The following is a 115,343-nucleotide window of genomic DNA, read 5'->3' as shown; positions in this document are numbered from 1 at the left end:
TGAATTTCCCAGTTACTGCTTAAAAAACCAGAGTCTTTGTTGCTATCAGAATACCCCAGCATTACTTCTTGCAAGTTCACGGGAAGGGGTGACGGGGAACAAGAGGCAGGGGAGGATGAATTTTCATCCACAAGACTCTTTGTTTTTGTATGTTCGTAGCCGCCGGCTAACAAAGCCCGATATAACGGGAGTTCAAACAGTTTCCGCATGACGCTTCTGGAGCGTTGTAAGTCTTCTACTGTCTCAAATAGGGGGACAACTTGAATAGTTCCCACGGCTATGGCGGGGTCAAAAAGTCCGGCTTCTTTAGCCAAAAGCAATACTTCCAGCACATCGCTCACGTCGCGACACATGCTGATAATGTAAGTTTGGCAGATATTTAGACCAAATTCTTGTTGCAGCGATCGCACGACGCGAAAGGTTTCAATTACATCGTTGGTTTTTTCGGAAAATGGCAATTCTGCCGGAATTAACGGCCTCCGGGTTTGCAGTTCTCCTGTAAGCCAAGTGACTCTTTGCTCCTCAGATAGTTCGTTGTAAGGTTGAGGTAATATTTGCAGGTATTGTAATATCTCATTCAGCGCATCAGCATGGCGGGATGATTCTTGGCGGATATCTAGCTGTGTCAAGTTAAAACCAAAAATTTCTACCTGACAGATCAGATTTTCTAATTCTCGACAGCTTAAACCTGTTTCTGTCAAGTTGCGCTGAATCATCCGCAGTTCTGCTAAAAAATCGGCTCCCGAACGATATAGGGGGCTATCTTGATTTTTTGGCGTTTCCCGATTGTACAAAGCTAGATTGCGATCGCGAGTATTTTCTAGGCGTTTGAGCACATAAGCCAGTTTGAGCCGATATGGTTCTTGTCGATAACGCAGCGCCAATGCATCGTATACCTCACTCAACTGGGACTGATCCAACTCTAGAGATTCCAGTAAGTCTGGTAAGACATCACTCCAGTGCATCGACACACTCAATAATTCAATCAGATTTTTCACTGACTGAATATATCTCCCCAGCACCATTTTGCGCTGATAGCAAGCTGTTTGCCAGGTGATTTCGGGCGTGACTGATGGGTTGCCATCCCTGTCTGAGCCTACCCAAGAACCGAAAGAGCAAAAGTTTTTACTCGGTGGTTCTAGCCAAGGAAAGGTATTGGATAGGGTGTGTTTAAAACGTTTATAAAGTTGAGGAATACCATCAAATAAAACTTCTTGGAAGTAGTGCAGCGCATAATCTACTTCATCTAGCACCGTGGGTTTGAACTGGTGAAGTTCATCTGTGCGCCACCACAGCCGAATTTCTTCGAGCAATTGTTCGCGGACATCTGCTGCTTCCCAAGCATATCCCCCGGACGTAGTACCAAAATGGTTTTCTAAGGTATCCAGTTTTTGCAAGAGTTGTACCACCTGGCGCTGCTTATCCCGGATGGTGTGACGAACAATTTCCGTCGGGTGCGCTGTGAAAACTAAACGCACATCCAGATGTGCAATTAAACGTTGAATTTGCTGGGGTGGTACATTCAGTTTTAATAAATAGGGAAACAAGGCAGCGAAAGTACCTTTTGGTTTGACTTGCGCTTTTTCTAGATAACTCTTTCTCAGCAAGTCTGCTGCTATTCCCCTGCTAACAGGCGCGTCATCTTCTCTTTGATTGGACGAATAATTGACATTAGATGCTGTTTCTGCGTCTGTAGGCTCTGTTTCTGCCTCATAACGACTCAATTGCTGCCGCTGTTCGTATTCCTGCTCTATGATGTTAATCAGCTGAAAATACAGAGCGAAAGCACGAGCCGCACGAATTGCTTCGTTTATATTTAGTTGTTCAATTAATTTGACGGCTGAGGATGCTTGGTCATTTGTTGCTTGTCCTTCTGGCGAACACAAATCACGCAACTGCCGCAACAAATCTACCATGTTTTGACCGCATTCTTGCCGGAGAACAGACTCCCACAATTCTTCCACTACCTGGAGACGATGACGCAAAAATAATTCCGACACCGGGTATATATCCGCAGTTTGAGACGAAGAGTATAAAAGGGAACCCATATTCTCTATGTTGTAAAGCTAATTATTGTTTACGCTTCTAGGTTTTGCACTTAGTGCTTACCAGGTTGTTCCTGAGCAAATAATTATTTGGTGTATATTTTCTAAGTTTGATTAGTTTCGTGATCCTCTGGGAAGTCGAGAATCGGTAGGCGATCGCCTCGAAACAATTCTTCACTGGCTTCCCCTAAGCCTTCTAGCGCTCTTACTGTGGTTTTTCCGGTAATGAGCAGCAGTAATATAGACGCTGTACCTATTTGTAAAAGGAAAGATTGGGGAATGCTAAACAAATCCAGATTGGATGTGGGGTTAGTTGAAGGTTGTTGGTTGGCAGGAGGCATTGCTAATTCTTGGTTATGGGAATATGAGTCAAAAAAAGTCGGGAGTTGAAAGTTACGAGTTAGGAGTTAAGATGGCTCCAACGATTAAGGGATGAAGTATTAAATGAGATAAGCTTATTGGTTGTTTCAACGATCAAGGGCGTTAGCGCAGTGGGAAGCAAATCCAGCTTTAAAGGACAAGCCATCAGCCAGTCATATAGAATTATTCTGACTCCTGGCTCTTAACTTCTACCTTCTAACTCCTAACTCTTAACTTCCGATTTATGACTCCCTATTAGTAAAATAAACGCAAAACTCAACATTAGTCAGACTTGCAACCTGTACAAGACTATCTTGGCCGATTTTGTAAGCTACGAAGGTAACAAAATTGTTAAAAAAAACCGTTAGAGTGTGATAGACCTATGGTTCTAGTTTACAAGTGCAGGCACTATCCCCCAACAATCGCTTCCTGTAAAGTTAACTTCCCATGAAAACAGTATTACCAGATCGCCAGCAATCCTTAGTGCAATGGGTAAGCCAAGCAACAGGGATCAACACTTTCGGAGTGAAAGTTCGGTTACGGGGAAATGACCTCCATATTCTTTGTGAAGGTACAGAATGTCCGCAGCGTTGGCGCACTTTGTCTGACCTGCTGCAAGCACTACAGCAAACAAACTTAGATATTCTCACAAGTAACGAACAACCCTCAATATATCAAGTATTTGTCTATGGCCGAAGAAAAGGGGAACAACGTCCCAAATGGTGCCACCGGGTTTACTTGAATCAAATAGATAAGCATCTGGAGCAGGTGGAGCAAGCCTTGCTAGCAGACTCGGAAAAATCAAAACAAGTGGGTGGGGCGCTGATTGTCTCTAACGAAAGTTTGGCACGCCAAGGCAACCCAGAGGCTATTGCTCGGTATATCAGCGAAACTCTAAGTATATTAGGTGTATCAGTACAAGTAAAGATTAAGCCATATAAGCCAAAGAACTCTCAGTCAGAAGAAGATCGCTTGTGGATATTTTGCCATTCGAGCTATAGCCCTGATGCATCGTTGCTTGCTGAACCAATAGCCCAGAAGTTGCGTTATCTTAAGCTTTCCGGCTACCAAGATGCCATAATTGTTTCCCAGGTAAGCGGCGAAACTGCCCCTGATTGGCTGCTGCGGGTGGATTTGACACCACCAGAGGTAATGCTGAAGGAGTGGGCGCGTTGGGGGGATGTACAAGCGATCGCTCGATTATTAACTGAGGTATTGTCAGGGTTAAAAGTTGGTGTACAAGTTTCTCTGAAAGAATCAACACTACATATTTTTTGTATCCCAGCTTTTGATCCTCTAGGAACCGCTCCAATCCCCGACAAGGTAGTGTGCTTAGATGCAATTTTACCCCAGTTAGAAGCGATCGCCCCTCAAGGCATTCTCGCCGCCACTGTATACGGACAAAAAGCAGGCGACCAGGAACCCACTTGGGTTGATTGGCTGGCTTTACCTACTGCAAAATATCCCGCCTTTGCCGCATCACCACTAGATTTGGCCAATACTGGTGATGAACCAGCCATCATATTTTTACTGGAGCGTTTACTCAATCCTGACCTGGATTGGCGTCTATTGACAGGTGGAGTTCGCGTCCTCCTGCTGAACAAAAATGATTTATTACACATCATGTGTGATGCACCTGTTTGCCCAGGACGGCAACAAGTAGCAAACAAAGTTACGCAGTTTATCCGCCAGTTAAAGATTCCCGGTATTATGGGGATACGTGTCTACGGTCGCCGGGCTGGGAATAAAGAACCTTTTTGGCACTATGGTGTTGATCTTGAGCATCGCCAACGTTTAGTACCAGAAGCAACCCCAGAATTTGCTGCTACTTCTAAATACGTTAACGATCTGGTAAACTCTGAGACTAATGAGCCAATTTTGCGCCCCGACTTAACGACAGAAGATGTTCAAAGTTTTGTGACAGAAGTAGCGCGAGATTGGATGGTAACGGCGAGTGCAACAGCGAAAAAATTCCTGTTGAAAAGCCAGCTATTTACCGAAAGCCACGAGTCGGAAGAACAAACCCCTGATGTTCAAGGACTTAAGATTGCTTTAGTTTGGGGGACACTGGGATTATTACTTACCCTCCAAACCGATTGGGTGTTGGGTCAAATTATTGCACGGGGTACGACTACGCCAAAAGTGGCCAATGTCTTGCCTTCATCTTCTTCTAAGCAAAAGGCATCTTTGACATCTGAGAAAACTCAAGGTGAAAAAACGGCATTTTTTACCAGCACTTCTAAAACAAAATCTCCTCCAAACCAGAGTTCTGTATTTAATGCTTCTGAGTTTACTCAAAGTGATGAAACTCCAACAAATAATTTAGCAGCCGCACCACTGAAGGAAAAAGCAACCGCTACCGCTATTCTTTTAGCAGCGCGATCGCAGATGCCAAGTTTCAATGTTAGGCAGTTAGACGAGCAACTAGCACTGTATAAACAGCGTTTGGCTATAAATGGTACTCCGCCAGATGTGTTGATTATTGGCTCCTCCCGCGCTCTTAGGGGAATAGATCCAGCAGCACTTTCTAAAGCTTTAGTGACTCAGGGCTATCCAAATATTGACGTGTTTAACTTTGGGATCAACGGTGCTACCGCACAAGTTGTAGACTTTGTGATTCGCCATGTACTAGAACCATCAGAACTGCCTAAAATAATTCTCTGGGCAGATGGGGCCCGTGCTTTCAACGGTGGACGCGAGGATATTACTTTTAAATCCATCGCTACATCAGCTGGTTATAAACAAGCATTCCAAAAAACCCCAACAACAGCCAATAGCAGTTATTTGCCCGAAAATACGGTAAGTTCAGGAGAAGAAAAGGTAAAAGAAGAAAAACCGGAAATTAGCACCTATGAAGCTGTCAATCAGTCGTTAAATCAGGCTTTAGCATCTCTTTCTGCTAGCTACCCAAACCGCGACCAAATTAAAAATTTACTGCAAAAACAACTGCTTATATTTGGTCCCAATCAGACAGTTGCATCACAAAGACAGCCAACAGACGGTACTTCAGATGAGATTACTTCTCGACAATCAGTTGATTTTGATGGTTTTCTACCTTTGTCTATTCGCTTCAATCCTGCTAGATACTATCAAAAACATTCTAGAGTTACCGGAAATTACGACAACGACTATAAATCTTTCCAAATAGAAGGACAGCAAGATGCTGCCTTTCAAGAAGTACTTCAGTTTGCCCAGTCTCAGAAAATTTCCTTAGTTTTTGTCAATATGCCTCTCACGGCAGATTATTTAGATCCAGTGCGTAAACAATATGAGCAAGAATTTCAGGAATATATGCTGCGTCTAGCTACTAGTCCCAACTTTATTTATCGAGATTTGAGCCGACAGTGGCCAAAAGCAAATGACTACTTTTCTGACCCCAGCCACCTCAACCGCTTTGGAGCATACGAAGTCTCTAAAAAGTTGGCTAATGACCCGATGATTCCTTGGCCAGTGAAGTAAGAGGCAGGGGGGCAGGGGCAGGGGAGGCAAGGGGGACAGAGAGAATAACTATGCCCAATGCCCCATGCCCAATAACTAATGACTAATGACTAAAAAATGAACTTTATATCAATTTTCTATGGGCTGTTCTTATTGAGTGTGTTAGGAATTTATTGGTCTTTAGCACAACATAAATTGCGATTATGGACGCTGCTAATCGCTAGTTTGGTTTTCTACGCATCTTTGCACATCCAGTACATACCATTACTATTAGCATTAACATTTATTAATTTCCGTGTGGGGCTAGAGATTGGTAAAAATACATCACCAGGTAAACATTCTCTTGATTGGCAAATTTCTAATGAAGAGTGGCAATTTGCCCAAGGTGACTGGAATCGCCGTCGTCTAAAACTTTTGTGGCTAGGAATAAGTTTAAATGTTTTATTATTATTGGGCTTTAAGTATTTTACTCCTTTATTAAAGTTTGTTTTTAATATACAAATAAACTCACTAGATAGCTCTTTTAAATTGATTGCACCTTTGGGAATTTCATTTTTTACCTTTGAATGCATTGCCTATTTAATAGATGTTTATCGCGGTGCCCCTGCTACTGATCAGTTTCTCAAATTTGCCACTTACAAATTATTCTTCGTCAAACTGATTTCAGGCCCGATTACGCGCTACCACAACTTAGCAAATCAATTCAATACACTAAAGTTCCCCAGTAGCGATAGAGTAGCTGAGGCGCTGTGGTTGATTGCTAGGGGCGCAGTCAAAAAAGGTATTTTTGCAGATCACTTGGGGATTTTCGTCGATTTATGTTTTGGGAACTTACAACGGGCGGGTAGTACCGATCTGTGGTTAGCTACATTTGCCTACGGTTTGCAGTTATATCTAGATTTCAACGGTTATGTAGACATTGCCCGTGGTAGTGCTATGCTTTTTGGCTTGGTTCTACCTGAGAATTTCGACTTTCCTTATTTCAGCACCAATATTTCAGAATTTTGGCGGCGCTGGCACATGACTCTAGGAGATTGGCTACGTAACTATGTCTACTTTCCTTTGGGTGGTTCTCGTCAGGGTTTAGTCCGTACCTGCTGGAATTTATTTATTGTGATGCTAATCGCTGGTATCTGGCACGGTGCTGCCTTGGGTTATGTAGTTTGGGGCATATTCCACGGGTTAGCCTTGGTGGCTCATCGACTTACAGATACTATGAGCGATCGCTTTGAAAAGCTAGAACAATTCTGGCAAAATCCTCTGGGTATCTTTGTAGCTTGGTTATTGACCCAATTAATGGTTTTTACCTCTTGGATTTGGTTCCGCTTACCTAATCTTCAAGACTCTTCTTTGGTAATTCGGCATCTTTGGAATTACCCTGCTGACGACCAGTTTGCTCAAAAGGTATATGTGGATGCCTTAAATATAAGCCAATATCAACTCACTTGGTTACTTCTAGCTTTAGCTGCCTTTATGGCTGTAGTCTATGCCTTTAACCGAATGCTGAAGTTAGAGTTTAACTGGCCGCTTAAGCTTGTTTTTGTCCCCATCTGTTTCTACGCTGTTTGGTTATTTGCTCCTGAAGGTAGTTTGCCCTACATCTACTTTGATTTTTAAGTTTCTACAAATAATCAACATAAAACATAAGACAATGTACAACTTATTATTTCGTTACAAATTGATAGAGTTAAAAATTTCTCTAACAGCTTCTTTGTAAAGGAATGTAAAGACAATAAACGAAGCGATCGCGTCATTGAAAGCTATAGCCAGTTTAGTCTTGAAATGGCTTACAAAGCCTAAATTCATTACTTTTATCACTAATGTATATAGTAGAAAAACTTTATATTTCGATTATCTTGTTAAAGAATTCTATTACAGAATATTAAGTCAAAGATCGCGTCAAAGTAAATTAATGTAGACTGTATTTCAACAGGCAAAATAAAAATCTGCTTGTTCCATATTTAACAAAAAACAGCACTTATAAAACAATGACCACAACCTTACAACGGCGCTCTGACGCTAACGTATGGGATCGCTTTTGCGAGTGGATTACCAGCACTGACAACCGTATATATATCGGTTGGTTTGGTGTGCTGATGATCCCAACCTTGCTAGCTGCTACTGCTTGCTTCGTAATCGCTTTCATCGCAGCACCTCCAGTAGACATCGACGGTATCCGTGAACCTGTTGCAGGTTCATTGATATACGGAAATAACATCATCTCTGGTGCAGTTGTTCCTTCCTCCAACGCTATTGGCTTGCACTTCTACCCCATTTGGGAAGCAGCTTCCTTAGATGAGTGGTTGTACAACGGTGGCCCTTACCAATTGGTAGTTTTCCACTTCTTGATCGGTTGCGCTTGCTACCTGGGCCGTCAGTGGGAACTTTCTTACCGCTTAGGTATGCGTCCTTGGATCTGCGTAGCTTACAGCGCACCTTTGGCTTCCGCTACCGCAGTATTCTTGATCTACCCCATCGGTCAAGGTTCTTTCTCTGATGGTATGCCTTTGGGTATCTCTGGAACCTTCAACTTCATGATCGTGTTCCAAGCAGAACACAACATCTTGATGCACCCCTTCCACATGTTAGGTGTGGCAGGTGTATTTGGCGGTTCATTGTTCTCTGCAATGCACGGTTCCTTGGTTACCTCTTCTTTGGTGCGTGAAACCACCGAAACCGAATCACAAAACTACGGTTACAAATTCGGTCAAGAAGAAGAAACCTACAACATCGTTGCAGCCCACGGCTACTTCGGTCGTCTAATCTTCCAATACGCTTCTTTCAACAACAGCCGTTCACTGCACTTCTTCCTCGCAGCTTGGCCCGTCGTCGGTATCTGGTTCACCGCTTTGGGTATCAGCACGATGGCATTCAACCTGAACGGTTTCAACTTCAACCAATCAGTAATTGACTCTCAAGGCCGCGTCATCAGCACCTGGGCAGACGTAATCAACCGCGCTAACTTGGGTATGGAAGTAATGCACGAGCGTAACGCTCACAACTTCCCCCTAGACTTAGCTGCTGGTGAAATCACTCCTGTAGCTCTTACTGCTCCTGCTATCAACGGTTAATTCTGAAGATTAGCTAAATAAAAAGCGCCCTCCAGAAATGGGGGGCGCTTTTTTGTTGTAATTACGTTAAAACTAACCGTTTAATAAATTCTGTAGTAGTAACGGAAAAACGAGATTAGATAATGCTGAGATAATTGTGAGGCGATGTCTACGATGGGCTACGCCTACGCGCTAGATACTGTAATCTACACTCGCAAGGTACTTCCGACGTATTGAAATATACTCTTTTTGGAAGATGAATCGCTCTTTAAGGGTGAGTATAAGGTTAATTAGAAATTCTAAAAGAGGTCAAGCAATGGCTACAAATACAGGTAACGGACAATCTCAAGAACCCATTAGCAACTTGGAATACGATTTTGTCACCGTTTTGCACAACAAAGCTGAAGCCGTTAAAGCTTACGATACCTACATCAAAGATGCAGAGCAAGTAGGCTCTCAGCCTTGTGTAGAATTGTTCCAAAAATTGCGGCAATCTGATATTGAACACGTGCAAGAGATTCGCCAACATCTACAACAAGTGCTGCAACACGGTAAGATGTAACCCAGGTTTTTAACTGCGATCGCTTCTGGTTTAGTAAAACTAAACATAAAAGAGGCGATCGCGCTTCTAATATTTAAATAAAATTAGTTTTATAAAATTAATGTTTCGAGCTTTGCCTGTACTTCTTCTATTAAAACTTGTGAAACACTTTCAACAAATTTTACCTTTCTAGCTTTCCAATCGAGTGTTTTAATTTGGTCGGCTAACACAACTCCTTTTGTTTGCATTCCCTCAACAAGTGGAACTTCAAAATTAAGTCCTTTTGCCTTGCTGGTTATAGGACACACTAAAACTAAAGAAGCTATTCGATTGTATTGAATTGGAGATATCACAAGAACAGGGCGGTAGCTCATTTGCTCCCGCCCTTGCTGTTGTAGTTCATTGTTCATTGTTCTAGCAATGTCATCAAATGACATTCCTGATGTGTAGAGGGCAAATGCACGCTGGATCGAATCAACCGTAAACTGCTGTGTAGCTCCAAATTCTAATTTGATAATATCCCCTCTTTTGGGAAAGTATGTATTAACTACCAACCTTCATTCCCCACAGCGTTTCCAGTTTCAAATTCAGGATGGAACTTATCAGGAGTCATACCTTCAAGCAACTCATCAAGGGTATACTTTTTTCTTTTTTGTGGTGTAATGATAATATTGTTACCTTCCACACTTAGGTCTATACCTGTCCCTTCGGTTATATTTGCTTGTTCAGCTACCGCTTTTGGAATCCGAATAGCTAAACTATTTCCCCATTTAGCAACAACTGCGGTCATAGCTATCTCCAAAAGTTTTGTTAGTGATCTACACGCTCAAACTTTAGATTTTCAGAGTGAAACACTTTTAAAAATTCATCTGACGTATATACTTTGAATATACATATTTTATTAATGGGTGTCAATGCCCCTTGAAAACCAATAGTTAATACCATTTCACTTTAATAATGACAGGACTTACGCAAACAACAGCCGAAACCCTTATTCTCTGGTAGGGGCAATTCATGTAGCCGAAGGCTTCCCGCAGGGTATTGCCCCTACAGCGTATAGTTTTGCGTAAGTCCTAAATGATACAAATACGCTGGTAAGGGCATGGCAATGCCATGCCCCTACGAGAAATCTATATTTATCAGGATTTTTTTTGAATTGGTATAAGCTGATGTGCGCCTAAATTGTATAAACACTCTTTACGGTCGTTAACTGTTAACTGTTGATGGTTAAGGTTATCAGTCATCGGTCATCAGCCTTCATGTAAATGTTCAAGTTAAATGTGTAACAGCTTAATGGCTGATTGCAGCATTAAAAAAGCAGATGTTTGTTCCCATCTGCTGTAAGAAAAGATTAGTTATCTCATTTACTTGGATACCAACTGATTAACTGGAGCAACCCCAGCTAAATCTAAAATTGGCGCGATCGCATCTTCTCGCTTCACTGCCATCATATGGACACCTTGACATAATTGCCGTGCTATTTGCACTTGTTCGGCTGCAATTTTCATCCCTTCCTCAAAAGGATCTTTGGCTTTTGCCAATCTATCAATAATATGTTGGGGAATATTTACACCCGGAACACATCTATTAATAAACTGGGCATTTTTTGCCGATTTCAACAGAAAAATTCCTGCCAAAATCGGTTTTTTATAGCCAGAAGCAATGGTATCCATAAACTTTTCTAGCCGCTCAAAATCGGTAATCAACTGACTTTGAAAAAACTGCGCTCCTGCTTCAATTTTGCGTTCAAATCGACTTTGCAAACCCGACCAACTCTTACATTGCGGATCTACTGCTGCACCAACAAATAAATCTAACGCTCCATCAGTCAAAGGTTTATCGTTGCAATCAACGCCTTGATTCATTTTCCGGATCAGTTGCAGCAGTCGCACAGCTTCCAAGTCAAACACTGCTTTGGCATCTGGATGATCGCCTGCTTTTACAGGATCGCCAGTCAAAGCTAAAATATTATTTATGCCCAAGGCATGAGCGCCCATTAAATCAGCTTGTAAACCAATGCGGTTGCGATCGCGGCAAGCAATTTGACAAATCGGCTCTATACCGTTTTGTGATAAAATAACCGAGGCCATTAACGAAGACATCCGTAATACTGCGCGGCTACCATCAGTAACATTGACAGCATGAACCCTTCCCTTAAGAGTCGCCGCCATTTGAATCATGTGCGTTGGATCTCCCCCTTTTGGGGGTGCTACCTCGGCAGTTACTAGAAATTCACCTGCTTGTACAGCTCTCTGAAAGGCTGTGGGGCTATGGGTGTGATGCATAAAATTAAGAATTTGCATTTATTAAATGGTATAGCAAATCACACCGAAAAGGGAAAACTTATAGAGGAAGCGAGTAACCTAAAGCAGTTTTTACTTGTGATAAAGTTTGATTTGCGATCGCCCTGGCTTTTTCTCCTCCATCCCGCAACACAGACTCCAAATAGCCTTTGTCCTCGGTTATCGCCTGATATTTTTCTTGAATTGGTTTCAGGGATTCAATTATCGTGTCCGTCAACAATGGCTTGAATTGCCCCCAACCCATATCCTGACATTCAACGGCTACATCTTCCTTTTTCTTTCCAGACAGCAATGTATACAGCGTTAACAAGTTATTACACTCTGGACGCGCTGGATCGTCGAAAGTCAGCCCACGAATGGGATCAGTTTTGCAACGTTTAATCTTGTATTGAATCTGATCTGGTGAATCTAGCAAACTGATTCGGCTTAACTCCGAAGGATCGGACTTCGACATTTTGCGTGTACCGTCCGCTAAACTCATCACCCTTGCCCCTTCTTTACGAATCAAAGGGTCTGGTAACTTCAGAACTGGCTGATCTGGTTTACTAAATTGGTGGTTTAACCGAGATGCAATATCCCGTGTCAATTCCAAGTGTTGCTTTTGGTCTTCACCCACTGGCACTTTATCCGCTTGGTAAAGCAAAATATCAGCTGCCATCAGCACAGGGTAATCTAATAAGCCTGCACTCACATTTTCTCCCTGTTTAACAGCCTTTTCCTTGAACTGGATCATGTCTTGCAGCCAGTTTAGAGGTGTAATGCAGTTGAGCAACCAGGTGAGTTCACTGTGGGCCGAAACGTGGGATTGTACAAAGATGGTGGAATGATTTAAATCAAGACCACAAGCTAAATAGAGAGCAGCAAGGGTGTAGGTATCATCTGCCAACTGTTTTGGGTCATGTGGCACTGTTATCGCGTGCAAATCAGCCACAAAAAGGTAATTTTCGTATTCGCTCTGACCTTCTACCCAGTTGCGAATGGCTCCCAAATAGTTACCTAGATGGTAATTGCCGGTTGGTTGAACTCCAGAAAGAACACGTTGCTTGCCCATAAATTTCAAGTTATTTATCTCAAATCCGCGCTAGTAAAGTGGCGATGTCTGGCGACAAATTGCTTTCCGCCTACGCAAAACTCATTTAATTTTGACATTTTCCAGGTCAAATCGCCGTTGTGGAATGAGAGATTTTAACTCAACTCCGATTCTTCAGAAAGGAAAACGACAAGTTTGTGTGGTAAGACAGCTTTTACCCGAATTTATCACGCACAGGGTGGGAAGTGTGAGAAGCTACGAAAGCATAATTCTGTTTCCTCCCACACCCCACACTCCTTGGATTTATTACTTGTGAGAAATCCAGGTTTTAGGGTGGATATTGTAAGAGGTTGTTTGAAAAGTGGTTGACTGTGATTTTAGGCACTAACTGATCCGCCCGATCAAGCCTTAAAAAGGGGGGAAGCGGAATCAAAGTCCCCCAATTTATCGGGGGATTTAGGGGAATCTAGAATGTTTTGTTACCGAGAAGAAAACTTTTCAAACATCCTCTAAAGCTTGACTGTAGTATGTTGTAAAATAAAAAGTCGGTGCAATGGCATTGTTAGTTGATGCAATAGCATTGTTAGTCGATGCAATGGCATTGTGAAAGGTTGCGTTTACATAACACAATAATAGAAAGACTAAACTGCAAAACGCTATAACTAAAGCTTTTTCTCTTGATCAAAGCAGTTTATGTACTTTTGATTACAAAAATAGACAAAATTTAAATTTTTTTCAGAGGAAGTAGCAGTAACCTCGAAATTATGAGTTAATTCTTTGGCTCATACTAGTGGGCTATTAGCATCATCTCTGCAATAAGCATCCAAAACACGGATTTATCAAAAGTAAAAAATCTTCCAACCAAAATTTAATTAGAGGACTACAGCAATGAAAGTACTCTTACTTTACCCCCGCTTTCCCAAAACCTTTTGGTCTTACGACGAATTCATGAAGATAGCGGGACTTAAGGCATCTATTCCACCGTTAGGGATTCTGACTGTTGCCGCTATGCTACCAACAGACTGGGAAGTTCGGTTTTATGACCGCAATGTTAATCAAGAAACCGATGCAGATTGGCAATGGTGCGACCTTGTGATTCTTTCTGCGATGCTTGCACAGAAAGAAGACTTTCTCGCCCAAATTCACAAAGCAGCGCAGCTGGGGAAAAAAGTTGCTGTAGGTGGCCCTTATCCAACCTCAGTACCAGAACCTGCACAAAAAGCAGGAGCTAACTATTTGATTTTAGATGAAGGGGAGATTACAGTTCCGCAATTTTTAGAAGCGATCGCTAAAGGTGAAGAACAAGGAATTTTCCGCGCTCTTGAAAAACCAGATGTAACCCAAAGCCCCATACCTCGCTTTGATTTACTCAAGCGAGATGATTACTTAATGATGGCAATCCAGTTTTCTCGCGGTTGTCCTTTTGAATGCGAATTTTGTGACATCATCAATCTTTACGGTCGCAAACCACGTACTAAAGAACCCAGTCAAACCTTAGCAGAACTGCAAACCCTTTATGATTTAGGCTGGCGCGGATCTCTGTTCGTAGTGGATGATAACTTCATTGGCAATAAACGCAATGTGAAACGCCTTTTACAAGAATTAATTCCCTGGATGCAGGAACGCAATTATCCCTTCACCTTTTTAACCGAAGCTTCCGTTAATTTAGCAGAAGATACTCAGCTATTAGAATTAATGGTTAAAGCTGGCTTCTATGCAGTCTTTTTGGGTATTGAAACACCAGATCAAGACAGCCTCCAAGTCACTCGCAAGTTTCAAAATACTCGCAATCCCCTTTTAGAAGCCTGTCGTACCATCAATCAAGCTGGATTGTTAATCTATGCAGGATTTATCATTGGTTTTGATGGAGAAAAAAGTGGCGCAGGTGAGCGAATTCAAGCTTTTGTCGAAGAAACGGGCATTCCTCAACCGATGCTCGGTATACTGCAAGCCCTTCCCAATACTGCCCTTTGGCAAAGACTAAAACAAGAGGAGCGATTATTAGAAGGATTTAGAGGTTTGGAGGTAGGGGATCAGAATTCCTTAATGAATTTTGTTCCTACCCGGCCGATGGCTGAAGTTGCTAAAGAATATTTAGAGGCAATTTGGAGAATGTACGAACCCAAAAACTATCTCCGACGTTGTTTTGAACAGTGCCTCAAGATTACACCTAATCCCCAACTACAACAGACAATGTATTTTCCTCCTGGCAAAGGACTGCGGCTACTTGCACACTTGCTTTGGCGACAAGGTTGGCAACGGCAGGAAATTCGGGGTCAATTTTGGCAACAGCTTTGGGCTATTCTCCGCACCAAGCCCCAATTCGTGAATATGTATTTAGGTTTATGTGCTGCTGGCGAGCATTTTTGGGAGTACCGCCTTTTAGCCAGAGAGCGCATTACTGAGCAGTTAGGATTTGATCCGCTAACCACGCCTACCTCTGTTGAAAAACCATTAGTCACAATTTAAGAGAAGTTTAACAGCAATATAGCGGATTTAAACTTCGTGGAGTACACAACCTAAATCTTAAAACAAGTTTTAAGTTGAGCTTATGTGGGTTTCTGCAAAAACTATACAATGCTTGATACATTTCAGGCTATATATCACACAGAAGCAGACATCAATATCAAACAAAAAATGCAAGGAACCCAACTTTCTTTTTTTCCTAACGAGGAAAATCACTCTACTATAAAGCAAAAAAAACCTAAATTAGGACGTTATGAACGTATCAAACGAGAACTAGATCAAAATGACTCCGATCCATACAAAATATTCATTGATGTTGATTCTGTACCAAATGCACCATCTAATTACACCTTCATGGATCTGTTTTGTGGAGCAGGAGGCATAACACAAGGACTAGTTCAAGCTGGATTTAAACCCTTAGCTAGCGTTGAAATCAACCCAATCGCTTTTGCTACCCATAAAAAAAACTTTCCTCAATGTCATCACTTTTGTGGAGATATCGAACAGTTTGATTCTCGTAATTGGCTACAACAAATCGGCTTACCTGAAGTAAATCTTATTATAGGTGGCCCGCCATGCCAAGGTTTCTCGGTAGCAGGAAAACGTGATCATAAAGATCCCCGCAATCGTTTATTTTATGAATTTGTGCGTGTTGTATCAGAAATACGTCCTTGGTATGTTGTTATGGAAAACGTTCCAGGCATTCTGACTATACAAAATGGAGATGTAAAAAAAGCAATTATCGAAGCTTTTAAATCTATTGGTTATCCTAATATATCTATTGCAATTCTTGAATCTGCTGCCTATGGAGTGCCACAAATTCGACCAAGAGCTATTTTTATAGCTAACAGATTTGGAATGCCAAATCCCTATCCCAAGCCTCAGTTATTACCTGAAGAATACAAACCTATTGAATCAGCTATTTTTGATTTACCAGCATATACCCCAATACCAGAGATAAACCATCAGTGGACGAAGCATTCACCTGAGTATATGGAGCGAATTGCTAAAGTACCTCCAGGTGGCTCATTATATACAAAATATGTTGATGCTTTCAAACGGCAATATCCTGGTAAACCCAGTATGACTGTTAAAGAGAACCACGGTAGTACTCATATTCATCCTTATCTCAACCGTGTTATTTCCGCTCGTGAAATGGCACGATTACAGACATTTCCAGATTCATTTCTTTTTGAAGGTTCTATGAAAAAAGCTATGTGGCAAATTGGAAATGCTGTACCACCACGTCTAGCAGAGTGTATAGGCTACGCACTTATTCCTTATCTAACTGATATTGCTCTGAATCCTTACAATAAAGGAGAATTCTTAGAACTAAAGAAGCTGGTATATTAGATACAGAATTAGCTGATTTTCTAAAATGGCGATCGCAGTAATCTTTCTCAGCAAATCCTAAAATTCAATTTCCCTTTTCTGCCAAACCAACTTGTCCTCCAATTAGCCCCAAAAACCCTGTTCCAGAGTGCTGAATCTCCAAAAAACTTGCTTGTTCTGGTGAGGTTTTGTAAACTCTAAATGTCTTCATAATTCCCAAAGTGGCAGCACTTTCTAAAGGCCCAACAAAGCTAATATCCCGATCAAGGAAATAAGCTTGATTAGCCCAATGAGCCATTTGATTTGCATTTAAAAAATAGCAGCCTGCGTGAGGATTGAGGGCACGAGAAAAGGTAATTGGTGCATTCATAATTATACCCTTGAGTTCCGGTTGCTCCTGCACATTTTGAAAGGGAGCAGTTACTCGCAAAGCCAAATCCCCATCAATATAAGCTTTGTGAACCAGGCCGTGAGGGGAGACTTCATAACGATTTGGCTGGAGCAAGTTTAAGTTACCCGCTTGTTGAGTAAACCAGTTTAATTTGATAAAAAACCAAGGATCATAAATAATTAGATCATCTTCAAGAAAGCAATAATAATCATACTTACCCTGACAGCTTTGTAGAACAACTTGGCACTCAAACCCCAAAAGCAGAGGTTCTACATTAGTAGAATGATGCTTATATAAATGGGATGGCAAAAGAAGCTGATTCAGAAGATGATTATCTTTGGTTGTACAAATAACAATATCTAGTTCGTGCGACTGAGGCTGGTTAGCAGGGAAAGCTAGCCGTTGAGCAATGTTGATGATACTTTGAGATTTACCAAATAGTTGGTGTAAGGCGGTAAGGCTTTTAGTTAACGCCTGCAAGCGGGGTTGTGGGTCTTTGCGTTGAGAAGCATGACGACCCTCAGTGTTAGGTTTGAAAAAATGGGCAATAGTAAAAAGAATCCGCATTTTAAATATCGCTTTTATAGTTCTTTGTTCTTTGTCCTTTGTCTTTTGTTAGTTGTAACTAATGACCAATGACTAATGACTTTTGCCAAATCCTTTAGAAACTGAGCGCTTTTTCAAACTTTCAGAACTTTTACCAGCGAACATCCATTGCAAATGCTGTGGTAACAGTTTCGCTAAATCATAACGCTTCAAAATTGTCTCTCGCGCATTTGCACGAATTGCTTGCATCTCTTGAGGATTATTTAGCGCCTCTTCAACCCGATTAGCAACATTTTGAGGAGAAAAGAAATCTACCAACAGTCCATTTACTCCATCTTGGATGACTTCTAATACTGGTGGAGTCTTAGAGGCTATTAGTAAACATCCTGCTGCCATGACTTCTAACATTGACCAAGATAAAACAAAAGGACGAGTTAAATAAATATGGGCAGAAGAAGCTTGCAAAACTTGAAGATATTCATTGTAAGGAAGCCTATCTGTAAAGTGCAACCTCGATAAATCTAAAGATGATTTTAATTTTTCTAGCATTAATTTTTTATAAGTCTGACCATCGGGGAGATTCTTGCCATAAGCCACCCGATCTTCTCCGACAACTACCACATGGCACTTAGGTCTTCGCTGCTGAATTAGTGCTACTGCTTCCATAAACTGCGGAAAACCTCTATAAGGTTCCATCCCCCGTCCCACATAAGTTACTAACTCTTCTACATGGGAAAGATCAAGATTTATTCTTGGTAGAACTAACTTTGCACCTGGTTTGGGAACAAAATATTTGGTATCAACACCATCATGAATTACAGTGAGTTTGCTATGATATTCTTTGGGAAATTGTTGACGTTGCCAATTCGTCGGAGAAAGACCGCGATCGCAGCTATATAAATCAGTCAAAATTGGCGCATTTTTCACGCGGATGCGGCATTCATCATCAGCATTCAATGGTTCATTGGGATCAAAATCTGCATCCGAACCGTGAGCATGGTAAAACCACTCAAAGTAACATAATAATTCTGCTTTGGGAAAAATATCTTTCATAAATAAAGTCGGCCCCCAACCAGAATGGCCATAAACTATATCTGGAACGAAACCCTCAGCTTTTAATTTTTCTGCCACGCGATAGACAGCCTGCGCGGTGAGAACAGCATTTTCTAGGTTGCGAACGTAATGGTGAGTTTGGGGAGCCGCTTCACGAGAAGGAGCGTAAATAGCTTTGTAAACGCCAGGTATTTCCCCTTCAGGACGATTTGTTCCAAAGACGACTTTATGATTAGGATCTTTACCTAAAACCATTGCTAGGTTGCGAAATTGCGAGGGAAAATTGGGATGTAAAAATAAGATTTTCATTAGAATAATCTTGATTAATTTATTGCCAAGTAAAATAAATTAAGACAAGCTGTTTAAGATTATAAGATTATTTTTCACGATTTTTAGCAAGTAAATTTAGGTAAATCGTTGCCTCATAGTGCGAAAATAATCGCAAATTCGTGTTATAACCATGAAATTTATTGGCATTGATTTAGGCTGGAAATCTCAACCAAGTGGACTATGCTGTTTAGAATGGATAGATGAACAACTTCAACTACTTGATCTAGACCGTAAAGAAGCCATTGCAGACATCCTCACCTGGATTGATCAAATTGTACAACCAGACGAACCAGCCATCATCGCCGTAGATGCGCCTACCCTCATACCCAACGCCACCGGAAGCCGCCTCCCCGATAAACTCAGCCACAAGTACTTTGGCAAATATCATGCAGGATGCTATCCAGCTAATCAAAACCTACCCTTCGCCGATCGCACCATCAACTTTGGCTTAGAATTAGAATCACGCGGTTTTGCACACGCACCCACCATTGAACCGCAAAAACTTAGCCGATATCAAATAGAAGTCTTTCCCCACCCAGCAATCGTTAACCTATTCAATTTAGAACGCATCCTCAAATACAAAAAAGGACGCGTCAGTGAACGCCGTCTAGAACTAATTAAACTCCAAAATTATCTTCTCGATATCCTCCCCTCCTGCTCTCCTCCTCTGCGTCTGTGCGGTTTGTTCCTTCTTGAAATCCCCACCACAGGCGCAGCCCTCAAAGCAACTGAAGATCAACTAGATAGCTTAATTTGCGCTTACGTTGCTGCATACTGGTGGTATTGGGGAGAACAACGTAATTTAGTATTAGGCGATCGCACCACTGGCTACATTATCATCCCCCAAAGAATATAATTATTTTCGGGGCGTAACTGCATTGCACAATAAAAGGCGTTGCTAAACTTAAATCAGCAACGCCTAATCTTGAGTATTCAATAATTACTCAGCACTCTTACTCTGCCCAAGCAATCAACCTTGGTTCATAGGGATTAGCCAGGTGTGGATTTTTTGGCAATACACGCAAAGACAAACCTTGTAAACCAGAAGCAGTATAGGTGATATTACCCGTGTAAATGCTCAATTGCTGTCCATCTTCACCTTGATAATCCATCACCACTGGCACAGCGTTGACAATATCACCATTGGCATCGATCGCACCTTGATATAACTCCACCTGCACATCATCATTGGTCAAAGTTGCCAAGTCAACCTTGGCTTTGACGGCAACGGTTTGGTTAACCTCAATATCTGAAGCTGCCGATACGTCAACATCTTTGATTCTGATGTTGAACCAGTGTTCGCTTAGTTTTTCTTTCCAAGCAGCTAATTCTTTAGCTGGAGCATAGTTATCAACAGTCAGGGTATGATAGCGATCGCTGGCTGGGAAATAAGCCCTTTGTGCATATTCTCCTACCATCCGCGCTGTATTAAAGAATGGACAATTCAACCGAATTGCATCCTTCATTTTGGCAACCCACGGACGGGGTAAGCCATCACTATCCCGATGTTCATAAAATAAAGGTACAACTTCCTTCTCTAACAATTCGTAGAGAGCATTTGCTTCTACTTCATCTTGATAGTTAGGATCGTCGTAATTCTCTCCATGTCCAATCGCCCAACCTGTGCGGACGTAATCAGCTTCATCCCACCAGCCATCTAGTACACTTAAATTTGGCAATCCATTCATGGCTGCTTTCATCCCGCTGGTACCAGAGGCTTCCCGTGGGCGACGTGGTGTGTTTAACCAGATATCGCAACCCGCAACCATCAACCGAGATATGTGAATGTCGTAATTGGGAACAAATACTACCTGTTTTTCTAAATGTTGTTCGCGGATAAAATGATTGATCTCGCGGATAAGTTCTTTACCGGGGATATCCTTGGGATGTGCCTTACCAGCAATCACGAATTGCACTTTCCGGTCTTTGTTAGCCAGCAAAAGCCGCTTAATCCTTTCCACATCACGCATCCAAAGGGTGGCGCGTTTGTAGGTGGCAAACCGACGGGCAAAACCAATGGTGAAAGCGTAGGGATCTAAAACTTCTTGGGCTTGGGTAATTTCGGAGGCAGAAGCGCCGCGATCCGTCAAATGCTTGACCAAATGATCCCGCACATACAAAATCATGTCTAAGCGGCAGCGTTCGTGATTGCGCCATAACTCTTCATCGGGTATAGCATCCATTCGCTCCCACAATGGGCTATCTGGTGGTGCTGATGACCAATTTGGCCCGAGGTAGCGATCGTACAACTCTTGAGTTGATTTCGCAACACAACTCCGAGCATGCACACCGTTGGTAATTGCAGCGATTGGTACTTCCTCTACTGGCACTTTCTGCCACAAGCCCTGGAACATTTGCCGCGACACCACACCATGCAGTTGTGCTACACCGTTAGAAAAGGTTGCCATTTTCAGCGCCAGCACCGCCATACTGAAAGGCCCCGATAAATCGCCTGTATTCTCGCGCCCAAGTCCTAAAAATTGCTCTTTGGGCAACCCAAATATCTCTGCATAGTACCCTAGGTAATACAGCATTTTTTCGGGAGCGAACAAGTCAATTCCTGCCGGTACTGGTGTGTGGGTAGTAAATATATTACTGGAAGCCACTACCTGTTTAGCTTGGGGATAATTCAGTCCTTCCTCCTGAATCAGTAAACGGATGCGTTCTAGAGCAGAGAAGGCGGCGTGACCTTCATTCATGTGATAAGCTGTGACTTTCAGCCCCAAGGCTTTAAGCATTTGTACACCACCGATCCCCAGCATAATTTCCTGGTGGATACGCATATCGATGTCGCCACCGTACAGCTGATCTGTGATGTCTTGGTCGTAAGTGTTGTTGGGTTCAATATTGGTATCCATCAGATACAGGGGAACCATTCCTACCTGTACACGCCAAACTCTGGCATACACCTTGCGCCCTGGATAATCCACCGCAATCCGCAGTTCTGAACCATCGGGATTACGCTCTAGATGCAAGGGCATATTGTAGAAATCGTTGAGCAAGTAGCGTTCTTGCTGCCAGCCATCAGCATTGAGATACTGGGCAAAGTAGCCTTGCTGATACAGCAAACCTACACCCACAAGCGGTAGCCCCAAGTCACTAGCAGATTTGAGATGATCCCCCGCCAGAACACCCAAGCCCCCAGAATAGACGGGCAAACAATCTACAAGTCCAAATTCCGCCGAAAAATAGGCGTAGCATTCTTTTGGTTTCTGCTCTCGTTGTTTCTGATACCAAGTCCGCTCTTGCAAATAATCGTCTAATTGACGGTCAGATCGATCCATTTGTGCTAAGAAGCCTTCATCTTCGACAACTTCCAGAAGCCGCGATTGAGAGATTGTTCCTAACATTAACACCGGGTTATGATGGCTAGACTCCCAGAGGTCAGAGTCTAAGCGACGAAATAAATCTTTAGTTTCAACGTTCCAATCCCAGTGCAAGTTATATGCCAGCCGCCGTAGTGGTTCGAGTCGCGGCGGTAGTGAAGGGGATACGTTAAATGTGCGAATTGGCTGCATAAGTTGGCAAAACTCCAAGTTTAACTATGGTTATTGTTTACTCTCTTTACCAATGTTGCCAATTCTTTATACAGTAGTTTGTGACAAAGCGATGACTTTGTTAAGCATTGAGAATTATTTTTAACCTCGTTGCTAAAGTTTACACCAAGGTGTTTCTAATTCTATGCCTTAGCCTCAGCCATATACTTGGTATATTAAAATTTAATCATTTAGTGCCATATATCACTTAAAAAAATTATAGTTTTGAACAAATAATTTATATTTATTTTAGAATTCATTGCGGGGATCAATTATAAGGTCTTGGCTGAGGGGGAAAATTCCTCATAACTGCATCAAGGAAGAGTTAATAATTTAATTATTTTTTAATAAAAGTGTTTTAGCACAGAGGCAATATAAGAAAAAAGACTTAGCTATAATTCTTCGGTTAAGGTTAGCTTAAGGTGATGCGACGCCGATAGCGTATCCCTACGGGGAAGCAAGCTACGCACAGCGTCTCGTAGTCGTAGACATCGCGTAAATAAAACCATGTAAAAATAATACCAAGCAGTTAACTAAGAAAAGCGATGCCTGTTGCGAGCTACGCCTATGCTAACTACTTGGTATAAATCTTTTGGTGCTAATGCAGGGAAATAACTTGCGACGGTGTTATTTTATGCGCCTAGTGAAGGCTGATCTTTGGTATTTTTTGTCATTGACAAAGCTACAGCTGCTGCATAAGCAATCTCCGCTGCCATTTGATAAGCAAGTTTGATACTAGATGAAGTGTCCTTGGCTTTAGGAGAGGGGGAAGCTTTTTTTCGGCGTGATTCTTGTTTGACATCACCTGCGGCAATAGATCGCTGTAAAATGATCCAGGCATCTAGGTCTTCTGAGTCATAATTACTTTGAAGTTGCGATCGCAGTTGATCTTCGGCTACAACACTCAGATAGCCGGTAGTTAGAGCTTCTTGGACAATTTCTTTAATTAAAGCCATAATTAGAACCAAGTATGTGAGTTAAAACCGATACCTTAATGTAGGCATTTGATATTATTTTCTGGACTTCTCCTGGAAACTAAGTTACTTTTTAGTCTTCTTTCAATAAAATTTATAATGAGTAGTGCCAAGCACGCATCACCCGCTTGGCTCACCCGAATGGGTGATTTACACATTTTTAGATACAAGTAATAAATAAGAAGAAAATTTTTAGCTTTTTAACGAAGAGAGCGTCATAAGTATAGTAGATATCATTCTGACTTGAACACCTAATGATAACATTACTTCAACAAGCAACCGTAGAAACATAGACATAAATAGCAATTAACCGCTTAAAACATTTTTAAACTTACCTTTTTCAATAATTTTCTCTAAGTGTATAAAAATATTTCAGAGTAGCGCAGGCTTTGCCCGTTATAGGCACCGCTCTAGTAAAAAAGTTAACTGATTTTTGTTATTGTCATCAATAATTAACTTGAAAATCAACTTATTTAATAATAGTGTCCCACTTAAAATAAAATGTGTTATCGTTAAAAACAATTGTTATTAAAAGCAATTTATGTAATCATAAACATGAATTGGTTAGTCTGTAAATCATCCGTGTGCAACATGATTGGAGCAGCATACTCTAGAAATTCGTTGCAAGAAAGCCGTCATAGCAGTCGGGGAAGCGCTTACTTGTTTGCACCGATGGTTAACTTCAATGTGATGGCTGATGTAGGAGATAATCCACCCTAATTAGATTTTATTTGGGCAATAAAACCCATAAAAATTTAACAATAATTACATTTTTATGCTAGGCAGAAATTTTATCTGATCTTATATAGTCTAGTTAAATGTATTTTTTGTTGCAAAATAGCTTGTGGAACTGAATTGTTTCAAAAGGCTAAAACCGTTTGAGATAAATTAGCCTCAAAGTAAACAATTTTATCCCTATTTACGTAACAAGCTTTGCAAATTTGCCCAATAACCAAAACAGTAGCCTATCTAAACCAGCAAATTTTACTATCAGACAATTTAATAGTCTGGGGTTTAACCCTGCAATGCACTGAGATTGTTTTATTAATTGATCTGGTGAAAAGAAGCAAAATTGTTACGTGCTGTGACTGGTACAAAAGCTTCTAGGAACCTAACGCAATTGTGCATATCAATTGAGTAATTCTATCGCACCTAAGTTAAAGAATTGCTCACATAGTCAAAGCTAGGCTCTGGTTTTTCAACATTTGGAAAACCATCTAAAAATATGGTTAAATTTCGGTAATAGTGCCACTTCAAGTTATGTGTTAATAATTACAAAACTTGTTGGTATTTGCATAAGCTTAGGATAAAACCACAACACATCAATCCTGTCAAAAACAATTAATTGAAGAGATATGTAGCTATGCATAACAAGCAATATTTTTCAAAATTGCAGCGCGTGCAAGAACTTTTAGTAACTACTATGTTAGGTGATATTCCTACCCTTATTCTGGGGCCAAAGTTGCGTAATTTGGGATATCGTAGTATTTTTGCCCAGATAGGCAGCCCAGTCTATATTCAAAATGGTGTTGAATTTAACGGTAGTTGCTGTATTGAGATAGGTAGCGGAGTATATATTTTCAAGGGTGTGCGGATGGATGCTAGAGGACACAAAAATAATAGAATTTATCTAGGAAATAGAGTTGCTATTGAGCGTAACGTTGATATAGGGTCTTTGGACAATACGTGTATACATATTGATGAAGACACCTTTATTGCCCCGAATGTGTGTATTGAGGGGCCAGGAGACATTAAAATTGGTAAACACTGCTTAATAGCTGCCCATTCAGGGATATATGCTAATAATCATAATTTTGCCGATCCGATGAAGCCGATTAAATACCAAGGTGTTACTCGTAAGGGAATTGTGATTGAGGATGACTGTTGGCTAGGGCATGGAGTAACAGTATTAGATGGCGTTACTATCGGCAAAGGCAGTGTTATTGGTGCGGGAGCAGTTGTCAATAGAGATATTCCCCCTTTCTCCGTTGCTGTAGGCATACCTGCACGAGTAATCAAAAACCGAATTGGTAAAAACCTCGCAAAACTTCAAATTGAGAAATAGGGCATGGGGCATGGGGGATAGTAAATATCTCCCCTGTTACCTTTTTGGGAAACCTTTGCCGTCAGTTAGCGTCACAGGAGTAACCCCAGTCTCCAGAGTCCTCTCAAAAAGGGACGAGATTTGGGTAATATAAAGGAGCTATCTTTTCTGCATGGCAGATCCTGAAAGAAAAGCTTTCTTTGTCTTACCCCTTGGAGATATTTCTATGGTGACTTTAAAAATCGCTGTTTATATTGTTGTTGCCTTCTTCGTAACTATCTTTGTCTTCGGATTTTTGTCAAACGATCCAGCTCGTAACCCCGGCCGTCGGGACTTAGAGTAAAAGGGTGATAAATCATCCGCGACATTAGAAGGCGGAAGATACTAAATGCCACGGAAACTTACTAAACTCTCGCCTAGTAAGTTTCCTCTCCAAGTGGCTTGCTACCGGTAGCAGAAGGCGACAGTCGGAAGGCAAAATGTATATTCATCCTTCCGTCCGTCATTTGGCTGTTTGTTAGCCCGATTATGCTCAAATATGCTTCATCCAGTTCTGCCGCCCGATCCGCCTCCTATCCTCGAATCTTTACAACCTGTAAATCACGCCTCATCTGCTAGTTATCCAAAATTTCTTTCAGTTGTAGAGACTGGAATGCAGGAAAAGATAGACAAATCCGAGCAGCTCAAGGATTTGCCTCAATCGGCAATTGCGGATGACACCAAGAGTGATCCGCAATTGCCAAGTTTAAACAACTCAACTCAGGATGACTTGGTAGTTGCCGAAATCCCCTCCGTACCTCATCCGCCAAAAGTTTCGCCCATAATTGGCTCTGGAAATGCTGCACTTTTGGGAAAATCGCTGATTGTTGGTTATCCTACGCAGGAGGTTAAAACCTCTAATCGCCAAGATAAAGAAGAGACAAAGACAAGTGCGAGCGCCGGCGTTCAGCGCTCACAAATTCTTCTAAGAGCAGCGTTACGCAAACGGGAAACGGAACGAGAAGCTACTGCGTTGCCAAGAAAAGTTAGAGCAGAGGTTTCCTCTGTAGCCGCAAAAGGTGAACCTTCTCAAAAACTCAAAGAGCGATTACCAAATTCAAGCTCTAGTGGAGAAAAACAAACCTTATTGGATGGTAGCTTTAGCTATAGAGTTTCCCCAAGTCCCCTTGTCGCTCAATCTTTGCGTCCTCTTCAAATTGTCCCAAGTGTCGCAAATAGCAACAAGTTAGTCGAATCAAAGGCGGGAATTTCAGCTGAGAAATTAACCCAGCAAAAACAGCAAAGTGATATTACTGCACCACAGTCTTTAGGAACAGATAATATCTCTGTATCTGCTGCTGATCTTGCATCGAATTCTCAATCAGTACAAAATTTTATAAAATTCAAGTCTCGTAACCCAACAAACCAACTCTCAGCACCCATCACTGTAGAATTCCAGTCCCAAGTTCAACAACCAACTAAAGCACCAACGCCTACACCAGAGGTAGACACCACTAATCAACCGCTTGCGCCCACTAGCACGCCGCCAGTCCAGCCGAGAGTTGTAGAAGTCACTTCAGATCGGCAAGAGTATGACGAGCAACGGCGAATTATTACAGCTGTTGGCAATGTAGTTGTGCGGTTTGATGGGGCCGTGGTGGATGCCGATCGCCTGCAAGTCAATTTAGACAACTTGATTGCTGCGGGAGAAGGCAACGTAACTTTAACACGGGGCGATCAGGTACTGCGCGGACAACGCTTTACCTATAACTTTGTTCAAGATAGTGGGGAACTGCTAAATGGTAGAGGAGAAATTTATGTACCCTCAGCCCAAACAGATTTTGCTTTCTCACCCACGGGTATAACTGCTGGTGGAGTTCCAAAACGTCCGCCCAGCGATCGCATTAGAGCCAATCAGCCCGTTTCCGGTGTGAGTAGTCCTGGAGGAATTGATGTGACATTTGGTGGTCAGGCAGATGCTGCCAACATCCCGCCACCAAAAGCAGGGGGTGCAGTCAATAGGCTCAGGTTTGAAGCTGAAAACATTGACTTTTATCCGCAAGGCTGGCAAGCAAGAGATGTCCGCATCACCAATGATCCTTTTTCGCCCCCAGAATTAGAGTTACGCGCCGATAAAGTAACTCTGACGCGAGAGACACCCTTGGTAGACCGCATCAGGACACAGGGGCAGCGTTTGGTATTGGATCAAACAGTCTCCTTGCCAATTCCGATAAATGAACGGACTATTGACCGCCGGGAGCGGGATGTTACACCTGCAATAGTTTCCCCCGGCTATGATGGAGAAGATCGGGGTGGTTTGTATATTGAGCGTGGCTTTCCAGTGATCGATACAGAGCAAACACGCTGGACAATCACGCCCCAGTTGCTAATACAGAGAGCTGTGCAAGAAGGCCCGGATAACTTAGGCGCACTGTTTGCTGCGAAAACAAGGATAAATTCTGTTTTGAGTCCACGAGCAGTACTTGAGGGGACTGGAGAGTTAACTAGTTTTGACTTGAACAAGGTAGAAGAAAATTTGCGGGCGAGGTTAGGATTGCGCCAGATATTAGGGACTTCCCTTCCCCACATTTTGGATCTGGAATATAGCTACCGCACTCGCTTTTACAATGGTACTCTTGGCTTTCAAACCGTTCAGAGCAGTCTTGGCGGTATTGTTACCTCTCCCGTGATTCCTTTAGGCAAGAGTGGTATCAACCTCACCTATCAAGCAAGCGCTCGATATATCAATGCCAACACCGATCGCCAAGACTTACTAGAGCCGGTGCGGGAAAACGATCGCATTTCACTAGGTCGTTTACAAGGTAGTGCTGAACTCAGTAAAGGGATATTACTGTGGCAGGGAACACCATTACCACCCACTGCCACTGAGGGGTTAAGATACACAGCTACCCCTGTAGTTCCTTACTTGCAGGCGATCGCTAGACTTACAGGCACTAGCAGTTATTACACCAATGGTGATAACCAAAGTACCCTAACTGCTACAATTGGCTTACAAGGTCAAATTGGTCATTTTTCTCGGCCTTTTTTCGACTATACCGCCTTTAATATTAGTTACTCTCAAGGCTTAAACAACGGATTATCACCCTTTTTGTTTGATCGCTCCGTTGATAACAAAGTGTTGAGTGCTGGGATATCACAGCAAATCTACGGCCCTTTTCGCTTAGGCTTTCAAACATCTGTTAACTTGGATACTGGGAAAGAAACTAGCACGGACTACATTTTAGAATATAGCCGTCGCACCTATGGGATCACCTTGCGTTACAATCCGGTGCTGGAGTTAGGCGGTTTCAGCATCCGAATTAGTGATTTTAACTGGGGTGGTGGCACTGATCCATTTTCTGAAGTTAGACCAGTCGTAGGTGGTGTAGAACAGGATTATTAGTCAAATAGTTATTAGTTCTCGTCAGTCGATACAATTAAGTAGGTGGGTGGTAAAATTCGTATCACTATACTTTGACAGTAATCTTTTCACGGACGACATCTTTACCGGAAATTTGTTGCTCTGCGAGTTCCCGATTTGATATTAGAATCAACTCTATCGCTTCCCGTAGACTTTCTCTAGCTTGTTCCAGAGTTCTCTCTTGTACATTAGCGCCGGGTAACTCCTGAACGTAGCCGATATACCAATCATCTATTTTTTCATATACAGCAGTAAAAAAGTTTTCCATATAATTTTCTCTTGAATGTTACGAAATATCAAATATTGAAGTACACCTTGAATATCAAACCTGGTTTCATTCACTTTACGCGTTTCGTTAATATGTTTTTTAGCAACTTATTGATTTACCCAATTAGTGCAGTACAAAATTGAATTTTCAACCCAATATTCTCTACCAAGTTTAATCAATCCTCGCTCTAATTTGTTTTTTGCAAGGGGATTGTGTAGTAACACAAAATCATCTCCCAACTCCTGTGGACTATTGAGAGAATCTACACCTACACATGAATATAGCACTGCACTTATCCCATCATACTGATTATTCAGGAAAATATTTGTTGTAACTGAAAAACCAGATACTTTACTTACTTGATCTTGATACTCATAAGATCGGTCTAAAATTTCATGTTTCTCAACATCTATTATTAGAGTTTCATTGCCAAAAGGAAGGACACTACGAATAATTCTGGGAATATCAGTTTCCCGTCTAGCAGATGGTATCGCACTGCCATTGATTGCGATAATGTAGCAATCATTTGGCTTAACTATTTGATTTAATATATATTTTTGATATTTTTTGTTGTATTTTTCTTCAATAGCTGAACGATAACGTAATTTAATCTGATCATCAGGAACTCGTCTAGTAGTTCGATCTTGCAGCTCTGTAACAGCGTCATTTCCTTCACCTGCTTTTGGTGCTACTGCTTCAATCCAAATATCTACCTCTTCTTTTGAGATACGTATATCTGGCCCTTGATCATCTGAACTAATTGAAAATCCTTTTGCAATCAATGAACACGTCAAGTACATTTCCCATATACGTTGCTTAAAATTTTTTCTACTTTCCAATAAAAAATGCGTATCTGCATATTGTTTATACTCTGACCACATTTCTTCAATAAATGCTTTATCTTGTGAAAATCTTGGTTCATCTCTAATAATATTGTATTCGTTGTCTTTAGCAGCCTCATCACAAAAGAATAAAGTCATATATTTTTTAGTTCAACAATTAAGTAAAGTGCATTAACAATGCCTAACGTACACAACTCACTAAACCGTCACACCCTCCAACTCCTCATCTGTCAACTCATACAATTGCCGCAACTTATCTAACTTATCAGCATCAGCTTCCCAGAAACCGCGCCCATGCGCCTCCAACATTCTCCCTAAAATATTGCGAAAAGCTTCAGGATTTGCCTTACGTAATTTATCCGCCATCTCTGCATCTAATGCATAAGTATCAGCCGCTTGGTCATAAACCCAATCATCGGTAAAATCGGCAGTACCACCCCAACCAATCAACGCCGTCATCCGTTGGGAAATTTCAAACGCACCACCAGAACCTTGATTCGCCATCGCTTGCGCCCATTTAGGATTTACCAACTTGGTGCGATACTCCATTCGCAGCAAATCATCTAAATTGCGGGGTGTAGTATCCTTCGAGAAACTTTCCACAAAGCTGGTTGTAACTTTCTTACCGCTTTGTTTTTCTGCTGCCTTTTTCAAACCGCCAGTATTGGCGTAATATTCTTGAATATCAGTTAAACCATATTCTACCGAATCGATTTCTTGAACAATGCGATCGCTAGTTTTTAACAATGTATTCAAAATTTCCGGTCTAGCTTGACCTTTATCTTCTCTCCCGTAGCTAAACACATTGCGACTTTGCCAAGTATTACCTAACTCCTCACCAGATTCCCAGTTACCATCAACCACTCTATCATTCACCAAAGAACCAAAATCACCCGCCGGATTAGAAAACAATCTCGCTGATGCATTTTCCACACCTTGGGCTTTCAAAGCTAAAGCGTGTCTTTTAATAAAATTTTGATCATCCGGTTCATCAGCATCAGCCGCCCGTTGAAATAAATCATCCAACAATTCGATGATATTTACAAAACTATCCCGGAAAATTCCAGACAAATTACCCAACACATCAATTCGGGGATGTGCAACTTCCATCAACGGCTTTAATTCATAACGAACAATTCTGCCAGTTCCTTCCTTAACAGGTTCAGCCCCCACCAATTCCAACAGAATCCCCAAAGATTCACCCTTAGTTTTAATCGCATCCAATCCCCACAACATCACCGCCACCGTTTCTGGATATTTCCCATATTCATCCAAATGCTGGGCGATAATTTTTTGAGCAATTTCTCGTCCCCGTTCATAAGCAGCAGGTGAAGGCATCCGATAAGGATCTAAAGCATGAATATTTCTCCCAGTTGGTAACACACCAGCCCCATCCCGCAATAAATCACCACCAGGCGCAGGCGGAATATATTCCCCATTCAACCCCCTTAACAAATTCGTTAACTCATCCGTAGATTGCATCAACAAATCTTTGATTAGTTTTTCTTCTTCTCTTTCTTCTTGATTCTCACCAAAATAAGCTTCCAAATAAGAAGCCAATTCCTCTTCATTCGGTGCTTCTCCCAACGTATGCAACCCAGAAGAAAACAACCGATTTTCTAAAACTTGTAAGTATTTGTACAACTCCACCAAATAATCATCAAAAGCATGACTGCTAAACATCCGCACATTTTCGGGAGTAAACGCAATTCCCAACCGTTTAGCATCCTCAAACGGACAATCTGCATCTAAACCAGAGTCCACAATTTTTTTACAAATGCCTTCCTTCAAAACATAATTCTTTTGCGGATCTTCACGATACTCCGAAATCAAATCCCGCAATGCTACCAATTCTTTATATAAACCTGCGCGACCATAAGGCGGTACATTATGGGAAATTAATACACCATAACCGCGACGTTTTGCCAACATCGATTCAGAAGGATTATTCGCCGCATATATATATAAATTAGGCAAATTTCCTAACAGGATATCCGACCAAGAATAACCCGTATTACCCAACGGAGAACCAGGCAACCATTCCACCGTTCCATGCATCCCAAAGTGAACGATAGCATCAGCTTGAAACTCATTTTGCAGCCATTTATAATAAGCTGCATATTGGGGATGGGGCGTTAAATCTCGTTCAAACATTAAGCGCATCGGGTCGCCTTGTATACCCAAAGGTGGTTGTACACCTATCCACACATTTCCTAATTGCACACCGCCAATCTGAAATTCATCGCCATAGGTTTTAATTCCAGTTCCCGTGAGAGATTTCCATTGTTTTTCGATGCGGGAGGTTTGCAGATATCCCAACCATTTTTCTAAGGTACGGGCGCTAACTGACGCGGGGATATTTTTTGTATCATCAATTTCATCCGCTTCTTTCACCCAGCGAATCAATTCTTCCCCATCTTCTGGTAAATCTCCCACGGTATAACCTTGTTCTTTAAGTGCGTGGAGAAACTTCAGCAAACTACGCGGCACATTTAATAATGCAGCAGTACCTACAGCACCATAACCTGGGGGAAATCCATATAAAATGATGGCAATCTTTCGTTCCGATGCAGCTTTTTGCCGCAAAGCCACCCAAGTTTTTACCCTACCAATTAATCGCTGCACCCGTTCAGGAACCAGATAAATATTTTCGCCCACCAAACCACCGAGGGGAACGGTATCAATAGCCCCATCCAATTCTGGTAATGCGTACAACACCACACTTTGCAATCCGCCGACACCTTGGCGCGTCCACGAGGAAATATCTTGAATTAATAATGGTGCGGCAACAATATAAGGTATATTTTTGGCAGTGAGGATGCGTTTTGCTACTTCTATCTGACGGCCAGCTTCCATTGAACCAGCCGGGCCACCCACGAGAGGAAAGCCAATTGTAGAGACGATCGCATCTACTTTTACTGCTTCACTTGATAGTGAGGGAGTTTCTATATTACCTAGTTGTCGTTGCTGAATTTCATAGTCGGTTGTCATTAAATCTCGTACCGCTACGTGTCCTTCTACGCCATTGATGAAAATGGGCAAAGGAGTTAACCCAGCTTCTTCAAAACTGCGAATCAGTTGGGGAATGTAGGGTTGTTTGGTGATGACGTGTTTTCGGTAAAGTAAAATTCCGATAACTGGGGAGTGGGAAATTTTCTTGATTCCCTTTTTCTCATACCATTCCAGGTATGCTTTTGGCGATTCAAAAAACCCTTGATAGTCGGGATGGAGTAATCCTATATTGGGGGTTTCGATTAGCGGGGGAATGTCACCGACTTTTAAACCTAAGTATTTTTCTGCCAGTGTCCAGAATAATGAAGCGACGTTTTCTGGGCCGCCAGCATTCCAGTAACCATAGATAATTAACCAGTTGCGTAAGTCTTGGACTTTTTGCACTGGGACATATTTTAGTAGTTTGGGGCCAATTTTTAAGAAGCTAATGTAACCAGCAAGTTTATCTTCTTCTCGTCCGTTGCTAAATTTGTCGAGGATGAATTTAACTGGTTTGGGCATTCCTTTAGGTTTGTCGCCGATAGCAAAGTCACCCAGCTTGGTTAAACTCATCAATTCCAAGGCTGACTCAAAGACTAAGCGGATGGGAATTTGGGCAATGCGATCGCGCAACCACACAACCTGGTCATAATCAAATAGGAGGCTACCGAAAAACACATCAGCGCCATCAAGTGCTGCTTCTACCTCGGTGCGTTGACTGGTAAGATTGCGATCGCTAAATACCCGAATATCCAACTCAGGACAGCGAGAGTTAGCCAAAAAAGCTGCTTTTCTATACAAGTCAGCGTTAAACGATTCAAACCCAGCAACCAAGACGATGCGTTTCATGCCTGTAAGCTACGAAATATTTCTTTACTTAAATTTTAAACTCGCTTTCAGGCTGATTGTTAAATATCTACCGACAGATTCCGGTCATTCAGCCGTACTAGTACACAATGACGAGAATAAACATACTTTTAAGTGAGATACAAAATTCAGGACTCATGTATCAGATATCAAGAGTTTCTACCTCCTGACTTCTGCCTTCTGCCTCAAAACCTGTGACTTTGTATTTCATGCAAAGGAAAACTACTGTAATAAGGCTGAAAAGCCTGTGTCATCAGTTTTCTTCTTTCTACCCCTCTGCTTCTGTGCCCCTTTGCCTTCTTGCACTAGGTACATTTGTCATAGCTTTCTACTTTTGCAAAGCGTTATTATTTTAATGATATGGGTAATTGCTGCATTTCAGTTGATTGTAGCAATTACCGGATCTTCCTGATTTTGATAAACTGTAAGGGTTGTGTTTTTTCTTTCAAAAAGCTTTGCAAAAAATGGGTTTTTTCCATAAACTCTGCTTACAAAGTTCGTAAAAAACTTATTTTATTTACCAGTGTATTAATACTGAAAACAATGTGGATATTTCCAACAAGTACTTAAACAAATTTATTAACAAAACTTTGCCTCTATAAGTAGAAAAGTTTTGAATTTGTCTGAAAATAACTAACTTGAGGGTTAAATCATGAAATTTGGAATTGATAGCGGGCACAATTGCCCACCAGACACAGGAGCTAGAGGCATTAAAGTTGAGGATAATTTAACTCTAGATGTAGGTAATAGAGTTATATCCAAGTTAAGAGCTTTAGGACATGAAGTCGTAGTATGTAAACCAAGTAGTGCTCGTACAGTAACTGAATCACTTTCCAAAAGATGTGCTACAGCTAATGCGGCTAGAGTAAATGTTTTTGTCTCAATTCATTTTAATGCTTTTAACCGACAAGCTAATGGCACAGAAGTATTTGCAACTAGTGAGAATGGCAGAAAAATCGCTAAACCTGTATTAGATGAAATCGTCAAATTGGGATTTTTTAATCGCGGTGTGAAGAGTGGTTCCCACTTGTATGTCCTGAAAAATACAGATATGCCTGCGATTCTCGTAGAATGTTGCTTTATTGATTCACAAAAAGATATCAATCTTTTTAATCCAGAAACAATGGCTAATGCGATTGTTAAAGGCTTAACTGGTAAATTGCCAAGTGTTCCTGTTAATCCCGTACCAGATGAAGAAGATAATGTAGATGACACTATTCTCAGACTGCAAAAAGCCTTAAATCGACTCAAAATAACTGATAGAAATGGTAGGGCGTTAGTAGAAGATGGCTTCACCGGGGCCAATACAAAATCTGCCGTAGAAAAATTCCAGACAATTGTCGGGGTTCAACCGACTGGAATTGCTGACTCAACTACATGGAATGCCATAAATGTAATTTTGGCAAAACGAATTATTCGAGCAAACCATGCTGGTGGTGCAGTTGTCAGATACTTGCAATACCGATTAGGTGTTGAGAATGATGGTGTCTACGGGCCGCAAACAGAGGTTGCTATTAAGAACTTTCAAAAGCAAAATGGTTTAGATGCCGATGGGATTTTCGGCCCTGCTAGCTGGCAGAAATTAATTGGTTAGATTAAGGAGTAGGTATTGTTTGTAGTTGGTTGTTTAGGGCGAAAGCACCAACTACGAACTTATGACTCTTGGCTAATTTGTGAAGGTTCTCAATAGTATTAGCTATTATGCTATTACCCTTATTTGTAAGGATGTTTAGGGAGGATCGAGTTTTAACCCAAGCTTATTAACCCACAAGCGATCGCATGAAACCGTTGATCTAGAATAATTAAAATAAATAACAGGGCGTAGGAAGTCACCTATGCTGCTGACAGAAATATGTTCAACTTAACCAGGTTCACGTTTGATAACTATCAATCGCACTTGGCCACAGGTAATTTCCTATCGCTCTGGTGATTTTTTGGCGGTGAAGTTTCGCCAAACCTATAAAAGTAAAGGGCTTTTTAAGCCTATAACAATTGTTACTATTTTGTTGTATAAGTAGACACAATTCTTCTGACTTGCAAATTCATTTTCTTATCTTACTTCATTTTTGCAGATTTGTTACAAAAATTGTGTTTAGCTTTGCTTGTACAAAGCATCTGTCAGCTGATGTTTTTGATTAAATAGCGATAAAAACGCCAGTAATACAACTCCTATAGTGGCGATCGCAGTTCCCGATGCTTGTGCAAAAATAATTACAATTTGATAGCGGATAGCATCTACAGGACTAGCTCCAGCTAAAATTTGACCAGTCATCATTCCTGGTAGACTAACTAACCCCATCACCATCATTGAGTTAATTGTGGGAATCATCCCGATTCTTAATGCTTCTTTAATTGGTTGATGTGCAGCTTCCCAACGAGTTGCACCTAAAGTTAATAATGCTTCTACTTGTTCTCGACGATTAGTCAAGTCCTCCATAAAGCGTTCTAATGCTAGAGAAGTACCAGTCAGGGCATTACCTAAAATCATTCCTAACAGAGGAATGAGATACTGAGGATCATACCAAGGATGTACTTGAATAATCCCGCTAACAGTAAAGCCTGTAACTAAAAATGAACCACAAAAAAGCGAAACAAAATTATTCCAATAAATACTGGTAAACCGTCGGCGAGTTCGATTAACACTTGATATACCCGCCATAATCGTCATAGCTAAAGCTAAAGCTAAAATTAGTATTGGATTACGAAGAGTAAATACCCACTGTAATAAATATCCTACCAACAACAATTGCACTACCATGCGTAGTGAAGCAATTAAAAGGCTTTTTCCTAGTCCTAAATTTAAAGCGAATGAAAGACCTATATTAATGAGGATAAATAAAGCTGCTAATGCAAGTTGAGTGTAACTAATAGAAATATAACTGGCTGTCATTATTCGTTGGATTTTAAGTTAATTTGACGATGAGTAATACGCTGCAATTGTGCTGGATCGTGACTTGTCCAAAGATATGCTCGTTGGGGGTCTTCTTTTTGCCAAGCTGCAACCAAAGCTTCTAAACTATTGGCTGTTGCCATATCTAATGAGGCGGTAGGTTCATCAAGTAGTAATACCAAAGGCGAAAGTTGCAAAGCCCGCAGAAAAGCCAGAATTTGAGCCTCACCGCCAGAAATTGCGCTCACCGAACGTTGTAAAAAATCAGCAGGTTTATGTAAAAGCTGCAAATAATTAAGAATTAGTTGGCGATTATAAACTTGTTGACGATGGGTTGCCAAACGATAAACTTGTTTGAGGTTATCTTCTACAGTTCCTTCCCAAAGTGCAGGGCGCTGATGGAGATAGACAACTTGAGAGCGATATTGTGGTGTGTAACAAGAATCAATAGATTTTCCTTGAAAAAAGATGTAGCCTTCTTGTATTGGATCAAGATTAGCGATCGCTCTTAGTAGCTGACTTTTACCGCAACCGGAAGCGCCAACTACAGCAACGCGTTCTCCAGATAGTAGTTCAAGGTTTAAATTCCGCCACAACCATTTATTTTGGATTTTTTTACCTAAGCCTTGTACTGTTAAAATTGGAGCGTTAGTAAATGATTCTGGATTGGTGATAGAGCTTTTACTTAGTTGGTTGGACATTCAGCTTATTTATGGTGGTAACTTTATTTTCCTACCTCGACCGGGGATTTCAAAAATAAAAATTTTGTAGAGAAGTTCAACCTCTCTACAAATAGTAATATTAAAGTTATACAAGTATTATTTTTTACTAGATAACTCTTCCATCTTCTTTCGCAAACTTAGGGGCCTCATATCAGTCCATACTTCTTTAATGTATTCTAGACATTCTGATTTGATCCCAGTTTTACCTGCATCTGTCCAACCAAGGGCATTTTCTCGATCAGCAGGCCAAATAGAATACTGCTCTTCATGATTAACTACAACTTTATAAATTGTTTGGTCTTCTGTATCTACACTATTCATTGTTTTATTTTACTCCAAGTATTTCCTTATGCTCTATTAAGATTGCTTCCGCCCTGAAAAAATAGCATAGCTATTACATTGATCATTTGCTATATTCCCCTCTTCATCGTAGACATTAATATCAGTAAAACCTACATTTTTAAGAGCAGGTATAACTTCTGCTTGAGAATAAGCTCTAACTACATTATTAATATCTAAACGTTGCCAATTGCCTCCTAACGGTTGAAAAATAGTAATGGTAAATTCTCCTGTTTTTTCCTTAAGATTATGGCTATAGCGACAAGACCAAGCGAAATCATGTTTCACATCACCCTCAGCGATTTTACCATTCCAAGATTTGTAACCATCTTCTAGTTTTAATCCAAACAGAAAAATCCCGTTAACTACTAAACTATCATGCACCTGCATAAAAACTTTTTGCAGGTCTTCGATGCTTATTATGTGGTTAAGGCTAGCGCTAGGAGAAATAACTGCGTGGAAAGTAGGCGGTAAGTTAAAAAATCTAGCATCATCATGAATAAATCTAGCATTAGGTGCATTTTCACGAGCATATTGCAACATTGGTTCTGAAATATCAAGGCCCGTTACTTGATAGCCTTGCTCGATTAATTCCTGTGCTATATGTCCTGTACCACAACATAAATCAAGAATATTTGCTCCTTCAAGAATCTTATATTGTTGTAGTAATTTTTCAAAAGGAGGCAAATTATGTTGGCAGTACTTTAGACCCCAATATTCATTATAAATCTTAGCCCAAGAGTCATATTGAGGATTAGAATTCATTGTAACCATTTACCTGTACTCCGATTATTTACTTCTTTTTTAATTAAAACTACTAACGTTATAACTATGGTAATAAACCACCTTCTCGCAGATCATTGATGCTATTTTTAACTGCTTTAATTACATATTCTAGGTCTTCATCAGTATGGGCTGTAGATAATAAACCACCATTTCCTATTAAGAACACTCCTTGATAGAGAAGATGATAGGATATCAAGTTCATACTTAATGAAGTAGAATCTCCAGAATTAGAAGCATCTCCTAAAGGAATATTATTAAACATTGAACCGCAATTTGCTAACCGAATTGGTACTCCATCTGCTTGAAAGTAATTATTCAGTTTTTCTACAAACTGGGAAGTACGTTGATTTACTTGCTCTTGAAGAGCAGTCCCTTGATTTTTTAAATAGTTAAGTACTGCTTTGGCAGCAGCCATCGCCAAGGGATGTTTGCAGTAAGTTCCGCTAAAAAATGTTGTTTCTACTTGCGGGAAAGAAGTATCCTCATAGCTCCATATTCCACCATCAATTCTATCCATGTAGTCTGCTTTGCCAGCTATAACTCCAATGGGCAAACCACCACCTATAATTTTTCCATAAGTTGCTATATCTGCTTTAACACCAAACCATGCTTGCGCTCCACCTAAATGAAGGCGAAAGCCTGTAAGCATTTCATCAAAGATTAATGCTGTGCCTGATTTTTGGGTAATTTCTCTTAACTGCAACAAAAACTCTTGAGGCTGTATATCTGGTCTTTCATCTTGAATAGGTTCAACTAAAACAGCAGCTAATTCATGTTGATAAGCTTTGATTACTTCTAACGATTTAAAATCACCATAATCTAAAACCAAAACATCTTGAGCTACGTTAGGTAAAACACCAGGAAAACGTGGAACTACAACTAAATTGTCGTCTAATTTCTGTCTTTTAACTAAAGTACCATCAAAATGTCCATGATAAGAACCTGCAAACATGGCAATTTTTTGACGGCCTGTTGTAGCGCGTGCTAGACGTATTGCCGTCATTACGGCTTCTGTACCTGTATTACTAAAAGTTACCCGTTCCATACCAGTTAGTTCACAGAATAACTCTGCAACTTCGCCGGCTAAATCTGATTGTGGGCCTATATGTATACCTTGTTCTAGTCTCTCTTGTATGGCTTCTTTAATAAAAGGTGGATTATGACCAAAAAAACTTACTCCAAAGCCCATTAACAGGTCTATATATTCATTTCCATCAACATCCCAAATTTTAGAGCCAGAAGCACGTTTGCCAATAATGGGATATACCATTTCTTTGATGGTTTTGTTAAATCCGATAGAATTTCTTCTATCTGCAAGCACAGAACGATATGCTTGAGTTAGCTGTTTCGATGTTTGTGTGCGATTGGTGTAACGGGCAATAAAGTTTTCTAGATACTGCTGTTGAGGATTCACCTTGGCTGTAGTTATTGAATTTGTTAATTGCATAGTATTAATGTGTGGCGAATTTTATAAAACATTAGATGTTGGCCAATTTATGTTTGGGAGCCTCCAAAAATCCTTTTTGCATAAGATAAGACAAGTAAGTATTAAGCAAACTATCATCGATTGGCGGGCAAATAATAGAGGTATTTGCTAGCCCATCGAGTGTATTCTGACAATCAAACTTTAGTGCTGCTGAGTTATGATTCTGTTCACTAAGCAAGGGTACAAGTGGATATAGTGGATGTTCTGGATAGTGTTCAGCAATGTTAATCAAATCTGCTTGCCATTGGTCATTAGAAATTTGTTGCAGTGGATAGCCAAAGGAGCGGAGTAATTTTATCAGCTTAATTGAATGAAAAGGTTGGGAATTTACAAAGTGAAATGCCTTCCCTATAGATTTTTCTTGTCTGGATAAATGGACTACGGCTTTGCTCACATAATCTACAGGAGCCATATCTTCAATCATATTGCCATCTGGCACTTTTTCAAGTTTTATACAGCCGATGATTAATCTGTATAAAAAGTCATTTTGATTGAATACTCCGGTTTTGCTGTGTCCAGAAACACGTCCTATTCTATGTATAGTTACAGGAAGGCCGCGATCGCGTGCAATGTTAACTAGCTTTTCGGCAACCCATTTACTTTGCGTATAGCCGCCAGATGGCACTTGATAATCATTGAGGTTATCTTGTTCTTGAACTATTTTTACGCCAGAATAACCTTCGGGAGAGAATACCCCATTAGTTGATATAAAATGTACAGGTTTGATTTTAACTTGACTTGCTAGCCTCAAAACTTCTTGAGTTCCTAATACATTCGCCCCCTTGAGTGTGGAATATGGAGAAGTATGATGAACCCATGCACCATTGTGATAGATAACATCAATTAATTCAGCCAATTCTTGAAATCCCTGTCTCGAAAGTCCTAAAAGTGGTTTAGACAAATTTCCGACAACGGGAATAATTCTATAACTAAAAGTTTCATTCCAAAGCAAATATGATTCGAGGCAGCTTTGAATTCTTTTTTTGCCTTCTTCTGCATTAGCAGCACGTACTAAACAATAGATATCTGCATGAGTTTGTTGTAGTAGTTCATAAAGTAAAAATGCTCCTACAAAACCTGTAGCTCCAGTTAATAAAATATTAGTAGGCTGAGTTGGATATTTAATTGGTATTTCCAGACGGATCGTAGGATCAAGAACAGCCTCTGTTTGCCAATCGATTTGATTATTCGGAGTAATAGCAAGAGTAGAAGAAGCCATTTTTTGAGCTGTTTGAATACTCTGTGCTAAACTAGCGATTGTCGGCATTTCAAACAAACTGCTTAAAGGTAGTTCTATTTTCCAAGTTTGTCGAATCTGAAAAATAAGTTGTGTTAGTAGTAATGAATGCCCTCCCAATTCAAAAAAGTTGTCTTCAATTCCAACTTGTTTAACCTTTAGCAATTCAGCCCAAATTTTCGCTAGTTGTTCTTCGATGGCTGTACGTGGTGCTATATAAGTTGTTTCAATATTGGAATAAATCTGGCCAGGTAGAGGAAGTGCTTTGCGGTGTATTTTACCATTTGGTGTAAGTGGTAATTTTTCCAGTAATACAAAAGCAGAAGGAACCATGTACTTTGGTAAATTCTCTTTTAAGTATTTGCGTAAATGTGGTACTAGTTCAGTATTATTTACTGAATCAAAATTGCCAGTATTAGGAACAATATATGCTATTAAACGCTTATCACCAGGTTTATCTTCCCTAACTACAACCACACTATGTTGGACAACGGAATGTTGAGCTAATTTAGCTTCGATTTCTCCTAGTTCAATCCGGAAGCCACGAATTTTTACTTGATGATCAACGCGTCCAAGAAACTCTATATTACCATCAAGTAGGTAACGCGCTAAGTCGCCAGTTTTATATAGACGCGCACCGTGCTTATTACTAAAGGGGTTGCTAATGAACTTTTCTGCTGTTAGTTTTTGGCGCTTAAGATAGCCTCGTGCAAGACCAGTACTACAAATGTATACTTCACCAGGTATACCAATTGGTAACGGTTGTAAATGACTATCCAATATATAAATTTGGGTGTTAGCAATTGGGCGACCAATGGTGACTAGATCATCTTCTGGCTTAACACAAGAAAATGTAGAATAGGTTGTGTCTTCAGAAGGACCATAAAGATTAAAGACATTTTGCACAGAAGTTTCTTGATACAACTGCTGCACCAATGGTTGAGGCAAAGGTTCACCTGCTAAGTTAATGGTACGTACAGAAGCGGGTATACTATCAATTTTTAGTAATTCAGCGATCGCAGATGGAACGGTATTGATTAAAGTGACTTTTTGAGCAGCAACTGAAGTCTGTAAATGCAACAAATTTTCTGCAACAATTACCTTGCCACCCCAACTTAGAGGCACAAATATTTCAAATACTGATAAATCAAAACAGATGGAAGTTGATGCTAAAACACCAGCTATATCTTGGTCGCTAAATACTTCTTTTGCCCAATATATTAAGCCAATAGCGTTGTGATGTTCAATAATAACTGCTTTTGGTTGACCCGTTGAGCCAGATGTATAAAGAATGTAAGCGTTATTAATAGGTGAGACTTGATTATTGATATTTTCTTGGCTTTCATTATTAATAATTTTCCAGTCTCTATCAACACAAATTGCTTCAGCTTGATGAGGAGGTAATGTATCTAACAGGTGTGCTTGGGTAAGTAGTATTTTTACTTGAGCGTCTTGGAGCATGAAAGCTAAACGTTGAGGCGGGTAATTTGGATCTAGTGGCAGATATGCCCCACCTGCTTTGAGAATTCCCAAGAGTGCAACTATCATATCTAAGGAACGCTCTACACAAATCCCCACCCTAACCTCCGGTTTTACTCCCAGTTTTTGCAGATAGTGGGCGAGTTGATTTGCTCTTTGATTTAGTTCTTGATAAGTAAAATAGTAATTTTCGTATACTACCGCTACAGTATCAGGTGTTTTTTCTACCTGTGCTTCAAATAATTGATGAATGCACTGGTCTTGTGGGTAATCAATTTCAGTATTATTCCACTCAACTAATAAAGTATGCTTTTCTGCTTCTGTCAATAGAGGCAAGTCTGACAGGCGCTGCTCAGGATTTGCAACCATACCTGCTAACAAATTGCCCAAATGCCCTAACATCCGAGTTATAGCATCATCATCAAAGCGATCGCGATCATAAGCAATTTCTAATGACAACTCTTGGCTAGGTACGGCTGTAACGGTTAAAGGATAGTTTGTCCGTTCATCCGCAGCAACGTTTGAGATTTCTAAATTGTTAATTTGCCGTTTTGAAGTATCCACGGGGTAATTTTCAAATACCAAGATGCTGTCAAATAAAGACATTCCCCGTGGTACTTCACTCCACCCTTGCACCTGTACTAAGGGGCTATATTCATATTGAGAAATTTCGGACTGTTGGGTTTGAATCTGTTTGAGCAAAGCCAAAGCTGAAGTATCTGATGATATTTGTACCCTCAAAGGTAAGGTGTTAATGAATAATCCCACCATAGATTCTGCACCCGCCAGCGTTACCGGACGACCAGAGACGGTGACACCAAAAACTACGTCTGTTTCGCCACTGTAATAGCTCAAAAGCCAAGCCCACGCGCCTTGTACTAAAGTATTGAGGGTAACTTGCTGCTGACGAACAAGCGATCGCATCGCTGCGGTTTGGCTAGCTGATAATTTTATTTGTTGGGCTGCATGGTTTTTTGTTTGGCTATGACTACTACTCAGTGTTTTTTCAATACGGAGGTTAGTAAGAGCGGAAAAACCATTCAATGTCTGTCGCCAAAAAGTCTCAGCCTTTGACAAATCCTGCTTCTGTAGCCATTTTATGTAATCGCGGTAAGGACGGGGAGGCTCTAACCGTAATTCTTCATTTTGGCAGAAGGCAGTATAAAATTTAAAAACTTCTTCCAGCAACATCGATGTAGACCAACCATCGGTAATTAGATGATGGGTGTTCCAGACAAAATGGTAAGTATTTTCGCTGGTTTGAATTAACGCCAAACGCATCAACGGCGCTTGGGTGAGATCAATACCTAAAGTGCGATCGCTTGCTAAAAAAGCTTCTAACTTTTGTTGCTGCTGAGTAGATGAAAGACCCTGCCAATTGTAATGTTTTAAAGGCAGTTGCACTTGACGCAGCACCACTTGTACAGGTTCTTTTAAACCTTCCCAGCGAAAACAAGTCCGCAAAATTGAATGACGCTGAATTACCTGCTGCCAAACTCGTTCAAATACAGAAATATTCAGTTGTCCAGAAAGAGTACATACTAACTGATTAAAATACACTCCTGTATCTGGTGCAGATAGGGTATGAAAAAGTAATCCCTGCTGCATTGGTGAAAGAGGATAAAAATCCTCTACATTTTGCATACCCATTTTAAACGTCTCCAATTGCTGCAATGATGTTTTCGAGGTCAGTTTCACTCCACTGGAAGTCTGATAAATCTGCTGGGAGCGAGTTATTTTCAGAAACTTGGTGAATTAGTGATCTCAACGCCTTGATAAAATTCTCAGCTAGATTCTCAACCGTGCTTTGGTGATGAATTGCATTGCTGTAAGTCCAACTGATTTGTAATTGGTTTGCAACCACAATCGCGTTGATATCTAGTAAATGGCGACGGCTTCCCTTTAGACTGCTTGCAGAACCAATATCTGCGTCAGCTAGGCTAAAGGTTGATGATTCTGAAAGGACTTGATCGGATTGTCCCAAATAGTTGAACAGTATCTCAGCTTGAGGTAGGGTTTGCAGTTTTTCTGTTATTGATTCGTCACCGCTAAGATAACGCAGTAGACCATAGCCGATACCGCGATTGGGAATCTTGCGTAACTGCTCTTTGACAATTTTTACCGTCGTGGCTAGGTCAGAAGTTGCTGGCAAGTTTAATAATACTGGGAAAATGGTCGTAAACCAGCCGACAGTCCGTGACAAATCAACATCATCAAAGATTTCTTCCCGCCCATGTCCTTCTAAATCTAAAAGTAGTGTTGGCTCTCCCACCCACTCAGCAAAAGTTTGTACCAGTGCTGTGAGTAATACATCGTTAATTTGGGTTTGGTAAGCGGCTGGTACTTTTTGTAATAAAGCTTGGGTATCTGCCACACTCAAGGAAACAGATATAGTACGAGCCGAAGCGACTGTGTTCTCGCCTTCGGGAAAATCTACTGGGATGCGGGAAACGTGATGACGGGATTCTGCACACCAGTACTCTAGTTCCTTTTGAAGTTCATCTGACTGAGCGTAGTTTTTTAACTTTTGCGCCCACTGCTGGAAGGAAGTTGTTTTAGCTGGTAATTTAATTGCCTTACCCGCTTGTAGTTGGGTGTAAACAGTTTGGAAATCTTCTAGGAGAATGCGCCAAGAAACACCATCAACAGCTAAATGGTGAATGATTAGTAGTAAGTAGCTGGGCTGATTTGCACCACGGTCAAAAATAGCCGCTTGTACTAACGGACTCTCTGAGAGGTTGAAACTAGCTTGTAATTTTGTGGCTGTAGAGGCGATCGCTAATTCTTGCTCTTGCTGCGACAATGTAGAAAAATCGTAGTGTGTCAATGGCACAATATCTGTAGGAGTAGCGTAGACGCCAAGCGGCTTGTCGCTAGACATCGCTTGCTGCCATCCAGAGACTTCCTTGACAAAATACAAACGAAGTGAATCATGATGCAATATCAACTGCTGAATCACCTGCTGTAAAATTTCCGTGTCGAGATTTTGCCGCATCTCCAGCAGAATTGCCTGATTGTAGTGGTATGGCTCAGGTTGATTTTGCTCAAAAAACCAGTGTTGAATCGGGGTGAGCAATACTTCGCCTGTGACTAATCCTTGTTCTGCTTGGATAGTGGGAACCGTACCCGCCACTGTTGCTAATTTTGCAATTGTTTGGTTATCAAACATCTGTTTAGGCATCAATTGCAAACCAGCTTGATTAGCTTTAGCAATAATTTGGATACTCAAAATAGAATCGCCGCCCAACTCAAAAAAATTGTCGTGGATACCTACTTTTTCCACACGCAAAACTTGAGTCCAAATGTCTACTAATAATTTTTCAGTCGGTGTACTCGGAGCTACAAAAGTACCTGACTCGGCTCTAACTTGTTCTGGTGCTGGCAATGCTTTTGTATCTACCTTGCCATTAGTTGTCAAAGGCAGAGCCTTTAATGGTACAAGAACCGAAGGAACCATATAATCAGGCAGCTTTTCTTGCAAAAAGCTTTGTAGAACGTCGATAGAACTGGGCGATTCTGCATTCCAAACAATGTATGCCGCTAAACGTTTGTTACCTGGAACATCCTCCCGTGCTATGACTACAGCTTCTTTTACCCCTGAATGCTCTAAAATTACAGACTGAATTTCTGCCAACTCAATGCGGAAACCGCGAATCTTTACTTGGTTATCAATGCGTCCGAGATATTCCAGCACCCCATCTGGTCGGTAACGCGCCAAATCACCTGTCTTATACAGCCGTTCTCCTGGTGTTTGAGAAAATTGGTTGGGAATAAACTTTTGTGCTGTCAATTCTGGCTGATTGAGATAACCTCTAGCTAATCCCAAGCCACCAATGTGTAACTCACCCACGACCCCAATCGGTACAGGCTGACAGTGTTGGTCAAGAACATATAACTGGGTGTTAGCAATAGGCTCACCAATTGCGACTGAAGTTGAAAGATTTTCTCCTGCTGGTACTTTGTATATGCAACACCCGACAACTGTTTCTGTCGGCCCGTATTCATTCACCAACATTGTCTCTGGTGCAAACTCCCGCCAAAAAGCAATATCTTCAGCCAACAAATTCTCGCCACCAATAATAAAGCCTCTGGTGCGACCCGCGGCTTCTTGCAGTGATATCATTTGAGACAATAACTTTAGGTGAGCCGGTGTAATTTTCACCAAGCTTAAGTTAGAACGTGTGCGTAAAGCATTAGCCAGAGTTTCAATACCTTGGCCTTCTGAGAGAATTTCTACCCGATTCCCTACCAGTAATGGAGAGAAAAGGCTGGTAATTGTCAGGTCAAATCCTAAAGGAGAATGAACGATTGTTCCTGTACCTTGGTCAACATTATATGCTTGGGTACACCAACTGAGGTAATTAACTAATCCTTGATGGTGAATTAATGTACCTTTGGGTTTGCCAGTCGAACCAGAAGTGTAAATAATATAAGCCAGATTGAGAGTTGTAATATTACTGACTGGGTTATGTGTTGGCTGTTGGTTAATGATTTGCCAATCAGTATCTAAGCAAATTATTTGAGTTGCATCTGTTGGTAAGTTTGCTGCTAAATGTTGTTGAGTCAACAGTACAGGTGTTTGAGCATCTTTTAAAATGAATGCAAGGCGTTCTTTGGGATAGGTTGGCTCAATTGGTAGATATGCTCCACCTGCTTTGAGGATACCGAATAAGCCAATGACCATTTCTAGGGAGCGTTCAACACAAATCCCCACTGGTACTTCTGGCTTAACTCCTAATTGTTGTAGGTAATGGGCTAGTTGGTTGGCTCGTTGATTTAGTTCTCGATAGGTGAGTTGTTTATCTTCAAATACTACTGCAACTGCATCTGGTGCTTTTTCGACCTGTTCCTCAAACAAATGGTGAATGCACTTATTTATAGGATAATCAGCCTGGGTATGATTAAAATCGACCAGTAGTTGTTGTAACTCGTTTGGCGGTAATATCTCTAATTCACTAATTGCCGATAACGGATTTTTTAAGATACTGTGCAATAAAGTCTCAAATTCTTCCGTTAAACGACTTATATTTTCAGCACTAAATAAGTTAGCGTCATAGTGAAATTCTACAGTCAAATAATCCTTGTGTTCTAAACAGGAACATTTTACTTTGAACCTGTCTATACAGGCATATTTCTTGTAAATTGAAAAGTTAATGTTAGCAGCAGTATATTTATATTTTTGTGATTCAAAATCAAAACAAAATGGAAAATATGATGTAGTTATATCCTTATTAAGTTTAATATTTTCCCAATTAAAACTATCTTGCCATTCACGATTTTCTTGAAGGCTATCTTGAGTTTTCTGTAAAACTTCACTAAAAAAGCTAGTTGAGCTTAAATGACTACATAAAGGTAAATATTTAGCAAATAATCCTAGCGCTGATTCTAATTCTTCGTAATTACGACCATCGTTAGCCGTACCAATCACTATTTCCGATTGCCCAGTTAAACGCATCAGCAATGCTTGCCAACAAGCCAATAATAATACAGAAACAGAAGTATTATTTTTCTGGGCTAAAGTTTTAATTTCGTTAGTAAAGTTAGAATTTATTTGCAAGCTCACAACTTGAGGCTGAAACTCTTGATTAACTTGCAGTTGATTTTCTAAAGGCAAATGTAAATCCAAAAGGTGAGCAATATCAATATCCTGTTTACGCCAATACTCTCTACCTATTGCTGTATCTTCTGATTCCAGTAATTCATTTTGCCATTCAGCAATATCAGCATACTGGAGGATTTCATCAGATAATTCTTTATCTTCTAAACAAGCTTCGTAAGAACTGCTGATTTCATGCACTAAGTTTTTGAGAGTTGCAGAATCCGCACATAATGCAGGTAAACTCAAAATTAATATATATTTTTGCGGTGATAAACTTATTAGGGAGATACGCAAAATTTTACCTTTGTGGTAATCAAATGGCAAACTAAGCATCTCTTGAAAGATTACGTTAATCTTAGCTTCTTGTTGCTGAAGTTGCCAGCCACTTAAATCATAGTCGTCTTCCCAGCAGATGCTACTATCATTAATTACTTGAACTGGAATTTCCATCCCAGATAAGCACTGAAATTTAGTCCTAAGTATTTCATGCTTATTAACAACATTTTTTAACGCTTCTTTAAGGTTAGCTATGTCTAGCTTCCCTTGAATCAAAACTGCTACTTGGGCGCGAAACGGCGTTTGCTTGTCTGTGTGTTGTAACAACCACAGATGTTTCTGGAGTGGAGAAATTCGGACACCTTCAAGAATTTGGGTTTGCATAATATTTGAAAGCAAGGATTTTATTGAGGCAAAGGAGATAGCATTATGAATTGCTGTTAATATTTGATTTTTGTTTAATCTTCATTAACTTCTGGCGAATTGTATTTTTATACTCTTTTCCTTGAGTCAGCTGTTGTTGATAGTCAGATTCTTTAAGTTTTTCTATTAGCTGGTTGAGTTGGATATCTGGTTGTGTAACCACACACTGCAAAAGCGTTTCTAAATGTTCTGTCATACGAACTATAGTGCTGGGTTCAAATAAATCCGTTTTATATTCAAAGCAACCACTAATACCTTCTGTTTGTTCTGAAACTAGAAGTCCTAAATCAAAGGGAGACCTCTGCTTGTTAGTTTCAAATGGGCTAAGGGTGAGATCAGGTAAAGATAAAGTAAGTTTTTGAATATCTGGTGTGGCTATATTCTGCAAAGTAAACCACACTTGGAACAGTGGATTATAATTTAAGTCTCGTTCTAGCTGTAATTCTCCAACTAACTTTTCAAAGGGCAAATCTTGATGTGCATAAGCTCCTAAAGTTACTTCGCGTGTCCGTCGTAGCAATTCAGTAAAAGTAGGATTTCCGGAAAGGTCTGTCCGCAGAACTAAACTATTAACAAAAAAGCCGATTAATCCTTCAATCTCACTGCGATTGCGGTTAGCAATGGGCGAACCTACAACGATATCCTCTTGCTTGGTGTAGTAGTAGAGTAAAACGTTGAAAGTCGTTAGCAGGGTCATAGAAAGGGTAACATCTTCCCGCTTGCTAAGTAATTGCAGTGCATCGCTGAGGTCTTTGGGTAACTGGAACAATTGGGTTGTGCCAGTATAAGTTGGCTGCAAAGGTCGAGGTTTGTCAGTGGGCAACTCTAGCTTTCTTGGAGCGCCTTGGAGTCGTTGTTTCCAGTAAGCGAGTTGAGTTTCTAGCACTTTTCCTTGCATCCATTCTCTCTGCCAAACAGCAAAATCTGCATATTGAATTGGCAAGTCTGGAAGTGTCAGCGATTTACCTTGGCTAAAGGCTGCGTAAAAGTCTGCTAGTTCCCGAATGAGTATGGCCATTGACCACAGGTCGGAGATAATGTGGTGCATGGTCAGCAGTAATATATACTCTGCTTCGTCTAGCTGGAGTAACGTGGCTCGAAGTAATGGCCCTTGAGCTAGGTTGAATGGGCGTTGTGCTTCTGCGAGTGCAAGGCGTTTTGCTTCAGTTTCGCGTTGTTGGAGCGATCGCTCATTTCCTCTTAGGTCTACTATCGGTATAGTAATATCAGTAATCGGTTGAATTTTCTGAACTGGTTGCCCTTCGACTGTAGTAAAAACTGTGCGTAAGGTTTCGTGACGACTGACAACTGCATTCAGGCTTTGCTCTAAGGCTGTGATATTGAGTAAACCAGTCAAGCGCACAGATGTAGGATCATTATAAGTATGATTGCCTGGATCTAATTGATCGAGTAACCATAGTCTTTGTTGAGCAAAAGACAGAGGTAAATCTTGCTCACGCAAAACCCGATTCATGGGTGGTAGTTCTAATCCTTTGCCAGTGTTAATAGCTGTTTGAACGTCTTTAGCTAGTTCGGCGACAGTTGGAGACTCAAATAAACGGCGCAAGGGTAACTCGACTTTAAAGGCTTGACGGATCTGGGAGATGACACGCGTCGCCAATAGAGAATGTCCGCCCAACTCAAAGAAGTTGTCGTTGACACCAAGCTTTTCTAAACCAAGTACCTGTGTCCAAATTCCGGCTAGCATTTCTTGGACTGGGGTAACAGGAGCCACGAGATCAGATTCGGGCATCAACTGTGTCAAATCAGGTATAGGAAGCGCTTTGCGGTCTATTTTTCCATTTGGTGTTAGTGGTAGTTTTTCCAGTAATACAAAAGCAGCAGGAACCATGTACTCTGGTAAACTTTCTTTGAGGAATTGTCGTAACTGTGGTATTAGTTCACTATTATTTTTTAACTCAACATTATGAGTATTAGGAACTATATATGCTACTAGACGCTTGTTACCAGGGTTATCTTCCCTAACTACAACTATACTTTCCTGCACAACTGAATGCTGAACTAATTTGGCTTCAATTTCTCCTAGTTCAATGCGGAATCCACGAATTTTTACTTGATGATCAATACGCTTGATAAACTCAATATTACCATCACTTGAATAGCGAACTATGTCGCCTGTCTTGTATAGGCGTTCTCCTGCTTGATTACTAAATGGGTTGGGAATAAATTTTTCGGCAGTCAAATCAGGACGATGGCTATAACCTCTGGCTAGACTAACGCCACTAATATAGAGTTCTCCGGGAACTCCTATAGGTAAGGGTTGTAAATTTTTATCTAAAATATAAAGTTTAGTATTAGGAAATGGTTGCCCAATAGCTACTAATTTATTAAGTTCTAAATTTTTTACCGGAGTTTCAAAATAAGAACTATCAATGGTAGCTTCTGTCAGTCCATAGGAGTTAATTAAACGAGTTTGAAAGCTACAAAATCTTAAAAAATTTCGGTATTCTGCTCCACTCCAACTATCAGAGCCACAAATCAGCAACCGCATAAAATCTAAACGCTGTTGGCTACTATCAAGATAGTGAATTAAATTTCTCAACACAGCAGGTACAAACTCAGCACAATCCACCTTTTCTTGTTCCATGAGTTCATATAATTGTTCTGGCGATAGCAACAAATCCTTTGAGCATAAAACCAGCTTGCCACCAGAACATAAAGACCGAATCAAATCCCCTGAAAAAACATCAAAGGAAAAGCTGGCCATCTGTAAATGAGATGTTGCCTTTGTACTTAATTGGTAGATTTTTTCCCAGCCGAAATAAGCATTCACAAGGCTAAGATGTTGAATCATTACCCCCTTAGATTGACCTGTGGAACCAGAGGTATAGATGATGTAAGCAATGTTGTCTGGGTGTAATTGAGTTATAGCTGGATTGGATTGAGATAATAGTGTGATGCTCTCCCAATCTTTATCTATATATACAAGTTTAATTGGCAAAACTGGTAGATTTTGTAAAAGTTGCGTATGGGTGAGTAATACAGAAACTTGTGCATCTTGCACCATGAAAGTCAAACGCTCTTGGGGTAATTGTGGATCTAAAGGTACATAAGCTCCCCCAGCTTTGAGAATGCCCAAAACTCCTATTATCATCTCTAGGGAACGCTCAACACAAATTCCCACCCTAACCTCTGGCTCAACACCCAGTTTCTGTAAGTAATGAGCGAGTTGATTTGCTCTGTAATTGAGTTCTTGATAAGTTAAATATTGATTTTCATATACTGCTGCTACAGCATCCGGCGTTTTTTCTACCTGTGCTTCAAACAGTTGATGAATACATTTGTCTTGTGGATACTCAGCTTGAATGTCATTCCACTTTTCTAACAGTTGACGTTGCTCATCTTTTGTTAACAGTGGTAATTGAGAAAGCCGTTGCTCTGGATTAACAACAATCCCACAAAGCAATGTCTGCAAATGCCCTGCCATCCGGCGTATAGTATCTGCTGCAAATAAATCAGTATTATATTCCAGACTGCCAACCATCCCCGACGCTGTTTCGCTCATTTCCAGTGTCAAATCGAACTTGGCAGTACCACTTTCACTTTCTAGCGAACTTAAGCTCAAACCCGGTAACTTTATCTGTGTCCTTTGTGCATTCTGAAGCACAAACATCACCTGAAATAGCGGCGAATGACTTAAGTTTCGTTGTGGCTGCAATTGTTCTACAAGTTGCTCAAAGGGTACATCTTGATAAGCATAAGCCCCTAAAGCGACTTCACGCACTCGGCATAATAGCTCTCGAAAGCTGGGATCACCTTCAAGATTAGTTCGCAACACTAAGGTATTGACAAAAAAGCCAATTAGCTTTTCTATTTCACTGTGGTTACGATTGGCAATTGGTGAACCAATCACAATATCAGTGCTGGTTGTGTAGCGATACAATAAAGTCTTGAAAGCGGCCAGCAAAGTCATGAACAAGGTGGCTCCTTCTTGCTGACTCAATTGCTTCAAAGCAACAGATAGTTCTGCGGATAACTCGAAACGATGAGTAGCACCCTGGAAGCTTTGAATCGCTGGCCGTGGATAGTCAGTAGGTAACTCTAGGACTGTTGGCGCACCTTGCAACTGCTTTCGCCAGTAAGCAAGTTGGGATTCTAGTACTTCTCCCGCAAGCCACTGCCGTTGCCATGCTCCAAAGTCTGCATACTGTATTGGTAATTCTGGTAGCCGTTTGGCATCTTGTAGAGAAGGTTGACCTTGAGAAAAGGCTTCGTAAAGTGCTGTTAATTCTTGGATGAGGATATCCAATGACCAACCATCGGAGATGATATGGTGCATTGTTAACAAAGCTACGTATTCTTGCTCACTTAAATGTAGCAAAGTAAAACGTAGTAAAGGCCCTTGTATTAAGTCAAAGGGCAACTTTGCTTCCTGAGCAGCCAGCCGCAAAACTTCAGCTTGTTGTTGTGCTGGTGTGATTTGTTGCAAGTTAATTACAGGTAACTGCAAAGTCAAGCTAGGAGCAATAACTTGAACTGGTTGTTGCTCAATCACTGTAAAAGTAGTTCGCAAGACTTCGTGACGCTGCACGATTTCGTTAAGACTCTGTTTTAATGCTGCTATATTGAGCGTACCGACTAGACGCAGAGCAAAAGAAAGGTTGTAGGAAGGGTCATTAGGATCAAACTGGTTCAGGAACCACAGCCGTTGTTGAGCAAAAGACAGGGGTAAGTTTATATCTCTAGGAATGGGCTTTATAGTAACCGAATTTGAGGTCAGGTTAGCAGCAGATAGAAACTTGAGGATTTCTATCTTGCGTTCTCGCAACTCGGCGCTTAATTCTGGTGTTAGTGTTCCTTGAGGAGCGTTACAGTATAAACGATCGCCATCAACCCTGAGCTTGATGTCTAAACTATCAATATAAGCCAAAAATTGATCGATGGTTTTCATAAATCTTTCTCCTCGTAACCGAACACAGTTAAAGCCATGTTTGTTCAAAATCTGCCCATCACAATTAACGTATATAAACTACAATTAAGGCATTTCTTCACAACTCTATTTCCTCGCGATCGCTAAAATTAGAACTGGCAGAAACCAAGACTTTTCTAGCTGTACTACGAATATTTTCAATACATTCTGAAATGCCAGCTATAGTAGGTTCATCAAATAGGTGACGTAGAGGCAAATCTATCAAGAAGGCTTTACGTAAGTGGGAAATCACCTGAGTTCCTAACAATGAGTGCCCTCCTAACTCAAAAAAGTTGTCATGGATTCCTACCTGTTCAACACCTAGAAGTTTTTGCCAAATTTCTGCAACAGTTTGCTCAACCTCATTTCTAGGTGCAGTATATGTTGTGAGTAAATTTGGCCTTTGGTGGTTGGAAAATAAATCTTCCTGGCTCGATGATTTTGTCTTTTCTAAAGATTCAAGCTTGAGCCGTTGGTCAATCCTAGCTTGCAGTTCTCCAGTCGAGACAATAATTTGAGAAACACCAGACATGGATAACACACGTTCAAAGGCTTTTATACCTTCCTGTAATGTTATGGAAAATTGAGGTGAATTTGTTTCACTAATTGTATACAGATGTTCTTCTTTAGTTTTCCAATTATCCCAGTTTATGCTACACCACAAGCAAGAACTTGTTTGGTTGTGCTGATAAACAAAAGCATCTATAAAATTGGAAGCTGCGGAAGAAGAAATAAATCCTAAGCCTCCTAAAACCGATGATAAAGATGATATTAAAAAGCAAAAATCTAGGTTATGTTTTTGCAAAACTTTTTCTAAAACAAATAATCCATAGACTTGAGAATGAAATTGTAATTGAGTTTCAGTCGGCGAAGTTCCTTGAATAAGACAATGTGCATTTTCAGGATTTACGGCAGCGTGAATGACACCATGTATCTCACCAAAGCGTGAAGTAGCTGTAGCGATCGCATTTTGCATTTGTTCTTCGTTAGCAACATCAGCACTGATGACCAAAACCTCAGAGCCTAATGTCTCCAGTGCTTGTAAGTTTCGCAGCTTGCAGCTAACAATATCCTGTTCATCATGAGTCGCCAACCATTGAGGCCACTGCTCTTTTGCAGGCAAATCTGTTTGTCCCAACAGAACCAATTTAGCCTGTACTTTCTCAGCTAGATATTCTGCCAGCGATAAACCAACGCTACCTAATCCATCAGTAATTAGGTAAACGCCTTCTTGCCTCAAGCGAGTTTTGTCAGCAACACTCTGATCTAAGCGAACAGCCTCATAGGTTTGAATCCAGCGATGATGACCACGGTAAGCAATGACATTCTCTGTCGATTGTGCTGTAAATTCTCCTACTAGCTGATTTATAAGTTTCTCAGGTGGTTTGGTGTCAGCAGCAGGAATTACCACATTAATGTGACAACAGGTAATATGGGGATATTCCTGGGGAATTACCTTGCATGAACCAATCACTGTTGCTTTGTGTGGGCATAATTTCTCTTCGCCAGTGACATCATGTACATTACTGGTAACAACCATCAACTTTGTCGGCTCAGTTATATTCTGTTCTGCTAGTGCCTGTGTCAAGTAGAGTAGACTGTAAAAGCCTAAGTTTTGACAATGGTTAAAATATTGTGTTTGTTCACTGAGATTGTGACTGGGCAAAGTATCGTTAGGTGCGACACTCCAAAAATGAGCGATCACTTGTGGAATCAAACCCTGTTCTTGTAGTGCTTGCAGTAAAGCATGATAATCGTTGCGTTGTTCGGGATTGATTGTATAAGTACCGTCACTGAGTTGAGCAAACTGCTCACCTACCTTGATAGCGATCGCATTTTGACCATGTTGTTCTAAGCGTTTCGCTACTTCTGCTCCGACTCCATACGCATCAACAAAAACCAACCAGCATAACTTTTGCTGTGTCAGTTCACCTGTTTGCAAAACTCCCAATGGTATAGATTGTTGCCAGCGAGGGATATAAAACCAGTCAGCAATATCTGACTTTTTGTGTAATGCTTCTTGTCGAGATGTTGGTGCAGAAGCTGTTGGATTTGCCTCAATCCAGTAGCGTTGACGCTCAAAAGGATATGTTGGTAAAGGCAGGCGATCGCATTCCTGATGTGCGTAAAAACCTGACCAATCCACTTGCACCCCTGCTAACCAGAGTCTACCCAAAGTTTGTAGTACAAATGCTACATCTGATTGTTGCTCTTGGGGATGGCGGATTGAAGTTAGCACCAGTTGCTCATTTACTTGGTGTCGCTTGACCAAACTACTCAGTGTCCGCCCTGGGCCAACTTCTAGTAAAATTCGCTCTGGCTGTTTGAGTAATTCAATCACCCCTTCACTGAAACGCACTGGTTGTCTGAGATGCTTCGCCCAATAATTAGGGTCAGTTGCTTCGGCTGTGGTAATCCAAGTTCCACTGACATTAGATAAAAATGGAATTTTCGGAGAATTAAGTTTAACTGTTTGCAACAGTTGAGTAAACGGCTCAATGATTGGTGACATCATCGGAGAATGAAAGGCATGAGAAGTGTGTAAAAGTCTACACTCCACACCTTGTTTACGCAGTTGATGTTGCAACTGTTCCACAGATGATACCGAGCCAGCTACGACACATAGAGATGGTGTATTGTAAACTGCGATCGTTAATTCTTCTGTTAACAATGGTTGAAGTTCCGCCTGTGATAGCGTTACTGCTAACATCGCCCCACCAGGAACTTGCTGCATCAGTCGCCCACGCATTGCAACCACAAACAAAGCATCTTCCAGCGAGAACACTCCAGCCAAGCAAGCAGCAACATACTCCCCAATACTGTGACCTATCATCACTTGTGGATTTACCCCCCAAGCCATCCACAATTGCGCCAAGGCATATTCCACCACAAACAAGGCAGGCTGGGCAATAGCCGTTTGTTTCATCTGTTTTTCCGCGTCTTGATGTTGTGTCGCACTCGGATACAGTAGTTCTCGCAAATCTATCCCTAGATGCGGTTGAAGCAATTTGCAGCAATCATCAATCTGTTCTCGAAAAATTGACTCAGTTTCATAAAGTTCTCGACCCATGTTCACATACTGAGTCCCTTGCCCAGAAAACATAAACACCACTGAGGAATGTCTTGCTTCCTGATAGTGGGTTAATACTCCTGGTGAAACTGGAGATTTCAACGCCTTCAGTGCATCATCAAGGTTCTGGCACAGCAACATCCGGCGATGGTCAAAAGTTTTACGGCCAATGCCAAGGGTATAGGCGATATCAGCAAGATTCACATTAGGATGTTGCTCTAGATAATCAACTAAATTTGTCGTAGCAGTTTCTAGCGCCGAGTCAGTTTTAGCTGATAAACACAACAGCAAATATTCTCTTTTGACTTTTGACTTTCGACTTCTGACTTGTAATGGAGCTTCTTCAAGAATTACATGGGCATTAGTCCCACCAATGCCGAAAGAACTTACACCAGCACGGCAAGGAATACCTGTCACTTGCCAGGGAGAAAGAGCAGTATTGACGTAAAAAGGACTGTTGGTAAAGTCAATTTGGGGATTAGGTGCTTCAAAATGTAAGCTGGGTGGAATCTGCTTGTGCTTGAGAGCTAATACAGTTTTGATTAAGCCTGTCACCCCGGCAGCAGCATCCAAGTGTCCGATATTTGTTTTCACCGAGCCAATTGCACAAAAGCCTTTCTTTTGGGTACTGGCTTGAAAAACCTCTGTAAGTGCAGCGATTTCTATTGGATCTCCTAAAGATGTTCCTGTACCGTGAGCTTCAGTGTAGGTAATAGTTTCTGGTTCAACTTCGGCCACAACTTGAGCCATTCTGATTACCTTTGCTTGACCACCAATACGGGGCGCAGTGTAGCTAACTTTGTTTGACCCATCATTATTGATAGCAGAACCTTTGATAATGGCGTGGATACAATCTCTATCAGTGAGAGCATCTTCTAGTCTTTTTAAAACCACGATTCCCACACCTTCGCCACTAACAGTTCCCTGTGCTTTAGCATCAAAGGCACGGCAGTAGCCATCTGGTGACGAAATGCCGCCTTCTTGGTAAAAATAACCAGCTTTTCTTGATGACTTGATGGAAACACCGCCAGCCAAAGCCATATCACATTCACCATTCAGTAAGCTTTGACACGCTAGATGTACAGCTACTAATGAAGTTGAACAGGCGGTTTGGACTGTATAACTAGGGCCAGTTAAGTTAAGTTTATAAGAAACACGGCTAGTAAGGTAATCTTTATCACCTGCAATGTTTAGTTGATGACCATTAAAAGTAATATTTTGATTTAAATAAACATTAAGTAAGTAGCTACTGAGGCTAGAACCTCCAAAAACACCTATAGCACCTTTGTATATTTCTGAGTTATAACCCGCGTTTTCCAGCGCTTGCCAAGCACACTCTAAAAATAAGCGATGTTGCGGGTCGGTTATTTCTGCTTCTCTAGGATTGAAGCCAAAAAAGGCAGCATCAAACAATTCTACATCTTCTAATAGAGATGCTGCTTTGACATAGTTAGGATTTTTCAAAACATCTGCATCTACTCCTGATGACAACAATTCTTCATCGCTGAAAAAAGAAACTGAATTTACACCATTTTGGAGATTTTGCCAAAATTCCTCAATATCTTTAGCACCGGGGAACCTTCCTGATAATCCAATAATCGCTATTTCTGAACCGTTCATTATTTTTTAAATCCTCAATTGTTTATAATGGATTTCATTTTTTGTAGACGTTTTTTTTGTTGCGCTTTCCCATCTAGAATTTTGTCAGTTTGAATATCCGTTTCCTGTAAAGAAATTATATGTTTTTGAGATGAACTTAAATAATCTGCTAAATAACTAATAGTGGGGTATCTGAACAGATCGAGGATTGATAACTCAGTTTTAAATATTTCGCGCAATTGGCTATGAACTGTAATTAATAGTAATGAATGCCCACCAAGCTCGAAGAAATTATCGTGAATACCTATTTTCTCGATTTTCAATACTTTTTGCCAAACATCTGCAATAGTCTGTTCGACCTCTGTTTGTGGCAGCAAATAAGCCACTGCTAATTCTGGACGGAAATTTTCAACTGCGGGTAATGCTTTGTGGTCTACCTTACCGTTAGATGTCAGAGGTAGGATATCTAAAGTCACAAAAGCCGAGGGAATCATATAGTTTGGCAACTTAGGTTCCAAAAAGCGGCGCAGTTCAGGTATTGCTAGTGTCTGTTGCGGTTGTAGGGTGATATAAGCTACTAAAGTTTGATTTGCTGATTCATCTTGGCGCACGACAACCACACTCGTAGATACAGATGGGTGTTGATTGATTGTGGCTTCAATTTCTCCCAATTCGATGCGGAAACCGCGAATTTTTACTTGGTCATCAATGCGTCCCAGAAATTCCAGAACCCCATCTGGTCGGTAACGCGCTAAATCACCTGTTTTATAAAGCCGTTCTCCTGGTTTATCAGAAAATGGGTTAGGAATAAACTTTTGTGCTGTTAGTTCTGGCTGATTGAGATAACCTCTAGCTAATCCCAAACCACCAATATGCAACTCACCCGCTACACCAATAGGTACAGGTTGATAGTGTTGGTCAAGAACATATAACTGAGTATTAGCTATAGGATTACCAATTGCGACTGAACTAGAAAGATTTCCTCCTGTCGGTACTTGGTAAATGCAACAACCGACAACTGTTTCTGTCGGCCCATATTCATTAACCAACATTGTATCTGGTGCAAACTCTTGCCAGAAAGCAATATCTTCAGCCAACAAATTTTCACCACCAATGATAAAGGCTCTGGTGCGACCTGCGGCTTCTTGCGGTGATAACATCTGAGACAGTAACTTTAGGTGAGCCGGTGTAATTTTCACCAAGCTTAAGTTAGAACGTGTGCGTAAAGCATTAGCCAGAGTTTCAATACCTTGGTCTGGTGACAGAATTTCTACCCGATTTCCCACCAGTAATGGAGAGAAAAGGCTGGTAATGGTCAGGTCAAATCCTAAAGGAGAATGAACGATTGTTCCTGTAACTTGGTCAAGATTATAAGCTTGGCTACACCAACTCAGGTAGTTAACTAGTCCTTGATGGTGAATTAATGTACCTTTGGGTTTGCCAGTCGAACCAGAAGTGTAAATGATGTAAGCCAGATTTAGAGTTGTAATATCACTGACTGGGTTATCTGTTGGCTGTTGGCTAATAGTTTCCCAATCAGTATCTAAGCAAGTTACTTGAGTTCTTTCTATCGGTAACTTTGCTGCTAAATGTTGTTGAGTTAGTAGTACAGGTGTCTGAGCGTCTTTGATGATAAATGCAAGGCGTTCTTTAGGATAGGTTGGCTCAATTGGGAGATATGCTCCACCTGCTTTGAGGATACCGAATAAGCCGATGACCATTTCTAAGGAGCGTTCAACACAAATCCCCACTGGTACTTCTGGCTTAACTCCTAATTGTTGTAGGTAATGGGCTAGTTGGTTAGCTCGTTGATTTAGTTCTCGATAAGTGAGTTGTTTATCTTCAAATACTACTGCAACTGCATCTGGTGCTTTTTCGACCTGTTCCTCAAATAAATGGTGAATGCATTTATTTTTAGGATAATCAGCCTGTGTATTATTAAAATCAACTAGTAGTTGATGTTGCTCAACTTCTGTCAACATTGACAATGAAGCCAGAGGCTGATTAACATCTGCAATCATATTTTCTAGTAAAGTGGCTAGATGTCCCAGCATCCGGCTGATAGTATCTGAATGAAAGCGTTGGCTTAGCCCGCCGCAGGCATCGCAATCGTAAGATATTCTCAGTTCCAACTCAGAACTAGGGATAGCTGTTACTGTTAAAGGATAATTAGTATTGTCAACAGAACTAATAGACTGAATTTCTAAATCTTGCATCCCATTTTTTAATGCAGTGTCAATGGGATAATTTTCAAATACTAATATGCTTTCAAATAAAGGTAAACCTCGCGGTACTTCGCTCCAGCCTTGCACCTCTACCAGTGGACTATATTCATATTGCCGAATTTCTGCCAGTTGTGATTGTAATTTTCTTAACCAACATAACAAAGATTCTTCAGCATCAATTTTCACTCGTACAGGTAGGGTATTGATAAACATCCCCACTATAGACTCAGCGTTGACTAAATCTGCTGGACGACCGGAGACTGTTACACCATAAATTACATCTGTTTCTCTACTGTAGCGGCTTAAAAGTAAAGCGTAAGCTCCTTGGACAAGGGTGTTGAGTGTAAGTTGATTTTGTCTTGCTAAAGATTGTAGTGTTGCGGTGGTTGTTTGCGAAAGCTTGATTACTTGCTGATTGTATTTCTCTGGTTGCTTGAATGAGTCTTGAGTATTTAAGTTAATTAAGGGTGTGGGTGCTGTAACTCCCTGTAATGACTGTTGCCAAAATTTCTTTGCTTTATTTAAATCTTGTTGTTGCAACCAACCAATATAATCGCCAAAAGAACTTTCTAATATTAAAGGTAAATTTTTACCTTGGTAAAGTGATTGGTAAATTTCTACTACTTCTTTTAAGACTAAAGCTGTTGACCAACCATCTAAAATGAGATGATGCTTACTCCAAATAAAGTAATAGGAATCATCGTTACAGCGAATTAAATGCAGCCGAATTAAGCATGGTTGTGTAATGTCAAAATTGGCGGTGCGATCGCTCTCCAAAAATTCCTGCAATTTCTGCGGCTGCTCATTTCGGTTAATATCTCGCCAATCGCGCTGTATTAACGATATTTTGACTTCTCGATGTACAGCCTGTAAAGGTTTTTCTAAATTTTCCCAATAAAAAGCTGTGCGTAAAACAGTATGGCGGTTGACTACTTCTTGCCAAGCTTGTTCAAAAGCTACAACATTGAAATTTCCCTTCAGCGAGTAACATAACTGGACAAAATAAACACCTGATTCGGGAGCATATAAACTATGAAAGAGAATACCCTGTTGTAGCGGTGATAGTTCATAAATATCTTGGATGCTGTCAGCTTTCATGTTGTTACTTCTCACTCCCACGGTTAATTTTTGCCAGTAAAAAGTCGAGGTCTTTTTGGCTTACTTTTGCTTTAGAGAAATCAGAAGGGGTATAACCTCCTGCATCAGTCGATTGACAATGGCTAATAATTTCCCGCAGTGCTTGGACAAAATTTTGAGCAATACTTGATACTGTTTCCTCTTTGTGAATTGCTGTGCTATAAGTCCAATTTAGTTGTAGGCAGCCACCTGTCACAAGCCCATTAATATCAAATAAATGACGGCGGCTTCCTAAAAGACTACGTGTTACACCACTCGATTCTGATGCTAATTTGAATAAAGAAGATTCTTGTAAAACTTGGTCAAATTGTCCTAAATAGTTGAAACAAACTTCTGCTTGGGGCATAGCGGCTAAATCTTCAGCAGTATCGCTGCATAAATACCGCAATACACCATAATCAAAACCCCGATTTGGGATACTACGAAGCTGTTCTTTAACTGCTTTTAAAGCATCTCCAATTGCACCATTTTCTAAATTCAATAGGACTGGAAACACAGTAGTAAACCAACCGACTGTACGAGATAAATCAACGTCAGTAAAAATGTCTTCTCGTCCATGTCCTTCTAAGTTAACTAACAGTGTTGTTTCTCCTGTCCACTCTGCAAACGTTTTTGCTAGCGCTGTTAACAAAACATCGTTTATTTGTGTATGGTACTTGATTGGTACTTCTTGCAGCAGGGCTTGTGTCTCAGTTTCATCGACAAATACTGAAAGAGTTTTACTTGTAGCTACGGTATTTAATTCCCTTACATAATCTACTGGTAAAGAAGAAACTCGTTTTCTTAACTCAGAACACCACAAATCTAACTGTGAGTGTAACGTCTTTGTGTTTGCATATTCCTGCAAACGTTCACTCCATTGTTTAAAAGAAGTTGTTTTGGCTGGTAATCGAATTGCTTGATGTTGCTGAAGTTGTTCTATGGCTGTTTGTAAATCTGACAATAAAATTCGCCAGGAAACGCCATCAACAGCCAAATGATGAATGATAATTAGTAAGCGGTTATTTTGCTGAGAACCCAAATCGAATAACGCTAACCGAACCAGTAAACCATGTGATAAATCTAAACTTGCTTGCAATTCTGTCGCTTTGGTTTCAATCGCCGCTTTTTGTTGCTCTTGGGGTAGATGAGAAAAATCGAATTTGGTAAATGGAATTTCAGGTTTAACACCAGCATTAAACGATTCCCAACCATTAGCTGTGGGGCGAAAACATAAGCGAAGTGCGTCATGCTGCGCCAGTAAATGCTGTATTGCTTGCTGTAAGATATTAGGCTCGATATTTTGCTGTAATTCTAGCAATAACGATTGATTCCAATGATGTGATTCCGGTAAATTTTGAGCAAAGAAGCTGTGTTGGATTGGTGTGAGAGGTACAGTACCAATTACCAACCCTTGTTCTGATTCTGTCTTGGAAGTAGTATCTGCAACTAATGCTAGTTTGGCAATGGTTTGGTGTTCAAAAATCTGCTTGGGGGTGAGGCGTAAACCGACTTGATTTGCTTTGGCGATCGCTTGAATACTAATAATGGAATCTCCACCCATTTCAAAGAAGTTATCGTGAATACTAACTTGCTCTAAATTAAGCAGTTCTGTCCAAATTTTAGCTAATGCAATTTCTTCTGGGGTACGCGGTGCAACAAAAGCAGCTTGCAATTCTAATTTAACTGAATCTGGTGCTGGTAAAGATTTTTTGTCGATTTTTCCATTCGCTGTTAGCGGTAAAGCCTTCAAAAATACAAATTGTGAAGGCATCATATAATCAGGCAGCTTTTGCTGGAGAAAATCGCGCAATTGGGCAGATTTTAAATGTTCTTGACCAACGATATAGGCTACAAGCTGCTTTTTCCCTGGATGAGCTTCTTTTGCAACTACAACTACTTCTCGCACTTGCGAATATTGACGAAGTACGGCTTCAATTTCTCCTAATTCGATTCGATAGCCATGTAATTTTACTTGGTCATCAATTCGACCCAAAAATTTTAAGTTACCATCAGATTGATAGCGTCCTAAATCCCCAGTTTTATAGAGTCTTGCGTCAGTTTCACTACTGAATGGATTACGAATAAATCGCTCGTTAGTTAGTTCTGGTTGATTTATATAACCTCTAGCTACATTATCACCACCTATATAGATTTCTCCTGTGACACCCAAGGGTACAGGTTGGCAATAGTTATCTAGTAAATAGATTTGGGTATTGGCTAAAGGACGACCGAGAGGAACTGTAGTTGATGGCGTATCAGTAGAAATTTCTTCTACCGGATAGGTAAGTACACCAACGGTAGTTTCTGTAGGGCCGTAGTGGTTGAAAATTTTGCATTCTGATGCTAATTCACGTACCCGCTTAATTAAATCCCAGCTTGCAGCTTCACCACCAAGAATGAGGCGCTGACGTGGTAGAAGTTTTTCGGGATGAGAACCTGATAATAAAGCTGATAGGTGTAAAGGAACTATTTTAAGGCAATCTATAGAATAGCGATCGCAATATTCAGCTAATGCTACAGGATTGGTGGCACGTTCTTGCGAAATGATGTGCAGACATCCCCCTGTACACAAGGCAGAATAGATAGCTGTGTTGCCTAAGTCAGCCGCAAAGGTGGAGACAATAGCAAAGCTAGCCACCTCTGGTAAATCGAGTTTTTCTAATATACCGTTAACATAATTAACTATTTGCCGATGTTCAACTGCAACTCCTTTGGGTTTACCTGTTGAACCAGAGGTGTAGATAACATAAGCTAAATTTTCTGGGGTAACAGGCTTGAGGATGTTGCCTTGAGGCGAATCGCTTATATCTGCGTCAATCAAAACTACCTGCACCTGGAAATTCATTTTTTCTACAAGGCGCTTTTGAGTTAATAACACTGATACTTGAGCATCTTGCAATCTGAAGGCTAATGCTGCTTCGGGTAAAGAAGGTTCCAGAGGTAAGTAGGCTGCACCTGCTTTGAGAATGCCAAGGATACCAACTATCATATCCAAGGAACGTTCAACGCAAAGTGCGACAACAGTTTCTGGTTTGACTCCTAGTGATGCTAAATGATTAGCTAAGTTGTTAGCTTTAACATTTAGTTCTTCATAGGTTAAATGTTGATTGCCAAAAACAGCTGCAATATTATTTGGTGTGCTGTTAGCCTGTGCTTCAATCCAGTGATGAATGCACTGGTATGGAGAAAGAGCAGTTTTAGTATTGTTAAATTCGCCTAAGAGTTGCTGGCGTTCTTGTGGAGAGAGGATTTTTAGTTGTGCGATTGCAATTTCTGGATTGTTAATTGCACTGCTTAACAAAGTTTGAAATTGTGCCGCTAAACGTTCAATATCTTCTTGATCAAATAAGTTCGCATCATAATATAATTCTGCTATTAGTGAATCAGCTTGTTGCCAGCATAATAATTTCACCTTGAAGCGTTCAATACAGCTATAGATTTCTTGAATAGCGAAAGATACGCCAGTAGCAAAATATTTATTAGGTTGGGATACAAATTCAAAAGCGAAAGGTAAAAAAGATGATTCTTGGCTATCTTTAGTCTCAGTGAAAAAATCTTCCGCATTAAAAAGGTCTTGCCATTGAACAACTTTATTTAAGTGTTCATCTAACTGCTTTAATATATCAGAAAGTATATAACCTTCTTGTAATTGAATATGGATTGGTAAATATTTAGCTAATAAACCAACTGCTGGCTGTAATTCTTGGTAATTTCTCCCATCACAACACCAAGCTAAAACAGCTTCAGATTTGTTATTCAAACGCCATAGGAGAATTTGCCAGCAAGCCATTAAAACTGTCGAGATATCTACAGTTTGTTTTTGTGCGATCGCTGTAATATCATTTGTGATACCAGAATCAAAGTTAATCCTGATAACTTTGGGTTCAAACTTTGGTTTTTGATTAACTTCTTTTTCGTTTGGTAATTTATTTATAAGAGAATTAGATACTTCTCGATTGAGCCAATACTCTTTTGCTATTTCCGCTTCTTCTCCAATTAATAACTCATTTTGCCAAGCAGCAATATCTGCATATTGTAAAGGGATATCTTCTAGCTCATGTTCCTGCAAATAAGCATCATAAGTGACGCTAATATCATGCAAAAGATGATGCAGGGAGATTCTATCTGCACAAATGGTTGAGATTGCTACAAGTAAAAGGTATTGATTTTCAGATTTTTTAATTACATCAATCTGGCTAATAAAACCTTCTTTTAAATCAAAATATAATTGATTATAATCTTGAAATAATGCCTCAATATTTATTTGTTGTGTTTCTGTATCTAAATTCTGCCAATCATAATAGTTAAATTTTATAGACGCTTCCTGTCCAATGACTTGTAAAGGAACTGCCATTCCCGCCAATGTAGGAAAACTGGTACGTAAAATTTCATATTTAGCCCAAACATTATGTATGGCTTTTTCTAAAATTGAGTGTTCAATCTTTCCTTCTACTAAAACTGCACATTGAACCCGATATGGCTGATGGTTCGCTTCTAGCTGTAATAACCATAAGCGTTTTTGCTGAGGTGAAATTTGAAAGCCTTCTATTGATAGAGCTTGCATAATTATTCGATGTACTTAGATCTATTTCAATTATTGACCTATATAAGGTTCCGCCATACCTACCAAAACTTTTCTCGCGCCTATAAATGGCTTACGCCCATGAGCAGCTAGCATATTATCCAGCAGTAAAATATCCCCTTCTTGCCAAGAGAATGTTACTGTTTCTTGCTCATAAGTTTTTTGAATTTCTTCTAATACTGACGATTCAATTTCTGAACCATCTCCATAATAAGCATTGCGTGGTAATTCTTCAGCATTTAATATAGCAAGCAAAGATTGACAGACTTCTGCTTTTAAGCTTGAGATATGAAATAAATGCGCTTGATTAAACCAAATTGAATCACCAGTTTGAGGATGGGTAGCAACAGCTTGACAAACTTGGCTGGTTCTAAGTTTATTTCCGTCTAACCATGTAAAATCAATACCAACGGATTGACAATAAGCTTCGACTTCTGCTTTATTATTAGTTTGAAATACAGTTTCCCAAGATAAATCAATCCCTTGTCCGTAATTACGGACATACATAATCTTTTTTTGAATAAATCGCTCTTTAATTTTTGGATCTATTCGTTCAAATACTTTACGACTATCCGCAATTGGTGTTTCTCCACCTTGCTCTGCTGCCTTTACACAAAAGAAGGCAATTTTCATTGGCCAATTAAGAGAATAGGCCATTTCATTATGTAAAGGAATTGATTGATCAGGCGGATATTCTGTCGATGTATATATCTTAGCATCAACTTGGCTCCGCGGAGTTGAACGATAAGAATATTCAATTAATTCTCCTGCTATAGCCTGCATAAAATTAGCAAATTCGCTATGGGTATTAATTTGAAAATTCCGAAAAAGCAAACCTCCATATTGAATTAATTGTTTCTCTATCCAGTCACCGTTGCTGCTTGCCCAACTGACTAGGTTTAGTCCATCGACAGCAGGTTGAATGGCGAGAGGTAGCTGTTGATCAGGTTTTAAAACATTAGTTGTGACTAAGTTTTCTGAAGATACTGCAATTGATTTTCTTTTGAATGTTCTTAGATTCATTTATCTATATCTAATTATGGTTGATTTTTGCCAGTAATCGCCTTGCGTTCTACTTTGCCTAACTTCTGAATCCGGGCTTGTTGTAATTCTTGATTTTGGCGGAATTGTTGTTTTTTTTCTGTTTCATGCAATAGTTCTACTAGTTGGTCAAGTGGAATATCAGGTTGTTCCACAACGATTGTTAGTAGTGTTTCTAAAACAATTGCCATGCGAGTAATAGTATTTGCATGAAATAAATCGATTTTATACTCAAAAAATCCTTGTATTCCCTCTGATGTTTCTGTTAATTGCAGTTTTAAATCATGACGAACCATACCACTTTCACTCTCTAAAATGCTCAGGTTTAGCCCCTCCAATTTCATATCTGATTTTGGAGTGTTTTGGAGAACAAACCATACTTGAAATAGCGGTGAATGATTTAAAGTGCGTTCTAGCTGTAGTTCTGCTACTAACTTCTCAAAAGGTAAATCTTGGTGAGCATAAGCTCCCAACGCTGTTTCTCGTACCCGTTGCAATAAATCTTTAAAGCTTGGGTTATGAGAGAGATTAGTACGTAATACTAGCGTGTTAACGAAAAAGCCAATTAACCCTTCTAGTTCACTGCGGTTACGGTTAGCAATGGGGGAACCTACAAGGATATCTTCTTGCTTTGTATAGTGGTAGAGCAAGGTGTTGAAAGCTGCCAGCAGAGTCATAAATAAAGTGGCACCTTCTTGCTGGCTGAGAGATTTGAGATTATTAGATAGTGTAGGCGATAGGGTGAACGAGTATTTTTTTCCTAAAGAAGTTTGTAGTTGAGTGCGCGGTTTATCTGTGGGTAATTCTAAGATTGTCTTTGCATTTTCTAACTGTTGCTTCCAGTAGGTTAATTGAGTATCAAGCCTTTCACCTTGTAACCATTGCTGTTGCCAAACTGTATAATCAGCATATTGAATTGGTAATTCTGGTAGCTGGTAAGGTTTTCCATTTGAAAATGCTTCGTAAAGTGCTGAAATTTCGCTGATAAACACTCCTGCTGACCAAGCATCAGAGATAATATGGTGCATTGTCACTAACAAGATGTGTTCTTCTGCACTGAGGCGTAACAACAGCAACCGTAGCAACGGTGTTTGTGTCAAATCAAATGGTTGCTGGGCATTTTCTGCCTCTAACCTTTGCACTTTTTGTTCTCTTTGAATTATTTGTAAATGCTGTAAATCTACGATTGGTACAGGTATTCTCAATTCAGAAATAATCTTCTGAATTGGTCGCCCCTCAACAATTGTAAAGCACGTCCGTAAAACTTCATGTCGTCTGATAATTCCGTTAATACTTTCTTCTAATGCCGCTACATTTAGTATTCCTTGTATTCGCATCAAGTCAGAGCCATTGTAAGCTGTTGATTTTGGATCTAATTGATGGAGGAACCACAATCTTTGTTGAGAAAAAGACAGAGGTAATTCTTGATTTCGATCAACAGGTACTAGAGAAGGCACTGAGTTTAATTCAGGTTTAGCTTTCTCTATATGTTTGGCAAGTTCAGCTATTGTGGGTGATGCAAATAGGTTACGTAGGGGTATTTCTAACCCAAAAGCTTTTCGTACTTGGGAAATTACTTGAGTAGCTAATAAAGAATGTCCACCTAACTCAAAAAAGCTGTCGTGAATGCCTACTTGCTCTAATTGTAAAACTTTCGCCCAAATTTCTACTAATATTTCCTCAGTTGGATTACGAGGAGCAACAAAGGTTTGTTTTAATTGAGGACGGGTTTGTTCTGGTGCTGGTAGTGCACGATGGTCTATTTTGCCATTAGGTGTTAAGGGTAAACTATCTAGCAACATAAATGCAGAAGGAATCATGTATTCTGGCAAGTGTCGCTGTAGAAAACTTCGGAGTTCATTAATAGAATGTGTAGCATTTTTATGAAAGACTATATAAGCTACAAGAGATTGATTTTGCTGCACAAGCACAACAGCTTCTCTTACAGATGCATGTTGAGACAATACTGTTTCAATCTCTCCTAATTCAATCCGAAAACCTCGGATTTTGACTTGATGATCTATTCTTCCTAAATATTCAATGTTGCCATCTGGTAAATACCGAGCTAAATCTCCAGTTTTGTAAAGGCGACTTTCTGGTTGTTTGCTAAAAGGATTAGAAATAAATTTTTCATCCGTCAAATCTGAGCGATTTAAATATCCTCTAGCAACTCCAACCCCACCAATATGTAATTCTCCAGTAATGCCAATAGGTACTGGTTGCAACTGGGAATCTAATAAATAAATTTGGGTGTTTGCAATGGGTCGACCAATTGGAACTATAGATTTACCACTTTCTTTTTGGCATTTCCAGAATGTCACATCAATCGCTGCTTCTGTGGGGCCATAAAGATTATGTAGTTCGGCATCTAAAATATCAAAAAATCTTTTCTGTAGGGCGAAAGGTAGAGCCTCACCACTGCAAATAACCCGCTTGATAGATTTTAATTTTTCTACTCTTGGCGCTTCTAAGAATACCTGAAGCATTGAAGGTACAAAATGCAGAGTCGTAATACTTTCTTCAGCAATTACGTTGGCTAAATATACAGTATCTTTATGCCCTTCTGGTTTTGCAATTACCAGACGAGCACCTGTGATAAGAGTCCAGAAAAATTCCCAAACTGAGACATCAAAACTAAAAGGAGTTTTCTGAAGTACAGCATCACTTGCTGTTAGCTGATAGGTTTGTTGCATCCAGAGGAGTCGATTACAGATACCCAGGTGCGTGTTCATTGCTCCTTTTGGCTTTCCTGTAGAACCAGAGGTGTAAATGATATAAGCCAAATTATCAGGTGCGATTATAGTATTTGGGTTATCTTTGCTGTATTTTTCTAGGTTTTCCCAATCACTCTCTAAACAGATAACTTGGCCTTGATATGTGGGCAGTTTGGTTAATATTTTTTGCTGTGTTAATAATAGTGATGCTTGAGAATCTTTTAAAAGGAAAGCTAAACGCTCTAAAGGATAATTAGGATCTATTGGAACATAAGCACCACCAGCTTTTAATATTCCCAACAGTCCCACTACCATTTCTATAGAGCGTTCTATACAAATGCAAACACGCTCCTCTGCTTTAACTCCTAATAATTGTAAGTAATGTGCTAATTGATTTGCACTATTATTTAGTTCTCTATAAGTCAGTTTTTCACTCGCAAAAACTACCGCAATAGCATCAGGTGTCTTTTCTACCTGTTCCTCAATCAAATGATGCAAGCATTGTTCAAGCTGGCTATGAGGAATTTCTAAGGTATTTTGATTAAATTCTATTAATAACTGATTTAGCTCAGAGGGTGTTAATAATGGTAACTTAGAAATAGAGCGATCGCTATCTGCTATTATCCCCAATAATATAGTTTTAAAATGCCCCACCATCCTGTTAACAGTGTCAGCATGAAATAACTCGCTGTTGTATTCCAAAAATCCGATTAGCCCTTGCTTGGTATCTTCAACATACAAAGTCAAATCAAATTTAGCAGTCCCGTTATCTACCATCAAAGGAGCCAAGGTTAAATTCGGCAGTTGTAGGGCTAACATTGGCGCATCTTGGAAGACGAACATCACCTGAAACAGGGGAGTATGGCTTAATGTCCGCTCCGGTTGTAGTTCTTTAACTAGCTGCTCAAAGGGAAAGCCTTGATGAGTGTAAGCAGCTAAGGCTGTGTCGCGTACTCGTTTCACCAAATCTCGAAAACTCGGTTCGCCAGATACATCAGTTCGGAGAACTAAAGTATTAACAAAGCATCCAAGTAAATTTTCAATTTCGCTGTGAGTTCGGTTAGCAACGGGAGTTCCAACTAATAAATCTGTCTGTTCTGTGTAACGGTAAAGCAAGGTTTTAAACGCTGCAAGCAATACCATGAACAGGGTAACGCCTTCTTGCTGGCTGAAAGTCTTAAGTGCATCTGCGATCGCTTGCTCAATTACAATAGTTGCACGCGCACCTTGGAAACTTTGTTGTGCAGGGCGGGGATAATCTGTTGGTAGGTTGAGAATCGGCGGCGCATCTTTGAGTTGTTGTTTCCAGTATGTCAACTGATGCGATTTATCATTTAAATATTGTCTTTGCCACAGTGCAAAGTCTGCATACTGAATTTGTAAATCTGGCAAAGTTGCTGGGCTATCCTGATAGAAACCTTGATATAGTGCTGCTAACTCTCGATAAAAGATTTGCCATGACCAACCATCAGAAATAATGTGATGCTTAGTGAGTAGCAGAATATGTTCTTGTTCACCCAGACGAATTAATGTACCTCGAAATAGTGGTGCTTGGCTCAAATCAAAGGCTTGACGAGCTTTTGCTGTAACAATTTGTTTGACTTTTGCTTCCGAGTATGTATCTAATTCTATAGTTGTTAGGGTAAATGCGATCGCAGGAACAATTACTTGTAAAGTTTGCTCATCTAGAATTTGAAAACTAGTGCGGAGAATTTCATGCCTTTTAATAATTTCATTAATACTTTTTTCTAAAGCTAGAGTGTTGAGAAAACCTGTAAAACGCAATAGAGTCGATTCATTATATAAAGGTGTATTTGGTTGTAGCTGATGAAGCAGCCACAACCTCTCTTGAGTTAATGATAAATATAAAATATCTGATGCTGTTCTTTTAGAAATTGATGTTAATTTTTTAACTTGTAAGTTTTTCTGTTTAAGCCGCATTTCAAACAATGCTCTTTGTTCGGGAGATAAGGCGGCAATTCTTTCATTAATATCTTTCACAATTAATCACCCAAATAAACTTAAAGTTGAATATTTACTTATGTCTTTTTTTATTTGATAGTTTTGCTGAAAGTCTGTTAGCTTATTTAAGCTTGTCATAACTGTATCAAAATTTAGACCAAAATCAACTAGACAAGCTATTTCATCTACACCAATTTCTTTAAGCCTTGCAATTGTTTGACGACAGCTTTCTGGCGTACCGATTAAAACTCTACCTTGTTGAAAATATCGCTCAAAAGCAAACTCTAAAAGCTGTTGTCGGTCTTCTTCTGTAAAATTTTCGGGATTGAATTGAAAACTAATGCGTTTAGCTAAGTTTTCAACTAAGCCAAAATGGGTTTTGAGATAATTACAAAAAGGCTGTTTTACTTGTTGTTTAACTAATTTTTCGTTCTCTCCTATATAAGTATGCATCATCAAAGATACTTTGCAACTTTTTGGATCATGACCATGTTGAGTTAAAGTACGACGATAAAGAGATATTTGTTGAGCTAAATCATCACTAGTGGTATACAACAAAGAGGTTAAAACATTAGCGCCTATTTTACCTGCACCAATAAACGTACTGTCAGCTTGGCAAGTAATCCATATAGGTACTTGAGATTGTATAGGACGGGGAAATGTTTTTATCTGAACTTTATTGCCTGAGCCATTAATAAATTCAATTTCTTCACCGTGCCAGAGTTTTTGTAAAATTTCGATGTCACGCCACATAACTTCTTTACGTTCAGCGTAATTTTCTGGACGTAATAAAAAATCATCAGCGTGCCAACCTGGTGCAAAAGAAAGTCCAACTCTACCACCAGATAAGTTATCAACTACAGCCCATTCTTCGGCTACTCTGACAGGATGTTGTAATGGCATCACAATACTACCTGATCTGAGTTGAATTTTCTCTGTCACCATTGCTAAAGCTGCACTAATCACCGAGGGATTTGGATATAAACCCCCAAAAGGATGAAAATGGCGTTCGGGAGTCCATACTGCTGTGAAACCGTTTTTATCAGCAAGTTTAGCTGTTTCTATCAAGAGTTTATATTTCTCTGATTCGGTTGTTGAACCATCGCCGGAAAAGTAGAGGATGCTGAATTCCATATTTTTATGAAAGTTTCGCGCATAGACGCGGAGCGGCTTCCCGCAGGGTAGGAGCAGAGACGCAAAGAAGGAGATACAAAATTAAAATTGATTTAACTAACTGGCGATTCTTGGACTATTTGTCTTTGAAGTTCTTCAATGGATAGGTTTTCTACTTCTGCTAATAGTTTTGTGATTTCATCAAGCTCTTCTGATTGTGGTTGTTTTTCGAGGATGACATTAGCTAATTCCCTAACTGTTGGCGCATCAAATAGAAGAGTACGTAGTGGTAATTCAACTTGAAAAGCTTCTCGGAGACGAGAAATAGTTTGGACTGCCAGTAAAGAATGTCCACCTAATTCAAAGAAGTTATCATGAATCCCTACTTTTTCAATTCCAATGAGTTCTTGCCAGATATTGGTAATAGTTTGTTCAATTTCATTGCTAGGAGCTACATAAGTATTTTCTTGCAGAGTTCGTGAATGTCTGCTGGCAGATACTTGATAAGAATTTACTGGCTTTTGAGCTAATGATAAAGATAAAGCTAATTGATTGAGTTGCTCAATTCCTACCTGTAAATCTTGCGTAGAAACTATAACTTGAGGTAAAGATGTTGCTAAAATCCGGCTAAAACAATCTGCTCCTTCTACTGGCAGAATAGCATTTTTTAAACTTTCTTCACGCCAGCTTTTGATTTCATCGGGAACACTAGTATTAACTGCCATCCCAACTTGTTGCCAAGCGTCCCAGTTAATAGCAACTGTAAATCTGTTATTTGTTGCTGTATTCCAATGAGCAAACGAATCTAAAAAAGTATTTGCAGCACAATAATCTATCTGTCCAAATCCTCCTTGGATTGAACTTAAGGATGAACAAAGAACTAAAAAGTCTAAATTTATGTTTGTGAGAACATTATTTAGAATTACTGTTCCTTGAATTTTGGGTGCAAAAACTTTTTCGGCAATTTCTGGTATTTTAAGTTGAATCATCCCAGCACCAGCAATACCAGCACTATGGATGACACCATTAATTATACCAAAACGTTTTAAAGATTGCGCGATCGCACTCTGCATCTGTTCTTCATTCGTCACATCAGTAGACAATACCAATACTTCTGCACCTAATTCTTCTAATTGTTTGATTTTCTCGTTTTCACATGGCAGAGAACGTCCTAATAAAATCAGTTTTCCTTGTACAGTTTTGGCCAAATATTCAGCTAAAACTAAACCGATACCCCCCATTCCACCTGTAATTAGGTATACTCCTTTTTGGCGCAAACGAATCTTATCTTCGGTAGCGGCTTCTAATGCAACAGGCTCAAATGTTTGTACCCAACGGTAATTATTCCGGTAAGCAATTATTGAATCTTCTGATTCTGCTGTTAATTCTGCCAATAACTGCTCTAGAATATCTTCACTTGTTGATGTAGGCAGTAAAATATCAACCAGACGACAACTGATATTCTGATATTCTTGAGGAATTACTTTACACGCGCCTATTATGGTTGTTTTTTCAGGATATAATTCTTCATTTCCTGCTATGTCGTACAGATGATTAGCAATAACACAAAGTTGAATTGCATCACTTATCTGTTGTTGTCCAATCGCTTGTGCTAGGTAAATAATACTGTAGAAACCTAAATTTTGGGTTGTTTCCCAAGATAAAGTTTGTGATTGGGTAAAACTCCATAAGTGGGTAATTGTATTGGGAGTTTTCTCTTGTTCCCGTAACTGTTGTAGTAAGTTTTGATAATCATCCGCTTGAGCCGGATTGATAGTGTATGTATTGCTATCAAGTTGAGCAAATTTTTCTCCTACCTTGACAGTGATTACATCTTGCCCTAGTTGTTGTAACCGTTGAACAAGTTGTGAACCTACGCCATATTCATCTACAAATATTAGAGAACAACTAGCGGTAATCTCTTTTGTTTTGACGAGAGGAACTCGTTTCCAAGAAGGAATATAAAACCAGTCACTAATGTTAGGTTTTTTACCCTGCTTGCTTTCAACTTTATCAGATAGTTGAGTTTGTATTTCTGGTTCAAGCCAATAACGCTGACGTTCAAATGGATAAGTCGGTAAAGGTACGCGGTAACGCTGTTCATGGCTATAAAAACCAGACCAATTTATCTCAATTCCTGCTAGCCAGAGCCGCCCCAAAATGTTAAGTAAGAAATTAACATCTGATTTTTCATCTTGGGAATGACGTAAGGAAGGTAATACAACTTGTCCGGTGGCTTGTTGAGTGTGTTGTTTGACAAGAGTACACAAAGTTCTTCCTGGCCCTACTTCTAAGAGTATGCGATCGCTTTCTTCCAGCAAAACTGATAAACCATCTGAAAACTGTACTGTTTGACGTAAATGCTGTGCCCAATAATCTGGAGATGTTGCTTCTTGCGCTGAAATCCAAGTACCCGTCAAATTAGAAATAAAGGGAATTTGAGGAGGATTAAGTTTAACTCTTTCCAATTCCGTTATGAATGGTTTTAACATCGGTTCCATCATTTGGGAGTGAAAAGCATGAGAAGTATGCAAACTGCGACACTCTATTCCCTTACCTGTCAGCTTTTCAGCTATCTTGTCTACTGCGTCATAGTTTCCTGAAACCACACACAAGGAAGGTGCATTACTAGCGGCTAAAGCTAAATCTTGGTTGAGGAAAGTTTTAATCTCTGCTGCTGATGCGGAAACAGAAAGCATTGCACCCATAGGCATTTGCTGCATCAGTCGCCCGCGCACAGCAACTAAAGTTAACGCATCTTCCAACGACATCACATCAGCAAGACAAGCGGCTACATATTCCCCAATACTGTGGCCAATCATCGCTTGCGGTGAGATACCCCAAGACATCCACAGTTGAGCCAAAGCATACTCAATTACAAACAATGCTGGTTGTGCTAAGGATGTCTCCTTGAGTTGTTCTGTTATTTGTTTTTCAGACTCGTGTGGATAAATAACTGAACGTAAATCTAACCCTAAATGCGGTTTGAGTAGCAAACAACAATGATCTACCTGTTCCCGGAATGTAGGCTCAGTCTGGTAAAGTTCTTTACCCATTCCCACATACTGAGCGCCTTGCCCAGGAAACATGAAGGTAATAGAGCGTTGAGTTGGTTCCTGAAAGTGAGTTAATACTTGTTGAGGATCTATAGTTTCTAAGGTGTTTATTGCTTCTTGAGTACTTTGACAAACCACAACACGGCGATAATCAAATACCCCACGCCCTACTTGCAATGTGTAAGCTACATCTGCCAAATTCACATCAGAATGCTGTCTGAGGTGTTGAGTAAGATTCTTAGTAGCCGTTTCTAAAGCCGAATCAGTTCTAGCTGAAAGTACTAACAACTGATAATCTCTCTTTTGCTTCTCCACTCTCGTCACAAAAGGAGCTTCTTCTAAAATGACATGAGCATTAGTCCCACCAATACCTAGAGAACTCACTCCAGCACGGCGCGGTTTAGAAGTTGCACTCCATTCAGTCAACTTAGTGTTGACGTAGAAAGGACTATTATCAAAGTCAATTTCTGGATTGGGTTGTTCAAAATTTAAGCTGGGAGGAATCAACTTATGTTGCAAAGCCAAAGCGGTTTTAATTAAACCTGTCACACCAGCAGCAGCGTCTAAATGTCCGATATTTGTTTTAACAGAACCGATCGCACAGAAACCTTTTTTCTCAGTTTCAGCCCGAAAAACATTTGTCAACGCAGCGATTTCTATAGGATCGCCTAAAGCTGTTCCTGTACCATGAGTTTCGATATAGGTGATTGTTTCAGGTTCAATATCAGCCAGGGCTATTGCTTCTGCGATCGCTTCTGCTTGTCCGTTGACGCTGGGTGCTGTATAGCCAACTTTACCAGAACCATCGTTATTGATAGCACTACCTTTAATTACAGCATAGATATGATCACCATCTGCAATCGCATCCGATAACCGCTTTAATAACACTATTCCCACACCATTACCAATAATTGTTCCTTTTGCCTTGGCATCAAAGGCGCGACAATGACCATCAGGTGATAAAATTCCCCCTTCTTGATGTAAATACCCTGTTTTTTGGGGTACACGAATTGAAGCCCCACCAGCCAAAGCCATATCACATTGATAATTGAGTAAGCTTTGGCAAGCTAAAGCGGTAGCGACCAAGGAAGTAGAACAAGCTGTTTGTATGGTAAGACTCGGTCCAGTCAGATTTAATTTATAGGAAACGCGAGTAGACAAAAAATCTTTATCATTTCCAATTAGCTTTTGAAAACTATGCGCTGAACCAATTTGGTCAATATTTAACTTAAATGGCAAATAGTTATTTAAACTAGCACCTGCATAAACCCCAATTCTACTTTCGGATCTTTGAACATCATAACCAGCATTTTCCAACGCTTCCCAAGCACACTCTAAAAATAAACGATGTTGCGGATCAGTCATTTCTGCTTCTTTAGGATTAAAACCAAAGAAACCAGCATCGAATAAATCAATGTCTTCTAATACTGCACCGACTTTTATATAGTTAGGATTATTGAGTAATGATGGATCTACGCCAGCAACAATTAACTCTTCATCATTAAATCGAGAAATTGTTTCAACTCCATCACATAAATTATGCCAAAACTCCGCAATATTTTTAGTTCCAGGTAAACGCCCAGACATACCAATAATGGCAATATGCTCCATTAGATTTTCATCATTTTTATCCAAAATCATTAATATTCCGCCTTAATTATTTTAGTAATATTTATTACCAATTATTGAGTGAGAGGTGATAATGCAGATCATCATGATTTATCCGACATCAGCAGTATTTTCTGCTGATGCGGTAAATTTATTGATGATAGGTTATAAAAATTTTAGTTTATAACTGCCGAAAACATTTTACTTTCACTCAACTTGATGTTTTTTAGGTCAAGCCTAAATGTAAGTTTGCGTAGTGAAAATTTTCCTTTCAGTATCGGTCAATGTCAATTTTTCTGAAAACGTTTTCATTTGTTCATAAGTTACTCCAAATCCTTGAAAAAGGATAAGACCGCATGACTTGAATAACTCTAAAACTTCTGGAAATGGCAATTCCATAATATTGCTATATTCAATATTATAAATTGTTTTAGCAGTGCTATTTCCAAATGCTTCAATTTTCATTGTTTAATACCTTTTAACTGAACAACTGATAGGCACAAAGAACTACAACACGATTTGTATTTCACATAAGTAGTTTGGTAATGTTTGATAAAATCATTAATTTTTTAACTCTGCTACTCTCATACATTCAAATTCATATTGTTAGAGCTTGTAGAGTTAGTAGTAATGGTTTCTAAACCGTATCCTTCATGCTCTAACTATGGTTTTGTCAATAATTTATTTTGACGGTTACGTGAATCTCTTTGCATCTTAGCTCGGTCACGCATTGACTCAAAAGAAGAAGCAGTCTCTGCTTTTGTACCTAAATATTGAGCCAGCGACTTAATAGTTGGATTCTGAAAAATTTCTACAACTGATAAATTACGGTTCAAAGTCTCTTTGAGTTTATTGTTTACCTGTATCACTAACAAAGAGTGTCCACCAAGGTCAAAGAAATTATCATAAATACCTACTTTTTCTATCTGTAGTACCTGTTTCCAAACTTTAGCTATTGTTTTTTCAACCTCAGATTGAGGAGCTTGATAATTATTAGCTAGTTCTGGACGCAATTTTTCTGGCGCAGGTAAAGCACGACGGTCTACTTTGCCATTAGGAGTAAGAGGTAATGCTTCTAAAACTACAAAGGCAGAAGGAACCATATATTCAGGCATTTTTTCTTTGAGAAAATGCCTGAATTCACTCACAGAAAGGAAAGACTTTTGCTCAGGAACTATATAGGCCACTAAGCGGCGATCATTTGCTATGTCTTCCCTTACTAAAACCACTGTTTCTCTGACTCTTGGGTATTGGCTTAGTATTGTCTCAATCTCTCCCAACTCAATGCGGAAGCCACGAATCTTTACCTGGTTATCAATCCGGCCAAGGTATTCTAATTCACCATTAGGTAAATATCGTGCTAAATCTCCAGACCGATAAAGGCGTGTTCCGGCTACAAACGGATGAGAAATAAATCTTTGCTGTGTGAGTTCTGGACGATTTAAATAACCCCGCGCCAAACCAGCACCACCAATGTACATTTCACCCGGAACTCCTATTGGTACAAGTTGCTGATGTTTGTCTAGCAGGTAAACTTGCAAGTCAGGAATTGGGCTACCAATCACACTTCCCTGCGCCTGAGTTACATCTGCACAAGTTAATCGGCGGTAAGTAACGTGTACGGTTGTTTCGGTAATGCCGTACATATTGACTAACTGCGGTGACTTGTTTCCATATCGTTCAAACCAAGGCTGCAAACTTTGCAGTTCTAAAGCTTCCCCACCGAAAATTACATATTTTATATGTTTTAATTTTTCAGCAGCAGCTACAGATTCATCAACCTGTATCAATTGGCGGAAAGCTGAAGGAGTTTGGTTGAGAACTGTCACTTGTTGTTGAGCCAATAATTCATAGAATACTTGGGGTGAACGGCTGACTTCATAGGGAACTACAACTAAACGACCGCCATACAGCAAAGCACCCCAGATTTCCCACACTGAGAAGTCGAAAGCAATAGAGTGGAACAACGTCCACACATCCTGCTGGTTAAACTTAAACCAAACATCAGTGGCAGCAAATAAACGCACAACATTGGCGTGATTGACTAAAACACCTTTGGGCTTACCTGTAGAACCGGAGGTGTAAATAATATAAGCTAAAGATGCAGGTCTAACTTGACTATTAGGATTATCTCTGCTTTGTATAGCGATGATTTCTCCGTCTGTATCTAGGTAGATTAGTCGTGTTTTATCGTTAGATAATTTATGACTTTGTTTTTGTTGAGTGAGGATAAATTTTAACTGAGTATCTTCCAGTACGAAACTAAGACGCTCTACTGGGTAAGTAGGATCTAATGGTACATAAGCCGCACCTACTTTAAGGATAGCTAATATCGCAATCACCATCTCTAGGGAGCGTTCCATGCAGATTCCAACCAAGATTTCTGGTTGTACCCCTACATTTTGTAGATAGTGCGCTAGTTGATTGGCTCGATTGTTCAACTCACGATAGGTAAGTTCTAGATTAGCAAAAATCAGAGCGATCGCATCCGGTGTTTTTTCTACCTGTGCCTCAAATAAGTTATGGATGCAAGCTTCTTGAGCATAATCAACCTCAGTATTGTTCCAGTCGACCAGTAGTGTTTGACGTTCAACAGGTGTCAATATTGATAACTCAGAAATACCCTGATTGGGATCACTAACCACACCCTTTAGCAGGGTTTGGAAATGCCCTACCATCCTAGCTATAGTATCTGAATTAAATAAATCGGTGTTGTATTCTAGCGTCCCTGTCAATCCTTCTTCACTATCAATCATTGATAAAAGGACATCAAACTTGGCTGTTCCTGTCTCAAGTTCCTCTGTTTTCCAGATGCTGTTTGTCGCAGGGTTCTGAAGCACAAACATTACCTGGAACAATGGGTTATAGCTTAAATCCCGATTTGGCTGTAATACTTCTACTAGCTTCTCAAGGGGCAAATCTTGATGAGTATAGGCATCAATTGCCACCTTTCGCACTCGTCCCAACAATTCTGTAAATGTGGGATTTCCTTCTAAATTAGTACGCAACACTAAAGTATTGACAAAACAACCAATTAACTGCTCTAGTTCAGCACGATTACGGTTAGCTATGGGCGAACCAACAAGAATGTCTTCTTGACCTGTGTAGCGGTAAAGCAAAGTCTGAAACGCCGCTAATAAGGTCATAAATAAAGTAACACCTTCCCTTTGATTTAACTGTTTGATGGACTCAGTTAAAGCTTTGGACAATACAAACTTTTGCTGCTTTCCTCTAAAAGTCTGTATTGGCGGTCTGGGACGATCAGTAGGTAGTTGCAATACAGGCAGATTTCCGCCTAACTGCTGCTTCCAATAAGCTAAATGCTTGTCTATAACTTCACCTTGCAACCAATTTCGTTGCCAATACACAAAATCTGTGTACTGTAAAGGAAGCTGAGGTAGTTGAGAGAGTTTACCAGCAGAGAACGCTTGATAAATTGCAGATAATTCTTGAACTAGTATCTTGATTGACCAACCATCGCCAACCAAATGATGCAGTGTCAAAATTAATATTGACTGTTCTGTTTGCAAGTGCAGCAGTTTTGCCCGCAATAAAGGTGCTTGTCCTAAATCAAAAGATGACTGAGCCTCTTGCTGAGATAACTTTTGTAGTTCAGTTTGTTGTTGTTCGTCAGCTAAATGACACAAATCAACTTCTGGTAAACTGAATGCGATCGCGGAGCGTGCGTTAAGCGCGATCGCATCTGCAACTTTTTGAATCGGTTCACCATTCACCACCTCAAAGCTGGTTCGTAAGATGTCGTGTCTTTGAATAATTTCGGTGAGGCTGCGAACCAACGCAGGCACATTCAACTTTCCTGTCAGATGAATAGCTACAGGAATATTATATGTAGCTGTCCCAGGTTGCAGTTGATTGATAAACCACAACTGCTGTTGAGTAAAGGTAAGTGGATGTTGGCTAGTGGCTGTCTCTACTTTAGAGATAGGCAGATACACACTAGTCAAATTCTTATTAACTTGGTCTAGTATTTGGGTTGTTAACTCAGCAATACCAGCACCATCAAAGAAGTCAGCTACAGATATAGTTACCCCAAAATCAACCTCAATCAGGTTTTTTAACTCAAAAACTTTGAGGGAGTCTAGACCCAAACTACTCAAAGGTTGCTCTAACGCTATCTGAGAAGGTGTTACCTTTAGGACTTGTACTACTAGCTTTTGTAAATAAGAGTTTAATAACTGCTGTCGTCGTTCTGCTTCTACTGCTAGTAATTCTGTGCGTGTCAGACAATCTTCTGCTTCCGTTGTCTGGGTAATTTCCAAAATACTACTACCAACAACCTCTAATGTACCTGCCAAAAATCCGGCTTTGGTAGCCCGACGCTGGATTTTACCACTGGAAGTTTTGGGAATGGTACCGGCTCTGATTAAAACAACTGCATAAACTTGTACTTCATGTTCTTCTGTAATTGCTTGGCGAATAGCGGCCGTAGCTTCATCTATATTAGGTTTGGCACGAAACTCTAATTCTTGTACAACTACCAAACGTTCTTCTTTTTCTACCTCTACAGCAAAGGCTGCAACGCTTCCTGAACGTAATGCGTTATGGCTGCATTCTGCGGTTAGTTCAATGTCTTGTGGGTAGAGATTACGTCCCCTGATGATAATTAAATCTTTAACTCGTCCGGTAATAAAGAGTTCGCCATTGTGCAGAAAGCCTAAATCTCCAGTCCGTAAAAATGGCCCTGACGCTCCGTTAACTCCCGTGTCTTGGAGGTAAGCATGGAAAGTTTGCTCTGTTTCTTCTGGTCGGTTCCAGTAACCATGACCAATACTCGGGCCTGATACCCAGATTTCCCCAACTTCATCGGGATCGCAACGGGTTAAGGTTTCTGGATTAGCAATTACAATATGCTGTTGTGGTACAACTTGACCACAACCGACTAATACTGTTGAATCATCAGCAACGGCATCAACTATATGATTACTTTCTAAAGCAGTTTTTCGTAAGGTTTTCGTTGTTACTAAAGCATTTTTGACACTACCAGATACCATCAATGTAGCTTCTGCCATGCCATAGCATGGGTAAAAAGCTTCTGGACGAAAACCACATTCAGCGAAGGTAGCTGCAAACCTCTCTAGAGTCTCCTGACGAATTGGTTCAGCGCCATTAAAAGCAACACTCCAACTGCTTAAATCTAGGGTTGAACGTTGTTCGGGGGTAATTTTTTCAATACACAGTTCGTAAGCAAAGTTAGGAGCGCCACTAGTAGTACCTCTATAACGAGAAATTGCTTCTAACCAACGATAGGGACGCTGGAGGAAAGCTACTGGTGGCATCATAATACAAGGAAACCCACCATACAAAGGTTGTAGTACACCGCCAATCAAACCCATATCATGATAAACAGGCAACCAAGTGACAAACGTACTACTGGAAGAATGTTCCATATATTGACGAGTCACAACAGCATTGTGGAGCAGGTTGCCATGACTGAGCATTACACCTTTGGGTGTGCCGGTAGAACCAGAAGTATATTGCAAAAATGCCAGTGTGTCTGTATTGATCAGAGGCTTTTGCCAACCCTCTTCTATACCAGGAGTGAGGTTGTCAGTGGCTAGCCAATGAATATTATCTATATCAAATTTATCGGCAAACAAAGATTGCACCTGAGACAAAATGCCACTTGTCGTCAGGATTATTGCGGCTTGTGAATCTTCTAGAATCGCTAAAATTCTGGGGGTGTTGCGTTGGTTGCGTGGTGGATAAGCCGGAACTGCTACTACTCCAGCATACAGACACCCGAAAAAGGCGGCAAGATATTCTAAACCTGGTGGATAAAGTAGTAACGCACGCTCTCCACTTAAACCTAAGCTTTGCAGTTGAGATGCGATCGCTCGGCTACATCTATCTAGCTCTTGATAGGTCAGGCGATCGCTTTCTGTTTCCCCATCAGACAAGAATGTGTAACTCAGTTGTTTAGCCTGTCGGCTACTTCTATAACGTAAAAGTTCAACAAGAGTAGAAAATTCGCAAATGCTTTCAAAGGCATTACTGCTTTGAGTATTCTGATGTTCAGGCATTTAGATGCACACCTAATTCTGGAATGTAACGGTCATAAGCGATTTAGCTGAAAACTGTACTAGCGGCTTACTTCTAGGTTTCTTGAGCAAATCAGATTCGTGTACAGTCTTGGGTAATGGGCAAGTTTAGCGATCGTTAGAGTTCATGAATAAGAATCTTACGCATAGTCTTGCAATTTATTCTCAATATTATCTATATCACATTAACGCAAATGATTCTCTTTTAATTTTTATTTTTGCTGAATTCTATTAAATTTTTATGCTAGTTACTCCGGCTTTTTGATAAAATATACTTCTTTAGATAGATGTCTTGTACTCAGTATTGAGGAATAGATTCTTTTGCCAGCCATAGCACGGCACGATAAAATCCATCCAAACTTTAAATTATCCCTAAAATCATTAATACAAGTATTTTGTCCTATTATATACAAAAATTAGTATTTTAATATACCTAAAAAGTGACTGGTATACGTATCTAGTTTGTCTAGGTTTATTGACATAAGTACTCAAAAAAAATATATCTCTTTTAACTACTTTTTGATAATGTAATAGTCTAATGTTGATAAAACTAGTGCTAATAAATTTTAGTAAGCATCTAGGAAATCAATTATATCAAGGTGTTAACAGCTTATTAACCGTGTGCGAGGAGATAAATGAAACCAGTGCTGTTATTTAAAAGCTTGTTACTTACAGGCTCATTTGCTTTATTGTTAGCAACTTCCGCTTGGGGTGAAGAAGTACAACTTCCTAAAAAACAGCAAGAAACAGCTTCTACCGATCAAGAGGCTATTTCTAAAAAAACTACAACTCAACCCTATAGCCTTGCAAAAAAGACATTACAACACAGAATCAAAAGTACTCAAAAGCTAGTTCAAGCACCAGAAGTTATCCAAGTTACCGGGGTCAAAGTTAACTCAGTCGATAAACAACTGGAGATAATTTTAGAAACGGCTCAAGGAAATCAGCTGCAACCTTTGAGTAAAAGCGAGGGAAATAATTTTATTGCAGATATTCCCAATGCTCAATTGCGTCTATCTACTGGTGGTGCATTTAGTCAAGAAAAACCATTTACAGGAATTACAGCAATCACTGTGACGAACCTGGATGCGAATACGATCCGGGTGACAGTGACCGGTGAAACTGGTGCGCCAACAGTCGAGTTGTTTGATGGTGATGAGGGTTTAATTTTTGGGGTGACAACAACAGCATCCACTAGTAGCCAGGCTCCGCCAGCACAACAACCTCCTACTGAGACACCACAAACACCACAGACACCAACAACTGAAACGCCTTCAGAACAACCTACAGCCCAGACACCTGAGAATGAAGAACCAATTGAATTGGTTGTGACAGGTGAACAAGATAGATATCGGGTACCAGAAGCATCAGGGGCCACTAGAACCGATACCCCAATTCGTGATATTCCCCAATCGATTCAGGTAATTCCTAGACAAGTTTTAAAAGACCAACAAATTACTAGGCTCACAGACGCAATACGTAATGTTAGTGGTATTGTAGAAGGCGATTCTTTTGCGGGGACAGTTGATAATTTCAATATTAGAGGTTTTGATTTTAATTCAACTTTTCGAGATGGTTTTAGAGAACCTGGCGATACATTACGAGAACTTGCCAATATTGAGCAGATAGAAGTCATCAAAGGGCCAGCTTCTGTGTTATATGGCAATGCTGAACCAGGAGGAATCATTAACTTAGTCACGAAAAGACCTCTGAGTACGCCCTATTATTCGGCTGATTTCTCTGTGGGCAACTTTAGTTACTATCGTCCTAGTATTGATATTTCCGGCCCACTCAACCCAGATAAATCATTACTATATCGACTGAATGTTGCTTACGAGAATGGTGGTAGTTTCCGAGATTTTGTAGATAGTGAACGTTTCTTCTTTGGCCCTATATTTGACTTAAAGCTTGGTGATAACACTAACTTATTAGTTAATGTAGATTATCTTAAAGATGAGCGTACATTTGACCAAGGTTTAGTTGCTTTTGGTCAAGGGATTGCTGATATTCCCACTAGTAGATTTTTAGGTGAACCAGGAGATAGGCGCGAAGTAGAAGAGGTAAATGTTGGCTATCGGCTGGAGCATCGTTTCAATGAAAATTTAACACTCCGAAATGCATTTCGATACACTTCAAATGATAGCTTTGATTACCGCGCTCAACCTTTAGACCTCGATGAGGGGACTGGTGAATTATCGCGTAACTTTCGATCCAACGATGACTACACTGAAAGATACTCTTTACAAACAGATGTTGTTAGTAAATTTACGACGGGTTCAATCCAACACACACTTTTAGTTGGACTTGATCTCGCCAGAGAAAAGACTGATGGCTCACAGAGGCGGCTCCCTGAAGGATTAACTCCATCTATAGACATCTTTAACCCAATTTACAACCTTATCTCAAGGCCAGGTCTTTCAGAACTAACAAATGTAGTTAGAGATGGTGACTCCAAAACAGAGACATTGGGCATTTATTTACAAGACCAGATAGCATTTTCAGACAATTTTAAGCTGCTGATAGGTGGGCGTTTTGATACTGTGGATCAAAACCAGTTCGATAGGCTCTTAAATACCCCTAGTAGTCAGTATGATGAAGCCTTCACTCCCCGACTTGGTATTGTATATCAGCCAATTGAACCAATTTCACTCTATGCCAGTTATAGTCGCTCGTTTGCACCAAATTCTGCTCAACGTGCTGATAACACATTTTTGGAATCTGAACGCGGTACTCAATATGAAGTGGGTGTGAAAGTAGATTTAAATGACAAACTTTCAGCAACTTTAGCAGCTTACGAAATTACCAAAACTAATATTGCTGCGCCAGATCCAAATGACCCTGATAACTTTAGCGTTCCAATTGGGGAACAGAGAAGCCGAGGGATTGAACTAGATGTTACTGGTGAAATCCTACCTGGATGGAATATTATTGCTGCTTACGGTTATACCGATGCTGAAGTCACACAAAGTAGTGATTTACCTGGTGCTTTGAGAGTTGGTTCTAGAGTACCCAAGGTACCGGAACACAAAGCTAGTTTATGGACAACTTATCAATTTCTCCAAGGTAATTTGCAAGGTTTAGGTTTCGGTTTGGGGCTATATTACCTTTCAGATAGAATAGGTGGTGATATTCCTACCAATGAAGCTGACAATACTTTTACATTACCTAGCTATCTGCGAACTGATGCCGCAATTTATTACAAACGTGATAACTGGAGAGCCGCCATCAATATTGAAAACCTGTTTGGCACGAGGTATTTTGAGTCATTTAACTTTGGCAGAAATACAGTGATTCCAGGCGCACCGTTTACGGTAATAGGGACAATTTCGTTTGAACTTTAGTTAACACTATAGGAGCCACTACGTTTGTCGCCATATTTATAGACGCGTAGAGGCTTTCTATTGCTTCATTCACAGTGTGAAGATAGAAGGAGGCCAAAGTATGAAAATCAAGCGCCCTATCAAACTGTTTTTACTAGGAATTATTACTATTGCTTTCCTTTGGGTAAGCCACATCTATCTTTTTGCAAATCAGCAAGTTCAAGGTGGCAATAACTCAGCTAGTTCTCAATTACCAGTAGCTACACGCGTAGTCAAACACGCTTTGGGTGAAACAAGAATTCCTGTCAAGCCACAGCGAATTATTGTATTAAATGATGTTGGGCTTTTAGATCCTGTTCTATCTCTGGGTGTCAAACCAATTGGTACAGTAAGTTATTTTCCACAGTACGACTTTTTATTCCGTGGTGTAACCAATGAAGAAGCAGCTGGTATTGAGATAGTTGGTGATGGAAATCAGCCTAATTTGGAAAGAGTTATTTTGCTCAAACCCGATTTAATTTTGATGCGTGAATACCAGAAAAGTTTCTATAAACAATTATCAGCGATCGCACCTACAGTTGTCGTAGATTTGCCGGGTCTAAATTATTCTTTTAAAGAAAATCTCCGCTTTATCGCTCAAGTATTAGGTGAGAGTGAAAAGGCAGAACAAGTCATCGCCCGATACTATGAGCGGGTTAAGAAATTGCAAAATTTAATGGGTGAGCGTTTAAAAAAGATAGAAGTATCAGTGATTAACCTTTTTGCAGAAAGTCTCATCGCTACATATTCAGATAATGAAACTTATAATCAAGTTTTGCAAGACATTGGTATCAGGCTTATACCTACCTTGGTGAACCAAAAAGAAGATACTTTAGTATCGAGTATGGAGGTATTAAATAAGTATGATGCTGATGTTTTGTTTGTCATGAATGATACTCAACAATTGACACAAGCTTTTTTTCAAAATCCTCTTTTAACTACGCTAAAAGCAGCACAAAATAAACAAGTGTATGGAGTCCGAGTAGATAGATGGTGGACATTCGGCTTTTTGGGAGTAAATAAGTTACTTGATGACCTTTTTAAATATTTAACTTAACAGGATGTCTAAAAAGTTTTTTGTATACACCGAATGTTTAGAGATCCCCCTAAATCCTCCTTTCTAAGGGGGACTTTGAGGCTTTTATTGAGGAAGGCAGGAGGCTTTAGCGCGGAGGCAGGAGGAAAACTGCGCTCTGCCTCCTGCCGCGACCTAATGGAGCAAGGGTTTAAGACCCCCACTGAACTCTCGTTCAGTGGCTCTAAATCAGTAGGGGTCGAATCCCCTACTGATTTACTCCTTCTGCCTCCTGCCTCCTTCAATCCCCCTTTTTGAAGCTATCCATTACCCGGATATTTCTTAACATTTGCCAGAGCGATCGCTCTAGTTTTTTGTAATCCTGATTAGTTCGTTGTTAATTCTCAATAAAAACGTAGTTTTAGCGATAAAATTAAGCGTGAATTTTATTAGTAACCGTCCAGATGAAAACAAAATCCGTTTGAAAGCTTATGAAATCTGGCAACAAACTGGCTATTCAGACGGCAAGTCTATAGAACATTGGCTTCAGGCTGAAAAGGAGTTAATAGAGTCAAAAATTTAGCTCTTGACCTTTGCTAATAATTTCATCTAACTTTCCTTGTGCTGCTATTTTACCTGCCTTTAGTAGAATGATTTGGTCGGCGCGACGTAAAATAGAACGCCGATGAGAAACCACAAGACAAGTTGGCATCCAATTTTCTTCTTCAAATATCCGTGACCATAAAGCTAATTCTGTCTCTACATCCAATGCACTAGAAAGGTCATCAAAAACCATCAACTCTGGTTTACGAACAAACATTCGAGCAGCTGCTAAACGTTGCAATTGTCCACCAGATAACCTAACTCCTTTTGATCCTACTAAAGTTTCCATTTTTTCGTTCATGGCGGCTAAATCTTGTTCAAACACAGACATTTTTAACGCCTTTTCGATTTCATAATCATCTTTCTCTAAACCAAGTAAAATATTTTCTCTAAGGGTATAACTAAACAGTTGGGGAATTTGAGGAGTATAGGCACTACGAGGTGGTACAAAGAAATTAACAGGGTCTTCTACTAGGTAACCATTCCAATAAATAGCACCTGATTGCTTGGGTAATAATCCTAATAAAACTCGTAGTAGTGTAGTTTTACCAGAACCAATGCGACCAGTAATGACAGTCAAACTACCGCGCTGTAGTTGAAAGCTGATGTCTGTTATTCCTTGGTTAGTACCGGGATAGTGGTAAGTAAGGTTTGATATGGTTAATAATTGTAAGCGATCGCTCTCTTGCCTCTGTGGTTGCTCTAAGGGTGGAAGTGATTGTTTGCGATGGGCTGGGGCCCGCCGTAAGCGATCGCCCAAGTTATTCAGATAAAGTGAATTTTTGGCTACCAAAACATCTGCTGTCACACCAGAAAGCAAAGCTGTCATCCGTTCAAAGGAGACTTCAGTTTGCTTGTACAATGCCATGAATCTCCCTAAAGAGTTGAAAAAGCCGGTGACAAAGGAAAGATTATAAATAAACAGAGCAAAATCACCTATAGTCAATTTACTATTTTGAGTCTGAATTAACACAGAAGCTAGTAGCAAAATCAAACCCGTTCCTAGATTCACCATGTTTTGAAATACTGAATCTAACATGGCATTTAATAAGCTATCTCTCACCATCACTTGGCGGCGTTTTTCGTTGAGAAGGCGAAAATGATTCAGCACATCTTTTTCTGCACCAGCTACTTTAATTGCTTGCACTGAGCTAAAAATCTCGCCTAAAATTCCTGTCACCTTTTCTGTTGCTTGGCGGCTAGCTTTGCGGTATCGTTTGATGTAAGTTTCTGCTTTTTGAACAATTGCAATCATCCCAACTAAAGGCAGAAAAACAAACAGGGTCATTTGGACATTAACGCTTAATAAAATACCCAAACAAAGAACAGCAAATATTCCTTCGCCAAGTAGTTCCGATACCCATGCTACATTGTCTTCTATTTGTTGAGCATCCTCACGAAAATAACTAATAACTTCACCTTGAGATACAGTTTTTTCTGCCTCGCTGTTAACAATCATAGGTTGAGCATTAGGATTGTTTAACAAGCGTTCTAACAGATTGCGTCGCAGCAGCGAACTCATGATGAAACGATGCTGAGTCTTGGTTAAGCGACCTGCAAATATTGTCCCAATGTGTCCTAAACTTAAAGTTAACAATAATGCAATCCAAGCTAAAGGTATTAACCCAAATTGTGCTTTACCTGTCAGGCTATTAAAGAATTCTCGAATAATTAACCCAGGGATTGCAGGCAATCCCATAATTAAAATCCAGAAGCAGGTGTCAATTATGTAAAGTTTTGGTTTATAGCACATTAGGTTCCATAATAATTTCCAACCTTGTGCTTTTTTAGTTGCTGATAGCATAATAATTTGTAATTCGTAGTGACGCTCGTTCGCTCTTAGCGTCTCCCTTTGGGAGAAGACTCGCTAGCGCAATTCGCAAGTTTTAATTAAAAGAAGAGTGTTGACCAAAATTAAACTAATAAATCTGTCAAACCAGTCTTGAGTAATTGAGCAAAGCGTGAATGAGAATTTTCAAGTAATTCTTCCCGTAACCCATATTCGCTTACCCGACCTTTGTCTAAAATCAGAATTTGATTTGCTCTTTGCACGGTTGCTAATCGGTGAGCGATAATGATGCCGGTACGCCCAATCAATAGCTGGTCTATAGCTTTTTCAATGAACTTTTCTGTTGTAGGATCGAGGCGTGAGGATGCTTCATCTAAAATTACTAAACCAGGGTCTTTGAGAAAAACACGGGCAAATGCTAATAATTGCGCCTGTCCTGCTGATAAGCCACTACTGTCAGGCCCCAGTTCAGTATCTAAGTCTTTGGGTAATGAATGTAGCCATGCAGATAATCCCAGCATCTCCAAGGTTTCATAGATGCGCTCGTCGCTGATATTTTGGTTAAAAAAGGTAAGATTGTTGCGGACTGTAGTTTGGAATAACTGTACATTCTGAGTTACTAACCCGACGTGCTTGGGTAAGTCTGTTAAAGGAGTCTGGTTGATGTTCACATTCCCCAAGCGAATTGTGCCTGATTGTGAGTCATATAACCTCAATAATAAACGTACTAAAGTTGTTTTACCGCTCCCTGTACGTCCTAATAGTCCCAATACATGACTAGGCGGTAAATGGAAAGATATATCTTGTAGGATTAAGTCTGGTTTTGCATCTTGCTTGTTGATGCGATCACTTTTGATGCGATCGCTATAGCTAAATGAGACATTTTCAAATGTAACAGAAAGTGCGCCATTAGGAAGTAGCTCTTTGCCTCCTACATTAAGTTGTGATTGCACTTGAAATAAGTCTTGAATACGATAAATACTAGCTTCTGCCTGTTGAAGGTCTTCTAACTGAGTACGAATTTGCTCAATTGGTTCGCTCAAAAGCGTAGTGTAGTAAAAAAATATGTATGCAGTTCCAATAGTGATCGCTTTTTGATTCCAAAGGTAAAGAGCTACAGCTAAAGCAATAATATTACCGAGCGTGAATATAGCGTTAGTTGTACCCCAGAGGATAGTATCAGCAAAGCGTGCTTTGTGATAGGTTGGCAACCAACGTTGCAGAATTTTGTAGAAGCGATGCATAACATAATTTTTTGCACCATTTGCCCTTATGTCTTCAATGCCAGTTAGTTGTTCACCCAAAAATCCGAAAAACTCTCCATTGACTTGGCGATAGCTTCCCCAATGAGGAACGGCGATGGAACGCAGACGAATTAGTGTAAATAATGCTGTGAGGGCGAAAAATGAAATAGTTATACCAGCTCGCCAATCTTCGGCGAACATTACCACAATCACACCCAAAATCAACAGCAAACTGCCTAAAATGTAAACACTAAATTTCGAGAAAAATTTTGAAAGATTCTGAATATCACCATCCACTCGTTCTACTAATTCACCAGGTGTCGAAGCCTTATGGAAAGATAAATCGAGTTTCAGGCAATGCTCAACTAAATCGGCACGTAAGGCATTAGTAGCTGTCCAAGCAACGTTTTCACCGTAGTATGTAGCTGTAATTGACATTAATTGCGTCGCTAAAGCTACACCAATAAATAGAAATGCGGCAATGAATAAGTTTCGCACTGAACCACCTGCTACAGATGTATCAATGAAATTACGTAGAATTTGCGGGTTGAGGAGTTGCAAGCCGATACTAGTTAACAGAGCGATCGCAAACTTGGCAACGCGTCCCTTTTGAGGCTTGAGATAGTCTATTAATAAATTCCCAAACTGCTTTAGACCAATTTTCATAACGTCGCCAAATCTTAGCCAGAATTGTCCTGAAAGTTATAATTCAATGAGAAGTAATTGAGAAAATTGTGCAAAAACAGTATACTATAGAAATGACTACCAACCTAGCAATACTTCTTTTTATGGTGATTTTCGGTTGAGTGAGGTACAAGAACCCCACCTCCAACCCCATCCCCACAAGCGAATAGCTTGCTGTGATGTAACTCATTTGAGTAGGAAAAGCTATAAGTGATTTAGTGCTAATAAGTTTCAATAAAATTATGGTTTGCTGATAGCAGTACAAAGAAGTAAAGTACCAAAAATTAATTTATAAAAATCCGAGCGACTGTTGGAAAAATGAGCAATGGGCGATTCTTTTTAATGTTTTGTAGTGTATAGATCAATTGGAATATGGTAACCAATCAAACTCGTAACAAATGCCGTTTCTGTTCAGAAATTTCCCAAGCTAATGGTGAAGATCCTATTGGTTCTGCCATAGCCGTTGAACAATATTTAATTATTGAAGCTCCACAACCTTGGCCAGTTGAGATTTGGATTGAACCCGAACCAATGCCGCAAGGAGTGTTGGACGCATTGAGTTTTGTTTGGGAACATGGTAAAACAATTCGGCAACTAGCGATTGCTCCAGATCAAGATTACTCTATACCTGGTTATAAGCACATATTTCACTATCGCCGACCAGCAGGGTTATTTGCTGAGTATGAAAAACAAGAATTTATCGTACCCGATGCTGAGATTGGTGCTTTAGCACTGGCTTTAATAAAAGAACCAGGAAACCTACCAGATTTTGAACAGTATCGACAAAAAAGCAATCATATTAGAGAATTACTTGTTTGCAACCACGGTAACGTTGATGCTGCTTGTAGCAAATTTGGTTATCCTCTTTATAAAAAGTTGCGTTCTGAGTATGCTGGTATAACTAATAGCAACTTGCGCGTTTGGCGTTGTAGCCATTTTGGTGGTCATCAGTTTGCACCTACCCTAGTTGATTTACCTCAAGGACGCTACTACGGTCATTTAAAACCAGAAATTTTGGATTTATTGGTATGGAATCATGGTTCCGTCAAAGAACTTTATCCTTACTATCGGGGATGGGGTGGTTTATCCAAATTTGGACAAATTGTAGAAAGAGAAATATGGATGCAAGCGGGCTGGAATTGGTTGGAATACCAAAAATCAGGTCAAGTTATTGCTCATGATCAAATTAATCAAGAATGGGCAGATGTTCGGATTGATTTTACTACACCAGATGGAAATAAAAGCGGTGCTTATGAAGCCAAGGTAGAAGTAAGTGGTTATGTAATGACCGCTTTTTCTTCGGGAGAGAATGAACCCTTGGAAAAAATTAAGCAATATCGTGTTAGTCATTTAGTAGAAGTAGAGTAGCATTCATATCAGGAAATCCCTCTCCTAAATTGTATAAACACTGTTTACGGCTGTTGACGGTTAACGGTTATCAGTCATCAGCCTTCATGTAAATATTCAAGTTAAATGCGTAACTCAGGCATTCCCATTTATACCAATCAGAGTTGCAATTGCCTTGACTAACTCCTCTGGTTCGACGGGTTTGGACATATGCTTTTGAAACCCTGATTCGAGTGCTTGTTGCTGGTCGATCTCTCCGGCATAAGCAGTTAAAGCGATCGCCGGAATCTGTTTAGCTTGCAATGCCTGCAATGCTTTAACTTGGCGCATCAGCATATAGCCATCTGTCTCTGGCATCCCAATATCACTGAGCATCATATCTAGTTCTGATTCTGCCAATGCTTGCAGTGCTTCTTTTGCTGATGCCACAGCAGTTACCCTTGCTCCAGCCTGCTCTAGCACAAATGTATGGAACTCGCGAGTATCATCGTCATCGTCCACAACTAAGATTTGAATACCTGCAAGGATTTCAATTGTAGGGGAAGCATTTAAGGCAGTAATTATCTCTTGTTTTGAGGTTAACTCTTTTTTAATAAGCGATAGCCTAACTGTGAAAATAGCTCCTTGCCCTTCACCTAAACTTTCTGCCCAAATCGTGCCACCATGTAATTCTATGAGATGACGGACAATTGCTAATCCTAACCCCAAGCCACCAAACTTTCGGGTTGTCGTACTATCAGCCTGACGGAAATATTCAAACACATGAGGGAGAAATTCAGGACTGATCCCCTTACCTGTGTCACTTACGGTAACCTGAGCTTGAGTATCAATGCGCTCCAGTTGAATATCAATTTTTCCTCCTTCAGGAGTAAATTTAACAGCATTCGATAAAAGATTCCAGATCACTTGTTGTAAACGACCGGAATCACCCAAAACTTGCCCTAAAGAAGAATCCAGCATCGTCTGAATTTGAATATCTTTAGCTTCTGCTGCCAAACGCACTGTTTCTAATGCCGCCTCAATCACAAGCACCAGGTTGACAGGAAACATATTGAGGTTGAGCTTGCCTTGTAAGATGCGAGAGACATCGAGCAAATCTTCAATTAGTTGAGCTTGTAATTTAGCATTCCGCTCGATGGTTGCAATAGCTTTCTTCAACGCTGCTGCGTCAAACTCACGGGTTTGTAAGAGTCTCGCCCAACCAAGAATAGGATTGAGAGGCGATCGCAATTCATGGGAAAGTACCGCCAAAAATTCATCCTTAATGCGGTTGGCTGTTTCGGCTTCAGTTCTGGCAGCTTGCTCAAGTTGCAAGAGGCGATCGCGTTCGGCTTCTGTACTCTTGCGATCGCTGATGTCTGTAACAAAAATGCTTACTCCAAAAGCATTGGGGTAGACGCGATTCTCAAACCAGCGCTGCCAAGCAGGATAAAAGTATTCAAACTGAACAACGGTTTGTTGTGCCAATGCCTGCTGAACCTGATTATAAAACTCGCTTTTGAACACATCTGGAAACACTTCCCAAATGATCTTACCTAGCAACTCTTCCTTTTGGATGCCAGCAACTTCTGCTACCTGGTCATTGACAAAGGTATAACGCCACTCTCGATCCAACACAAAGAACTGGTCTTGAATGCCAGCTAAGACAGTCTCTAAGTGTGCTTTTGCGACCTCAGCTTCAATCCGTAACCCTTGCTCCCGTTGCATTGCCTCCTGGCGCAGACGAGCCATTTTTAGGGCTGCCTCTACCCGCGCCAACAATTCACGGGCAGAGAACGGTTTAATTAAGTAATCATCGGCTCCCGCTTCCAACCCTTCCACCCGTGCTTCTTCCCCTGCCCGTGCCGACAACAGGATGATTGGAACTTTTCTCGTCTGCGGATCAGCTCGTAATTCTTGCAGCAGCGCAAAGCCATCTAATCCAGGCATCATTACATCTGTCAGTACCAAATCTGGGATACGCCCACGAGCAGAATCCAAAGCAGCTAAACCGTCCGGCACTGATTCCACCTCATACTGCTGACTTAACAGCCGCTTGACGTAATCGCGCATATCTGCATTGTCGTCAGCCAGGAGAATTCGGGGGTAGGAAGAGGAAACGGGGACAAGGGGACAAGGAGAATTCTGTTGCAACACTCCCCTTGTCTCCCCCTCCTCTTCGGGTAGCCAACGCAGGGCTTCTTCTAAATAGGGTGTTGCACCTAGTGCGGTTGAAGCTAAGGTTCGAGGGGCGCTAATCCGGTCTGGAGACAAATGAGCAGATCCTGTTGGAATTGATACAGTAAAGCAACTGCCTGCTCCTAAAATACTAGTTACTTGGACTGTTCCACCATGCATTTGCACCAATTCTTGCACCAGCGACAATCCAATTCCTGACCCTTCAAAAGTTCGTCCTTGCGACCCTTTGACGCGGTGGAATCGTTCAAAAAGGTGAGGGATTTCTTCTGCTGGGATACCAATTCCTGTGTCTTTGACTGCGAATTCAATATGGTCATTTGCCCACTGCAAGCTGACTGTAATTTCTCCAGCCATCGTGAACTTGAATGCATTTGAGAGCAGGTTAAGAACAATCTTTTCCCACATCTCTCGATCTACATACACTGGTGCTGGAAGAGAAGGGCAATTAACTGATAACTGCATCCCTGCCCGTTCTATCGTTGAACGAAATACACTAGCTAGTTCTGCGGTGAAGGTGGCAAGGTTTGTGGGTTCGTATGAGGCTTGAACCCGTCCGGCTTCAATGCGCGAGAAGTCTAACAGGCTGTTGACCAGTTTCAGCAGGCGAAGTCCGTTGCGTTGCACCATTTCTAACTGCTCTCGTTCGTTGGCTGGAAGCAGGTTGGCACAATTGGCTATGGTTTCCTCTAATGGCCCCAACATCAGGGTAAGTGGGGTACGGAACTCGTGGCTGACGTTGCTGAAAAAGACGGTTTTAGCGCGATCAATTTCTGCCAAGGCTTGGGCGCGTTTGCGTTCTTCCTCGTAAGCTTGGGCGTTAGCGATGCTGGCTGCAATTTGAGCTGCAACTAAATCGATGAATCCTCGATAATTATCGTCGAATAGCCTAAAGGGATTTAAACCAGCAATTAATATACCAGCTTTTCCCGTCTGACCGGATGGTGCAATTGGCACAGCGATCGCTTGATGAGGCGATCGCTGCCAAATACCACAAGGTAAGCTATTAAAAGCTCCCAAATCGGAAATTAGTTGTGCCTGAAGTGTTCTGATCACTTCCGCAAAGGGCCAAACGCAATCAGAATCGAGAGCGACTGTTTGAGGAACTGCTACATGGTTTTGCGCGATGCGGCACGTTCCAGCCAGAAAAACTTGCTGCTGATCTGGCTCAACTAGATAAATCATGGCGAAAGGCAGGTCGTAAGGGTTGCTCTCCAGACAATTCGCACTCAGTCTACAGGCTTGATCGAATGTCCGTGCGTCTGCTGTCCTAGCCGCTAGTTCGCGCAAAAGTGCCAACTGACGCTCACCGATAATGCGCTGCGTGTCGTCTGTATTGGCGCAGATAATCCCACCTGTGTCGCCCTGATCGTTAGGAACCGGGCTATATGAAAAAGTGTAATAGGTTTCCTCTGGGTAGCCAAAGCGCTCCATAATTAGCAGCAGCGCTTCGTCGTAAGTGCCCTCGTTCTTCAGCATCGCTGATTCTGCTCGAGGCCCAACCTGATCCCATATTTCCCGCCACACGTAAGAAGCTGGCTGCCCAAGTGCTTCTGGATGTTTGCCGCCAATAATAGCCTTGTAAGCGTCATTGTAAAGGTTAATCAGTTCTTCACCCCACCAGACAAACATGGGTTGACGGCAAGTCAGCATAATCCGCACAGCAGTCTTCAAACTCTGTGGCCACTGCTGTGGTGGGCCAAGGGATGTTTTTGACCAGTCCTGTTCTCGCATTCTAGCCCCCATTTCACCCCCAGCGAGAAGGAAATTTACGCCGACGTTGCTTGCTGACGTTAACTCGTTTTTCAATGATTCCTCTCGATTGGTCATGCGTCGGTTAAAGGCTACATCTGTGGTTATCTGTTGGTCAAAATCCCTTCTAAATCTGAAACTTACGCCCTTATACAGTCATTTTAGAGGATGTTCAAGGGCATATACAGCATGAAATACTAACTTTACCGTTACTTTTCAAAGCATTAAAGATCCTATTTTAGACGCAAGTTGCTGTTTTGACGATTTTATAAGCTGATGCCCGCGTAAACTGTATAAACACTCTTTACAGTCGTTAACTGTTAACTATTGACGGTTATCAGTCATCAGCCAATTTTGCCAAAATGTACTAGTTATCAACTATTTTATTTTTTGAAAATCAAGAAAACTGAACCTATTGGCCCAAAATTTTCTACATAAGTTTTCTGGTTATAATATAATCCTGGAGACATACCTCCATCAAATAAAATTCCTTCTTGAATCTTACCTAAACAGTTATTGCTAGTAATGCCTTCTAGGACATTATCAAACATATCTGGCAGTAATTCTTGATTAATTTGCGATAATTCAATATCTGAATTAGCTTTCAAATCATTAACTAATAAAATTACATAGCCTTGATTAGTGATAGCTGCCAGAGAACGATTGGTAGCATTTCTACAAGCAAATTGTCCTAAATCTTTACAGATATCTTTAAATTTACCCTGACGATAGAATCTGCCATTACCACCCACTAAATTGTAATTAAGAATATCGCTTTTTCTTCTACCAGCCTGGATAGTAGCCTGTCGTTGCTTAGGTGTACCTCCTGATATACCAAAAGAAGAACGTTTATTTTTAAACGCTCCTGAATACTCGACACCACGAGAAACATTTAAGCCTTGTGGTTTATCATCAGTACCTATATAGTCGGCATTAATTGCGGCAATGGGTAACTGTCCGTTTAATTTGGCATTCTCATCACCAATGAGTTCACGAAACTGTTTTGGTACATATTCTTTACGCAGTTTCCCTCTAGCATCTTTAGCGTAGAGTTTATGAGATAGACCAACATTAACTTTGAAATCTAATTCTGCTGATTTGGGATTAAAAATAATCACATTGTTAATACCTTTTTGATTCTTTTTACCTTGATTATTGGTTTTAAAAAAATCAATGCTGAACTTAGGATCTTTACCAGGGCAAGTTTTAGATGCTTTTGGGGCTGAATTTGCTTCAATCTCTTGACAACCTGATAATAAGCCTGCACTAATTATCAAGATAAATAACAAAAATAATTTTTTCAGAGACATATAATGCAAAAAAACCGCTACAGAATTACTATAGCGGGGAATAATTTAAAATTTCAGTTTGGAGTTAATCTGATAACCAAAACTTAAGAGAACCATTCTAAAACAGCTTCTTCTTTGGTGTTGGTATTTCGGGATGGTGTCTCACGATTAAATTTCATCTGAATTGACCGGGTTTGCTCACCATCAGCAGCTACAGCCAAAATCGGATAGTCAATTAAACCATCTTGGAAGGACATCTGGAAGCGGAAGGTTCCATCTGGATTTAGCTGAATTGGACGACCGCCAATGGTTACGGTAGCATCGGGTTCGGTTGCACCGTAGACTATCAATTCAGCATCGGCAATTAACCAGAACTGGCGCGGACGCATTGGTACGGCGGAAGCCGAGAAGCCAACACCTGACATTCCTGCACCGGAAGCGGTTAAGCCTGACACGGTAGGAGCTGCCCACATACCAACACCAGATGGGAAAACGTAGGAGCTAATAGCTTGTTCAGGACGCGCTGAACTTGGTACTTGATGCTGGGAACCGAAGATAGAACCAGCAACCCGTAGTGATTCGGCAGATTCTGCTAAACCAAAGATTTGGTCGTAGATGGGGTTGCCGTTACCATTGACAACAGCATTACCATTGGTGGTAGCTGCAATCTTCTTGGCAGGGGGAACTAGTTCGTACTGAGTCTGACCACGCAAATCTTCTTCAAAGTTGACAGTGATGAAGACATCTTCTATCCAGTCAGAAGGATAAACGGGAGGAATGTGTACTCTCGCAGAACGAGCTAGTACCAACCAGCGGCCATCAGCAGCACGATAGCCGATATCAATCACATAATCGCGATCGCTAACTGGAACTGGTATATACCATTCTCTCGCTAGTTCATCAGCAGGATATTCTTGAATACTGTGGGGGCTTTGGAATTCGATATTTATGTCGGTGACATCATAAATCCGTAGTGCAAGTTGTTGTCCCCCTTGCCGACGCAGTTCCTCTTTGTGATCATTGGGAATATCCCAGTAAGTGTAAGCCCACTGAGGGTCGCGTGGTAAGAGAACAATCCGGCTTTCACCATAGCCAGAAGGTAAATCTGCCAGTCCTTCATCAACATCAGCTAAAGATCCACCAGTGCGATCTTCCTGACCTAATTCAAACTTTGCAGCTTCCACGGTTTCCTGTGCCTCCAATGATCGAGATGGACTGAGCGAAATTTTATTGCGCTGGACTTCTTGAATTGATGCCAGTAATTGTGATTTACGCATTCGGCTATAGCGAGAGATGCTATATTCACTAGCAACTTTGCGTAGTTGGCGTAAGGTCATCTCCTCTAAGGGCGGGCGTTCTTTTGCCATTAATTTTGGCCTCCAGTAGTTTAAGCGGTAAATGATTTCCCCTGGTTAAAGAATGCTATGTAAAATCTCATCCACTCCAGATGAATTTCTTATTCCTGACTCCTGGTTTTGCCCAGTTTTAAGTTTTTTAATCTGTTTTTAAATTGGGGTTAGTTCCAATCAATTCCTTAGTTATGCCAAAATCAGCATTTCTTTGGGATCGAGGAAGTCCTATTTGTTAAGTCAATATTAACCACTAAGCATATGTAGGGATCAAGGGGTTGCCACAGCTTTTTTGCCTGTATTACGAATTTATAAGCTTTTCTGGGATCGTAATGTCATACTTCCATGACATTATATATTGAACAATGGCAATAATGTCAAAATTTCATGACATTAAGCTGTGAGTTAGTCAAAAAGCCTAATCTACAAACAATACCTTTGCCAAAAAAAGACTATTTAGAGACGTTCCAAGAAAAATGAAGAGTGCTGAGTTTAGCAAAACTAAAAAAGGCGTAGGCGTAGCCCGTCGGAGATATTGTTCGCAATACCAACCAAGGTATAGTATAATATTTTACATATTTATTTAATCTTGCCTCTGTATTTCTGGGGCTGGGAACAATAATATTTTTGATGTTTCTCTACAAATTAATTCTCTACCTGTAAGGCCAATTCATTAGATTGTAGGATTGAAATTTTTTGGCAATCCAAAATTAAATATTTAAAATTGGCACAGTCATTGCTTAATCACAAAGAACAAGGGACAAATGACTAACCTGATTTTAGTTGTAGACGACGACGATTTAATGCGAATGCATCTGTGTGAGCAATTGACAGAAGCAGGGTATCAGGTGGTAGAAGCGAGTAACGGTTTAGAGGCGATCGCTATTTATACTCATCTCCACCCAGAGATAGTACTGTTGGATGTCATGATGCCAGTGATGGATGGGTTTAGTTGCTGCGCTCAACTGCAAACACTCCCTGATGGCAAGGACACACCAGTGTTAATGATGACGGATTTTTATGATCAGGCATCCGTAGAGAAAGCTTTTGCTGTGGGTGCAACTGATTTCATTAGCAAGCCGATTCAATGGCCAATATTACGTCAAAGATTGCGCCGTCTTCTGGAAGCTAGTCGAACTGTGCAGGAATTACGGCAGCAAACTGCACAGGCACAATTGCAAAAAGCCCAATTCAGGATCGCATTAGACGCGGGTGGCATGGTCATCTGGAACTGGGATCTGCTGACGAACAAAATTACTTGGTCAGATAATCTAGAAGCGCTTTTTGGCTTAGAGAAAGGCACTTTCAACTACACCTATGAAGCTTTCATCTACTGTATTCATCCCCACGATCGCGATTTAGTCAGGCGATCGCATCAGCAAGCTATTCAGGAAAAAGTTAAATATGACATCGAATTTCGAGTTGTTTTAGCCGATGGGAGAATTCGTGTTTTAGCAAGCAAAGGTGTTGTTTATAGGGATGCATCTGGAGTGGCTGTGCAAATGTCTGGGGTATACATGGATATCACCAAGCGCAAGCAAGCCGAGGAGGCGCTAAAAGTTCATGCTAACCAGCAAGCAATGGTGGCAGAACTAAGTCAAATGGCCTTAGCTAGTACAAACTTGACTACGCTGATGAACTCATGTGTAACAATGGTTGCCCAATGTTTAAAAGTTCAGTCTTGCAAAATTTTGGAACTACTGCCAGATGATCATAAATTGCTGCTACGCGCTGGGGTAGGTTGGCAACCTGGACTTGTCGGAAAGGCAACCGTTAGTGCGGGGATCAATTCTCAAGCTGGCTACACCCTGCTTTCTAAAGAACCAGTGATTGTTAATGATCTGAGCGCCGAAACACGATTCAATGGGCCGCCACTGCTACATGAGCATCAAGTGGTGAGCGGTATTAGCGTAGTGATTCATGGCAAAGAACGTCCTTTTGGTGTATTTGGGGCACACACAACCAAACACCACACTTTCACCAAAGATGATATTTCTTTTCTCCAAGCTGTTGCCAATCTTCTCGCTACAGCCATTGAGCGCCAACGGGTAGAAGACGCACTCAAAGAAAGCGAAGAACGCTACCAGTTAGCCGTACAGGGCAATAATGATGGCATTTGGGATTGGAACGTTAAAAATAATCAAGTATTTTTCTCAACTCGCTGGAAGGAAATGCTTGGTTATGAAGAACATGAGATTTCCAATCATTTAGACGAATGGGCAACACGAGTGCATCCAGATGATATTGGATTTGTAAGACAAGCGATCGCTGATCACTTTGCTAAAATTACCCCGTTTTGTATCAGTGAACATCGAATCCGGTGTAAAGATAACACCTATAAATGGGTTTTAGATCGCGGTCAGGCAGTATGGGATAAAAATGGTACCGTAGTACGGATGACAAGTTGTCATACAGATATTACTGAACGCAAACAGGCAGAAGAACAACTGCGTCAGAGCGAAGAACGTTTCCAAATAGTCGCCCGTGCTACCAATGATCTTTTATGGGACTGGGATTTGCTGATTAATGAGGTGTGGTGGAATCAAGCTTTACAAACTCTCTTTGGTTACTCACAAGAGCAAATAACATTCACTGCTGATTGGTGGAGTGAACATATACATCCAGATGATAGGCAGAGACTCGCCACCCAAGCGCGGACACTTATAGATAGTGGTGAAAAATTCTGGCTAAATGAATACCGCTTTCGCCGTAGCGATGGTTCTTATGCCTATGTCTTTGATCGCGGTTATGTCGTTCATGACCAGGCAGGCAAACCAGTGCGGATGATGGGTGCGATGATGGATATTACCGAACAGCGAGCCGTGCTACACGAGCGCAATCGCGCACAAGCAGAATTAGAACGCCAAAATATGCGATCGCAACTGTTCGCTAATATTACCCTGAAAATTCGTCAGTCTCTACAAATCGATAATATTCTTCAAACCAGCGTCACAGAGGTACAAAAGCTACTGCTTGCCGACCGGGTATTAATCTTGCGTCTACAGCCAACTGGCTCTTTTTTGGCCGTTCAAGAGGCAGTAGTTCCCGGCTTGCCTGTTGTTCTGGGGCAGCAAATTATCGACCCTTGCTTTCGTGACGATTACATAGAGCAGTACCGTCAAGGGCGAATTAGTTCCATTAGCGACATCAAGGAAGCTGATATCCAACCTTGTCATGTCGAATTGCTGCAACGTTTCGCCGTTAGAGCCAACCTTGTAGTCCCAATTTTCTTGAAAAATCAACTGTGGGGGCTACTAATTGCCCATCAGTGCGCCCATCCCCGCCATTGGACTAACTGGGAAGTTGAACTTTTGCAACAGCTGGCAGATCAAATAGGCATCGCCTCCGCTCAGAGCCTAATTTTAGAACAAGAAACTTGGCAACGGCAAGAACTCACCCGTTCTAACGAAGAACTGAAACAATTTGCATTTCTCGCCTCCCACGATTTACAAGAGCCACTGCGTAAGATTAAAAGCTTTGGCGATCGACTCAAAACAACCTGTGGCGATACATTAACCGAGCAAGGGCGTGATTACCTAGAACGAATGCAGAGTGCTGCATCCAGAATGCAGACATTAATTGAAGACTTGTTGACACTTTCACGAATTAGTACCAGAGCGCAACCTTTTGTATCATTAAATCTCACAAAGATTGCCCAAGAGGTATTATTTGATTTAGAAATTTATGTACAGCAAACTGGAGGAAGTGTGGAAATAGGAGAGTTACCCACCATTGAAGCTGATCCTTTACAAATGCGTCAATTGCTGCAAAACCTGATCGGTAACGCCCTCAAATTCCACCACCCACAGATACCACCTGTGATCAAAATTTATAGCGAATTTTTGAACAATCAAGCAGATAACATCTTTGCTAATTCTCAACTTTGTCAAATTACCGTAGAAGATAATGGGATTGGTTTTGAAGAAAAATATCTTAATCGCATTTTCAATGTTTTTCAACGTTTGCATAGTAGCATTGATTACGAAGGTACTGGCGTAGGTTTAGCTATCTGTCGGAAAATTATCGAGCGTCATCACGGAAAGATCACAGCCCAAAGCAAACTTGGGCAAGGAGCGAAATTTATGATCGTATTGCCAATTAATTCCCACACTTGATTTTTATTCCTAGAGAGGGATAATGCTAGACCCTAAAATTAACTGAATTGTACAACTACGTCCTGTAATTTGTCGCGCGTAGTTATGCAAATTGACCATGATGTTAATTATAAATGACATTCATTTCAGGTTATTGGCAACTAATACAATATGCATATTGTATTAGTTGCTTGCTGGTAACGAAATAATGGAGCTTTCACAGCTAAACATATAAACTGCATATTCGATTATTTCTGTCAATGTAAAAGTTGCCATCTGTACCAAGTTAATAACTTGATTCATACTAATACAAAGGAGACGATGCATAGTGAAAGGTCGAGAAACAAACGTCACAATCTTAATGGCTGATGATGATGAAGACGACGGCATCTTGGTTCGTGAGGCGTTGGCAGAAAGTCAATTGCCAATTGAACTATACATCGTAAGTAATGGTGAAGAGTTGATGGATTATCTTTACCACCGTGGTGGATATGCTAACAACAGCAGTTTACCGTATCCGGGTTTGATTTTATTAGATTTGAATATGCCTAGAATTGGCGGCCTTGAGGCGCTCAAAGAGATAAAAAATGACCCACAACTGCGGCGAATTCCAGTTGTCATCCTGTCAACATCACGAAGAGAAGAAGATATATATAATACTTACGAGTTGGGTGCGAACTCCTTCATTATTAAGCCAGTGACTTTTGCTTCATTAGTTGAGGTCATGAAGACGCTATTCAAATATTGGTTTGAAATTGTGAAACTGCCACTAGAAGCCGTGGGAGATAAACATGGACAATACCCCTATCAAAGTTCTGTTCATCGATGATGACGAAGATGACTATATTTTAACTCGTTATTGGTTGAGTGAATTTCAGGTAGCAAACTGCGAACTAGAATGGGTGAATAATTATGAAGCAGCAAAGAATGCGATCGCTCGTAACCAACATGACATTTATCTTGTAGACTACCGTTTGGGGCCAGACACGGGACTGGAACTTTTGCGCGAAGCAATTGCCAACGGCTGTTGTTCTCCGATAATTTTGCTGACTGGTCAGGGCGACTGGGAAATAGATATCGAAGCCATGAAAGCCGGAGCCGCAGATTATCTCGAAAAAAGCCAGTTGACCGCACCTTTATTAGAGCGTTCTATCCGCTATGCCATTGAGCGCAAACAAACAGAACAGAAAATCCGCGAACAAGCCGCTTTACTAGATGTTGCCACCGATGCAATTTTTGTGTGTGATTTAAACAACAAAATTTTATTTTGGAACAAAGGTGCTGAGAGTCTATACGGTTGGAAAAAAGAAGAAGCTATCAATAAGAAGACACAAGTTCTCTGGCAAGAAAAAAATTTGTCTCAAGTTGAAAAAGCACTCAGTATTATGATGAAACATGGCTCTTGGCAGGGCGAGTTACATCAAAAAACAAAATCAGGTAAAGAAATTATTGTTGAAAGTCGTTGGACACTGGTGCATGAATTCGGTAATAAAGCACAATCTATTCTCATTGTTAACACTAACATTACACAAAAAAAACAACTGGAAGCACAATTTCTCCGCGCCCAGCGATTGGAAAGTATTGGTACCTTAGCCAGTGGTATCGCCCACGACCTGAATAATATTCTTGCGCCGATTCTGATGACAGCTCAACTGTTTGAGGCACAAGTCCATGATGAGCGTTCTCGACGACTGTTGCAAATATTAATTACAAACGCTAAACGTGGGGCTAATTTAGTTAAGCAAGTATTATCCTTTACTCGCGGAATTGAGGGCGATCACACAATATTGCAATTAAAGCATTTAATAATAGAAATTAAGCAAATTATTAGAGAAACTTTTCCCAAATCCATTGAAGTTTCCACTCAAATTTCGCAAAATCTTTGGACTGTATCTGGTGATGCGACCCAATTGCACCAAGTACTGATGAATCTGTGTGTCAATGCTCGTGACGCTATGCCAAATGGTGGAACTTTAAAAATATTGGCAGAAAATCTCTTAATTGACGAAAATTACGCCAAGATGCATCTTGATGCTAAAGTTGGTCACCACATTGTTATTACTGTTACTGATGCGGGAATTGGTATTAAACCAGAAATATTAGATCGGATATTTGAGCCATTTTTTACTACTAAAGAACACGGTAAAGGTACTGGTCTTGGTCTTTCTACTGTACTTGGCATTATTAAAAGCCACAGCGGTTTTATCGATGTAGTAAGCGTTCAGGGAAAAGGCAGCCAATTTAAAGTGTATTTGCCCGCACAAGATGCCAGAGAAACTATAGAAGAACAAGAACAGCGATTACCTTCAGGGCAAGGAGAATTAATTTTAGTTGTAGATGACGAAGCTGCGATTAGAGAGGTGACAAAAACATCTTTAGAAAGCCATAACTACAAAGCAATCACAGCTAGTGATGGTATTGAAGCAATAGCCTTATATGCAGAACATCAAGATAAAATCTCTCTTGTATTAACTGATATGCTCATGCCAGCTATGGATGGGATAACTACTATCCGCACCCTGCGAAAAATTAACCCAGATGTCAAAATCATTGCTGTCAGCGGACTGACTTTGGCTGATAAAGTTAATACAGTTTATGGCATGGGTATCAAAGCCTTTTTATCCAAGCCTTATACAGCTAGCCAATTATTGCAAACTATTAGCACAGTCAAAAATAGTTAAGGATTGGGAATGGGGAATGGGAAATTGGGAATTGCTAATTTATTTGCCAAATTTGAAAGTTATAATTTAGTAACTCCTAACTTCTAACTACTAACTATTTAACTCCCCATGACTAAGGATGAAGTCTTAGCGGCTAACGCAGCTTTTTATCGAGCTTTTGAAAGAAAAGACATTGAAGCAATGAGTGCAATATGGTCACAAGGGACTGGTAGTTTTTGTATTCATCCTGGAAGTAATATACTGCGAGGTTGGAAGGAGATTCGCACCTCTTGGGAGCAGATATTTAAAAATACCGCTTATATCGAAATAAACACAGACATAATTTCTACAGAAATAAACGATAATATTGCCTATGTTATACTGAGGGAAAATGTGTTCCAAGTAGTAAATGGGAGAAGACTTGAAGCACAATCAACAGCTACAAATATATTTCAGTTTCTTGGCGGGAAGTGGTATTTACTACATCATCATGGTAGCCCAGTTTTCCGGTAACAGAATGCGAGAATGGGGAGCAGAGGGAGCAGGGGAAAAATAACTAATGCCCAATGCCCAATGCCCAATGCCCAATAACAAATGACTAATGACTAATGACTAATGACTAATCAACTCTACTGCATCTCGTCCATCGCAATTTTGTAAGTAAACTTTGACAACTTCTTCTTTAGCAGTAGGCAACTTTTTGCCAATAAAATCTGGGTGGATTGGTAATTCTCGATGACCCCTATCTACTAACACAGCTAAACGAATTACCTCTGGTCTACCGTAGTCGTTGACTGCATTCAAAGCAGCGCGAATCGTCCGTCCTTTGAAAATGACATCATCCACGAGTACAACTGTTTTCCCTGTAAGGTCAAAAGGAATTTCGCTTTTTGCTGGAGTCCGCAATCCAATTTTGTCGAGGTCATCTCGATAAAATGTAATGTCCAAAGCACCGACTGAAACGGCTACACCTTCTAAAGTCTCAATTTGACGCGCCAACAATTCGGCTAATAACGCACCTCTAGTATAAATGCCAAGAAGCACCAGCTGAGACAAGTCACGCGTCTTTTCTACAATTTGAGACGCAAGGCGAGTCAAGGTACGACGGATTTCTTCGGATGAGAGAATTTCAACTACTTTAGCAGACATAGCAAGTCATAAGTTAGGAGTGATCACTTAAGAGTTAGGAGTTTTTATTCTTAACTCCTAACTTTACATTTATCATTAGCTATTTGCGAGTATTAAGAATATTGCGATCGCTATCCCTAACCATAGCAAAAAACAATATCGAGTCAACTGTAAAGCATTCTGAATAGAAGTTGCAGTAATGGGATAAATAGCATCTCCTAGCAGTGGTTTGTACTTAGCTACCCCACAATACCAATTTGTACCCCCCATCTGCACGCCCAAAAAAGCAGCATAGGCGCACTCACTCCACCCAGAATTGGGGCTAGGATCGTTAATGGCATCCCGACAACAAATCCGCCAAACATCCATCGGTTTACCCGATAACAGCGCCAGAGTCACGACTGTTAACCGACAAGGTAGCCAAGTCAAACAATCTTCCAACCGCGCACAGAACCATCCCAAATAAGTATAGGGTGCTTCCCGGTAGCCTACCATTGAATCTAGGGTACTGCTGGCTTTGTATGCTAAAGCTAAAGGAGTTGGCCCTACAACTGGCACAAAAACACCAACAATTGCATAGAAAAGCGGAGCCATCACCCCATCGGTGGCATTTTCTGCAACCGTTTCTAAAACGGCTCGTGAAATTTCTGCTTGTGAAAGGTTTTGGGTATCTCGACCAACATAATTACTTAAAATCTTCCGAGCCTTCTCCAAATCTCCCACTGTTAAAGGTTCTAAAACAGCCACTGCTGCTGCTCGCAAACTTCTGCCAGCAAAACAACTAGCCAAAAGAATGCTATTTATTGCAATTCCCAGCAACGGATGAACCAATTTGGCACTTTGAATAATCAAAAAGCCAACAAGACCGCTACCAATTATTAGGATAATACCTAGTACAATTCCAGCTAGGCGTTGTGTAAGAGAATTTTTACACAATTGGAGGGAAAATTTAGTCAGGCGAGAAATTACCCAACCCATAACTTGCACTGGATGAGGCCAATTCCAAGGATCACCAATTAAGTAATCTAAAAGTGCAGCAATTATTAATATATAGATGCTATTGGTCATAGTTACGAATCAAGAGTCAATCAATTTTGGATTTTGGGTTTTGGATTGACCCCAACCAAGTTAGCGTAGCGTTACGAAGTCCGGGTACTTGGCTCTGATAGTGGAGTATTAGCGTACCCCTACGGGAATCTTGCTACGCACAGCGTCTCGTAGAAAGGAACGAGCGTCGGATTTTAAATTGAGGATTTTCAATTTGTTCCGCCCATGAAAGTGTTGTGGGACGAATTACCGGATGGAGTATCAACCAAAAAATCTAAAATCTAAAATTCGTAGTTAATATTTAGACTATTGACTATTGACTAAACCACAAAACTAGCTTCTTCTCCAAGGGAAGCTTGCCAGCTACGAGCATCGTAATAAAGGTCTGCCAAAGTAATACTGTACAAAGCTTCTTTAAGTTTTTGGTTGAGTCTCTGCCAGAGGCTAAATGTAACCCAATCTTCAGCTTGTGCAGGTGCTGGGGTGTGATGAGGTAAATGGCTAGTCTCGCCAACTGCTTCTAAAATTTGTCCTATAGATATTTGTGCAGGCTCTCTTGCCAATTGGTATCCGCCGATGCTACCACGAACTGATTTAACTATTGACGCACGACGCATTTCTATTAGTAGTTTTTCGAGGTAAGGAGCTGGGATATCTTGGCGTTTAGCGATCGCTCTGGCAGATACAGGGCCATATTTTGGCTGTAAACTCAAATCTAGCAACGCCTTCACACTATAGTGTCCTCTGGTAGTTAGTTTCATTTTGGCAAGCTTTGTTGTTTGTCCTTTGTCATTTGTAAATAACCAATGACCAATAACCAATTATCAATGACTAAGGATCAGTTTTACTTATCGTTCTGTAACTCAGTTATCATCCTCAGCAAGTAAAGAACTTTTCGAGCGTCAGTTTAGAAAACTTAAAACAAGTATAGTCTAGCAGTGATTCACTAACTATATATATAGTTATCAGCATTGCCAGGATTTTTTAAAATAGATTGTCTTGACAATATTGTTAATCACATAACAATTGTGGCTATGAGTGTAATATACTTGGCTAGGTTGAGATAAAAACTAAAGGATTATGTTCCTATTAGCTCAACGTCAGCTAAAATAAAATCGATTCCAACACTTCAAACATTCATTTTCGACATAAGTTGATGCCTAAACAGAAAAAAATTGAACCCCTACTCGGTGAAGAACTGCTCAAAAAAGTCAAAGAGCTAGAGAACGAGAGCAAAGAAGACAAAGCCAAAAAGTGCGGCTACTATACCGTTACCAAAAATGGTATAGAGCGCGTCAATATGATGAAGTTCTTAAATGCCCTAATTGATGCCGAAGGCATTCAGTTGGACAGTACACCCAGTGCTAATGGGCGTGGTGGACGTAGTGCTAGCTATAGAATTAGTGTGCAATCGAATGGTAACTTACTTATAGGTTCAGCTTATACAAAACAGATGAATCTGAAACCAGGAGATGAGTTTGTAATCACTTTAGGTAAAAAGCACATTCGTCTAAGACAGATAGATCCAGAAGATCGCGAAGATGATGAAACCATAGAAGCCACAGCTTAATAAATGGTCATTAGTCAATTGTCATTTGTCCTTTGTGAAAAGCAATGACCAATACTTTGGCTTCCTTTGGCTCCACTCAGTACAAGTGACCAATGACCAATGACCAATGATTAATGACTAATAACTATATCTGTGGTGGGTAAGACTGGTAAATAGTGGCGAAGTGCCTTGCGCGTAACTGCTAAATTGCACGTTAAAGCAATTTGCTCTCTTTCTAATAAACCCAAAATGTGATCGGGTTTATCTCGTGCTACCACTGGTAATTGATGCAAACCTCTAAGAGTCATCCGGTCTAAAGCTTCAGATAATAGTTCATCCTGCCACGCATAAAGAATTTCAGTAGTACAAATGTCTATGAGGGTTTGGCTGGATAAATTATCTGGAATTTCAGTTAGTGAATTTGGGTAAGTTTGCCAAAGAGCAAGGGCACGGTTAATATCTTCCAGAGAAAGTATACCAACTAATTGCTCTGCTTCATCAATTACTAAAGCAGTTCTGACGCGATCGCGGATCATTTCCACAGCTGCATCTAACACTCCAAGAGTTGCAGGTAACTTTTTTGGATAGGGATGCATGGCATCTTCTACCAAAATTTGCTGCATAATTTCCGCTTTTTCATCTTTCAATTCCGAAAGACCAATCTGTTGTAGATTAGAGTTAGAGTTGAAAGTTGGTTTAATCATTTCCACTAGCCAAACACTCAAACCCACTGCTGCCATCAACGGTAAAACAATGCGATAGTCGCGGGTTAATTCAAACAGCATTAAAATAGCCGTCAACGGCGCTCTGACACTACCAGCCAGCACTGCTGCCATTCCCACCATTGCATAAGCTGGAGGAGCCGCCATCTGATTGCAAATTGCCGGGAATACCACAGCTAAAATTTTGGCGTAAGCTGATCCAAAAGAAGCACCTAAAAACATTGCTGGTGCAAACAAACCGCCAATGAAACCACTACCTGTGCTAATTGCAGTCATCAGTAGCTTCATCACCAACAACGCCACCAACAGGTAGAGTGGAAATTCCACATCTTGAAGCATTGCTTCTACAGTTTCATAACCCACGCCCAAAATTTGCGGGAAGTGCAAAGCAACTGCGCCAATCATCACACCGCCAATAATTGGATGAATCGGTTCAGGGATTCGTCCCAAAAAGGCAAAACCTGGAACCTTCCCCGCAAAGCAGGCTTTTGCTGCCCGAATTGATTGAGTATAAGCCAGAGAAACTAGGCTGGCCCCTAAACCTAACCCAAGATAAAGGGGTAATTCCAAGGGGCTGCGGACTTGGTAAGCAGGTAAATCAAAAGCAGGTTGTGCCCCCAAACCAATTTGAGCAACTAATGCTGCTACCACCGCCGCTAGAAGCACTACACTCACAGCAGAAGTAGCGAAAGATGTAGCTCCCATCACCACCTCTAGGGCAAAAAATACTCCAGCGATGGGAGCATTAAATCCAGCCGCAAGTCCAGCCGCCGCGCCAGCACCCAAAAGCAAACGTTGTCGTTCTTGAGATACATTCAGGATTACAGAGAACAACATCCCAAAATTTGCGCCAATTTCTACACTCGGCCCCTCTGGTCCCAAAGAAGCACCACTTCCCAAAGAAACAGATGCAGCCAGCATTTTCCTAACTGGTCGTAGTGGTCGCCTAATCTCTGTTCCCTGAGAAGCAGCGATGAGAGATGAAAGTCCAGGGCCAAAGTCTTGAGTGCGCCAGCGCATCAAGCCAATGATTAATCCGCCAAGGGTGGGAACGCAGGCTAGAGTCCAAGCACCCCAAACACCGATTTGACTCATTAAATTTTCCAGCATCAACTGGTGAATCAGCTGGATTAAATAGTGAAATGTGACTACACCCATACCAGTACCACCGCCAATGAGCATGGCTAAAAACAGGACAACGGTTTCTGGGGATGGTTGAAAACGATTAATTAGGTAAGCTAAACGAACGGAAGGTGTAGGAAAGGCAGGTTGTTCCGTTACCTTCCTGTGTTGAGTGGGAGGCAGGAGAGTCATTGAGAGGCGAGGTAAATGTAAGAAAAAATTTAAATTTTTATCTGTTACTTATCATTGTGAGCCATTATTTAGCAACCAGACAAGTAGACTTTATTCGCTTGATTTACAAAGATTTAGTAAAAAATGTCATTGTGCAAATTTTTATGGGGAGAATAGTTAAATGGGAGACAATTATTATTTAAGGGTTAGCAATGCCTAGTTTCGGCTACGCCTACGCTAGTGGGGTGCGAGTGAGCGCTAACGCTCATCTTTCTAAAGACAACAAGTTTTTGTGGGCTGGGTGGACGCACCCGCAAACAAAAACTTGGAGTCATCCTTGCCTAAATCTAGCTATACTCGTGTTGCGACCATTGAGCCATCCTTGGTAGTAATACAATATATGTGTGATTTATGGCTGATGTCAGACCCTACTTGGAAGTCTGCTAAGTATTGATCGGAATTCAGTATAGCTATTGTTATAGAGCGAGTAAATGGACTAGGCGGACGAGGTAAATGAATATACACACCTTTGATAATCATTATGTTACTTGCCCAATTTGCCAAAGAAATGCTACGCCAAAGCCAATAAAAACGCGCATGGGCTTATTTTGCTGTCCCTATTGCCAAGAACGGCTAGTAGTTTGCCAAAGCGGTCATTATGTCCGTGATCCGTTTACTTGGAAACAATTGATGGTTGCTTCGTCGCTACGTCGTCAAAGCCGACCTTTAGCTAGGATTATCAGAGATTTTGTCTTGCTTAAGCGTCCTATAGTAGCCTTGGCTATAGGAAGTGCCATTTTCTTTAGTGCGATCGCTCTGACTCAGGAAAATACAAGCTACGATCACCAAGGGGTTCCCACAACAGAGAAAATTAATAAACCAGAAAACAAATCTCAGTAAATGGATTACTTTGGTATAAATCAAATCTTACTTTGATTTTTGTAATATTATAACTAAATACTTTTATGAAACCGTGTCTTATTGCCCCAAATAGAACGCGGTTTTACATCATATCCGCTTCAAGATCCACCTGATGAAACAATAAAGATCAGATTCTTTAATTTTTTGCAGGGTACAGCAGATGATCTGGGTCTAGCCAAACAATGTAGAAAATCTCGTCAATAGCTTACAAAGTTATTACAGCAAGAGCTATGAAGAATTTCCCTGCTTCTTATAGTTTAATTGTACTATTTTAAGCTTCTACTTAGTTACTTTTCGATTTACTGACATTAACCTTTTCTAGCTGCTAAATGGGCATAACCTCCCAGCCATTGAGACTTTTGAGCCTCAGATTTGAAGTTAAAAAGCCACATTTCTATCAATCCAATGATGACACTTTTGCGCCATAGTGCTTTTCTCTGATCTGTCCTAATTCTTTGCGATTTATCAAAATAAGCTTCCATAGAAATATCTGGCAATAACTGTAAATTCAAATCACGCATTATTTTCTGCCGAAATTTTAGATGCGATCGTAATAGTTCTTCAGGAGTTACTCTTTGTTGAACAACAACTATCCCCCTTGGGCGGCGTAAAAAGGCATAGACAATAGCGAGATTAGGAGAATTATCTCTAAAACTAACTGACCATTCTTGCTCTAAACCACTGCAAATAGCACAAAACACGATTGAACGCCCAGGTGTTTGTATCACTTCTGCAAAACAAAGATGTTTTGGATGGCAAAAAAGTCTAGCGACAGTAAGGGTAGATTCAGAGAGTTCTAAGTCACTAATTCTAGTAAAACCGAGGGACTCTAAAGCATTCGTGTAGTAATTGAAAGTCTTAGTATCTATTTGAGATAGAGCTTCTAACTGTGTGGGGACAAATTTTAATTGGCTAGAAATATTTGAGATAAATAGTATCTTTACAACTACCTCAAAGAATAGAATAAATGGAAGTATATAGGAATCATATTTGATTTCTGAAAAATACTACGAGATAATACGCAGGTGTGTATCTGTCTAACAGCGAACAATGATAAACCAGCATATACAATCCGCGATGCCTTCGGCGAGCTTCGCTAACGCAGAACTACAAGAATTTATAGATCATCGCCCAGATGCGCGTGAGGTGAGGAAGGCTTTGGCAGTTAAACTGGTTTATCAAGGCTACAAGTATGAAGAAA

The 115,343-nt window shown here is 40.5% G+C and carries 63 protein-coding genes (1 of these 63 running past the window's edge); 23 read left to right on the top strand and 40 right to left on the bottom strand.

Translation table 11 applies throughout. The features are described from left to right. Positions 1-2,048, bottom strand: partial view of a phosphoenolpyruvate carboxylase gene (gene ppc, locus H6G26_RS16070; protein WP_190730209.1) — the 5' portion only. 1,030 nt of this gene lie to the left of the window's left edge; only the first 2,048 of its 3,078 coding nucleotides appear in the window; its start codon is at positions 2,046-2,048; its stop codon lies beyond the left edge, outside the window. Between the two features lie 101 nt (positions 2,049-2,149). Then, positions 2,150-2,386, bottom strand: a complete 237-nt coding sequence (locus H6G26_RS16065) for a hypothetical protein (RefSeq protein ID WP_190730208.1) — start codon at positions 2,384-2,386, stop codon at positions 2,150-2,152. A gap of 466 nt (positions 2,387-2,852) precedes the next feature. Here H6G26_RS16065 and H6G26_RS16060 point away from each other — a divergent pair, with 466 nt between their 5' ends. The 4 genes from H6G26_RS16060 to H6G26_RS16045 all read left to right on the top strand — a co-directional run bounded on the left by H6G26_RS16060 (position 2,853) and on the right by H6G26_RS16045 (position 9,455). Continuing rightward, positions 2,853-5,864, top strand: a complete 3,012-nt coding sequence (locus tag H6G26_RS16060) for a DUF1574 family protein (protein ID WP_190730207.1) — start codon at positions 2,853-2,855, stop codon at positions 5,862-5,864. Positions 5,865-5,960: 96 nt separating this feature from the next. Beyond that, on the top strand, positions 5,961-7,460 hold the full coding sequence (locus tag H6G26_RS16055; RefSeq protein ID WP_190730206.1) for an MBOAT family protein: 1,500 nt from the start codon (positions 5,961-5,963) through the stop codon (positions 7,458-7,460). Between the two features lie 371 nt (positions 7,461-7,831). Then, complete coding sequence (gene psbA / locus H6G26_RS16050; protein ID WP_190730205.1) at positions 7,832-8,914, top strand: photosystem II q(b) protein; 1,083 nt, start codon at positions 7,832-7,834, stop codon at positions 8,912-8,914. A 295-nt stretch (positions 8,915-9,209) separates the two neighbouring features. Further along, complete coding sequence (locus H6G26_RS16045) at positions 9,210-9,455, top strand: hypothetical protein (RefSeq protein ID WP_190730204.1); 246 nt, start codon at positions 9,210-9,212, stop codon at positions 9,453-9,455. Positions 9,456-9,544: 89 nt separating this feature from the next. Here the strand turns inward: H6G26_RS16045 and H6G26_RS16040 are convergent, their stop codons facing one another. From H6G26_RS16040 to trpS, 4 genes are all read right to left on the bottom strand, one after another. Further along, complete coding sequence (locus tag H6G26_RS16040) at positions 9,545-9,988, bottom strand: type II toxin-antitoxin system PemK/MazF family toxin (RefSeq protein ID WP_190730203.1); 444 nt, start codon at positions 9,986-9,988, stop codon at positions 9,545-9,547. After that, positions 9,982-10,224 carry an AbrB/MazE/SpoVT family DNA-binding domain-containing protein gene (locus H6G26_RS16035; protein WP_190730202.1) on the bottom strand — a complete coding sequence of 81 codons (243 nt, stop codon included), beginning with the start codon at positions 10,222-10,224 and terminating at the stop codon, positions 9,982-9,984. The genes H6G26_RS16040 and H6G26_RS16035 overlap by 7 nt, the downstream gene beginning before the upstream one ends. Positions 10,225-10,798: 574 nt before the next feature. After that, complete coding sequence (locus H6G26_RS16030; protein ID WP_190730215.1) at positions 10,799-11,719, bottom strand: methylenetetrahydrofolate reductase; 921 nt, start codon at positions 11,717-11,719, stop codon at positions 10,799-10,801. Positions 11,720-11,777: 58 nt separating this feature from the next. Further along, on the bottom strand, positions 11,778-12,788 hold the full coding sequence (gene trpS / locus H6G26_RS16025) for a tryptophan--tRNA ligase (RefSeq protein ID WP_190730201.1): 1,011 nt from the start codon (positions 12,786-12,788) through the stop codon (positions 11,778-11,780). Positions 12,789-13,655: 867 nt separating this feature from the next. Here trpS and H6G26_RS16020 point away from each other — a divergent pair. Both H6G26_RS16020 and H6G26_RS16015 read left to right on the top strand, forming a co-directional pair. Next, positions 13,656-15,236, top strand: coding sequence for a B12-binding domain-containing radical SAM protein (locus H6G26_RS16020; RefSeq protein WP_190730200.1), 1,581 nt, complete (start codon positions 13,656-13,658; stop codon positions 15,234-15,236). A 108-nt stretch (positions 15,237-15,344) separates the two neighbouring features. Then, a complete protein-coding gene (locus H6G26_RS16015) occupies positions 15,345-16,586 on the top strand; it encodes a DNA cytosine methyltransferase (protein ID WP_242053735.1) in 1,242 nt (413 codons plus the stop codon). Between the two features lie 64 nt (positions 16,587-16,650). On the opposite strand, the gene H6G26_RS16010 is transcribed toward H6G26_RS16015, so the two are convergent. Further along, on the bottom strand, positions 16,651-17,523 hold the full coding sequence (locus H6G26_RS16010) for a calcium-binding protein (RefSeq protein WP_190730199.1): 873 nt from the start codon (positions 17,521-17,523) through the stop codon (positions 16,651-16,653). 72 nt (positions 17,524-17,595) lie between these two features. Continuing rightward, complete coding sequence (locus H6G26_RS16005; protein ID WP_190730198.1) at positions 17,596-18,864, bottom strand: glycosyltransferase family 4 protein; 1,269 nt, start codon at positions 18,862-18,864, stop codon at positions 17,596-17,598. A gap of 151 nt (positions 18,865-19,015) precedes the next feature. On the opposite strand from H6G26_RS16005, the gene H6G26_RS16000 reads away from it, so the two are divergent. Continuing rightward, positions 19,016-19,741 (top strand): DUF429 domain-containing protein, encoded by a 726-nt coding sequence (locus tag H6G26_RS16000; protein ID WP_190730197.1) that lies wholly within the window; start codon positions 19,016-19,018, stop codon positions 19,739-19,741. Positions 19,742-19,838: 97 nt separating this feature from the next. Here the strand turns inward: H6G26_RS16000 and glgP are convergent, their stop codons facing one another. Continuing rightward, on the bottom strand, positions 19,839-22,403 hold the full coding sequence (gene glgP, locus H6G26_RS15995) for an alpha-glucan family phosphorylase (protein WP_190730196.1): 2,565 nt from the start codon (positions 22,401-22,403) through the stop codon (positions 19,839-19,841). 650 nt (positions 22,404-23,053) lie between these two features. Next, positions 23,054-23,377: a hypothetical protein gene (locus H6G26_RS15990; protein ID WP_190730195.1), complete on the bottom strand. Its 324-nt coding sequence runs from the start codon at positions 23,375-23,377 to the stop codon at positions 23,054-23,056. A 573-nt stretch (positions 23,378-23,950) separates the two neighbouring features. On the opposite strand from H6G26_RS15990, the gene H6G26_RS15985 reads away from it, so the two are divergent. The 4 genes from H6G26_RS15985 to H6G26_RS15970 all read left to right on the top strand — a co-directional run bounded on the left by H6G26_RS15985 (position 23,951) and on the right by H6G26_RS15970 (position 28,821). Further along, positions 23,951-24,115 (top strand): hypothetical protein, encoded by a 165-nt coding sequence (locus H6G26_RS15985; protein ID WP_179063512.1) that lies wholly within the window; start codon positions 23,951-23,953, stop codon positions 24,113-24,115. A 643-nt stretch (positions 24,116-24,758) separates the two neighbouring features. Continuing rightward, a complete protein-coding gene (locus tag H6G26_RS15980; RefSeq protein WP_190730194.1) occupies positions 24,759-25,460 on the top strand; it encodes an acyltransferase in 702 nt (233 codons plus the stop codon). Between the two features lie 205 nt (positions 25,461-25,665). Beyond that, positions 25,666-25,782 (top strand): photosystem II reaction center protein I, encoded by a 117-nt coding sequence (locus H6G26_RS15975; RefSeq protein WP_190730213.1) that lies wholly within the window; start codon positions 25,666-25,668, stop codon positions 25,780-25,782. Positions 25,783-25,977: 195 nt separating this feature from the next. Then, positions 25,978-28,821 (top strand): DUF3769 domain-containing protein, encoded by a 2,844-nt coding sequence (locus tag H6G26_RS15970; RefSeq protein ID WP_190730193.1) that lies wholly within the window; start codon positions 25,978-25,980, stop codon positions 28,819-28,821. Positions 28,822-28,885: 64 nt separating this feature from the next. On the opposite strand, the gene H6G26_RS15965 is transcribed toward H6G26_RS15970, so the two are convergent. The 3 genes from H6G26_RS15965 to bchH all read right to left on the bottom strand — a co-directional run bounded on the left by H6G26_RS15965 (position 28,886) and on the right by bchH (position 33,789). Continuing rightward, the gene (locus H6G26_RS15965) at positions 28,886-29,107 is read right to left on the bottom strand and encodes a type II toxin-antitoxin system HicB family antitoxin (protein ID WP_190730192.1); all 222 of its coding nucleotides are present in this window, start codon (positions 29,105-29,107) and stop codon (positions 28,886-28,888) included. A 107-nt stretch (positions 29,108-29,214) separates the two neighbouring features. Then, positions 29,215-30,087 carry a hypothetical protein gene (locus tag H6G26_RS15960; RefSeq protein WP_190730191.1) on the bottom strand — a complete coding sequence of 291 codons (873 nt, stop codon included), beginning with the start codon at positions 30,085-30,087 and terminating at the stop codon, positions 29,215-29,217. 60 nt (positions 30,088-30,147) lie between these two features. After that, complete coding sequence (gene bchH / locus H6G26_RS15955; RefSeq protein WP_190730190.1) at positions 30,148-33,789, bottom strand: magnesium chelatase subunit H; 3,642 nt, start codon at positions 33,787-33,789, stop codon at positions 30,148-30,150. A gap of 670 nt (positions 33,790-34,459) precedes the next feature. Between bchH and H6G26_RS15950 the strand changes: the two genes are divergently transcribed. Further along, entirely contained in the window at positions 34,460-35,401 is a 942-nt protein-coding gene (locus tag H6G26_RS15950) for an N-acetylmuramoyl-L-alanine amidase (protein ID WP_190730189.1), read from the top strand. A gap of 498 nt (positions 35,402-35,899) precedes the next feature. Here H6G26_RS15950 and fetB read toward each other — a convergent pair whose 3' ends face one another. The 17 genes from fetB to H6G26_RS15865 form a co-directional block, all read right to left on the bottom strand. After that, positions 35,900-36,697, bottom strand: a complete 798-nt coding sequence (gene fetB, locus H6G26_RS15945; RefSeq protein ID WP_190730188.1) for an iron export ABC transporter permease subunit FetB — start codon at positions 36,695-36,697, stop codon at positions 35,900-35,902. After that, positions 36,697-37,398: an ATP-binding cassette domain-containing protein gene (locus H6G26_RS15940; RefSeq protein ID WP_190730187.1), complete on the bottom strand. Its 702-nt coding sequence runs from the start codon at positions 37,396-37,398 to the stop codon at positions 36,697-36,699. Before H6G26_RS15940 ends, fetB begins: the two co-directional genes overlap by 1 nt. A 117-nt stretch (positions 37,399-37,515) precedes the next feature. After that, positions 37,516-37,740: an MbtH family protein gene (locus H6G26_RS15935; protein WP_190730186.1), complete on the bottom strand. Its 225-nt coding sequence runs from the start codon at positions 37,738-37,740 to the stop codon at positions 37,516-37,518. A gap of 36 nt (positions 37,741-37,776) precedes the next feature. Then, the gene (locus H6G26_RS15930) at positions 37,777-38,532 is read right to left on the bottom strand and encodes a class I SAM-dependent methyltransferase (RefSeq protein ID WP_190730185.1); all 756 of its coding nucleotides are present in this window, start codon (positions 38,530-38,532) and stop codon (positions 37,777-37,779) included. Between the two features lie 55 nt (positions 38,533-38,587). Further along, on the bottom strand, positions 38,588-39,991 hold the full coding sequence (locus H6G26_RS15925) for an aspartate aminotransferase family protein (protein WP_190730184.1): 1,404 nt from the start codon (positions 39,989-39,991) through the stop codon (positions 38,588-38,590). Positions 39,992-40,022: 31 nt separating this feature from the next. Next, positions 40,023-44,396 carry a non-ribosomal peptide synthetase gene (locus tag H6G26_RS15920; RefSeq protein WP_190730183.1) on the bottom strand — a complete coding sequence of 1,458 codons (4,374 nt, stop codon included), beginning with the start codon at positions 44,394-44,396 and terminating at the stop codon, positions 40,023-40,025. Between the two features lies 1 nt (position 44,397). Beyond that, positions 44,398-49,005: a non-ribosomal peptide synthetase gene (locus H6G26_RS15915; RefSeq protein WP_199326928.1), complete on the bottom strand. Its 4,608-nt coding sequence runs from the start codon at positions 49,003-49,005 to the stop codon at positions 44,398-44,400. A 43-nt stretch (positions 49,006-49,048) separates the two neighbouring features. Further along, positions 49,049-53,956, bottom strand: coding sequence for a non-ribosomal peptide synthetase (locus tag H6G26_RS15910; protein ID WP_190730182.1), 4,908 nt, complete (start codon positions 53,954-53,956; stop codon positions 49,049-49,051). Positions 53,957-54,053: 97 nt separating this feature from the next. Beyond that, positions 54,054-58,664, bottom strand: coding sequence for a type I polyketide synthase (locus H6G26_RS15905; RefSeq protein ID WP_190730181.1), 4,611 nt, complete (start codon positions 58,662-58,664; stop codon positions 54,054-54,056). Positions 58,665-58,678: 14 nt separating this feature from the next. Further along, a complete protein-coding gene (locus tag H6G26_RS15900; protein WP_190730180.1) occupies positions 58,679-61,966 on the bottom strand; it encodes a non-ribosomal peptide synthetase in 3,288 nt (1,095 codons plus the stop codon). 4 nt (positions 61,967-61,970) lie between these two features. Then, positions 61,971-66,551, bottom strand: coding sequence for a non-ribosomal peptide synthetase (locus H6G26_RS15895; protein ID WP_190730179.1), 4,581 nt, complete (start codon positions 66,549-66,551; stop codon positions 61,971-61,973). 30 nt (positions 66,552-66,581) lie between these two features. Beyond that, positions 66,582-67,592 carry a TauD/TfdA family dioxygenase gene (locus H6G26_RS15890; RefSeq protein ID WP_190730178.1) on the bottom strand — a complete coding sequence of 337 codons (1,011 nt, stop codon included), beginning with the start codon at positions 67,590-67,592 and terminating at the stop codon, positions 66,582-66,584. Between the two features lie 14 nt (positions 67,593-67,606). After that, entirely contained in the window at positions 67,607-72,325 is a 4,719-nt protein-coding gene (locus H6G26_RS15885) for a non-ribosomal peptide synthetase (RefSeq protein WP_199326926.1), read from the bottom strand. Positions 72,326-72,331: 6 nt separating this feature from the next. After that, the gene (locus H6G26_RS15880) at positions 72,332-73,420 is read right to left on the bottom strand and encodes an LLM class flavin-dependent oxidoreductase (protein ID WP_190730177.1); all 1,089 of its coding nucleotides are present in this window, start codon (positions 73,418-73,420) and stop codon (positions 72,332-72,334) included. Positions 73,421-73,512: 92 nt separating this feature from the next. Beyond that, positions 73,513-78,096, bottom strand: a complete 4,584-nt coding sequence (locus tag H6G26_RS15875; protein WP_242053734.1) for a type I polyketide synthase — start codon at positions 78,094-78,096, stop codon at positions 73,513-73,515. 204 nt (positions 78,097-78,300) lie between these two features. Beyond that, positions 78,301-78,528: a hypothetical protein gene (locus tag H6G26_RS15870; protein WP_190730176.1), complete on the bottom strand. Its 228-nt coding sequence runs from the start codon at positions 78,526-78,528 to the stop codon at positions 78,301-78,303. A 197-nt stretch (positions 78,529-78,725) separates the two neighbouring features. After that, positions 78,726-84,104 carry a non-ribosomal peptide synthetase gene (locus H6G26_RS15865; RefSeq protein WP_190730175.1) on the bottom strand — a complete coding sequence of 1,793 codons (5,379 nt, stop codon included), beginning with the start codon at positions 84,102-84,104 and terminating at the stop codon, positions 78,726-78,728. Positions 84,105-84,757: 653 nt separating this feature from the next. Between H6G26_RS15865 and H6G26_RS15860 the strand changes: the two genes are divergently transcribed. From H6G26_RS15860 to H6G26_RS43790, 3 genes are all read left to right on the top strand, one after another. Beyond that, the gene (locus tag H6G26_RS15860; protein ID WP_190730174.1) at positions 84,758-87,463 is read left to right on the top strand and encodes a TonB-dependent receptor; all 2,706 of its coding nucleotides are present in this window, start codon (positions 84,758-84,760) and stop codon (positions 87,461-87,463) included. Between the two features lie 100 nt (positions 87,464-87,563). Further along, positions 87,564-88,538, top strand: coding sequence for an iron-siderophore ABC transporter substrate-binding protein (locus H6G26_RS15855; RefSeq protein WP_190730173.1), 975 nt, complete (start codon positions 87,564-87,566; stop codon positions 88,536-88,538). Positions 88,539-88,935: 397 nt separating this feature from the next. Next, positions 88,936-89,079 (top strand): DUF2934 domain-containing protein, encoded by a 144-nt coding sequence (locus H6G26_RS43790; protein ID WP_190730172.1) that lies wholly within the window; start codon positions 88,936-88,938, stop codon positions 89,077-89,079. Here H6G26_RS43790 and H6G26_RS15845 read toward each other — a convergent pair. After that, positions 89,068-90,903, bottom strand: a complete 1,836-nt coding sequence (locus H6G26_RS15845) for an ABC transporter ATP-binding protein (RefSeq protein ID WP_190730171.1) — start codon at positions 90,901-90,903, stop codon at positions 89,068-89,070. The genes H6G26_RS43790 and H6G26_RS15845 overlap by 12 nt on opposite strands. A gap of 110 nt (positions 90,904-91,013) precedes the next feature. Beyond that, positions 91,014-92,798, bottom strand: a complete 1,785-nt coding sequence (locus tag H6G26_RS15840; protein WP_190730170.1) for an ABC transporter ATP-binding protein — start codon at positions 92,796-92,798, stop codon at positions 91,014-91,016. 390 nt (positions 92,799-93,188) lie between these two features. On the opposite strand from H6G26_RS15840, the gene H6G26_RS15835 reads away from it, so the two are divergent. Further along, positions 93,189-94,184: a sucrase ferredoxin gene (locus H6G26_RS15835; RefSeq protein ID WP_190730169.1), complete on the top strand. Its 996-nt coding sequence runs from the start codon at positions 93,189-93,191 to the stop codon at positions 94,182-94,184. A gap of 114 nt (positions 94,185-94,298) precedes the next feature. Here the strand turns inward: H6G26_RS15835 and H6G26_RS15830 are convergent, their stop codons facing one another. From H6G26_RS15830 to H6G26_RS15820, 3 genes are all read right to left on the bottom strand, one after another. Beyond that, positions 94,299-98,084, bottom strand: coding sequence for an ATP-binding protein (locus H6G26_RS15830; protein ID WP_242053737.1), 3,786 nt, complete (start codon positions 98,082-98,084; stop codon positions 94,299-94,301). A 389-nt stretch (positions 98,085-98,473) separates the two neighbouring features. Next, positions 98,474-99,400: a phosphodiester glycosidase family protein gene (locus H6G26_RS15825; protein WP_190730167.1), complete on the bottom strand. Its 927-nt coding sequence runs from the start codon at positions 99,398-99,400 to the stop codon at positions 98,474-98,476. Between the two features lie 83 nt (positions 99,401-99,483). Continuing rightward, positions 99,484-100,746, bottom strand: a complete 1,263-nt coding sequence (locus H6G26_RS15820; protein ID WP_190730166.1) for a DUF4912 domain-containing protein — start codon at positions 100,744-100,746, stop codon at positions 99,484-99,486. Positions 100,747-101,492: 746 nt separating this feature from the next. Here H6G26_RS15820 and H6G26_RS15815 point away from each other — a divergent pair. The 4 genes from H6G26_RS15815 (at position 101,493) to H6G26_RS15800 (ending at position 107,995) form a co-directional block, all read left to right on the top strand. Then, entirely contained in the window at positions 101,493-104,843 is a 3,351-nt protein-coding gene (locus H6G26_RS15815; RefSeq protein ID WP_190730165.1) for a PAS domain-containing protein, read from the top strand. A gap of 307 nt (positions 104,844-105,150) precedes the next feature. Beyond that, complete coding sequence (locus tag H6G26_RS15810) at positions 105,151-105,651, top strand: response regulator (protein WP_190730164.1); 501 nt, start codon at positions 105,151-105,153, stop codon at positions 105,649-105,651. Next, positions 105,614-107,503, top strand: a complete 1,890-nt coding sequence (locus H6G26_RS15805) for a response regulator (RefSeq protein ID WP_190730163.1) — start codon at positions 105,614-105,616, stop codon at positions 107,501-107,503. Before H6G26_RS15810 ends, H6G26_RS15805 begins: the two co-directional genes overlap by 38 nt. A gap of 108 nt (positions 107,504-107,611) precedes the next feature. Then, complete coding sequence (locus H6G26_RS15800; protein WP_190730162.1) at positions 107,612-107,995, top strand: nuclear transport factor 2 family protein; 384 nt, start codon at positions 107,612-107,614, stop codon at positions 107,993-107,995. A 99-nt stretch (positions 107,996-108,094) separates the two neighbouring features. Here H6G26_RS15800 and pyrR read toward each other — a convergent pair whose 3' ends face one another. From pyrR to H6G26_RS15785, 3 genes are all read right to left on the bottom strand, one after another. Then, positions 108,095-108,631 carry a bifunctional pyr operon transcriptional regulator/uracil phosphoribosyltransferase PyrR gene (gene pyrR / locus H6G26_RS15795; RefSeq protein WP_190730161.1) on the bottom strand — a complete coding sequence of 179 codons (537 nt, stop codon included), beginning with the start codon at positions 108,629-108,631 and terminating at the stop codon, positions 108,095-108,097. Between the two features lie 75 nt (positions 108,632-108,706). Further along, positions 108,707-109,678 (bottom strand): adenosylcobinamide-phosphate synthase CbiB, encoded by a 972-nt coding sequence (gene cbiB / locus H6G26_RS15790; RefSeq protein ID WP_190730160.1) that lies wholly within the window; start codon positions 109,676-109,678, stop codon positions 108,707-108,709. Between the two features lie 299 nt (positions 109,679-109,977). Next, a complete protein-coding gene (locus H6G26_RS15785; RefSeq protein ID WP_190730159.1) occupies positions 109,978-110,418 on the bottom strand; it encodes an Rrf2 family transcriptional regulator in 441 nt (146 codons plus the stop codon). 395 nt (positions 110,419-110,813) lie between these two features. Here H6G26_RS15785 and H6G26_RS15780 point away from each other — a divergent pair, with 395 nt between their 5' ends. Continuing rightward, a complete protein-coding gene (locus H6G26_RS15780) occupies positions 110,814-111,227 on the top strand; it encodes an AbrB family transcriptional regulator (protein ID WP_190730158.1) in 414 nt (137 codons plus the stop codon). A 110-nt stretch (positions 111,228-111,337) separates the two neighbouring features. On the opposite strand, the gene H6G26_RS15775 is transcribed toward H6G26_RS15780, so the two are convergent. Beyond that, positions 111,338-113,242, bottom strand: coding sequence for a chloride channel protein (locus H6G26_RS15775; protein ID WP_190730157.1), 1,905 nt, complete (start codon positions 113,240-113,242; stop codon positions 111,338-111,340). A 191-nt stretch (positions 113,243-113,433) separates the two neighbouring features. Between H6G26_RS15775 and H6G26_RS15770 the strand changes: the two genes are divergently transcribed. Together H6G26_RS15770 and H6G26_RS15765 are read left to right on the top strand one after the other, a co-directional pair. Then, a complete protein-coding gene (locus H6G26_RS15770; protein WP_190730156.1) occupies positions 113,434-113,610 on the top strand; it encodes a hypothetical protein in 177 nt (58 codons plus the stop codon). 124 nt (positions 113,611-113,734) lie between these two features. Then, positions 113,735-114,121, top strand: a complete 387-nt coding sequence (locus tag H6G26_RS15765) for a hypothetical protein (RefSeq protein ID WP_190730155.1) — start codon at positions 113,735-113,737, stop codon at positions 114,119-114,121. Positions 114,122-114,450: 329 nt separating this feature from the next. Here H6G26_RS15765 and H6G26_RS15760 read toward each other — a convergent pair whose 3' ends face one another. Beyond that, positions 114,451-114,870 (bottom strand): hypothetical protein, encoded by a 420-nt coding sequence (locus H6G26_RS15760; protein WP_190730154.1) that lies wholly within the window; start codon positions 114,868-114,870, stop codon positions 114,451-114,453. Positions 114,871-115,343: the final 473 nt, after the last annotated feature.

The organism is Nostoc sp. FACHB-888 (assembly GCF_014696655.1).
In the GTDB taxonomy this organism is placed as follows: Bacteria; Cyanobacteriota; Cyanobacteriia; order Cyanobacteriales; family Nostocaceae; genus Nostoc.
Note: the sequence above shows the minus strand (reverse complement) of the source record. Positions and strands in the feature narration are given on the sequence as shown.

What these genes read in the sequence shown, in the direction of transcription:
- H6G26_RS15775 (WP_190730157.1), bottom strand. Translation starts at nt 113,242, where the DNA reads ATGACTCTCCTGCCTCCCACTCAACACAGGAAGGTAACGGAACAACCT.
- H6G26_RS15970 (WP_190730193.1), top strand. Translation starts at nt 25,978, where the DNA reads ATGCTTCATCCAGTTCTGCCGCCCGATCCGCCTCCTATCCTCGAATCT.
- trpS (WP_190730201.1), bottom strand. Translation starts at nt 12,788, where the DNA reads ATGGGCAAGCAACGTGTTCTTTCTGGAGTTCAACCAACCGGCAATTAC.
- H6G26_RS15980 (WP_190730194.1), top strand. Translation starts at nt 24,759, where the DNA reads ATGCATAACAAGCAATATTTTTCAAAATTGCAGCGCGTGCAAGAACTT.
- H6G26_RS15990 (WP_190730195.1), bottom strand. Translation starts at nt 23,377, where the DNA reads ATGGCTTTAATTAAAGAAATTGTCCAAGAAGCTCTAACTACCGGCTAT.
- H6G26_RS15985 (WP_179063512.1), top strand. Translation starts at nt 23,951, where the DNA reads ATGAATTGGTTAGTCTGTAAATCATCCGTGTGCAACATGATTGGAGCA.
- psbA (WP_190730205.1), top strand. Translation starts at nt 7,832, where the DNA reads ATGACCACAACCTTACAACGGCGCTCTGACGCTAACGTATGGGATCGC.
- H6G26_RS15825 (WP_190730167.1), bottom strand. Translation starts at nt 99,400, where the DNA reads ATGTCTCTGAAAAAATTATTTTTGTTATTTATCTTGATAATTAGTGCA.
- H6G26_RS16005 (WP_190730198.1), bottom strand. Translation starts at nt 18,864, where the DNA reads ATGAAAATCTTATTTTTACATCCCAATTTTCCCTCGCAATTTCGCAAC.
- H6G26_RS15960 (WP_190730191.1), bottom strand. Translation starts at nt 30,087, where the DNA reads ATGACTTTATTCTTTTGTGATGAGGCTGCTAAAGACAACGAATACAAT.
- H6G26_RS15890 (WP_190730178.1), bottom strand. Translation starts at nt 67,592, where the DNA reads ATGAATCTAAGAACATTCAAAAGAAAATCAATTGCAGTATCTTCAGAA.
- H6G26_RS15860 (WP_190730174.1), top strand. Translation starts at nt 84,758, where the DNA reads ATGAAACCAGTGCTGTTATTTAAAAGCTTGTTACTTACAGGCTCATTT.
- pyrR (WP_190730161.1), bottom strand. Translation starts at nt 108,631, where the DNA reads ATGTCTGCTAAAGTAGTTGAAATTCTCTCATCCGAAGAAATCCGTCGT.
- H6G26_RS15805 (WP_190730163.1), top strand. Translation starts at nt 105,614, where the DNA reads ATGGACAATACCCCTATCAAAGTTCTGTTCATCGATGATGACGAAGAT.
- H6G26_RS15940 (WP_190730187.1), bottom strand. Translation starts at nt 37,398, where the DNA reads ATGTCCAACCAACTAAGTAAAAGCTCTATCACCAATCCAGAATCATTT.
- H6G26_RS15880 (WP_190730177.1), bottom strand. Translation starts at nt 73,420, where the DNA reads ATGGAATTCAGCATCCTCTACTTTTCCGGCGATGGTTCAACAACCGAA.
- H6G26_RS15765 (WP_190730155.1), top strand. Translation starts at nt 113,735, where the DNA reads ATGAATATACACACCTTTGATAATCATTATGTTACTTGCCCAATTTGC.
- H6G26_RS15920 (WP_190730183.1), bottom strand. Translation starts at nt 44,396, where the DNA reads ATGGGTATGCAAAATGTAGAGGATTTTTATCCTCTTTCACCAATGCAG.
- H6G26_RS16065 (WP_190730208.1), bottom strand. Translation starts at nt 2,386, where the DNA reads ATGCCTCCTGCCAACCAACAACCTTCAACTAACCCCACATCCAATCTG.
- H6G26_RS16030 (WP_190730215.1), bottom strand. Translation starts at nt 11,719, where the DNA reads ATGCATCACACCCATAGCCCCACAGCCTTTCAGAGAGCTGTACAAGCA.
- glgP (WP_190730196.1), bottom strand. Translation starts at nt 22,403, where the DNA reads ATGCAGCCAATTCGCACATTTAACGTATCCCCTTCACTACCGCCGCGA.
- H6G26_RS15905 (WP_190730181.1), bottom strand. Translation starts at nt 58,664, where the DNA reads ATGAACGGTTCAGAAATAGCGATTATTGGATTATCAGGAAGGTTCCCC.
- H6G26_RS15785 (WP_190730159.1), bottom strand. Translation starts at nt 110,418, where the DNA reads ATGAAACTAACTACCAGAGGACACTATAGTGTGAAGGCGTTGCTAGAT.
- H6G26_RS15830 (WP_242053737.1), bottom strand. Translation starts at nt 98,084, where the DNA reads ATGGGGGCTAGAATGCGAGAACAGGACTGGTCAAAAACATCCCTTGGC.
- H6G26_RS16000 (WP_190730197.1), top strand. Translation starts at nt 19,016, where the DNA reads ATGAAATTTATTGGCATTGATTTAGGCTGGAAATCTCAACCAAGTGGA.
- H6G26_RS15935 (WP_190730186.1), bottom strand. Translation starts at nt 37,740, where the DNA reads ATGAATAGTGTAGATACAGAAGACCAAACAATTTATAAAGTTGTAGTT.
- H6G26_RS15975 (WP_190730213.1), top strand. Translation starts at nt 25,666, where the DNA reads ATGGTGACTTTAAAAATCGCTGTTTATATTGTTGTTGCCTTCTTCGTA.
- H6G26_RS16055 (WP_190730206.1), top strand. Translation starts at nt 5,961, where the DNA reads ATGAACTTTATATCAATTTTCTATGGGCTGTTCTTATTGAGTGTGTTA.
- H6G26_RS16045 (WP_190730204.1), top strand. Translation starts at nt 9,210, where the DNA reads ATGGCTACAAATACAGGTAACGGACAATCTCAAGAACCCATTAGCAAC.
- H6G26_RS15965 (WP_190730192.1), bottom strand. Translation starts at nt 29,107, where the DNA reads ATGGAAAACTTTTTTACTGCTGTATATGAAAAAATAGATGATTGGTAT.
- H6G26_RS15815 (WP_190730165.1), top strand. Translation starts at nt 101,493, where the DNA reads ATGACTAACCTGATTTTAGTTGTAGACGACGACGATTTAATGCGAATG.
- H6G26_RS16010 (WP_190730199.1), bottom strand. Translation starts at nt 17,523, where the DNA reads ATGCGGATTCTTTTTACTATTGCCCATTTTTTCAAACCTAACACTGAG.
- H6G26_RS15895 (WP_190730179.1), bottom strand. Translation starts at nt 66,551, where the DNA reads ATGCAAGCTCTATCAATAGAAGGCTTTCAAATTTCACCTCAGCAAAAA.
- H6G26_RS16015 (WP_242053735.1), top strand. Translation starts at nt 15,345, where the DNA reads ATGCTTGATACATTTCAGGCTATATATCACACAGAAGCAGACATCAAT.
- H6G26_RS15845 (WP_190730171.1), bottom strand. Translation starts at nt 90,903, where the DNA reads ATGCTATCAGCAACTAAAAAAGCACAAGGTTGGAAATTATTATGGAAC.
- H6G26_RS15930 (WP_190730185.1), bottom strand. Translation starts at nt 38,532, where the DNA reads ATGGTTACAATGAATTCTAATCCTCAATATGACTCTTGGGCTAAGATT.
- H6G26_RS15950 (WP_190730189.1), top strand. Translation starts at nt 34,460, where the DNA reads ATGAAATTTGGAATTGATAGCGGGCACAATTGCCCACCAGACACAGGA.
- H6G26_RS15925 (WP_190730184.1), bottom strand. Translation starts at nt 39,991, where the DNA reads ATGCAATTAACAAATTCAATAACTACAGCCAAGGTGAATCCTCAACAG.
- H6G26_RS15855 (WP_190730173.1), top strand. Translation starts at nt 87,564, where the DNA reads ATGAAAATCAAGCGCCCTATCAAACTGTTTTTACTAGGAATTATTACT.
- H6G26_RS15915 (WP_199326928.1), bottom strand. Translation starts at nt 49,005, where the DNA reads ATGCAAACCCAAATTCTTGAAGGTGTCCGAATTTCTCCACTCCAGAAA.
- cbiB (WP_190730160.1), bottom strand. Translation starts at nt 109,678, where the DNA reads ATGACCAATAGCATCTATATATTAATAATTGCTGCACTTTTAGATTAC.
- bchH (WP_190730190.1), bottom strand. Translation starts at nt 33,789, where the DNA reads ATGAAACGCATCGTCTTGGTTGCTGGGTTTGAATCGTTTAACGCTGAC.
- H6G26_RS15865 (WP_190730175.1), bottom strand. Translation starts at nt 84,104, where the DNA reads ATGCCTGAACATCAGAATACTCAAAGCAGTAATGCCTTTGAAAGCATT.
- H6G26_RS16060 (WP_190730207.1), top strand. Translation starts at nt 2,853, where the DNA reads ATGAAAACAGTATTACCAGATCGCCAGCAATCCTTAGTGCAATGGGTA.
- H6G26_RS15870 (WP_190730176.1), bottom strand. Translation starts at nt 78,528, where the DNA reads ATGAAAATTGAAGCATTTGGAAATAGCACTGCTAAAACAATTTATAAT.
- H6G26_RS16020 (WP_190730200.1), top strand. Translation starts at nt 13,656, where the DNA reads ATGAAAGTACTCTTACTTTACCCCCGCTTTCCCAAAACCTTTTGGTCT.
- H6G26_RS15910 (WP_190730182.1), bottom strand. Translation starts at nt 53,956, where the DNA reads ATGAAAACCATCGATCAATTTTTGGCTTATATTGATAGTTTAGACATC.
- H6G26_RS15800 (WP_190730162.1), top strand. Translation starts at nt 107,612, where the DNA reads ATGACTAAGGATGAAGTCTTAGCGGCTAACGCAGCTTTTTATCGAGCT.
- H6G26_RS16035 (WP_190730202.1), bottom strand. Translation starts at nt 10,224, where the DNA reads ATGACCGCAGTTGTTGCTAAATGGGGAAATAGTTTAGCTATTCGGATT.
- H6G26_RS15820 (WP_190730166.1), bottom strand. Translation starts at nt 100,746, where the DNA reads ATGGCAAAAGAACGCCCGCCCTTAGAGGAGATGACCTTACGCCAACTA.
- H6G26_RS15770 (WP_190730156.1), top strand. Translation starts at nt 113,434, where the DNA reads ATGCCTAGTTTCGGCTACGCCTACGCTAGTGGGGTGCGAGTGAGCGCT.
- H6G26_RS15900 (WP_190730180.1), bottom strand. Translation starts at nt 61,966, where the DNA reads ATGAAAGCTGACAGCATCCAAGATATTTATGAACTATCACCGCTACAA.
- H6G26_RS15875 (WP_242053734.1), bottom strand. Translation starts at nt 78,096, where the DNA reads ATGATTTTGGATAAAAATGATGAAAATCTAATGGAGCATATTGCCATT.
- H6G26_RS15835 (WP_190730169.1), top strand. Translation starts at nt 93,189, where the DNA reads ATGGTAACCAATCAAACTCGTAACAAATGCCGTTTCTGTTCAGAAATT.
- H6G26_RS15780 (WP_190730158.1), top strand. Translation starts at nt 110,814, where the DNA reads ATGCCTAAACAGAAAAAAATTGAACCCCTACTCGGTGAAGAACTGCTC.
- H6G26_RS15840 (WP_190730170.1), bottom strand. Translation starts at nt 92,798, where the DNA reads ATGAAAATTGGTCTAAAGCAGTTTGGGAATTTATTAATAGACTATCTC.
- fetB (WP_190730188.1), bottom strand. Translation starts at nt 36,697, where the DNA reads ATGACAGCCAGTTATATTTCTATTAGTTACACTCAACTTGCATTAGCA.